95 protein-coding genes and 1 riboswitch are annotated in these 113,475 nt (G+C 41.6%); of the genes, 84 read left to right on the top strand and 11 right to left on the bottom strand.

The window, feature by feature from the left end; genetic code table 11:
* The first annotated feature begins 222 nt into the window (after positions 1-222).
* Together T356_RS0106675 and T356_RS0106670 are read left to right on the top strand one after the other, a co-directional pair.
* Complete coding sequence (locus T356_RS0106675) at positions 223-585, top strand: VOC family protein (RefSeq protein WP_026513829.1); 363 nt, start codon at positions 223-225, stop codon at positions 583-585.
* Position 586: 1 nt separating this feature from the next.
* Positions 587-1,318, top strand: a complete 732-nt coding sequence (locus T356_RS0106670) for a nucleoside/nucleotide kinase family protein (RefSeq protein ID WP_026513828.1) — start codon at positions 587-589, stop codon at positions 1,316-1,318.
* Positions 1,319-1,376: 58 nt separating this feature from the next.
* Here T356_RS0106670 and T356_RS0106665 read toward each other — a convergent pair whose 3' ends face one another.
* Positions 1,377-1,889: a helix-turn-helix domain-containing protein gene (locus T356_RS0106665; protein ID WP_026513827.1), complete on the bottom strand. Its 513-nt coding sequence runs from the start codon at positions 1,887-1,889 to the stop codon at positions 1,377-1,379.
* Positions 1,890-2,648: 759 nt separating this feature from the next.
* Between T356_RS0106665 and T356_RS0106655 the strand changes: the two genes are divergently transcribed.
* From T356_RS0106655 to T356_RS0106645, 3 genes are read left to right on the top strand one after another with little or no spacing between them, the layout of a single operon-like run.
* A complete protein-coding gene (locus T356_RS0106655) occupies positions 2,649-4,139 on the top strand; it encodes a sensor histidine kinase (RefSeq protein WP_026513826.1) in 1,491 nt (496 codons plus the stop codon).
* Positions 4,126-5,178, top strand: a complete 1,053-nt coding sequence (locus tag T356_RS0106650; protein WP_035780592.1) for an ABC transporter substrate-binding protein — start codon at positions 4,126-4,128, stop codon at positions 5,176-5,178. The genes T356_RS0106655 and T356_RS0106650 overlap by 14 nt, the downstream gene beginning before the upstream one ends.
* Positions 5,179-5,187: 9 nt before the next feature.
* Positions 5,188-6,801, top strand: coding sequence for a response regulator transcription factor (locus T356_RS0106645; RefSeq protein WP_026513824.1), 1,614 nt, complete (start codon positions 5,188-5,190; stop codon positions 6,799-6,801).
* Here T356_RS0106645 and T356_RS0106640 read toward each other — a convergent pair.
* Positions 6,789-7,829 (bottom strand): GntR family transcriptional regulator, encoded by a 1,041-nt coding sequence (locus T356_RS0106640; protein ID WP_026513823.1) that lies wholly within the window; start codon positions 7,827-7,829, stop codon positions 6,789-6,791. The two genes, T356_RS0106645 and T356_RS0106640, sit on opposite strands and share 13 nt — an antisense overlap.
* Before the next feature lie 353 nt (positions 7,830-8,182).
* On the opposite strand from T356_RS0106640, the gene T356_RS0106635 reads away from it, so the two are divergent.
* The 24 genes from T356_RS0106635 to T356_RS0106520 all read left to right on the top strand — a co-directional run bounded on the left by T356_RS0106635 (position 8,183) and on the right by T356_RS0106520 (position 38,305).
* Positions 8,183-9,298, top strand: coding sequence for an ABC transporter substrate-binding protein (locus tag T356_RS0106635; RefSeq protein WP_026513822.1), 1,116 nt, complete (start codon positions 8,183-8,185; stop codon positions 9,296-9,298).
* A gap of 79 nt (positions 9,299-9,377) precedes the next feature.
* The gene (locus T356_RS0106630; protein ID WP_026513821.1) at positions 9,378-10,889 is read left to right on the top strand and encodes a sugar ABC transporter ATP-binding protein; all 1,512 of its coding nucleotides are present in this window, start codon (positions 9,378-9,380) and stop codon (positions 10,887-10,889) included.
* On the top strand, positions 10,889-11,947 hold the full coding sequence (locus T356_RS0106625) for an ABC transporter permease (protein WP_026513820.1): 1,059 nt from the start codon (positions 10,889-10,891) through the stop codon (positions 11,945-11,947). Before T356_RS0106630 ends, T356_RS0106625 begins: the two co-directional genes overlap by 1 nt.
* On the top strand, positions 11,944-12,975 hold the full coding sequence (locus T356_RS0106620; RefSeq protein WP_026513819.1) for an ABC transporter permease subunit: 1,032 nt from the start codon (positions 11,944-11,946) through the stop codon (positions 12,973-12,975). The genes T356_RS0106625 and T356_RS0106620 overlap by 4 nt, the downstream gene beginning before the upstream one ends.
* A 1,277-nt stretch (positions 12,976-14,252) precedes the next feature.
* The gene (locus T356_RS20245; protein WP_051563218.1) at positions 14,253-14,645 is read left to right on the top strand and encodes an Imm6 family immunity protein; all 393 of its coding nucleotides are present in this window, start codon (positions 14,253-14,255) and stop codon (positions 14,643-14,645) included.
* Positions 14,646-14,692: 47 nt separating this feature from the next.
* Complete coding sequence (locus tag T356_RS0106610) at positions 14,693-15,679, top strand: hypothetical protein (RefSeq protein ID WP_026513818.1); 987 nt, start codon at positions 14,693-14,695, stop codon at positions 15,677-15,679.
* Positions 15,680-15,714: 35 nt separating this feature from the next.
* Positions 15,715-16,398, top strand: a complete 684-nt coding sequence (locus T356_RS21270) for a DUF6678 family protein (RefSeq protein ID WP_026513817.1) — start codon at positions 15,715-15,717, stop codon at positions 16,396-16,398.
* A gap of 180 nt (positions 16,399-16,578) precedes the next feature.
* Positions 16,579-19,500, top strand: coding sequence for a glycosyl hydrolase 115 family protein (locus T356_RS0106600; protein WP_026513816.1), 2,922 nt, complete (start codon positions 16,579-16,581; stop codon positions 19,498-19,500).
* Positions 19,501-19,648: 148 nt separating this feature from the next.
* A complete protein-coding gene (locus T356_RS0106595) occupies positions 19,649-20,833 on the top strand; it encodes a nucleotide sugar dehydrogenase (RefSeq protein WP_026513815.1) in 1,185 nt (394 codons plus the stop codon).
* 35 nt (positions 20,834-20,868) lie between these two features.
* On the top strand, positions 20,869-21,708 hold the full coding sequence (locus tag T356_RS0106590; RefSeq protein ID WP_026513814.1) for a metallophosphoesterase: 840 nt from the start codon (positions 20,869-20,871) through the stop codon (positions 21,706-21,708).
* A gap of 218 nt (positions 21,709-21,926) precedes the next feature.
* On the top strand, positions 21,927-22,793 hold the full coding sequence (locus T356_RS0106585) for a hypothetical protein (protein WP_026513813.1): 867 nt from the start codon (positions 21,927-21,929) through the stop codon (positions 22,791-22,793).
* Positions 22,794-22,819: 26 nt separating this feature from the next.
* Positions 22,820-23,698 carry a hypothetical protein gene (locus T356_RS0106580; protein ID WP_026513812.1) on the top strand — a complete coding sequence of 293 codons (879 nt, stop codon included), beginning with the start codon at positions 22,820-22,822 and terminating at the stop codon, positions 23,696-23,698.
* Positions 23,695-24,918: an adenylosuccinate synthetase gene (locus T356_RS18640; RefSeq protein ID WP_051563216.1), complete on the top strand. Its 1,224-nt coding sequence runs from the start codon at positions 23,695-23,697 to the stop codon at positions 24,916-24,918. Before T356_RS0106580 ends, T356_RS18640 begins: the two co-directional genes overlap by 4 nt.
* 309 nt (positions 24,919-25,227) lie before the next feature.
* Positions 25,228-26,148, top strand: a complete 921-nt coding sequence (locus tag T356_RS0106570) for a glycosyltransferase (RefSeq protein ID WP_242846571.1) — start codon at positions 25,228-25,230, stop codon at positions 26,146-26,148.
* Entirely contained in the window at positions 26,138-27,100 is a 963-nt protein-coding gene (locus tag T356_RS0106565) for a glycosyltransferase family 2 protein (RefSeq protein WP_026513810.1), read from the top strand. The genes T356_RS0106570 and T356_RS0106565 overlap by 11 nt, the downstream gene beginning before the upstream one ends.
* A 5-nt stretch (positions 27,101-27,105) precedes the next feature.
* Entirely contained in the window at positions 27,106-27,921 is an 816-nt protein-coding gene (locus tag T356_RS0106560; RefSeq protein ID WP_026513809.1) for a glycosyltransferase family 32 protein, read from the top strand.
* A gap of 33 nt (positions 27,922-27,954) precedes the next feature.
* Positions 27,955-29,682 carry a hypothetical protein gene (locus tag T356_RS0106555; RefSeq protein ID WP_155838982.1) on the top strand — a complete coding sequence of 576 codons (1,728 nt, stop codon included), beginning with the start codon at positions 27,955-27,957 and terminating at the stop codon, positions 29,680-29,682.
* Positions 29,679-31,091, top strand: coding sequence for a flippase (locus T356_RS0106550; protein WP_026513807.1), 1,413 nt, complete (start codon positions 29,679-29,681; stop codon positions 31,089-31,091). The genes T356_RS0106555 and T356_RS0106550 overlap by 4 nt, the downstream gene beginning before the upstream one ends.
* A gap of 141 nt (positions 31,092-31,232) precedes the next feature.
* Positions 31,233-31,865, top strand: a complete 633-nt coding sequence (locus tag T356_RS0106545; RefSeq protein WP_026513806.1) for a hypothetical protein — start codon at positions 31,233-31,235, stop codon at positions 31,863-31,865.
* A 91-nt stretch (positions 31,866-31,956) separates the two neighbouring features.
* Entirely contained in the window at positions 31,957-33,714 is a 1,758-nt protein-coding gene (locus T356_RS0106540; RefSeq protein ID WP_026513805.1) for a hypothetical protein, read from the top strand.
* A complete protein-coding gene (locus T356_RS18635) occupies positions 33,714-34,682 on the top strand; it encodes a glycosyltransferase family 2 protein (RefSeq protein WP_051563213.1) in 969 nt (322 codons plus the stop codon). Before T356_RS0106540 ends, T356_RS18635 begins: the two co-directional genes overlap by 1 nt.
* Before the next feature lie 18 nt (positions 34,683-34,700).
* The gene (locus tag T356_RS0106530; RefSeq protein WP_026513804.1) at positions 34,701-35,201 is read left to right on the top strand and encodes a hypothetical protein; all 501 of its coding nucleotides are present in this window, start codon (positions 34,701-34,703) and stop codon (positions 35,199-35,201) included.
* 52 nt (positions 35,202-35,253) lie between these two features.
* Positions 35,254-36,903 (top strand): hypothetical protein, encoded by a 1,650-nt coding sequence (locus T356_RS0106525; protein ID WP_026513803.1) that lies wholly within the window; start codon positions 35,254-35,256, stop codon positions 36,901-36,903.
* Positions 36,872-38,305, top strand: coding sequence for a hypothetical protein (locus T356_RS0106520; protein WP_197020888.1), 1,434 nt, complete (start codon positions 36,872-36,874; stop codon positions 38,303-38,305). Before T356_RS0106525 ends, T356_RS0106520 begins: the two co-directional genes overlap by 32 nt.
* 80 nt (positions 38,306-38,385) lie before the next feature.
* On the opposite strand, the gene aroA is transcribed toward T356_RS0106520, so the two are convergent.
* Together aroA and T356_RS0106510 are read right to left on the bottom strand one after the other, a co-directional pair.
* Positions 38,386-39,717, bottom strand: a complete 1,332-nt coding sequence (gene aroA / locus T356_RS0106515) for a 3-phosphoshikimate 1-carboxyvinyltransferase (RefSeq protein ID WP_026513801.1) — start codon at positions 39,715-39,717, stop codon at positions 38,386-38,388.
* 17 nt (positions 39,718-39,734) lie between these two features.
* Positions 39,735-40,829 (bottom strand): prephenate dehydrogenase/arogenate dehydrogenase family protein, encoded by a 1,095-nt coding sequence (locus tag T356_RS0106510; RefSeq protein ID WP_026513800.1) that lies wholly within the window; start codon positions 40,827-40,829, stop codon positions 39,735-39,737.
* 241 nt (positions 40,830-41,070) lie between these two features.
* Between T356_RS0106510 and fusA the strand changes: the two genes are divergently transcribed.
* From fusA to T356_RS18620, 23 genes are all read left to right on the top strand, one after another.
* Positions 41,071-43,161 carry an elongation factor G gene (gene fusA, locus T356_RS0106505; RefSeq protein ID WP_026513799.1) on the top strand — a complete coding sequence of 697 codons (2,091 nt, stop codon included), beginning with the start codon at positions 41,071-41,073 and terminating at the stop codon, positions 43,159-43,161.
* Between the two features lie 274 nt (positions 43,162-43,435).
* A complete protein-coding gene (locus T356_RS0106500) occupies positions 43,436-44,188 on the top strand; it encodes a DeoR/GlpR family DNA-binding transcription regulator (RefSeq protein WP_026513798.1) in 753 nt (250 codons plus the stop codon).
* Between the two features lie 16 nt (positions 44,189-44,204).
* On the top strand, positions 44,205-45,110 hold the full coding sequence (gene pfkB, locus T356_RS0106495) for a 1-phosphofructokinase (protein ID WP_026513797.1): 906 nt from the start codon (positions 44,205-44,207) through the stop codon (positions 45,108-45,110).
* A gap of 17 nt (positions 45,111-45,127) precedes the next feature.
* Positions 45,128-47,041: a PTS fructose transporter subunit IIABC gene (locus tag T356_RS0106490; protein WP_026513796.1), complete on the top strand. Its 1,914-nt coding sequence runs from the start codon at positions 45,128-45,130 to the stop codon at positions 47,039-47,041.
* Positions 47,042-47,199: 158 nt separating this feature from the next.
* The gene (locus tag T356_RS0106485) at positions 47,200-47,463 is read left to right on the top strand and encodes an HPr family phosphocarrier protein (RefSeq protein ID WP_026513795.1); all 264 of its coding nucleotides are present in this window, start codon (positions 47,200-47,202) and stop codon (positions 47,461-47,463) included.
* Between the two features lie 130 nt (positions 47,464-47,593).
* Positions 47,594-49,297 carry a phosphoenolpyruvate--protein phosphotransferase gene (gene ptsP, locus T356_RS0106480; protein ID WP_026513794.1) on the top strand — a complete coding sequence of 568 codons (1,704 nt, stop codon included), beginning with the start codon at positions 47,594-47,596 and terminating at the stop codon, positions 49,295-49,297.
* A gap of 433 nt (positions 49,298-49,730) precedes the next feature.
* Entirely contained in the window at positions 49,731-49,934 is a 204-nt protein-coding gene (locus T356_RS0106475; protein ID WP_026513793.1) for a hypothetical protein, read from the top strand.
* Positions 49,915-50,631: a GNAT family N-acetyltransferase gene (locus T356_RS20235; protein WP_026513792.1), complete on the top strand. Its 717-nt coding sequence runs from the start codon at positions 49,915-49,917 to the stop codon at positions 50,629-50,631. Before T356_RS0106475 ends, T356_RS20235 begins: the two co-directional genes overlap by 20 nt.
* Before the next feature lie 85 nt (positions 50,632-50,716).
* Positions 50,717-51,028 (top strand): TIGR04076 family protein, encoded by a 312-nt coding sequence (locus T356_RS0106465; RefSeq protein ID WP_026513791.1) that lies wholly within the window; start codon positions 50,717-50,719, stop codon positions 51,026-51,028.
* Between the two features lie 12 nt (positions 51,029-51,040).
* Positions 51,041-51,625: a DJ-1/PfpI family protein gene (locus T356_RS0106460; protein ID WP_026513790.1), complete on the top strand. Its 585-nt coding sequence runs from the start codon at positions 51,041-51,043 to the stop codon at positions 51,623-51,625.
* A gap of 162 nt (positions 51,626-51,787) precedes the next feature.
* The gene (locus T356_RS0106455; RefSeq protein WP_026513789.1) at positions 51,788-54,823 is read left to right on the top strand and encodes a glycoside hydrolase family 2 TIM barrel-domain containing protein; all 3,036 of its coding nucleotides are present in this window, start codon (positions 51,788-51,790) and stop codon (positions 54,821-54,823) included.
* A 113-nt stretch (positions 54,824-54,936) separates the two neighbouring features.
* A complete protein-coding gene (locus T356_RS0106450; RefSeq protein WP_026513788.1) occupies positions 54,937-55,305 on the top strand; it encodes a GntR family transcriptional regulator in 369 nt (122 codons plus the stop codon).
* A gap of 19 nt (positions 55,306-55,324) precedes the next feature.
* Positions 55,325-56,203: an ABC transporter ATP-binding protein gene (locus T356_RS0106445; RefSeq protein ID WP_026513787.1), complete on the top strand. Its 879-nt coding sequence runs from the start codon at positions 55,325-55,327 to the stop codon at positions 56,201-56,203.
* Positions 56,204-56,207: 4 nt separating this feature from the next.
* A complete protein-coding gene (locus T356_RS0106440; RefSeq protein ID WP_026513786.1) occupies positions 56,208-56,852 on the top strand; it encodes a hypothetical protein in 645 nt (214 codons plus the stop codon).
* A gap of 11 nt (positions 56,853-56,863) precedes the next feature.
* Positions 56,864-57,520 carry a hypothetical protein gene (locus tag T356_RS0106435; RefSeq protein WP_026513785.1) on the top strand — a complete coding sequence of 219 codons (657 nt, stop codon included), beginning with the start codon at positions 56,864-56,866 and terminating at the stop codon, positions 57,518-57,520.
* Positions 57,521-57,723: 203 nt separating this feature from the next.
* Complete coding sequence (gene argH, locus T356_RS0106430) at positions 57,724-59,109, top strand: argininosuccinate lyase (RefSeq protein WP_026513784.1); 1,386 nt, start codon at positions 57,724-57,726, stop codon at positions 59,107-59,109.
* Positions 59,110-59,139: 30 nt separating this feature from the next.
* Positions 59,140-60,225, top strand: coding sequence for an aspartate-semialdehyde dehydrogenase (asd, locus tag T356_RS0106425; RefSeq protein WP_026513783.1), 1,086 nt, complete (start codon positions 59,140-59,142; stop codon positions 60,223-60,225).
* Between the two features lie 11 nt (positions 60,226-60,236).
* On the top strand, positions 60,237-61,613 hold the full coding sequence (locus T356_RS20230; protein WP_051563210.1) for an ATP-binding protein: 1,377 nt from the start codon (positions 60,237-60,239) through the stop codon (positions 61,611-61,613).
* A complete protein-coding gene (locus T356_RS0106415; protein WP_026513782.1) occupies positions 61,606-63,708 on the top strand; it encodes a DNA topoisomerase in 2,103 nt (700 codons plus the stop codon). The genes T356_RS20230 and T356_RS0106415 overlap by 8 nt, the downstream gene beginning before the upstream one ends.
* Position 63,709: 1 nt before the next feature.
* Entirely contained in the window at positions 63,710-64,384 is a 675-nt protein-coding gene (locus T356_RS0106410; RefSeq protein WP_026513781.1) for a UDP-N-acetylglucosamine pyrophosphorylase, read from the top strand.
* Between the two features lie 186 nt (positions 64,385-64,570).
* Entirely contained in the window at positions 64,571-65,263 is a 693-nt protein-coding gene (locus T356_RS0106405; RefSeq protein ID WP_026513780.1) for an iron-sulfur cluster assembly scaffold protein, read from the top strand.
* A 22-nt stretch (positions 65,264-65,285) separates the two neighbouring features.
* On the top strand, positions 65,286-66,305 hold the full coding sequence (locus T356_RS0106400; RefSeq protein WP_026513779.1) for a GGGtGRT protein: 1,020 nt from the start codon (positions 65,286-65,288) through the stop codon (positions 66,303-66,305).
* A 169-nt stretch (positions 66,306-66,474) separates the two neighbouring features.
* Positions 66,475-67,047 carry a VanZ family protein gene (locus T356_RS18620; RefSeq protein ID WP_051563209.1) on the top strand — a complete coding sequence of 191 codons (573 nt, stop codon included), beginning with the start codon at positions 66,475-66,477 and terminating at the stop codon, positions 67,045-67,047.
* 358 nt (positions 67,048-67,405) lie between these two features.
* Here the strand turns inward: T356_RS18620 and T356_RS0106390 are convergent, their stop codons facing one another.
* Both T356_RS0106390 and T356_RS0106385 read right to left on the bottom strand, forming a co-directional pair.
* Positions 67,406-68,446, bottom strand: coding sequence for a GGDEF domain-containing protein (locus T356_RS0106390; RefSeq protein WP_026513778.1), 1,041 nt, complete (start codon positions 68,444-68,446; stop codon positions 67,406-67,408).
* A 165-nt stretch (positions 68,447-68,611) separates the two neighbouring features.
* Entirely contained in the window at positions 68,612-70,078 is a 1,467-nt protein-coding gene (locus tag T356_RS0106385) for a sensor domain-containing diguanylate cyclase (RefSeq protein WP_026513777.1), read from the bottom strand.
* Positions 70,079-70,232: 154 nt separating this feature from the next.
* On the opposite strand from T356_RS0106385, the gene T356_RS0106380 reads away from it, so the two are divergent.
* From T356_RS0106380 to T356_RS18615, 5 genes are read left to right on the top strand one after another with little or no spacing between them, the layout of a single operon-like run.
* Positions 70,233-70,679 carry an NfeD family protein gene (locus tag T356_RS0106380; RefSeq protein ID WP_026513776.1) on the top strand — a complete coding sequence of 149 codons (447 nt, stop codon included), beginning with the start codon at positions 70,233-70,235 and terminating at the stop codon, positions 70,677-70,679.
* 21 nt (positions 70,680-70,700) lie between these two features.
* The gene (locus T356_RS0106375; RefSeq protein ID WP_026513775.1) at positions 70,701-71,627 is read left to right on the top strand and encodes an SPFH domain-containing protein; all 927 of its coding nucleotides are present in this window, start codon (positions 70,701-70,703) and stop codon (positions 71,625-71,627) included.
* Between the two features lies 1 nt (position 71,628).
* On the top strand, positions 71,629-73,413 hold the full coding sequence (locus tag T356_RS0106370; protein ID WP_026513774.1) for an ABC transporter ATP-binding protein: 1,785 nt from the start codon (positions 71,629-71,631) through the stop codon (positions 73,411-73,413).
* Complete coding sequence (locus T356_RS0106365) at positions 73,410-75,218, top strand: ABC transporter ATP-binding protein (RefSeq protein WP_026513773.1); 1,809 nt, start codon at positions 73,410-73,412, stop codon at positions 75,216-75,218. The genes T356_RS0106370 and T356_RS0106365 overlap by 4 nt, the downstream gene beginning before the upstream one ends.
* Entirely contained in the window at positions 75,215-76,105 is an 891-nt protein-coding gene (locus T356_RS18615; protein WP_051563207.1) for a metallophosphoesterase family protein, read from the top strand. The genes T356_RS0106365 and T356_RS18615 overlap by 4 nt, the downstream gene beginning before the upstream one ends.
* 4 nt (positions 76,106-76,109) lie before the next feature.
* Here T356_RS18615 and T356_RS0106355 read toward each other — a convergent pair whose 3' ends face one another.
* A complete protein-coding gene (locus tag T356_RS0106355) occupies positions 76,110-76,499 on the bottom strand; it encodes a hypothetical protein (RefSeq protein ID WP_026513772.1) in 390 nt (129 codons plus the stop codon).
* A 200-nt stretch (positions 76,500-76,699) separates the two neighbouring features.
* On the opposite strand from T356_RS0106355, the gene T356_RS0106350 reads away from it, so the two are divergent.
* From T356_RS0106350 to T356_RS0106325, 6 genes are all read left to right on the top strand, one after another.
* Positions 76,700-77,272 carry a rhomboid family intramembrane serine protease gene (locus tag T356_RS0106350; protein ID WP_026513771.1) on the top strand — a complete coding sequence of 191 codons (573 nt, stop codon included), beginning with the start codon at positions 76,700-76,702 and terminating at the stop codon, positions 77,270-77,272.
* Between the two features lie 98 nt (positions 77,273-77,370).
* Positions 77,371-77,454: riboswitch (cyclic di-GMP riboswitch) on the top strand.
* 150 nt (positions 77,455-77,604) lie between these two features.
* Positions 77,605-78,210: a DUF7738 domain-containing protein gene (locus tag T356_RS0106345; protein WP_026513770.1), complete on the top strand. Its 606-nt coding sequence runs from the start codon at positions 77,605-77,607 to the stop codon at positions 78,208-78,210.
* 80 nt (positions 78,211-78,290) lie between these two features.
* The gene (locus T356_RS0106340; RefSeq protein WP_026513769.1) at positions 78,291-78,992 is read left to right on the top strand and encodes an LppM family (lipo)protein; all 702 of its coding nucleotides are present in this window, start codon (positions 78,291-78,293) and stop codon (positions 78,990-78,992) included.
* Positions 78,993-79,251: 259 nt separating this feature from the next.
* A complete protein-coding gene (locus T356_RS0106335) occupies positions 79,252-79,536 on the top strand; it encodes a co-chaperone GroES (RefSeq protein ID WP_026513768.1) in 285 nt (94 codons plus the stop codon).
* A 183-nt stretch (positions 79,537-79,719) separates the two neighbouring features.
* On the top strand, positions 79,720-81,342 hold the full coding sequence (gene groL / locus T356_RS0106330; RefSeq protein WP_026513767.1) for a chaperonin GroEL: 1,623 nt from the start codon (positions 79,720-79,722) through the stop codon (positions 81,340-81,342).
* A gap of 384 nt (positions 81,343-81,726) precedes the next feature.
* On the top strand, positions 81,727-82,374 hold the full coding sequence (locus T356_RS0106325) for a hypothetical protein (RefSeq protein ID WP_026513766.1): 648 nt from the start codon (positions 81,727-81,729) through the stop codon (positions 82,372-82,374).
* 71 nt (positions 82,375-82,445) lie between these two features.
* On the opposite strand, the gene T356_RS18610 is transcribed toward T356_RS0106325, so the two are convergent.
* Entirely contained in the window at positions 82,446-83,135 is a 690-nt protein-coding gene (locus T356_RS18610; protein ID WP_051563205.1) for a peptidoglycan recognition protein family protein, read from the bottom strand.
* Between the two features lie 360 nt (positions 83,136-83,495).
* On the opposite strand from T356_RS18610, the gene T356_RS0106315 reads away from it, so the two are divergent.
* From T356_RS0106315 to T356_RS0106255, 13 genes are all read left to right on the top strand, one after another.
* Entirely contained in the window at positions 83,496-84,212 is a 717-nt protein-coding gene (locus T356_RS0106315; RefSeq protein WP_081777765.1) for a queuosine precursor transporter, read from the top strand.
* A complete protein-coding gene (locus T356_RS0106310; RefSeq protein ID WP_026513764.1) occupies positions 84,209-84,958 on the top strand; it encodes a hypothetical protein in 750 nt (249 codons plus the stop codon). Before T356_RS0106315 ends, T356_RS0106310 begins: the two co-directional genes overlap by 4 nt.
* Before the next feature lie 226 nt (positions 84,959-85,184).
* Positions 85,185-86,657, top strand: coding sequence for a hypothetical protein (locus tag T356_RS0106305; RefSeq protein WP_026513763.1), 1,473 nt, complete (start codon positions 85,185-85,187; stop codon positions 86,655-86,657).
* A gap of 198 nt (positions 86,658-86,855) precedes the next feature.
* Positions 86,856-88,100 carry an MFS transporter gene (locus T356_RS0106300; protein WP_026513762.1) on the top strand — a complete coding sequence of 415 codons (1,245 nt, stop codon included), beginning with the start codon at positions 86,856-86,858 and terminating at the stop codon, positions 88,098-88,100.
* 118 nt (positions 88,101-88,218) lie between these two features.
* Positions 88,219-88,746 (top strand): TIGR04002 family protein, encoded by a 528-nt coding sequence (locus T356_RS0106295; protein WP_026513761.1) that lies wholly within the window; start codon positions 88,219-88,221, stop codon positions 88,744-88,746.
* Positions 88,747-88,759: 13 nt separating this feature from the next.
* The gene (locus tag T356_RS0106290) at positions 88,760-89,356 is read left to right on the top strand and encodes a TIGR04100 family radical SAM protein (protein ID WP_026513760.1); all 597 of its coding nucleotides are present in this window, start codon (positions 88,760-88,762) and stop codon (positions 89,354-89,356) included.
* A gap of 202 nt (positions 89,357-89,558) precedes the next feature.
* Entirely contained in the window at positions 89,559-90,479 is a 921-nt protein-coding gene (locus T356_RS18605; RefSeq protein ID WP_051563203.1) for a lysozyme inhibitor LprI family protein, read from the top strand.
* A 228-nt stretch (positions 90,480-90,707) separates the two neighbouring features.
* Positions 90,708-92,156, top strand: coding sequence for an aminotransferase class I/II-fold pyridoxal phosphate-dependent enzyme (locus T356_RS0106280; RefSeq protein ID WP_026513759.1), 1,449 nt, complete (start codon positions 90,708-90,710; stop codon positions 92,154-92,156).
* Between the two features lie 29 nt (positions 92,157-92,185).
* On the top strand, positions 92,186-93,049 hold the full coding sequence (gene speE / locus T356_RS0106275) for a polyamine aminopropyltransferase (protein ID WP_026513758.1): 864 nt from the start codon (positions 92,186-92,188) through the stop codon (positions 93,047-93,049).
* Between the two features lie 46 nt (positions 93,050-93,095).
* Positions 93,096-94,358, top strand: a complete 1,263-nt coding sequence (locus T356_RS0106270; RefSeq protein WP_026513757.1) for a saccharopine dehydrogenase family protein — start codon at positions 93,096-93,098, stop codon at positions 94,356-94,358.
* 113 nt (positions 94,359-94,471) lie between these two features.
* Positions 94,472-95,635 carry a carboxynorspermidine decarboxylase gene (gene nspC, locus T356_RS0106265; protein ID WP_026513756.1) on the top strand — a complete coding sequence of 388 codons (1,164 nt, stop codon included), beginning with the start codon at positions 94,472-94,474 and terminating at the stop codon, positions 95,633-95,635.
* A 13-nt stretch (positions 95,636-95,648) separates the two neighbouring features.
* Positions 95,649-96,809, top strand: a complete 1,161-nt coding sequence (gene aguA / locus T356_RS0106260) for an agmatine deiminase (RefSeq protein WP_026513755.1) — start codon at positions 95,649-95,651, stop codon at positions 96,807-96,809.
* 45 nt (positions 96,810-96,854) lie between these two features.
* The gene (locus T356_RS0106255) at positions 96,855-97,754 is read left to right on the top strand and encodes a nitrilase-related carbon-nitrogen hydrolase (protein ID WP_026513754.1); all 900 of its coding nucleotides are present in this window, start codon (positions 96,855-96,857) and stop codon (positions 97,752-97,754) included.
* A gap of 134 nt (positions 97,755-97,888) precedes the next feature.
* Here the strand turns inward: T356_RS0106255 and T356_RS0106250 are convergent, their stop codons facing one another.
* The 3 genes from T356_RS0106250 to hslO all read right to left on the bottom strand — a co-directional run bounded on the left by T356_RS0106250 (position 97,889) and on the right by hslO (position 101,823).
* The gene (locus T356_RS0106250) at positions 97,889-99,115 is read right to left on the bottom strand and encodes a metallophosphoesterase (RefSeq protein WP_026513753.1); all 1,227 of its coding nucleotides are present in this window, start codon (positions 99,113-99,115) and stop codon (positions 97,889-97,891) included.
* Positions 99,116-99,332: 217 nt separating this feature from the next.
* Complete coding sequence (locus T356_RS0106245) at positions 99,333-100,835, bottom strand: hypothetical protein (protein ID WP_026513752.1); 1,503 nt, start codon at positions 100,833-100,835, stop codon at positions 99,333-99,335.
* Between the two features lie 100 nt (positions 100,836-100,935).
* Positions 100,936-101,823: an Hsp33 family molecular chaperone HslO gene (gene hslO / locus T356_RS0106240; protein WP_026513751.1), complete on the bottom strand. Its 888-nt coding sequence runs from the start codon at positions 101,821-101,823 to the stop codon at positions 100,936-100,938.
* Positions 101,824-102,075: 252 nt separating this feature from the next.
* On the opposite strand from hslO, the gene T356_RS0106235 reads away from it, so the two are divergent.
* The 8 genes from T356_RS0106235 to T356_RS20225 form a co-directional block, all read left to right on the top strand.
* Positions 102,076-102,732: a redox-sensing transcriptional repressor Rex gene (locus T356_RS0106235; RefSeq protein WP_026513750.1), complete on the top strand. Its 657-nt coding sequence runs from the start codon at positions 102,076-102,078 to the stop codon at positions 102,730-102,732.
* Entirely contained in the window at positions 102,732-103,394 is a 663-nt protein-coding gene (locus T356_RS0106230; protein WP_026513749.1) for a hypothetical protein, read from the top strand. The genes T356_RS0106235 and T356_RS0106230 overlap by 1 nt, the downstream gene beginning before the upstream one ends.
* Positions 103,395-103,469: 75 nt before the next feature.
* On the top strand, positions 103,470-105,026 hold the full coding sequence (locus tag T356_RS0106225; protein ID WP_026513748.1) for an NAD(P)H-hydrate dehydratase: 1,557 nt from the start codon (positions 103,470-103,472) through the stop codon (positions 105,024-105,026).
* Between the two features lie 19 nt (positions 105,027-105,045).
* Complete coding sequence (alr, locus tag T356_RS0106220) at positions 105,046-106,203, top strand: alanine racemase (protein WP_026513747.1); 1,158 nt, start codon at positions 105,046-105,048, stop codon at positions 106,201-106,203.
* Positions 106,204-106,361: 158 nt separating this feature from the next.
* On the top strand, positions 106,362-107,459 hold the full coding sequence (locus tag T356_RS0106215) for a hypothetical protein (RefSeq protein ID WP_026513746.1): 1,098 nt from the start codon (positions 106,362-106,364) through the stop codon (positions 107,457-107,459).
* A gap of 101 nt (positions 107,460-107,560) precedes the next feature.
* A complete protein-coding gene (locus T356_RS0106210; RefSeq protein ID WP_026513745.1) occupies positions 107,561-108,922 on the top strand; it encodes a hemolysin family protein in 1,362 nt (453 codons plus the stop codon).
* Positions 108,923-108,953: 31 nt separating this feature from the next.
* Positions 108,954-109,691, top strand: coding sequence for a YebC/PmpR family DNA-binding transcriptional regulator (locus T356_RS0106205; RefSeq protein WP_026513744.1), 738 nt, complete (start codon positions 108,954-108,956; stop codon positions 109,689-109,691).
* A 63-nt stretch (positions 109,692-109,754) separates the two neighbouring features.
* Positions 109,755-113,475, top strand: a 3,721-nt coding sequence (locus tag T356_RS20225; RefSeq protein ID WP_197020887.1) for a hypothetical protein, incomplete at its 3' end; no start/stop codon positions are given.

Genomic DNA, 113,475 nt, shown 5'->3' with positions numbered 1-113,475 from the left:
CTTGGCAAGATGACAATTAGATAAATTACTTGTGAAATAATCCATGTACTGCGTTGTCGTCAATCGTCGATGCCCGCATCGACTCAATCCTCCGCCTTGTACTTGAATTATTTCACTTCGTAATTGATCAAAAGTCATCTTGCCAAGACACTAGGTTCAAGCTTGTTGAAGTAGTATGGTATGCATCCAATTTTTATAGACAATAATGAAGAAAGGACCCCCATGAGACTTAAAAACTTCCTGATAGTTGTTAAAGATATCGAAAAATCCAGAAAGTTCTATCATGATCTGTTTGGCCTGGAGTTGCTCCTGGATAATGGAGGAAACATGATCTTGTCGGAAGGGCTGGTACTGCAGGAAGAGAAGTACTGGAAAGAGTTTTTGGGAAAAGAGATTATTTCGGAAAACAATTCCTGTGAGCTTTATTTTGAAGAGGTCGACATTGAAGGCTTTATTGAAAAGCTTGAAAGGTATTATCCGGAAGTGAAATATGTCAACAGACTCATGACGCACAGCTGGGGCCAGAAAGTCATACGTTTTTATGATCCGGACGGCAATTTGATAGAAGTGGGGACACTGATGTAAAATGGCAAATTATTCTGTAGAGATAAACGGCATACACGTGGATGCCACATATAGTGACGAGGTTGTTGAGCGGCTCTTTTTGCCGCTGCTTAAGGAGCTTTCGGCTTTGCAAAAAGAAAAGGGAAGGAGAATTCTTGTGATGCTCGCAGCACCTCCGGGAGCGGGGAAGAGCACGCTTGTAAGCTTTCTTGAAAAGCTCTCAAGGGAAAATGATGATATTACGGACCTGCAAGCTATCGGAATGGATGGATTTCATAGAAGGCAGGAGTATCTGTTGTCACATACAACAATACGAGATGGTAAAGAAGTGAAGATGGTGGAGATAAAGGGAGCGCCGGTTACTTTTGACCTGGAGAAACTGACTGCTGCGATAGAAAAGGTGAGCTCCGGTGAAGATACCTTTTGGCCTATATATGACAGGCATCTGCATAATCCTGTGGAGCATGCAATTCATATCACAAAAGATATAGTTCTTCTGGAGGGTAACTACCTCTTACTTGATATGGACGGATGGAACAGGCTAAGGGCTATGGCGGATTACACTATCAGCATCACTGCTAATGAAGCTATGCTGCGTAAAAGACTCATCGACCGCAAGATGAAAAGCGGAAATGATATTGAGTCTGCTACAAGATTTGTTGAGTACAGTGATATGGCCAATGTCAGACTGTGTCTTGAGAAAACAGTTAAAGCTGACATGGTTTTGGAAGCTCAAGCACTTCCTGAATTCTAAAGCCTCTCCATCCATCATCACGCTCGATAGTATTCTGCGGAGTATCCTCCGTTTATAATCATTTCCTCCTCTTAAGTGTCATGACAGCCCCACATACAAAGCCGCAAAAAGCAAAGGGTGCAATTCTGACAAATACAAACTCAAAGCCATGCAAAATAGTCCCTGCAACAGCGGTCTCGGGATCACTGTAATCCCAATTAAGATAAGGACTTCCTGCCATTAAGATTATAATAAATATAGCTACAATAACCATACTCAGCACTAAAAAAATCCAATGAAGAATATTTCGTCTCATTGCCTTTTGCCTTGCAAGCTCAAGCGTGATGACTTCAAGCTTTTCGGATATTACCTTCAAATCTTTCTGAGAATTTTCTGTTATTGTTTCACCAAGAAGAGTACTGATGGGAGTATCCAGTATGTCAGAAATAGAAACAAGCATCTCCGAATCCGGAACTGACAGACCACGTTCCCATTTCGAAACGGTTTGTCTCACAACATTCAATTTGATAGCAAGTTCCTCCTGTGAAAGACCTTTTGATTGCCTAATCTTTTTTATGTTTTCGTTTAACATGAGCGAAAGTCTCCTTTCGTAGCAACAGTACTATGAAAGCTGCCGTTGCTACAAGCAATGAATATTAACATCCCAGAAAAAAATATTCTATCCCATTAATCTATGCAAAAACATACAAAAGTAATCCTATATTGATTTTAATATGTTTTACGCCGGTGATAATCCCTATTTTTTATTATTTCATTTGCTTATGCATATTAAATGCTACTCAAAAAATATTTAGTATGCAGTAGCATGATTCTCACTTGATCAAAGACAGTTAGCATAGCATCGTGAAATACTCTGGTGATTTTGGGCTATTTTGTCGATGCTGTGCTAAATACTGCGCCTCTAGTCAGTTCAGATCCTGCAAGCGATCGTCCTCTGTCTTATCTATGCTTATGTCTTATGAACACACCTCGCCATTTAGTAGCCAGTTCAGACACAGGACCATAGGGGCGGATAGGCGTGTCTTCGTACAAGGTGATTGATTTTCAAAATTCATGAATCGGCAGATGCCGATTGTCCTGAGCAACGCGAAATGAGGCATCTGCCGATTCAGGAATTTTAGAAAATCACACCGAAGACGTACACACGCCTATCCGCCCCTATGGCCCTGCGTCTGAACGTCCCCAAAGGCAAGGAGTCCAAAGGCAAAGCCTCCCTCAGACATAACCTTCCGCAAGCATGACCTCCCCTAAAGGCAAAGCGCCCCAACCAAAACGTCAAGCAATAAACGTAATTGACCGCCCCAGTGCAGCACAGTATACTGAATTTAGTATGAAAAATGTGCCGGAAAATAATAAAACAAGAGTAAAGAAGCCCCTCAAAAAAAGGCTGATCATATTGGCGGCGATGATCACAGTGCCGTTTGTTCTTATTATTCTGTACATGATCTACTCCCTCATCAACTACGCCAACGCCTACAACACAATCGTAAGTAACCTCGCCGTAGCGAACAGTTTCAACCTCACATTCAAGGAACAAATGGATGAGAGCGTGTATCGTATAATCGTCGGAAGAGATGCGTTTGGAAGCGGAGATGAGAGCGATCCCTATGTACTTGTCGAGAATTTGCGCGCAGATTTTACGGAACTTAAGTCAATTACTACAGAAGTAAACAGCAGAACATGGCTTGAGACACTCCTTAGAAATGTCGATACACTCGAGAACAGACTCGATGATATCAAGAAAAGCGTAGAAGCCGGCGGACATTATGATGAAGATGTTGAGATGCTTGATTCCAACATCTATTCTTTGACCGAGCTTATCCAGGACAATATCCAGTACTATATCTATTATCAGACCAAGACAATCGAAGTTATTAACAAGGGCCTTCTAAAAGAAATGCAAGATTTCCTAGTGGTACTTGTCATACTTCTTATCCTCGGAATACTCTTTACGGTAGTCACGACAGACAAGATTGCAAGGAGCATTGTTGAGCCGATAGATACCTTAAGTTCTGCGACCAAGGAGATTGCGGAAGGAAACTTTTCTGTAAGGACTGCGCTTAACCTTGAGGATGAGATAGCTCTTTTGTCCGAAAGTGTTGATGACATGGCGGCACATCTCGAGATACAGATGGAACAGATAAGAGAGGATGAAAAGAAAATGCGAATGGCGGAGGCAAGACTCCTTCAGGAACAGATAAATCCTCACTTTTTGTACAATACACTCGATACTATCGTGTGGCTTATAGAAGACGGAAAGAATCAGGAAGCGGAAGATATGGTCGTTTCTTTGTCCAAGTTCTTCAGGATATCTTTAAGCCATGGCAAAGAATGGATAACCATACGCGAAGAAGCTCAGCATATCAGGAGCTATCTGGAAATTCAGAGCGTAAGATATTCAGATATACTATGTTATTATATAGATATTGATGAGAGCCTGAGTAACTATAAAATCCTTAAGATGACGCTGCAACCGCTTGTTGAGAATGCGCTTTATCACGGCATCAAGAATAAACGAGGAAAAGGACTCATCAGGATCACGGGTAAAAAAGAGGATAAACTTATAAGATTTGAAGTCAGCGATGACGGAGTCGGAATTGATGATGAGACGCTCAGACACATCAGAAAAGAGCTGAACAAACCCGCCAAGGATACAGATACGGGATTTGGCATGGCAAATGTCAATGAGAGAATCAAGATGAATTTCGGTGACAGGTACGGAATCTGTATAGAGTCGGAACTTGGAAGCGGAACCACGGTATCTGTGGTGATACCGGCAATTGAGTATGATCATGATGAGGAAAAGGATGCTGATAAATAATTCCGGAGAAAAGATTAGAATAAAGATCACAGCTCTTTTGACCGTAATCTGCGTTGCACTTACGGGATGCGGGCCGTTTACGGACTATTCGGTGGCTGATGTTTCGACGGGAGACATAGGTATCGGGAATATGTCTGATGATGCTCTTGTGAGCGTTGGATTTTCGCAGCTTGGAAGCGAGTCGACCTGGAGAAGCGCAAATACGGAATCAGTGAAAGCGGCTCTTTCTACAGATAACGGATTTTTTCTCATATTTGATAATGCAAGACAGATGCAGGAGAAGCAGTTTAAGGCGGTCAGAAGCTTCATATCGCAAAGAGTCGATTATATAGTAATCTGTCCTGTGATACAGGAAGGCTGGGATGTAGTGCTTGCTGAAGCAAAAGATGCGGGGATACCTGTGATCTTGCTGGACAGAAATATTTCGGTCAATGATGATTCAATGTACACATCTTTTATTGGGGAGGATATGTATGCTGAGGGCGCATCGGCCGGAAAGTGGCTCGAAGAGCATTTTGCGAATCAGGGAAGAAGCAACGATGAGATCAATATTGTAGTGATCGAGGGTACAAGCGGATCTTCCGCACAGGAAGGAAGAGCACAGGGCTTTGGCGCTATTGCGGCAAGGAACATGAACTGGAATATGGTCGCTTCGGTAAATGGAGAATTTACCCAGGCAAAGGGGAAGGAGACCATGGCCAGACTCCTTAGCGAGTTTGAAGATATTGATGTTATCGTATGTCAAAATGATGATATGGCATTTGGCGCGATCGAGGCGCTGAATGAAGCAGGGGTTAAGACGGGCGGTATAGGAGAGCCGGTTCTGATTTCTTTTGACGGAACCAAGAAAGCTCTGGAGCTTGTCAAAGAAGGTGTTATAAATGTCGATGTCGAATGCAATCCAAATTCGGGTGAGCTTCTTGCGCAGATCATAAATGATCTTGAAGCGGGGAATGCGGTAGACAAGGCTTATTATATGGAAGAGAAGGTATTTACAAAAGAAAATGTCGATGAGTACATCGAAGACAGAAATTATTAAGGGGTTAGTATGCTTAAGGTTTTTCTTGTGGAGGATGAAAGTGTTGTGAGGGAGAGCCTCAGAAACAACATACCATGGAAGGAGTACGGATTTAACTTTGTCGGAGAAGCTAGTGACGGAGAGATGGCGCTTCCGCTTATCAGAAAGACGGCGCCGGATGTTCTTATTACGGACATCAAGATGCCGTTTATGGACGGATTGTCACTTAGTCATATCGTGAAAAAAGAGTTTCCGTCAATGCGCATCATCATCATGAGTGGATATGATGATTTTGAATATGCGAAAAGAGCAATAAAAGAGGGCGTCGATCAGTACATATCAAAGCCGATCACCAAGTTCGGAATGAAGGAAGTTCTTGACAGTGTAAAAGAGAAGATAGAGAAGGAGCGCACTCAGCAAGGGTATCTGATGCAGTATCAGATGGAAACGCAGGAGTATGAGCAGCTTCAGAGAAGAGAGTTCTTTGAGAAAGTTCTTACAGGAGCTATGCCGGTAAAAGATATCTATGTGGAGGCGGGTAAACTTTCGCTTGATATCACGGCTTCGGCGTTCAGTCTCATTCTTTTTTCCATAAAAGATAAAGAAAAGCCGTTTGAGGAAATCGGCTCTGTGCAGTACTGCAAAGCGCTTGAGGAACTTATGAGTTATTTTCTTAGGTTTCCTGCATATATATTGTCGAGGTGGTCGCTAAATACCTACATTGTTGTCGTTAAGGGTGAAAAAGATATTGTCGCAGATTACGTGGAGAGAGGCGTTTCCAAGATAGTTGAGATCTGCGAGGGCAAGGATGACAAGATTGAGTGGTATGTTTCGGCGGGCAAGCCTGTTGAGAGATTCAGTGCACTCGTTAAGTGTTTTAATCTTGTAAATCATGCATTTGCATGCAGGTACTTTGTGCAGGATACGCATGTACTTACGGAAGATACTACGGCGAAGTACACATCCGCTCAGAATGACGGTTCCATCGAGAATATAGACAGCTCAAAGGTTGACAGTGCGGTTCTTAAGGGATTTCTTTCTACGGGAACTGAGAGTGAGATCGGGGAATTTGTATCCGAATATCTCACAAGTCTGGGTGATGCCTTAAAGAGCCATGTGTTTAGGAATTTCTTTGTGCTCAATTCATTGTTTGCTGCGAGCAGTTTCCTTGAATCGAGCGGTGTTTCGAAAAAGGACATCGATGAGAATCTCTTTTCACTTAAAGAGGGATATGAGATCAAGAGTAAGCAGGTTGAGGAGTTTATGGTGTCGCTTCTTAAGAGCGCGCTTGAACTTAGGGACAGCGCTTCAAATAAGAGAGGAAATAAGCTTATCAGCGATGCCATTGCATATATTGATGAGAATTACATGAATGAGAGCTGCACGCTGGTTGATGTCGCGGAGGCGCTTTCGGTAAACAGCAGCTATCTGAGCACGGTTTTTAGTAAGGAGATGGACACGACATTCGTGAAATTCCTTACGGCAAAGCGACTTGAGAAGGCAAGAGACCTCCTTGCAAAAGAGAGGATGCACACTGCGGACGTCGCTGCTGCGGTAGGATATAAGGATTCGCACTATTTCAGCTTTGTATTTAGGAAGATGTACGGAATGTCTCCCAAGGAATACCGGAATCAGAACAGCTGATAGGGAAGGACAATCGAGATTTTCGGTTGTCCTTTTATTATGGCAAGTATTCTCTCAGCTATGGCGGATGCAAGCGGCTCGCGCGGGTGACTGAAGCTCTTTAGATGAAAAGAATTTACCTGCGAGAGGTAGCTGTTATCGAAGCTGAATACTTTTTTGTCGGATAAGTTAAGTATCTTCAGGTCTCTTAGGTGTTTTACATACGGGTATGCATATTCATCGCTTCCGAATATGATGGCGTCGGAAGTTTTGCAGAGTGTTAAGATAGCGGACGCGGAATCTGAAGCGGAATCAGAATTTTTTTCTCCTTCGATGATATATTTTTCTTTGTCAAAAGGAAGGTCGAGGTCTCTTAGTGCCGAGAGAAAGCCGTACAACATGGCGGATTCCTGCGGATTGGCGTTTCTGAAAACTCCACAGATCCTGCGGCATCCGCTTGAGTGAAGGGAAGATACGAGGCTGTATGCGGCATCGTATGTTCCTTCTGTTACAGACGGGATTCCCGGCATGTTGCGGTAGGCGCCGTAGAGGAAGATGACAGAGCATCCTTTCTTTTCAAGATTTCTGTAGATATCTGAATTTGGATTTTTCATAAGCGAAAAACACTCTGCTAATATGGCGAGCGGAGGGTTCTGAAGGAGCTCTTTTAAAATAACTCTTTCTCTGTAAAAGTCGTTTCGTGTCTCAAAAACAGAGACGGACATGGGAACATCTGCATTTGAAGAGATGCTTTTTTCTATATCATAGATGAGCGAAGGGTAAATATACTCGTCGGGCCTTGTAAACAGCAGGCAGATATGATTTCTTCCGGCATCGGGATTAAGCCCCGTCAGGCGGTAGCCGCTTCCCTGGCGGGAGGAGATGAGATTTTCGTCTTTTAGGTCCGATAAGACTTTTCTGATTGTCTGGCGGCTGCAGGAGTATTTTTCGCAAAGCTCTTTTTCGGTGGGAAGAGCCATGTCACCTGTGACCAGTCTTTGAGAGATTTCTTTTTTTATTTTTTGAGAAATATTTTCCAGCTTAGTCATTTTTTTTCCTCGATTATTTAAAAAAAATGGGTAAAAAAATTTGTCTTCTTATGATCATAAAAAATATTCAACGTAAATTTTGGAGGTGTTATCAAAATTATCAGATAATTTTGCAAATATTTTTTGGGGATAATCCAAAAAATTTTATTCTAATATAAAGAAATTCAACTAAAAAAGTTCCGAGATGCATATCTGTATAAATTTGTACTTTTTACATCAGTATAACATTCAAATTTGTATTGTCAAAACATAGAAACTTGTGCATGTTGCCTTACGAATGTATGAAGAAAGCCGCATAAAAAGTAAAATATGTATAAGAAACCACTATTATATTGTAAATGGAGGGTGTAAGTATGAAGAAGAAAGTATTGGCAACTATTATGGCAGCAGCTATGTCGCTCACAATGCTTGTGGGATGCGGATCGGAAGGCGGAGGAGATGCAACGGCTCCTGAGACCGATGCAGGAGGAGAAGCAACCGCAGAAGCAGGCGATGCAGGGGAAGCTCCGGCGGCAGACGGTGATGTTATAACAGTTGGTTTTGCACAGGTTGGACATGAGTCAGATTGGCGTACAGCTTCAACAACTTCAGTTAAAGCAGCACTTTCAAACGAGAATGGTATCGACCTTCAGTTTGTAGATTGCGACAATGATTCAGCAGCACAGCTTGAGGCAGTACGTAACTTTATAGAGCAGGACGTTGATTATATCGTTATCGATCCTATCGTATCGACAGGTTGGGACACAGTACTTACAGAAGCAGATGATGCGGGAATTCCGGTTATCGTAATCGACCGTACTATCGATGATTCAGACAAATATGTTTCATGGGTAGGTTCGGAGTTCACAAACGAAGGTCTTGCTGCAGGTGCTTGGCTTAAGGCTTATGCAGAAGCTAAGGGCATCAAAGAGCTTAACATCCTCGAGATCACAGGAACAACAGGATCTTCTGCTGAGATCGGACGTACAAAGGGCTTCCATCAGTATATCGATTCCGAGGGATGGAATCTTCTCGATTCACAGACAGGTGACTTCACACAGGAAGGCGGACAGACAGTTATGGAGTCATACTGCAAGTCTTATGCAGGCAAGTTCAATGTTGTTATCTGCCAGAACGATAACGAAGCATTCGGTGCAATCGATGCAATGAAGGCAGCAGGCGTTTCTTACGGTGTTGACGGCGATGTAATAGTTATCTCATTCGATGCTTGCACAGCAGGTCTTCAGAAGGTTCTCGACAAAGAAATCAATGCGGACTTCCAGTGCAATCCTCTTCAGGGACCTGATTGCCTTAAGATAATCCAGGCTCTTCAGGGCGGACAGACAGTTGAGAAGCAGACATTCATGGAAGAACCTTGGTTTGTATCTGAAGATATCCTTAAAGATATCTCTTACAAGAACAATTCAGGCAAAGATGTAACAGAACCCCTTATCGTAGTTGATGCAGCGAAAGTAGACGAAGCATACTGATTTAGATCATAGATAAAAATTAAAGGGTAGTTCGTGAGAACTACCCTTGTTCATTAAAAAGAACAGAAAGGTATTATTTATGGAGCAGAATGAACTTATTGTTATGCGTGACATAGTGAAAGTCTTTCCGGGCGTAGTGGCACTCAATCACGCACAGCTTACACTTCATAAAGGCGAGATTCACGCACTGATGGGCGAAAACGGCGCAGGAAAGTCTACCATCATAAAGTGTCTGACAGGCGTGTACGAGCGTGATGCCGGAGAGGTTTATGTGCAGGGCGTAGAGGGAAATGTTTTTAACCATTCTACGGAAGATGCACAGAAAGTCGGAATCGCAACGGTTTATCAGGAGGTCAATCTTTGTCCGAACCTGTCGGTTGCGGAAAATCTTTTCATCGGACGCGAACCTGTTACCAAGCTTGGCACGGTAGATTGGCGGACAATGAATAAGCGGGCAAAAGAGATAATGGACGGCCTCGGCATATCTATCGATGTGACACTTGCTTTGGAAAACTATTCACTTGCAATTCAGCAGATGATAGCTATCGCGAGAGCGGTGGATATGGAATGTAAGGTACTCATCCTCGATGAACCCACATCATCGCTGGATGATAATGAGGTTGAGAAGCTCTTTGGCGTAATGAGAGATCTTAAGGCAAAAGGCGTAGGAATCATATTTGTTACTCATTTCCTTGAGCAGGTTTATGCAGTTTGCGACAGAATCACGGTTATGAGAAACGGAAGTTTTGTAGGTGATTATACTTTGAGCGAGCTTCCGAGAGTTAAGCTGGTTGCGGCAATGCTTGGTAAAGACTTTGACGATCTTGCAGCCATCAAGCCCGAAGGTAATGTCGAAGTTAATCCCGAGATCATGCTTAAAGCCGAGGGACTTAGCCATAAGGGAACCGTAAAGCCTTTTGATTTTGAGATACATAAAGGTGAAGTAGTCGGAGTTACAGGTCTTTTGGGAAGCGGCAGAAGCGAGATGGTGCGCTGTATCTACGGTGCAGATAAGGCTCAGACCGGTAAAGAGTTCATGAAGGGAAAAGAGATCAATATAAAAGCGCCTATCGATGCCATTAAGCAGGGCATGGCTTATCTTCCCGATGACAGAAAGGCCGACGGATGTATCGGAGATCTTTCTGTAAGAGATAATATAATTCTTGCACTTCAGGCAAGGAATGGAATGTTTAAAAAAGTTTCAAGAGCAAAACAGATTGAGATTGCAGATAAATTTATTGATATGCTTCAGATCAAGACTGCGAGCAGAGAGACGCCTCTTTCACAGCTTTCCGGAGGAAACCAGCAGAAGGTTATTCTTGCAAGATGGCTGTGCACTCATCCAGATTTCCTTATTCTTGATGAGCCCACAAGAGGTATTGATATCGGAACAAAGACAGAGTTCCAGAAACTGATTTTGCAATTTGCGCAAGAGGGAATGAGTGTCGTATTTATTTCTTCTGAAATAGAAGAGATGCTTCGTACGTGCACCAGAATGTGTGTTATGAGAGACGGCGAAAAAGTTGGGGAAATTGACGGCGATATGACACAGGAGAGTGTAATGAGTGCGATCGCGGGAGGTGAGAAGTAATGGAAAAAATAAAGAAACTAACGAAGCAGCAGTTATTTTTGCCTTTCTTCTGCCTTCTTTTAGTTCTTCTTATAAATTTGATAAAGAATCCGTCATTTTTTAGTATCGGTATTCAACATGGAGTGTTGTATGGAAGACTTATAGATATTTTGAACAGAGGTAGCGAGATAGCAATACTTGCGGTGGGGCAGACGCTTGTTGTTGCTGTATCGGCGGGAACCGATATTTCTGTCGGATCTGTTATGAGTTTGTCGGCTTGCGGAACCTGTATGATGCTTGCGGGGTACGGAGTAAACTCTACTACAGAACTTGCGGTTCCGATGGGAGTGGGAATTCTTTTTGGAATCTTCCTTGGCGGCGTGTGCGGTGCAATGAACGGCGCGCTTGTTGCTAAGTTAAAGATTCAGCCTATGGTCGCTACACTTATTCTTTTCACAGCGGCAAGGGCCATCGGCCTTCTTATGTGTAATAACCAGATCACATACATCAGATACGAGCCGTATAAGTACCTTGGTAATTTCATACCGGGATGTCCTGTTCCCACAGCCATCTTTGTAACCATCGCGGTTATCGCGGTTGTGACGCTGTTTCTTAAAAAGACAGCGCTCGGGCTTTATATTCAGTCAGCAGGTATCAACAGCAGAGCGGCAAGGATCTCCGGTATCAATTCGGCACTTATATGTTTCCTTTGTTACGTAATCTGCGGTGTCTGTGCCGGAATCGCAGGAATGGTTGCAAGCAGCCGTATTTATTCGGCAGATTCCAACAATATCGGACTTAACTATGAACTTGATGCCATCCTTGCTGTTGCGCTCGGTGGAAACTCACTTGGCGGCGGTAAGTTCAATCTTGCCGGTGCGGTAATCGGAGCTTATACGATTCAGGCTATCACGACAACCCTTCTTGCCATGGGCGTTTCAACAGACCAGGCGCCTGTTGTTAAGGCTATCATAGTTGTTATCATCGTAGTTGTTCAGGCACCTACATTTAAAGAGTGGATTGCCAATACTGAGGCAAAAAGAAAAGCTCTTAAGGCGGAAGGAGGTCAGGAGGCATGAAGAGTTTAAAGAAATTCAGCGGAAACACGCTGCTCCTTTTGATCACCATTGTTCTTTTTGTAGTGATGTATGCGGCAGGATGTGTTGTTTATTCGGCTAAGGGATTTACACATGTACAGACTTTTTTAAATCTCCTTATTACCAATGCGGGTCTTATCTGTGTTGCTTGCGGAATGACCTGTGTAATGCTTACGGGAGGAATTGATATTTCCGTAGGATCGCTTGTAGCTATGGACTGTATGATCCTTGCATATGGAATGGGCGTTAAGGGATGGCCCTGTATTCCGCTTATCATTCTGATCCTTATTATCGGACTTGTATTCGGTGCGGTTCAGGGATTCCTTATCGGATATCTCAAGATTCAGCCGTTCATTATCACCATGGCGGGAATGTTCTTTGCAAGAGGTATGACGGCGGTTATCTGTACGGATCAGATTTCAATCACGCAGGAGATGAATCCTACATTTTATAAATGGGCAAATGCCAAGATCAATCTCCCGAAATTTCTTGGATATGTAAATAAAAAAGGTAAGACGGTCGTACCGTTTGTCAGACCTACTGTTGTTATCGCAATCATAGTTGTTGCACTTATTTTCTTCTTACTTAAATATACTAAGTTCGGAAGAAGTCTTTACGCAGTTGGCGGAAACCAGCAGTCGGCGACTATGATGGGACTTAATGTTAAGGCAACCAAGATGAAAGCTTACATGCTTTCTTCATTCCTTTGTTCCATCGGAGGAATCTGTTATTGCCTCAACACTATGTCAGGTTCTGTTCAACAGGCACTCGGTTTCGAGATGAATGCGATCGCATCTGCGGTTATTGGCGGAACGCTTCTTACAGGCGGTGTCGGAAATGTTATCGGAACGCTCTTTGGTGTTCTCATAAACGGAACGATCTCGACACTTGTAACAACAAACGGAAAGCTTTTATCAAGCTGGAGTAACATTATGACGGCGGCGCTTCTGTGCTTCTTCATAATTTTGCAGAGTCTGTTCGCTTACTTCAAAAACAGGAACAGCAGATAATTAAATTGTGTGTGGCCCCCGCGGATTGTGTACTGACATCCGCGGGGGCTTTTTATAAGGGGACGACCTGTATGGCCATTTTTTACAGCCGTTTCGCTTGTTGACATTCAAGACATAGAAACTCAGAGCTGTATATTCTTCGCTCCAAAACTCGCCCATAAATGGGCTCAAACAGTTGGAGCGAGAGCAGAATATACAGCTCTGAGTTTCTATGTTCTTGAATGTTTCAACTCGCGAAAAGGCTGTAAAAAATGGCCATACAGGTCTGCGCAGTTATAGAAAAGCCTCCGTGCTGATTGCGCGAGAGCTGTGCATTTCCAAGCAGATACCGGCGAGGAGGCTACGCAAAAAGGCTGTAAAAAGGCTATAAAAAGGCTATACAGGTCTGCGCGGTTATAGAAGAGCCTATATGCTGCTTGACCAAGAACTGCGCGCTTCAAATATTAGTGGGCGATTTAAGGGGCTTGTTGGTTGACTCATGTTGAGGAGATGCGGAATTAAGGTCAATAAAGAAAGGCTTGCTGAGTGACTCATAATGAGGAAATGTGGACTTAAGGTCAATGAAGAAAGGCTTGTTGAGTGACTCATAATGAGGGAATGCGGAATTAAGGTCAATAAAGAAAGGCTTGCTGGTTGACTCATAATGAGGAAAAGTGGAGTTGAAGTCATAGATGGAGCTTCTTACAGTACCATGACGGCAATGACAAAATGTCCTACAGATTAAAAGTGCATATGCAGAACTAATTATCTGTGAATTAAGGGCGGATTTCGAAGCGAAAAATAAGAAAATCCAGATAAAAGAAGTACACAGGGCCTTAATTATCTGTGATTTTATGATATATTCCGCAAAATTAGCAGTAGAAACACAGATTGAAATAGCATAAATATCATTGTTTATCTGGGTTTTAGAGCGTTTATCTACATTATGCATCTCAAAAACACAGATAATACCTATCAACTATGATTTTTTATCTGTTTTTTGGGGGGGATTCTGAGAAAAAACGAAGAATAATCGCAGTTGCTTAGAGCTGCATTTGCTGCGGAGTTCACGAGGAATAAGTCAAGAGTAAACCAAGCTCATAGGTGCGGGCAATTAAATTGGCTTGGTTGATGCAGTTATCATGAGATATTGTGCGCTTCAAATATACAATAAACGGGGTTTTGTGGGAGTATTGCTTTTTCGTTTGAAGACTAATATTATATATGAATAAAAGATTAACATTTTTTAAGCAAAACAGTTTTTATGATAAAACAAATAACCTGAATGAGAGAAATATATGGATATATCAAGGCTTAGTCGAATAGAAAAGTGCAATCTGGCAATAGAATTGGGTGAAAGAGCGGCAGCGTATTTGGGCGACAATGATGCTATAAAAAGTCAGGTGGCTGATGCTCTTAACTTAGCCAAGAAGTGGAATGAGACAGAAGATGCCGGGGAATTGCTATATGATTTCCTGGATAATGAAGAGCATGGCTTTACGATATATCAGGAAAATGAGGAAGACGAAATCAAGATAAATGCGTGGAATTGTGTTATAGACGCTATTGCATTTGTATCTAAAATTGCTTATTTGGAGAGCGGGATAAAATATCTTCCGGAGCCGATTGAGATAGTGGATGATGATATTTTTGATCATATGGAAAATGCTCTGAGACTGTGCAGAAATTAAGAACGGTAATTTAGTGAAAAGGTTTGAGACTAAATGTCGGAGATGAAATGAAAAGAGAAGTTTTTTTAGAAAAGATTAAAGAGATGGGGATAAAACCCGAGAGTTTAGGAATTTATTTTGATGAAATATGCAGGGTTCCATATGCAAGGGGTATCTATTGTGATAATGGAGATTGGGTAATATACAGTATTGATGAAATAACTAATGTTCATGAGGAGTATCGCGGAGAAGAAGAAAATGCTTTTGATATTTTATTTGAAAAGCTGTTTGTCAGATTGGCTGAAGACAAATATATCAATCATTCGATCACTGATGATATAGTAAAAACTCCTCGGACCGTTATTTTTGATTATTTTCGTAAAAAATATCTGATGGAAGATGAGGAGCTTAATGAAGCATGGAATTATCTTCTGCAGAATTTTGTTGTATTAAATAACCTAAAGTATTATGTCGTTCATGATTCTTTTGTCCCTGAAGAAGATGCCTGTGTGTTTGAGGGATATACGGCCAAAAGAATCTACGAAGGAACTTACTTAAACGAATTGGAAGCGCATAAGTACTTGGTGGATCTAAGACTTAATCCGAAGCAGGCGCTTAACAAGTTAGAAAGTATGCTCAGGATAAATAAAGAGCCGGGTAATCAAAGCACTGAGATTGTTGTAAGGGCAGAAAAGATTGAAAAAGAGAATGTAAAAGAGAAGGCAGAAGAAAAGAGTAAGAAAGTCGAAACAAGGTATTATAAATTTGACAATAGCGATGGCGGCATGAGAGCAACAAGAGAATATCAGTATGATGATAGCGTGGGTGACATGAAATTAACCCTTTTTAAACTTGAATATTTGAACTGCTTGGGAATTTGGGAAGAAGATTGTACACTTTTAAGAAAATTTGTTGGAGGGGATACTGATTTTGATGAGATATCAGAAGCGGAAGCCGACAAATTAGTTGAAAACATGAGGAACAGATATGGTCATAATTCAAGAAAAGGCGGATTATGGTGCAATATAAAGAATCTGTTTTGTAAAAGCAAATAATTTTTTTTGATAGGGGATTTTTGGAGGATAAGTAGTTGCCGAAAAAAATATACGATAAATTACAAGAACTGCTTGAGTCGCGTAGTGGTGTGGTACAGCCTTATGCTGAGTCGGACGAAACGGTATCTTCTGTTAAGTACAAAATTAGGTGGGCAGGTAATATTGCCTTTGCGGTTCAGGGATGGGAGAATTTTGGCTGGTATTATGTGGAGCGGAATAATGAGAGAGTGTCAGCGCTGTTTCATTACAAAACAATCGATGATAAAGATTTGGGAATTATGCAAAATCTGATAGATGAGATTGAGAGTGGTAAGTATAACGGCAAGAAGACGCTAAGCGATAAGATTCTGGATGTTGTGGAAAAAAGGCAGCTTACGTCATATATGAATAAGACTAAGTGGAATGAGCTTTTTCATGATATAGATGAAATACCGGATCTTTTGATAAATTATAAAACGCTCTTTGAAGAAAAAGCTCCCGGGTTCTTCTGGACTATCCGCGGTGATGAGCATTTTTTCCACATGAATACGGCTGAAATAGAATGGTTTGCCATCAAGGATACTATAAGAAAGTCGCAGATTGTAGGACGTCTTTTGCCTCCAAAAGAAAATGAATACAGTGTAAGGGAGCAGATAGAGAGTATTTTACACGAGCATTCTATAAGTTATGAGTATAACGAGAGTGAGAAGATGTTTGTGGTTTATGGATATAGCAGGTAAGCAAAAGGGGACGAGACAAGATATACGTTTTAGAGACGCTAACTTGCTTATTGTATATAGCCGGACTACGTGATAAGATTCAAATAATTATTTTGCATAAGGGGCGGTTACCGAAAAATGCTTAGAGGTACGGCCTCCTATGGAAAACAATAGTAAGTTGACAAAAAGGATGTAATGATTATGGATTTTATTATTTCAAAGGCTAAGATTGAAAATGGTGGAAATGCGATCACTTACGATAAAGATGCATTGAGCGGCATCAAGAAGATTGCTGCGAAAATTTCAGGTGACATGGAGGCGGTTTTTGGAAGTGCGCCCCAAGTACATGAGGAAAAGGCTTCAGAAAGCCCTATATATGTAGGAACTGTCAGTGATGCGCTTATAGCAGGGCTTGGCGTTGATACATCTGATATTGAAGGAAAAAGAGAGGTCTATAAGATTACAGTTGTTGGCGAGTCTCTTGTTATCGTAGGAAGTGACAAACGTGGAGCAATCTACGGAATGTTTAAGCTTTCTGAGATGCTTGGGGTATCGCCTTTTATTGATTGGCTTGATGTAAAGCCTGCTAAAATGGATGAATTCACAATTCCATCCGATTATTGCATGATCTCTAAAGAGCCATCCGTTAAGTTTAGAGGCTTTTTTATCAATGATGAATGGCCGGCTTTCGGAAATTTCTGCAATAAGAGATTCGGCGGTTTTAATGCAAAAGTATATGAACATGTTTTTGAACTGCTGTTAAGACTTAAGGGCAATTATATGTGGCCTGCTATGTGGTCTGCAATATTCCCTAATGACGGTCCGGGACTTGAGAATGCGATACTTGCTGATGAACTCGGTGTGGTAATGGGAATGAGCCATCATGAACCTTGCTTGAGACAGGGAGAAGAGTATAAGTACCTTAGAGGCAAGGATTCTATATATGGCGATGCATGGAATTTCCTTACCAACGAGGAAGGTATAACACGTTTTTGGGAAGACGGTCTTAAGAGAAGCGGAAAATTTGAGAATGTGATCACCGTCGGTATGAGAGGCGAAGCTGACACTGCAATCATGGGAGAAGAGGCTACTTTAAAAGATAATATCGATCTTTTAAGGAAAGTTCTTTCAACTCAGAACAGACTTATAAAGGAAAATGTAAATGAGAATCTCGATGAAGTTCCGAGAATGCTTGCGCTTTATAAGGAAGTAGAGCCTTATTTCTACGGAGATGAGAATACTAAAGGTCTCATGGATGATCCTGAACTTGAGGGCGTAACACTTATGCTCTGTGATGATAATCATGGAAATTTAAGGACCGTTCCTACAGAAGAGATGAGAAACCACAAGGGCGGATACGGAATGTACTATCATTTTGATTATCATGGTCTTCCGGTGTCATTTGAGTGGTTTAATACATCACATCTTTCCAAAGTCTGGGAACAGATGACGACAGCTTATGACTTTGGTATAAGAGACCTCTGGATCGTAAATGTCGGTGATATCTTCAGTAACGAATATCCTCTGGGATACTTCCTTGATCTGGCTTATGATTTCGACCGCTTTGGTACTTCCAATCCAAACAGTGCCAAAGAATATACAAAGCTTATAGTTAAGCAGAACTTTGATGGCAAGCTTTCTGCTGCTGATATGGATAAGTGCGCGGAGCTTCTTGAGGGATATACAAGGATAACGGCAAGCAGAAGAACTGAGGCGATGAATGATAAAGTCTATGCGCCTTTTGCTTATAACGAGACATTTGATATGCTCGAAAAAATTGAAAAGCTCATGTCGGACGCCGATACGCTTTTAAATAAGCTCGAAGGCAATACGAGATTTGTTTTCTATGAACTTATATGGCTTCCTCTTACTGCAAATCTCAATGTTCAGAAGATGTGGCTTCTTACAACTTTGAACCATGCTTTTGCGGAGCAGGGAAGTACTTATGCCATGACTCTTGCCAAGAAAATAAATGAATGTATCGAATATGACAGAAAGATTGTGGATGAACTTCATACTATCGAAGATGGAATGTGGTACGGAATGGGACTTTCAGAGCACATTGGATTTAATGACTGGTGCGAAGAAGGCTGCAAGTATCCGGTAGTTCATACTTTTGAACCTGCGAACAAAGAAAGACTGATAGTTTCGGTAAAGGGCTCTGACTTCTATACGGAAGGAAAGTTCTGGACAGGACATGTGGGTGCTGTAGATGCGTTCCTTGATCCTTCAAAGGATGAGGCGGAACTTATACTTTCAACTGCGGGAAGAGTTGATTGCAGCTACGAAGTTGAAAATCCCAATGAGTTCTTTGCTATATCAGAGGAAAAGGGCGTTGTTGCGCCTAATACGATCAAGATCTTAAAGGTTAGACTTAACAGGGAAAAGTACAAAAAGGGCGATATGACTCCCGAAATATGTATTCACTGCTCTGACGGAAATGTAGTGATCAAGCTTCCTGTAAATACTTTGTCCGACATCGGATGCGGCAAAAAAGCTGACGGAACCTTCTACTGGCTTGGAAGAACTCTTGACATGAATGAGAAGATGATAGATGCGCCTCTTCATAAGAGAACATGGCCCGGCAAGCTTGAACTTATGAATTACATATCGATTGATGCTGTGAACTATACAAATAAGACTGATTCAGCCGAAGGCGGATTTGAAGTTATAGAAGATTACAGCAGAGGCCTTGATGCGGTTAAGGCATATCCGCAGGATATTATTTTTGGAAAAGACAAAAAGGAATATCCGGGGCTATCTTATAAAGTACAGGTTCCTTCAGAGGGTGATTACAAAGTTAAGCTTTATGTCAATCCGAGCAACCCGTATTCAAGGGATAATGTGATTTTCTTTGGAATCAGCGCAAATGACGGAGAGATAAATAAAATAAATATGATCGAGCCTGATTTTGCTGTTGGCGACGGTAATCCATACTGGTCACTTGTTGTTACAGAAAACAAGAGGGTTGTGGAAGCTGAACTGAAACTTAGAAAAGGCATCAATGATATCAATGTTTATGCGGTAGATCCAAACTTTGTTGTTCAGAAGCTGGTTATACATAAAGCAGGTGAGGAGCCTATGCCGTCATATTTAGGACCTAAGGAGACATTTAAATTCTGAAATCCGTAGCAGGTGCGGATTTCTGTAATTTTATTTTAGAAGTCATATTATTTGCTTTAGCAGACGTTTTTTATTAAAATGGTTCAGAAGCGCGTGCGCTTTATTAAAGAGGTTATATAAAAATACTGGGAGTTCAGAGGTGAATACGATGAAGATAGCTGTAGTTGGTACAGGATATGTTGGGCTTGCGATGTCAGTTCTTCTTGCGCAGTACAATGATGTGGTAGCAGTGGATATTATCCCTGAGAAAGTTGATATGATCAATTCAGGGATATCTCCGATAGTTGATAAGGAGATTGAAGAATATCTTAAGAAAGGGAATCTCAGGCTCACGGCAACTTGCGATCTTGCACAGGCTGCAAGAGATGCGGAGTTTGTTGTTGTTTCGACACCTACTAATTACGATGAGAAGCTTAATTATTTTGACACTTCATCGGTTAAGAGTGTTATAGATAAGGTGAGAAAAGAGAATCCGGATGCGTTTATCGTTATCAAATCAACGATTCCGGTTGGATATACCGAGTCGGTAATGGAAGAGTATGAAACGGATCACATTCTCTTTTCACCGGAGTTCTTGAGAGAGGGACGTGCGCTTTACGATAATCTCTATCCTTCAAGAATAATTGTAGGTTTTGATACCGATTCCGAGGAAGCGGCCGACAAGGCTGAGTTGTTCATGGGACTTCTTAAGCAGGGAGCTCTTAAAAAAGATATTCCCACACTTCTTATGAATACGACAGAGGCTGAGTCTGTTAAGCTTTTTGCCAATACTTACCTTGCACTCAGAGTTTCATTCTTTAACGAACTTGATACATATGCTGAGGTCAGAGGACTTAACACAAGAAATATTATTGACGGTGTTTGCCTTGATCCCAGAATCGGAGACTTTTATAATAATCCTTCATTTGGATACGGCGGATATTGCCTTCCCAAGGATACCAAGCAGCTTCTTGCAAACTATGAGGATGTTCCGAATAACCTCATTACTGCGATCGTTGATGCGAACAGAACGAGAAAAGATTTTATCGCGGACAGAGTATGGGCTCTTCATCCCAAGAAGGTCGGTGTTTACAGACTTACAATGAAGGCGGGTTCCGATAATTTCAGACAGTCTGCGATTCAGGGAATCATGAAGAGAATCAAGTCACGCGGTATCGAGTGTGTTGTTTATGAGCCCGCTCTTAAAGAAGACAACTTCTTTAATTCAAAGGTTATTCGTGATCTTGATGAGTTCAAGCGAGAGTGCGACTTTATTATTGCAAACAGGATAACACCTGAACTTCAGGATGTGGTTGATAAGGTTTATACAAGAGACCTTTTTGGGAATGAGTAAGATTTAGTTATCACCGAAAAAGAGTTTGTAGTACTATGAAAGATTTTTTTAAGAATAATAAGAAAAGAATTCTAAAGATACTTGCGGTCATTGCCATAATAATGATCGCTGCGACGGTATGGTATGAAATACCTGTGACAGAGCATATCACAATAAGCGGAGAAGGAAAGATTGATTATCCCATCAGATTTGCGCTCGTCACAGATCTTCATTCCTGCTATTATGGCAAAAATCAGTCGCAGCTTATAAAGATGATCGACAAGGAAAAGCCTGATGCGATTCTTATGTCCGGCGACATATTTGATGACAGACTTGGGCAGAAAAATGCACGGATCTTCATCGAAGGTGTGGCGGACAGATATCCTTGCTTTTATGTTACGGGAAATCATGAGTTCTGGAGCAAAAAAGAAGACGAAGTTAAAGAGTTTCTTAAGTCAAAAGGCGTGACGGTGCTTGAAGGAAATGCAAGAGATATAAACATAAACGGAAACGACATTGATATATGCGGAGTTGACGATCCGACATATATGGCTGAGTCGAAGTGGCTGGAACGGCTTGACGGAGCGGATAGAGAATCCAGTCCTGAGAAGTACAGGGTTCTTTTATCTCACAGACCGGAGAAAGTTGAAGCTTACGAGAATTATGATTTTGATCTTATCCTTTGCGGGCATGCACATGGCGGACAGTGGAGGATTCCTTTTACAAAAAGAGGCGTAGCTGCGCCGAATCAGGGCCTGTTTCCTGCATATGTCGACGGATTGTACGATCTTGATAACGGTTCGGAGATGATCGTCAGCAGAGGACTGGCAAGAGAGCGTATGCCATATCCGAGATTTTTTAATCATCCGGAAGTGGTGATCATAGATATTGGATAAAAGACAGTGGAAAGAGTCACATATTGTGGCTCTTTTTTTCTGCGCTTTTTTACTTAAAAACAGATTTACTGAGATTGAAATTAGTTTGACTTTGTGATAAAATGTTAATGTTTTATTACAAAAATGTTTCTTGGTTAGAAATAACAATTGAGGTGAAAGTAGCACCAAATGCATAAGACTGATTGATTAGTACTATGTGAAAGGGGAAGAGTAGTGAAATGATAACTTACAAGTGCAGAAATTGCGGTGCACAGCTTAAGTTATCCGATGCCGGAGGATTTACATGTCCGTATTGCGGCAGCAGGGCTTTTATGTCGGATTCGGAGCTTAAGGGTAATAACGAATTTCGTAAGAAAATGGTTACTTATTACAGTGCAAGAGCAATGGAAAAGGAGAATGATTATTCCGGTGACACGCTCTGGGAAGAGTCGGGCAGAGTTGAATATATAATGGAAAATGACCAGTATCTTACGGTCTCATATATGGATAAATATGAGTATCCACGTATGACTTGCTATCTGGCTATGAGAAATGTTGTTTATATATTTGATAATTGCGAAGAGGCAGATTTATTTTTGTGGGGACTCGATAGCCTTGTTTTTCCCGAAGCGGATATGAAGCTTGACAGATGTTTTCCTGTTTTGAAACAGCGTGCGAAGCTCAAAGACGGCAAAGAGGCACTCATATTTGTGCGCAAGCCGTATTTTTATCCGGCTGAAGTTTTTGCTCCGTATGAAGCAGATCATTTGGCCTGGGTTATTTCGAGAATGGAAAATATGTGCTGTGCGCTTGAATATTCGGGCGTTTCACACGGCGATATAAGTACGTCCAGTGTGTTTGTAAATCCTGTAACACATGAAGGAATGCTTTTTGGCGACTGGAGGAAAGTGGGAGTGAAGAGATCAAATATGGATCTTAAGCTTATCAGAGATACCGCCAGGAAGATCATGGGCGGAAACGGACAGCCTGTGCAGCTGACAGAGTTTTTGCGTTCCATGCCAAGAAGGGATGCATACGAAGATTTTGAATATTGGGATACCGTCATTGAGAGGGGATTTGGCGGCCATAAATTTAAAAAGATGTAAAAGGTTATAAAAGGAGAGAGAAAAGAATGGGATACGGAAGTTATTCTGCTTCTGATTGGAAGAAGCTTAAAGACAGCAGAAAGCTTGATAGAGGACAGAGTGTAGAGGAAGTCTTTACAAGAAATTGTTGTGATCAGAAATATGATCCCAGATATATCGGTACAAGAGAGTGCTTTGATTCTGAAGATCATCCAAACACGACACCTATTGTAGTTGGTCTTGATGTGACGGGATCTATGGGCTATCTTGCTGTAGAAGTTGCAACAGGTGCTCTTAATGAGCTTATTACAAAGCTCTATTCAACAGGTGCTGTGGAAGATCCTGCACTTATGTGTGCAGCATACGGAGATTTCAGAGACAGATCGCCTCTTCAGGTTACACAGTTTGAATCTGATATTCGTATAGCGCAGCAGCTTCTCGATATTTATTTTGAGAATGGCGGAAACGGCGATGTTGCGCCTACTTGTCTGTGGGATTTCCTTGCGCGTCATACCAATATTGATGCTGTAAACAAAAGAAATAAGAAAGGCTTTTTGTTTACTATAGGCGATAATGCAACAATCAGAAAAGAAGCTGTTGACGATACCATCGCACGCGTTATCGGGGACAGAACAGCATACGGAAGCAGAGAAGCTGTTCTTAGAGAAGTTCAGAAAAAATTCTATGTATTTCATATTATGATCGGTACGGGAAACAGGGAAAATGAAGTACTTCTCCCCGGCCATACAATTAATATCGGAAGAGCCGATATTGCTAAGATTCCTGAGATTATCATAAGTACAATCCAGATGCAGAACGGAAAGCAGATCGAAGAGGTTCTTGAACAGTGGGAAGAATTGGACAGACCTGTTATCGGTATGGCACTTGATCAGATTTCTTTACAGGATAGTGGTTTGCAGTTATGAGAACGGTTGCCGTTATTGGAAAAAATTTTGGCGATGAGGGTAAAGGGCTTGTTTGTGCAAGTCTTTCGAAGAATGTAAAAAATACTCTTATTGTCAAGCATAACGGCGGTGGACAGGCCGGGCATACTGTGGAGAGCGAAGACGGAAAGCGCTTCATACATCATCAGATCGGATCCGGGGCTGAGCATGGAGCGGCAACACTTCTTGCGGACACGTTTATGGTAGATCTCTATCAGCTTACGGAGGAGCTTAGCAGCTTTGAGCATATATATGGATTCATACCGGAAATATATGCTGAGAAAAATACTCATATTACGGTTATTGATGATGTGCTTCGAAATATGTTCATTGAGTCCGCGCGCGGGCCTTTGCGCCACGGAAGCTGCGGAATGGGGATCAATGAATGTAAGATGAGACAGTCGGAGGGCTTTTCTCTTACACTTGAGGAAGTAAGAGACCTTAATCCGGGAGAGCTTTTTCGAAGACTTAAGAGATTCCGCATTGAATATGGGCAGAGGGATATAGAAGCACTCAAAGCCAAGTTCAAGAAGAATAACCCCGGTGAACCGGCTGACTATTACGATATGCTCACGGATGACGGAGTTCTTTTTACCTATGTGAAATATCTGAAAGAGGGCATAAGGTCTATCAAGCTTGTTGATGCAAGTAAGGACTGGCTTTCGCGGTATGATCAGATAGTATTCGAAACGGGACAGGGGCTTCTCCTTGATGAGGACTATACGATCTATGCGCCTCACCTTACGCCGTCCAAGACAGGGCTTCACAATATTGCTCAGTTTCTTGAAAAGAGAGAGATGCCTCTTAATGAATTTATCTATGTTACGAGGCCTTATGTGACAAGGCACGGAAACGGGCCGCTTCCGCATGAGCTTAAGAGGGAAGAACTTCCGGGAGTCGGCAAAGACAGTACCAACATGGATAACGAGTGGCAGGGCAGTATACGTTATGCAAAACATGAAAGTTTTCAGAGCTTTGACGGGCCTGTAAGAGATGATGTTAAAAGCGTCCTGCATATGAAATGTATGCGCGGCGCAATGGTGTCGGTTCTTTTGACACATTTGGATGAAACGAATGATATTGTATATTTCCAGGATGGTGATATTCATTCAAAAGATCTTATGAAAACACTGCTGGAAGATTACGGATATACGAGGGTATATACGTCGCACAGCAGGTTTGGCACAGATATGTATAAATGATATGAATATGAATAGATTAGAGAAACTCCCGGTGCATAAAAAAGGATGCATCGGGAGTTTTTTGTCATTACAAAAATATTTGGTTGATAACCAAATATTTTTGAAGTACAATGGATAACGATTGTTTTTTATATCATTCTGTTTTGAATATGTTTTGACGTTTTATGCAGTATAATTTTAAGACTTTAAGGACTTGCTATGTTTTGTGACTTGGTAAAAGGGAAACGGGTTTTATTTATTACTACAAGAAACATTGATTATATTCGTAATTCCCAAGAAAAAAATTTATTAGAAAAAAATGCAGAATCTGTGGAGTTTATCTATTCCACAAAGCACAGTTATCCTTTGCGTCTGCTGGAAATCTATGGCAATATCGTTATCGAAAAAGTGAAAGGTCTTTTTCATAAGGGTAAGATCTATAATTGCAATGTTGTATTTATCGGGTTTGCGCCACAATTGGTTCTTCCCGTGTTCAAGATTTTTTTCCGTAAAAAAAGTATTATTATTGATTTCTTTATTTCCGTCTATGACACCATGATCTGCGACAGGCAGAAGTTCAGGGATGGCGGAATGGTTTCCAAAATCTGTAAATTCTTTGACGAGATCACTTTGCACTTTGCGGATCACATTATCACGGATACCAAGGCGCAAGCGGGATTTTTTATCGAAGAGCTTGGAGCTGTTCCCGGAAAGGTTGAGACACTTTATCTTGAAGCTGATGAAAAAATTTATTATCCCCGACCGCAGGTAAAAACAGGTGATCTTAAAGATAAGTTTGTGGTCCTATATTTTGGCAGTATCTTACCGCTTCAAGGGGTGGATGTTGTACTTGATACCATAAGAAAACTTAAAGGTGAAGAGGATATCTTTTTTGATATCATAGGTCCCATTCCGGAATCTTTGAAAAAGCCGATTCAGTCCAATGTATGTTACACTGACTGGCTTTCTCAGGAGGAGCTTGCGGAAAGAATAGCAAATGCGGATCTGTGCCTTGCGGGGCATTTCCATGGAAGCATAGCAAAAGCCGACAGGACAATCCCCGGAAAAGCTTATATCTATGAGGCGATGAAAAAGGAAATGATCCTTGGAAACAGCAGTGCAAACAGAGAGTTGTTCAAGGAAGATGAAATGCATAGTTTTGTCACCATGGGAGATTCCGATGAGATGTGCAGATTGCTTCTTGAATATATAAATAAAAACGAAAGCGAGCAAAGTAAAATTGCTTATTAGTGTAATCGTACCTGTTTATAATATTGAAAAATATGTCGGAAAAGCAATTGAAACAATAATCGGTCAGACTTACAGGGATTTGGAAATAATTCTTGTAGATGACGGATCAACTGATAAAAGCGGCGAGATATGCGAGCGCTATGCCGTCAAAGACGATAGGATAGTAGTTGTTCATCAGGAAAACGGAGGTCTCTCAAAGGCCAGAAATACAGGGACCAAAATAGCAAAGGGAGATGCGATTGCCTATATCGACGGTGATGATTATATACATCCTTGTTATTTTGAGATACTTGCCAAGAATCTTATTGAGCATGAAGCCGATATCTCCGTTTGCGGAATGCAAGTGGTTTCCGAGAATGAATATGAGAATTTATCGCTTTCAAAAGATGTTGAAAATGCCGCTATAGAGATTTCTGCTGAAGAGGCGCTTGAAGGTATGCTGTCTCAAAAGCGCTTTTCACTGTCTTCATGTGCAAAATTATATAAGCGTAAGATCGCTCAAAGTCATTATTTTCCTGAACAGGAACTCTTTGAGGACTATTACACCGTCTATAGATTTTTTACCGAGGCAGATGCTGTCACATATACAGATGCCGGGTTATATTACTATCTTAAAAGAGCCGGAAGTATTACCAAGAAAAAATATTCTCATCAGATGATGGATTATATAAAGCACGGAGAGCAGGTGATCGAGCATGTTAAACAAAGCGGGCAACAGCTTATGGATGCTGCGATCTCAAGACTTGTATGGGCGTGTTTTTATATAGTAACTCACATAGATGATTCATCAAAGTACAGGGAAGATGAAGAATATTGCTGGAATTATATAAAGAAATACAGAACGAAAGTTATCATAGATAATTCTGCCGTAAAGAAAGAAAAGATGCTTTGCGCGCTTAGTATGTTCGGCAAAAAGCCGCTTAAACTCGTATATAAAATGTCATTGAGGTGAATATTATGATTCCTAAGGTTATACATTATTGCTGGTTTGGTGGAAAAGAAAAACCTGAAAGCGTTATCAAGTGCATAGACTCTTGGAAAGAGTTCTGTCCGGATTATGAAATAAAAGAGTGGAACGAAAATAATTTTGATATAAACGCAAATGACTATGTAAAAGAAGCGTATCAAAATTCCTTTTGGGCCTTTGTCAGCGATTATGCAAGATTTTCTATCTTGTATAAATACGGCGGTTTGTATTTTGATACCGATGTGGAGCTGATAGATACTATTGATGACCTGGTGGAAGAGGGACCTTTTTTTGCCAGAGAGCGTAAGGATAAACTTGTTGTCGCAACGGGGCTTGGAATGGGTGCGTTGCCGGGGATGGATGTGTACAAAGAAGTTTTGGATTATTATGATTCAATACATTTTGTATACGAAGACGGAACGTTTAATAAGAAAACGGTTGTGGATCATGTGACCAAAGTGCTTATAAAAAATCCGAATGAATACAAAAATACGGATAGCGTCTTCAAGATACAGGATATAAGCATATATCCCAAAGACTATTTTTGCCCCATAGATTATCTTACCGGAGATTGGGAATTTACCGAGAATACCAGGGGTATACATCACTATGATTCAACATGGTTGTCGGAAAGTGAAAAGGAGATCAATCGAAAAGTACGTGAAGTAAATAAAATGTATGGTTACAAAATAAGTCTGGTCTATAAGCTTTTACTTGAGACTGGTTACGTGTTTAAAGAAGACGGATTAAGAGCTTCACTTCATCATGTCAGGATCAGATTGAGGAACTGGTCAAAGGATATGTGATTAAACAAATTTGAAAAGGAAGTTATGACAGCTTTGGGAAAAAGAAAAAATACTTATTATGTTTTGGCATGCTTTTTGGTGTGTTTTATTCCCAGGATCATCATCAATCTGGGAATAAAGGCCAGTACCGGCGGACACGATGATCTTGGCTTTTTGGCTGTACCTTCTTATTTGGCGGGATATGATTGGAGCGGAGTGATAAAGCATACATCATATTATGGATTTGGCTTTTCTGTACTATTTATGACTCCGATCATAAGATTGTTCGGAAACACACCTTTTCTTATGTTTCAGATAATGTGGGCGATAGTTGCCGCATTTCAGTCTCTTGTGGCAGTGATCGTCTATTACATAGCTTACAATCTCTTTGAATACAAAGACCGCAATTTCTGTGCACTTGCGGGAATAATAATGTCCTATCTTACATTCTGCTCATCGTGCAGATTGGAAAACGATTCCGTCATGCCTTTGTTCATATGGGGAATCATTCTGATCATGTCACTGCTCATAAAAAGTGATGAACACAGAATTGCAAGAACGCTGTGCCTGGATCTTATGGTGGTCTTTTTGCAGCTGATGCATACGAGATCTGTTATCATATGGATAGCGTTGTCTATTGTTGTCATTATCTACAGGATCGTGGAAAAAAGATGGCTTGTGTGCCCTAAGACATATCTGGCCGGAATGGTTATCGGAACTTATCTGATCAAAAAGCTGGTTTCTTATGTTCAGACAGCTGTCTGGGGAACTACCGATCTTGCCAATTCTTCCACGGGTTTAAAGAATCAGCTTATTACCGGTGCAAAATCGGGAAGCATCATCGATTATATCAAGTCATTTGTTTTTTTGTGCTTCGGTGAATTGTTTACCATAATTCAGTTTTCAAATATTATATTTGCGGTCGGGCTTGTTTCAATCTTGTTTTTCCTGTTTAACAGGGTGAAAAGAGAAGATAAAAAAGCTGAATTTTATAATCTTATTTTCCTTTTGATATTATTCATGGGAATGTTGGCGGCTTCGGGACTTTATTGGAATGAAGATGCCAGAAACGCGATGATGTCAGGGGAGTTTTCAAAAGGTTTCTTTTACCTTAGATATATTTCTACATTTGCGATCCCGATAGCATTTTGGGGGATTGCATGCACACGCGACATCAACACGAAACAGATGGCGATAATTGTCTTTTTGTATATGTTACTGTGCCAGTTTGTTATCAGTAATATAGGTGCACTTCCAAATCAGGATTTATGGGCGACTTTTGCCTCAAAATATAAGGGAAGCTTTAAATCCATGCTCACACAAAATGACCTTTCAATCGTGAGCATAGTTAGTCTGTCTGTATTCTTTTTCTTTTGGCTGCTTAACAGAAAAAAGGGCAAATGGCGGACGGTATCAATGGTCTTTTTGCTTGTTATGACTTTTTATAATTATATTTATCAGATTCAGAACGGCGCAAAGATGTGGGGGGAGAGCGTATATAACAGTGTTGACGGACTAAGAACGCTTAATACCGCATTCCTTGATGACTTTAATGTTTATTGTAATGATGACATTCAGAAATATGCGCTTCAGTTATGTTATCCAAAGATCGCGGTGAAGGATTACGAGGATTATGAAGGTGAGAAAAATTCTGTATTGATCTCACGTGATACTGATGGAATAAAAAAGACCGATCTCTATTACGTTATCTGTGATGATGAAGTGATCTATTTTTCTGATGCCAAAACAAAAAAATCAGTCCTGGAGCAGATAAAAAAATGAGTACTATCACAAAAAACTCTATATTAAATGTTTTTTATACTTTGGTTAATATTCTTTTTCCCATAGTTGCAAGTGTTTATGCGGGAAGAGTACTGATGGCTACAAGAGTCGGAACTGTGACATATGCACAGAACTACGCCTCATACTTTATAATGATCGCATCGAGCGGAATGGATGTATATGGTATCCGTGAGATTTCCAAGGCAAATAAAGGCGATTCAAAGAAGAGCGGAGTGGCAATCGTTTTTAATGAGCTTTTTTCCATCAATTTCTTTCTGACTTTGTCGGCACTTCTGTGTTACGGGATCATAAATCTGCTTAGAGGAAATGCGACCAATCCTATTTATCTGGTATTTGGACTTCAGATTCTTTTTAACTTTTTTAATGTGGACTGGTTCTATCAGGGAATTGAAGATTACAGATATATAGTTAAAAGAGGCGTGATAGTAAAAACGCTGGTCCTTATAATGATCTTTTTGACTGTAAAAAGTGAGAATGACTATGTTATCTATGCTCTGTGGATAGCACTTGTCGGGGTGCTCAATTATATCTGCAATCTGTGGAATCTTATGAAGCACATAAAGGTAAGAATTACCACGGCGGGACTGCGTAAGCATTTTATGCCGCTTCTTATGCTTGCGATAAGCACATGGTTGTCGCTGTTTTACAGTAAGCTTGATATTTCCATGCTGGGAGCGATGAAAGGAGATACCGCTGTCGGATTGTATTCTACGGCGCATAGGGTTATCTTTATGATCGTTACCGTTTCAACGGCGGTTTCAAATGTTTTCTTCCCAAGGCTCAATAAGCTGTACAAGGAAGATTATAAGAAATTTTGTCATCTGGTATCCAAAGGTATTACCTATATCTCGGTGATTGTTTTCCCGATGATAATTATTTCGTTTTTCTTTGCAGGCGACATAATCGTCTTTTTGTGGGGCGATTCATTTAAAGGGACAGAGTATATCCTGTTATTTCTGATCCCGATTGCTTTTTTCCAAAGCTATGGGAACCTGCTATGCTACCAGCTTATGATATGCATTGGTAAGGAAAAAGAGCGTATACCGGCATATGCAATCGCATGTATTTCGAATGTGGTACTTAACAGTATTCTTATTCCGAGGTGGGGGGCTGTCGGAGCGGCTGTAGCATCATCATTTTCCGAGATGATGGTGAATCTTGTTCAGTTCATTTATGTGAAAAGAAAGATTGATATATCGGTTTCACAGAAGAGTTTATTTCAGATTTTGATCAGTACTTTACTTATTTTTGTTTCAACAGCGCTTATTCATCGGTTTATGGCAAATGTAGTTACCGGAATTTTGTTTTCTGGGGTGGGAATTATGGCGATTTATGGCGTTTGTTATGTTAGGTTACTGACATCTGATGATAAAAGAGTAAACTGTTAGACATTTGTTGCTTTTGTGTTACATATGAAAAAAGTTTGAAATATAGGAAAATCTATTTACAATTAATGCAATTATGATATTATTTTTATCGTGAAAAAAGTATCAAACGATACTAAAAAAAAGAAAGGGAGAGCATTTGTTATGAGTATTAAAACATTCAAGAGAATTCTTGCAGTAACAATGGCAGCTTCAATGCTTGCTATGCCTCTTACTGTAGGAGCGACTGACTCGGCTGACTCAACACGTTCTGACTCATCAGTGACAAGACAGGAAGCAGCTTCAGTTCAGACAACCAGCGAAGTCTCAGTTAATGGTTCAGTAGTACAGAACGAACTTCCCGGTATTTTTGAAATTACTGCATCACCTGCAGTTTCAGGTATTGCAGTGCGAGGAACTGCTGCTCAGATCAAGCAGAAAGCAGGCCTTGCAGGAAATGAATCACCTATTGTGAGGGCTTATTCAGTAGAACGTAAGAAGAGCCCTGCCGTTTATAAGAGTTTCGATGCAGCGGCTTCAATCGTAGGTGGAAAATTGGTTGGCGGTATCAATGTCGACCTTGGTAAAGTTGCAGAAGGAAAGTATTCAAAGCTTCCCAGAGAAGTTTCTGTTCCTGCAACAATCGGAATCAAGAATTATGATCCCAAACTCAATTATTATGTTGCTAAAGTAGTATCAGGTGGAGCAATCGAGCTTATTCCTGTAACTGTTGAAAAGGGAATGGCTACAGTTGATATTACAGGCGGACTTGCAGGATATGGTCTTATCGTAAAGTAATTATTTGAGGGTTTTATAGAGGGATACAATTTTATATTGGCGGGGGGAATGACTTATAGGGCCATTCCCTCTTTTTTTATGGTGAGGGGTCATGGATAGAAAAGAGAGTGGGTTTAACTACATATCGGTAGTTGCATTAGTTTTATTTTCTCTTGTATGTCTGTGTATGTGTGGTATTCAGGGAATATACAGTTTTTCGTTGTTCCCTGATGAATTTGGCTATTGGGCCGGTGCGGCAAAGGCTTTGGGATATGATTTCAGTGAGATTACATCCATTGGTTCATTTTATTCATTTGGCTATTCTTTGATACTTATGCCTGTAATGAAAATTTTTTCCGATTCCGTGCTTGCATATAGGGCTGCAGTAGTCGTTAATCTGCTGTTGCAGGTTTCATCTTTTTTTATCTTTACAAAAATAGCGGATAGGTTATTTGAAAATACCGACAGGTTAACAGGAGCGATCCTTAGCGGGATTGCGGTGCTATATCCTTCGTGGGTGTTTTATGTACAGATGACTATGTCCGAAGCGTTACTGTTCTTTATGTATACGCTTGTAGTTTTTCTCATGATGTTTTATTTGGATAATACTTCTGCTTATGTGGGGACGTTGTTGGCAATTGCAACGGTATATATATATTCCGTGCATATGAGAGCAGTTGGGATTCCGATCGCGGTTATCTGCACTTTGCTGATAGGTTGTGTTTTAAGAAAAAAAAGACAAGGATCGGATAAAGATTTTTTGTCGGCAGCATTACCTGTTTTAATTATTCTGGCCGGCTTGATCGTATGTCTTTTTATAAAAAAATACATGATCGGAGCATTGTACTTGGGAGGCGCCGAGAATAGTACGGCGACAAATGATTATTCCGGACAAATGTCCAAATTTGCAGAGCTTTTTACGCTCGCAGGAATAGGCAGATTTTTTGCCGCCATGTCGGGAAAAATATTATATCTTGGGTGCGCAAGCTTTGGACTTGCTTACATTGGTATCTATGTTCTTGTTAAACGTGTGATAAACAAGGACATTAAAGCATTATTTGTTTTGCTGGCATCTCTTTTTCAGTTTTTGGTGATGTGCATTTATCTTATTCACAGCGCAGATGTTGTGGAGGACAGATTCGATCTGTTTCTTAACGGAAGATATATTGATTATGTTATTCCGCTGCTTACAGTGATCGGGATGAATGAGATTTTACATTGCCGCGTAGATATCGGGAAGATCGCAAGTGTTGTATCTGTGATGATCGTATCTGCTGCGATTTCCTGTATTGTGGTTTTGAGGAATAAAGTGGGAATGAGAGATCCGCACGGGATGCTTATGGTAGGCATGAGCTATTTTATGGATGAAAAAAATGTAAGACCTGTACGGACGATTGTTATCAGTACCGTTTTTGCACTACTTATCATGTTTACGCTGATAGGTATCGCATTGTTTTATCAAAAGAGTAGAAATTTTTATATTTTGTTTTTTATACATCTGTTTCTTATAGGACTGTCTTATAGTGCATGTGATCATTTCATTTATATCGGACAATCATATATATATGGCGACATACAGGTGGCTGATGAAATTGCGAGTTTGCGTAAAGAAGGACATAGTGGGGACGTAATTTTAGTATATGAAGGAGGACTTGAGTATATCGACACGGTTCAGTTCAGACTTCGTGATGAACATATCGGTGTGATCTATGCAGGTATACGCGGAGAGTTGTCGAAACTTAAGGACGATGATCTTGTTTTGGTTGATTATGAAAGTGATCTGAATGCAGAGCTTTCTAAAGAATATGACAGTTCATGGGAATCGGGACATTTTGAGCTATATTACAACAAAGTTGGGAGAGAAAATTAATGAAGCTTATTATTCAGATACCATGTTACAACGAGGCAGAAACGCTTGAAGTTGCGCTTAACGACCTGCCAAAACACATAGATGGAATTGATGAGATTGAGTATCTTATCATCAATGACGGAAGTAAAGATAATACAGTAGATGTTGCCAGAAAATGGGGTGTCCAGAACATAGTAAGCTTTAAACAGAATCAGGGGCTTGCTAAAGGCTTTATTGCGGGACTGGACGGATGTCTTAGAAGTGGCGCGGATATTATTGTAAATACTGATGCAGACGATCAGTACAAAGGAGAGGATATCGAGAAGATTGTACGCCCGATACTTGACGGTGAAGCGGATATCGTTATCGGAGCAAGACCTATTGATGATACCGAGCATTTTTCTTTTGTGAAGAAAAAGCTTCAGCATTTTGGAAGCTGGATCGTAAGAAAGGCATCGAGTACCACAATTCCCGACGCACCGAGCGGTTTCAGAGCTTTTTCAAGAGAAGCTGCAATGAAGCTCAATGTAGTAAATGATTATACATATACCTTGGAGACCATTGTTCAGGCCGGAAGAGAAAAGATCCCCATGACGAGTGTTCCGATCAGAACAAATGCCGAACTTAGACCGTCAAGATTGTTTAAGAGCATTTGGGGATATGTAAAAAAATCAATGATAACCATACTCAGAGCATATGTATTATATAAACCTCTCAAGGCGTTTTCATTGTTGTGCCTGCCGTTTTTGACAGTAGGAATGGCTATAGGTGTAAGATTCCTTTGGTTCATGGCTCACGGAACAAGCGGCGGACATGTTCAGTCTCTTATACTTGGATGCACGCTCATAATAATCGGTTTTTTGATTTTTGTAATAGGTGTTATGGCTGATACACTTGCTGCAAACAGGCGTATTTTGCAGGATGTGCAGTTCCATGTAAAGAGTATGGAATACATGAGAAGAACTGCAGAAAATCAATTTGAGATATAAATCTTTTAGGAGCTAAAAATGTCATCATATTTAAATAAAATGGGGAAAATTAGAATTGCTGTGGGAATAGTACTGTTTTTGGGTACTTTGTGCTGTTTTTGCCTCAACATAAATGCATCTGATCAGGTGACGGGAAGTTTACAGTCGGTAACAGAAGATATAGTTGCATACGATTCAATGGATGTTTCAGCGGGAAAGGTAGATATTAAAGCGGGCGAGATAATACTGATTGCTAATGAAGATTCGGAATGGTTGCATATTTTATATCAGGGAAGCGATCTGTACATAAAGAAAGAAGACGCTTCTGCTGTGGGAAGTCTTGAAAATGAAGACGCCGCGAAAGAACTGGAGAAGACTGCTCAAACGGATAAATCCTGGATAGAATCCTATATTGCGCAGATGAAGGCCATAAGAAACGGCAGGATCTGGAGAACTGTCATAGCGGTCATGATCGTGGCGGTAATAGTATTTATAGTGATGAACAGTATCAGAAGAAATGCTTCTGAAAAAATAAAGTAAAGGGATAGTGATACGTTGTAGTGCTGTATCTTTAGCTATGAAACGAGATAAGATGAAAAAGGGTTATTTTTCGAAATATATAAGTGGGGAAAATGCTTCTTGTAAGGATTTTGTGAGCAGGATATATGAAAAGATCAATCCGGAGCCTGATAAAGGCTCCGATTATCTTGTTGATTACATGATAAGGGTTCTTCTCTTTTTATTCCCATTATATGTTTATGAGAGTACCGGTGTTATGGGAATATCCATGAGAGATATTCTTTTTGGCATAGTTATTCTTATTATGTTTTTGCATTGCATGAAAAGTATGCTTCGAAAAAAAATCCGTTTTGGAAAAAAAGAACTTTTCATATTGGGATTTTTTGTCAGTATACTTATATGTTTTTGCGTACAGACAATAACATTAAATACTGAGGTTTCGCATACATATTATTATGTCGGGATGTTTCTTTTGCCGTTTTGCGTTGGCTTTATTCAAAACAGCAAAAAATATTATATGAATATATTTGTTTCATCATACATCATCGTATATTTGAGTATATTCAGATATATCTTTACGGCGAAAGCGACGTTTCTTGGTATTGAAGAATTTCTGGATGAAGGTTACAGGCTGGTACCTGCATTTTTGCTGAGCAGTGCTGTTTGTGCTTTTTTATATGTTGTTGAAGACGATAGGAAAAAACAGATTATTTATCTTGTACTTGAAGCGATAGGATTGTGCGTTCTTTTCCTGTACGGAGATACTGTGGCATTTATGATGATGCTTATTTATCTGATGTGTCTTCAGTTCGTAAGAAAGGCTACAGTGAGCTTTGTTAAAAAGAATCTGATCCTTTTATTCGTATTTGCTTTTTGCGCATCCAATGTTCCTGTACTTGCACGTTTTGGGACAATCGGGATCAACAGATCTTTTAACCTTAAATACAGTATCTGCATCGATCTGTTCATTGCGGTGGCAGGTTATATTATTGCCGGATACTGGGATCGTATTCCTAAAGATCATGAGGAAAATCGCATTGTTATGGTGAAATTTTCCACGTTATTTAAGCAGGCAGTTCTTATAATTATTGTTCTGATAAGCCTTTGCTTTGTTTTTGGAAGCAGGGCGGATACCCTTTTGGGAGGATTCGGAGGAGAAGTTTTATCGGGATTTTCCGGAGCTTTATGGGATTCTGTCAGTAGTTCATACGGTGAATTGTGGCACGTACTGGAAGTATACGGGATTGTAGGAAGTGTTGTACTTCTTATCTTTTCTGTGTTTATTCTGAATATACTTTATAAAGCCTGGAAGAAACACGGGACAACAGAAGAGGAGAAGGGATATATCATGATAACTCTTCTTTTTATAGTACAGAGTTTCTTTTATCCGTTTACTTCTGTGTCAACACCTTCATTTCTGATATTTGTGGGATTTGCGCTTAAGGCGGTCTGGAAGGATTATTTCGTTTCGGCGGATGAGACGACGGATTCCGGGAATGACTTTGATGCGGTTTCAAAAATAGAGATTCTTTTTATAACAATATTTTCATCGGTATTACTTGTTTTGGTAGCTTTTGCATTATATAGGGCTTTTGTTCCTGCGGGCGCCGAGGGCGGCGACAGCTGCCTTGTACAGTCGGCGGTCCGGCAAAGAGATCGGCAGACGATAACTATGGATGAGAAAGAGAATAATGATGAAAAGAAAGAGAAAGAAAACGGCTAATAAAGTGGGTAATAAAACGTTTGGGCGGTTTTTGTTTTATGGACTTATGCTTGTGATCGGCATGACTATTGTCGGAGGAGCGGGATGTATTCTGTTCAGGCCATACAGGATCACGCTTGATCTTGGCGACGGTTCGGCGCCCGTGACAAAAATATATACGGTAAATGCGGGTAAGTTAGATCTTGGGATACCCAAGCGCTCGGGCTATAGATTTACGGGATGGACAGGTTCTAACGGAGGTGAGCCTCAGACGGATATTTCTGTCGGAAACGGAATGCTTGGAAATCTGAGCTATACGGCAAATTGGTCAACAAACCTCGATGTTACTTGCCAGGACTGGATAGTTGATAAGGACGGAAATCTGATCCGTGATATAACGGATGAAGTTGACAGTTTTCTTGAAGAAGGCGGCAGTTCAAAAGAGTATACTGTTCAGAAAAGAACTATACAGGTCAAAGCCGGAACTGTAGTAAGTGCATCGAAATGGGGCGAAGACACGGATTATAAAGCATACTCGGATAAATATATGTTTGTCGGAGCATCAAAGGATGTTACTGTAAAAGAAGACGGAGTGAGACTTTACAGGTTTTTTAATCCAATCCTTGATGTGAACTATGCTGTGGATGGCGAAAATGCGACAAATAATACGGATATTGCATTTTTTGATCTGTATGTGGACGGAGAGCTGATCGATGAGGGAGCTTATGATTTTTGCGGTGCCATACCGTACGGATCTGAATATAAGGTTGTTTTAAAAAATGTAAATCCGCTATTTGAGTATGACAGCACCAAAGAAATTGCCGGAAAGATGTCCGACTCAAGAGGAGTGGCGGTGGCACGTTTTACAACCAGAGAAGGAAACTGCAAGGTTACCTGTGAAGACTGGGCTATAGATGCAGCAGGTAATAAGATAAAAAATATTACCGCTGAAGTCGATAAATACCTGTTTGACGGAAAAAGTAAGAAGGAATATCCGGTTTTGAAAAGAACAGTGCTCTTTGAAAAAGGTGATGTTGTAAGCGGAGAACTTTGGGGAAATGATAATTCCAAAGGCGCTTACAGCGGCGGATATGTGTATGTGGCTTCTTCAAATGAAGTTCCCGTTGATGAAAAGGGTGCGACTGTGTATCGCTATTTTTATCCAATGCTTGACGTAAATGGCATATTGAATGACGAAAGCTTGAAAAATACAAGTAAAGTAGCGAAGTTTAGCGTTTATGTCGATGGAGAGCCTGTTGCTGAAAATGCCGCGGACTTTTTCGAAGGTGTTCCTTGCGGAGCTGAATATACAATAAAAAATATTGAAACAGAAGCCGGATTTGAGCTTATGCAAGATAAATATTCGGGAGTAATGGGAGAAACCGGGAATTATATAGAGCTAAAGTTCAGATCGAAAAAGTAATAAGCAAAACAAAAAAGAGTCGCTTGCGACTCTTTTTTGTTTGATGGAAACATCTAAGATAAAAAAGCATTTATCTAAGTTTATCTTGTCAGAGACTTAAGGTCTGAGAAGAATGTCGGATAAGAAATTGATACACATTCAGAGTCCTTTATCACGGTCGGACCTTCTGCAACGAGAGATGCTATTGCAAAGCTCATTGCGAGGCGATGGTCGGCGTGACAGTCTATGTTTGCGCCAAAGAGTGGCTTACCGCCGCGGATGATCATGCCGTCATCCGTTGCTTCGGCGTCGCACCCCATTGCTGTGAGATTCTCGACAACTGAAGTGATGCGGTTTGACTCTTTTACCTTGAGTTCTGCAGCGTCTTTAATAATGGTCTCACAGTCCGCTGTCGCTGCAAGAACGGCAACTACCGGAAGCTCGTCGATCATTGTCGGAATATCTTTTCCTCCGATAACGAACTTACCTTTTTCATTTCCGCAGAGCTTACTGTATCTTACAAGGATATCGGCTCTTGCTTCCTGGGAATTATCTTCGTTAAGGAGCGTGATGTCGGCTCCCATTTTTTTCAAAACATTTATTATACCTGCGCGGGTCTTGTTGACTCCGACATTTTTGATAAGAAGTTCCGATCCCGGTACTATAAGGGCTGCGGCGATAAAGTAGGCAGCAGAAGATATGTCGCCAGGAACATTGATGTCGATTCCTTTAAGAGGTCTTCCGGGATGAAGGATAGCAGAGGCTGTTCCGTCATCGGCGACCTCGTTGTGGATGTCTGCGCCAAATGCTGAGAGCATTATTTCTGTATGATTTCTTGAAAGAGCCGGCTCGTGAACGATAGTATCGCCTTCGGCATAGAGACCTGCAAGGATGATGGCTGATTTTACCTGCGCGGATGCTACCGGGCTTGTGTAAGTGATGCCGTTAAGGCTCTTATTTCCCTCAATGTTAAGAGGGGCACAGCCGTTTCCGCGAGCGGATGTAATAGATGCACCCATGAGAGTGAGAGGATCTATAACTCTTTTCATAGGGCGCTGCTCTATAGAAGAGTCGCCTGTGATCGAAGTATCAAATGGTTGGGCTACAAGAATTCCGGACATAAGCCTTGTTGTCGTTCCGCTGTTTCCGGTATAAAGAGTCTCTATCGGAGTGGTGAGACCGTGAAGGCCTTTGCCGTGAACGGTTATCTTCTTGACGTTCTTGTATTCGTCTTCCTCGCGGTCTATCGTGATTCCAAGCTTTCTGAAACAATCGATTGTTGAAAGGCAGTCTGCGCTTTCTAGGAATCCTGTAATATTTGTATCGCCTTCTGCAAGAGCACCGAACATGATGCTTCTGTGGGATATTGATTTGTCACCCGGAACAGTGACTTCTCCTCTTAATGGACCTCTGGCTTTTTCTAATGTAGTCATGTGAGTCTCTCCTTAAGTTACAGATAAATGTTATAAGCGTTGTCTACAAGGACTTTGTTTGCTTTATCGAGACCTTCCCGGTCGTGAAGCTCGATTCTGAGTGTACCGCGCTCGTATTCTCTGTTGTGTACGATGCCGATATTTTTTATGTTTATGTCATTATTGGACAAAAGAGTCGCAACCTTGGCAAGGTTACCGGGATGATCGTCAATCTCTACTTTGATCGCATAAACTTTTTGGATCGGCCCGCTTGAAGTTGTGATAAAGGATTCCCTGTATTCTCTTGCTTTTGAGAAGAATTCAAACAGCTTCTCACTGTCTTTTTCATCGATTGCAAGCTTGATGTCGTAAAGAGAATCGATGTATTTGGACAAAAGATCTGAGATATTCTCTGCGTTTGTTGTACAGATCTGTTGCCACATAACGGGAGAAGATGATGATATTCTGGTTATGTCCTTGAATCCGCCTGCCGCGATTGTCTTCATCAGTTCGTCTTTTGAATCGTTGTCTTTTACAAGATTTACGAGCGAAGCGGAGATAACATGCGGAACGTGGCTTATTGCAGCTGTGATGTAATCGTGCTGTCTGTATTCTACAACGAGTGGGATTGCACCGATCATCTTGACCAGGTCGTAGTATCTTTTTAACCTGTCTTCATCCGTGACGCTTGTCTTGGTCAGGATGTAATATGCATTTTGTAAAAGAGAAGATTTCGAATTGTTAAAGCCTATTCTTTCGGTTCCTGCCATCGGATGGCCGCCGATAAACTGGTCTTCGAGTCCGAGCTCTTTTATCTTCTCATGTATGCCGTTCTTGACGCTTCCGATATCCGTAAGTGTCGTCTTTTTATCTAAAAAAGGAAGAAGCTTTTGGATGTTATCGTTGTTGCACTCGACGGGAGCGCACAAAAAGATGTAATCGCAATCTGAGAACGCGGCGCCTATTTCATACAGGGGAGTGTCGATGATTCCCTCAGCATGCGCGGTGTCTACAGTCTCCTTGTGAGGAGTGTAAGCGATTATCTTAGAAGACGGCTCATTCTCCTTTATTGCCCTGGCAATCGATCCGCCGATAAGTCCGAGGCCTATAAAACCATAGGTCGAATTGTTCATAAAAGGTAGAACCCCCTAAAATCATGTAATCTTGTGAAAAAACTATAACACTTTAATGTGCGAAAATCAATTATGAAGGCTTGCTATAAGAAAGGTGCGCAAACGATATAACTTTTGTGCATAATTAACTACAATACTTGTTTTGGGTATATGTTTTTAGTAAAATACTATTATAAGTCTTTGGGGATCTGTATCATATCTCGTACATAATACCCAAAATTGAGCGACTGGAGGATAAGATATGAACGTTTACACAACTGATAAGATTCGTAACGTGGTACTGCTCGGACATGGTGGAGCCGGAAAGACAACCTTAGCTGAAGCAATGGCTTATCTTGCCGGTATTACATCAAGGATGGGAACGGTGGAGGATGGAAATACTCTTAGTGACTTTGATAAGGAGGAGCAGAAGAGGCACATTTCTATAAGTACATCATCAATCCCACTCGAATGGGATGGGCACAAGATCAATCTTTTGGATACTCCCGGATTTTTTGATTTTGTCGGGGAAGTTGAGGAGGCAATCAGCGTAGCTGACGCAGCTATTATCGTGGTTTCCGGAAAAGCCGGAATCGAAGTCGGAACGGAAAAAGCATGGGAACTGTGCGAGAAGTACAAGATACCGCGCATGGTATTCGTTGCCGATATGGATATAGACGATGTTTCCTACAGACAGGTTGTACAGGATATGACAGACAAATACGGAAAGAAGATGGCTCCTTTTAACCTGCCTATCCGTGAGAATGAGAAGTTTGTGGGATATGTAAATGTAATTCAGGAGAAAGGATTCAAGTGGTCGGGAAAAGAAGTTGTTGAGTGCGAAGTTCCCGAGTACAATCTTCAGAATCTTAAGATATGCAGAGATACTCTGATCGAAACTGTAGCTGAGACTTCGGAAGAATTCATGGAAAGATACTTTAACGGTGAAACTTTCTCGGAGTCCGAGATAAGAGCCGCGGTAAGGACTAATGTATGTGACGGAAGTATTGTTCCCATTGAGATGGGATCGAGTACACTCTGTCAGGGTATCTACACACTTCTTGACGATATCGTAAAGTACATGCCAAGCCCCGAGAATCGTAAGATGGCAGGTATTAATACAAATACAAATGAGATATTTGAAGCAGACTTTGACTTTTCCAAGCCAAAGACAGCTTTTGTATTTAAGACTATTATCGATCCTTTCATAGGTAAGTATTCGCTTATAAAGGTAAGATCGGGTGTCCTTAAGCCCGACGACGTTATGTTCGTTGCGGATAAGGATATGGAAGTAAAGATAGGTAAGCTCTATGTTCTTCAGGGAAATAAGACAACTGAAGTTTCGGAGCTTCATGCAGGTGACCTTGGTGCGCTTCAGAAACTTGATGTTGCGACGGGAGATACTCTTTCTACCAAGGGAACACCCATACAGTACGCTAAGATGGATATTTCCCAGCCTTATACTGTTATGAGATATCATGCGCAGAATAAGAGTGATATTGATAAGATTGCGCAGTCTCTGGCAAAGATAGCTGCGGAAGATCAGACTGTAAGGGTAGTCAATGACGCAGAGAACCGTCAGACACTCCTTTACGGAATGGGCGATATGCACCTTGAGGTTATTCAGAGTAAGTTAAAGAATGTATATAAGGTTGATATCGACCTGACAAAGCCCAAGGTTGCGTTCAGAGAAACAATCAGAAAGAATTCAGATGTGGAATACAAATATAAGAAGCAGACGGGTGGACACGGACAGTACGGGCACGTTAAGATGCGCTTTGCGCCTCTTGGAGATCCAACTGTTTCTTATACCTTCGATCAGGAAGTTGTAGGCGGAGCTGTTCCTAAGAATTTCTTCCCTGCAGTTGAAAAAGGAATCGCAGAGTCTGTTCAGAGAGGCCCTCTTGCGGCCTATCCGGTTGTCGGCGTTAAGGCAACTCTTTATGACGGATCGTATCATCCTGTTGATTCGTCCGAGATGGCATTTAAGGTTGCTGCATCAAATGCCTTTAAAAAAGGTTTTATGGATGCGACACCGGTGCTTCTTGAACCCATAGTTTCCCTTAAAGTTACTGTTCCCGAGAACTATACGGGTGATGTAATGGGAGATCTTAACAAGAGAAGAGGAAGAGTTCTCGGAATGAATCCGTCACTTACCGGTAAACAGGTTATTGAGGCAGAGATTCCTCAGATGGAGCTATACGGCTATTGCACACAGCTTCGTTCGATGACCGGTGGAAGCGGAGAGTACGAGTATACTTTCAACAGATATGAGCAGGCACCTTCAGATGTTCAGGCAAAAGAGGTTGAGGCAAGAGCAGATAAGGTTGCGGCTGCAAATGCAGAAGAATAAGATGATGCTTTAAATTAAAGATATAATGATATAGAAAAGGAGCGGTTATTTCGGTGATATTCCGGAATAACTGTTCTTTTTTGCGTGCGGAAAAATATGTTTAAAAAGAAATCAATCAAAAATTAACAAAAAGTCAAGGCTAAAAATGTATAGTTTGAACGAAAATGATTATATATGGTTATTTGTGATTGATTGTGATTGCAAATTGATTTTTTGAGTGTTATATTTTAATCAGAAAATCACAAATTAACATTTTTGCTCAAGGAGATTATGAATGCTGACTGAAGAGAGAAGAGCACGTATTGTTGATATTGTAAATGAAAAGAAAGCGGTTTCCGTTAATGAGCTTATTGAGCTTCTGGATACATCGGCGGCTACGATACGTCGTGATATAAGCGCACTTGATCGTTCGCGCAAACTTATCAAAGTATTCGGAGGAGCGACTGCATTATCTTCAAGAGATGTCGATACCAAGGAAGATGCGGTAAAGATGAAGGTTCAGAAGAATGTGCAGGAGAAGGACAACATAAGCAAGTTTGCTGCAGAACTCATTGAGGATAACGATTTTGTTTATATCGATGCGGGCACGACAACATTGGCGATGATTGAGTATTTAAGTAATCACAATGCAAAGTACATCACAAACGGTGTTGTTCACGCAAGGCGTCTTATGGACAAAGGCTTTGAGACCATAATGATCGGAGGAAGGCTCAAGGCTTCTACAGAAGCGGCGGTCGGACCTGATTGTGTGGAGTTTATTCGCAAATATCACTTTACGAAAGCTTTTATGGGTACAAACGGAATTTCAGTCCACGCAGGTTTCACAACACCGGATGTTGACGAAGCGATGATCAAGACGGCAGCGATAAAGCATGCTTACAGATCGTATGTGCTTGCGGATCATACCAAGTTTAACAAAGTCAATTCCGTGACTTTTGCGGACATAAAGGAATGCAGCATTATTACAGACAGACTTACGGCAAAAGAATATGTGAATCACACAGAGGTACTTATCTGTTGCAAGTAAAGATGGAGGAATATTGATGATTTATACGGTTACTTTTAATCCTGCGCTTGATTATGTAGTCAGAATGGATGGTGAATTACAACCGGGTATGACAAACCGTTCTACCAGTGAGGAGTTCTACTACGGCGGGAAGGGCATAAATGTATCCATGGTATTGGCGGAACTTGGATTTAAGAGTACGGCTTTAGGATTTGTGGCAGGCTTCATAGGACGCGCCATTGATGAAGGCGTTAAGGCAGCAGGCATTGACACCGATTTCATTCAGCTTGAGGAAGGAATCTCCCGGGTTAATGTCAAGATTAAGGCAGTAGCGGAAACAGAGATAAACGCTCAGGGTCCTAAGATCAGTGATGAGGCGCAAAAAGAGCTTTTTGACAAGCTCTCGAGACTCAAAGAAGGCGATCTTTTGATACTGGCGGGATCTATCCCCGGCTCGCTTCCGGACGATGTATATGAAAGAATACTTTCTATGCTCGACGGTAGGGGAATAGAGTTTGTTGTTGATGCGACGAAAGATCTGCTCACAAATGTTCTTAAGTATCATCCGTTTCTCATTAAGCCGAATAATTTCGAACTTGGTGAGATCATAGGAAAAACACTTGAAACGGATGATGATATATACGAAGGCGCGGTCAGTCTTCAGAAGATGGGAGCACGAAATGTTCTTATCTCTATGGCGGGAGACGGAGCGATGCTGGTTGACGAAAACGGCTTGAAATATCGCATCGGAGTTCCGAAAGGAACAGTCAGAAATTCAGTCGGTGCGGGAGATTCTATGGTAGCAGGTTTTGTGGCAGGGTACTTAAAAACAAAAGACTACGAGACTGCACTAAAAATGGGAACGGCTGCAGGTTCTGCAACGGCATTTTCGGATGGCCTTGCAACAGCTGCAGATATAGAGAAGGTTTTAAAAAACATGTAATTTTTTTAGGAGGTATTATGAGGATTACAGAGTTTATCGATCCTAGGGGGATCAAGCTTCAGGCAAAGGTGTCTGATCAGAATGACGCAATCGATCAGCTTATCGCACTTCACGAGTCAGCCGGAAATCTTAAGGATGTTGCAGGATTTAAGAAAGCAATCCTTGAGCGTGAGGCTAAGGGCTCAACAGCAATCGGAAACGGAATCGCAGTACCGCACGGAAAATCTGCATCGGTAAAAAAGGCAGGTCTTGTTGCAATAACTTGTCCCGACGGAGTGGATTATAAAGCACTTGACGGAAAGCCGAGCAATCTTTTATTTATGATCGCGGCACCTGAAAATGGCGCAGATACACATCTTGAAGTTCTTTCAAAACTTATGGGAATGTTAATGGACGGAGAATTTTGCAAGAAACTTGTCGGAGCAGAATCTGTAGATGAGTTCCTTGAGCTTATCGACTCCAAAGAAACGGAGAAAGATGCGCAGAATGGTGCGGCAAAGTCCGAAGCACCTTCTAAGGCAGGCAAGAAGATTGTTGCGGTTACAGCTTGTCCTACGGGTATAGCACATACATTTATGGCTGCAGAGGCACTTGAGCTCAAGGCAAAAGAACTCGGAATTACTTTCAGGGTTGAAAAAGACGGCTCAGGCGGAGCAAAGGATCCTCTTACAGCAAAAGAGATAGAAGAAGCGGATGCAGTAATTGTCGCATGCGATAAGAATATCGATATGGGACAGTTTGACGGAAAGAAGGTTGTTATGGCATCGACAAAAGAAGCTATTCACACACCTGAAAAACTTTTCGAAAAAGTTGAGACAGCTTCTGTATATCGTCATTCCGGAAAGGTTACAAAAAAGAGCGATGATGCCAATGAATCGATCGGAAGAAAGCTTTATAAGCATCTTATGAACGGTGTATCACATATGCTTCCGTTCGTTATTGGAGGCGGTATCCTTATTGCGATAGCATTCCTCCTTGATGATTATTCAATCGATCCGAGCAACTTCGGTACAAACACACCTGTAGCTGCATGGTTTAAGACAATAGGCGGAGCAGCATTTGGATTTATGCTTCCGATACTTGCGGGATTTATAGCAATGTCGATAGCTGACAGACCGGGTCTTGCAGTCGGCTTTGTAGGCGGATATCTTGCATCAACCGGTGCAACATTTGCAAATCCCGGCGGAGATATACCTTCTGCATTCCTCGGAGCGTTGGTAGCAGGTTTTGTATCAGGTTATCTTGTTCTATGGCTTGAAAAGATATGTAACAAGCTTCCTCAGTCACTTGAAGGAATAAAGCCTGTTCTTATCTATCCTCTTGCAGGTATCACGATGGTGGGTCTTGTTATGTGCGCAATCAATCCTGTTGTGGGAGCACTTAATAACTGGATTTCAGGTGTACTTACAGGTATGAGCAGCGGATCGATAATCGCACTCGGTATTCTTCTCGGAGCAATGATGGCAACAGATATGGGAGGTCCTCTCAACAAGGCGGCATATGTATTTGGTACAGCAGCTCTTGCTCAGCAGAATGAGACAGGATGGATGATCATGGCGGCAGTTATGGTCGGCGGAATGGTTCCTCCTATCGCTATAGCTCTTGCTACACTTATCTTCCCTAAGAAGTTCACTGTAGCTGAGAGAAAAGCAGGCCCTGTAAACTTCATCATGGGATTCTGCTTCATTACAGAGGGTGCTATTCCTTATGCGGCAGCAGATCCTATCCGTGTAATTCCTTCACTTATGGTTGGATCGGGTGTTGCCGGAGCTCTTTCGATGGCATTTAAGTGCACACTTATGGCGCCTCACGGCGGAATCTTCGTATTCCCTGTAGTAGGTAACTGGGCTCTTTATCTTGTTGCGCTCGCTGTTGGATCGGTTGTGAGCTGTGCTTTACTCGGTGTACTTAAGAAAAAAGTTGAAGAATAAAAAAATAAACATGATGTAGGTGTTGAAAATATTTTTGACATCTACATCATGATATATCTTGAATCACAAATTCAAGAATCTTGTTCTCGCGGAATCTGCAGCAAGTGCGGATTTCTGTATTTTAATTCAATAATCCATATAAAAGGAGAAAAAGTGTAATGGTTTCAAAAACAGTAAAGATCGTAAATGAACAGGGAATGCATATGCGTCCTGCGACAGTATTCAGTCAGGCTATGATGCATTTTTCATCAGAAGTAAATCTTTGCGTTAACGGTTCAAAGTATGACGGAAAGAGCGTCATGATGCTCATGGCTGCTTGCATAAAGTGTGGTGCCGAAGTTGAGGTTACCTGCGACGGTCCTGATGAAGAGGAAGCGCTTGCAAAAGCAGTTGAGCTTATTGAGAGCGGTCTCGGAGATTAAAATTTGGGAGATGTTGTTTTAATCGTTATTTCCTTGGTTTGTTCCATATGTATGCGAAGAAATCAATAAATAGAAGGTATTTTATGATGTAGTTTTTGCGCGGGAATCATTTTACGGGAGGTCATTATCTATGTATAAAGGCATAGAAGCATCAAGAGGAATTGGAATTGGCAGTATCTGTCTTATAACAGATTATGATCTGTCATTTGAAGCTAAACATATTGAAGATACAGAAGCAGAAAAAAACAGACTTGGAGCGGCTGTGGAGGTTTTAAAAGTTAAAACATCCGCTATGGCCGATAATATAAGGAAAACTATCGGGGCCAAAGAAGCTGAGATTATGGAAGGTCATATAGCAATGATCGCCGATCCCGCTATGTCGGGTGAGATGAACAAGATGATCGATGCGGGACAGTGCGCCGAGGCAGCAGTCACTGCTGTGTGCGATATGTTCATAGGAATGTTTTCCAAAATGGAAGATGATATGATGCGCCAGCGTGCATCTGATATTTCCGATGTGAAAACAGGTCTTTTGAAAGAGCTTCTTGGAATAGAAGATGTTGACATAAGCAAAGTGCCTCAGGGAACTGTGCTTGTTGCTCATGACCTTACTCCTTCAATGACTTCGCAGATAGTAAAAGAAAACGTTGTCGGAATCATCACAGAAGTTGGCGGAAAGACTTCACACTCCGCTATTCTTGCAAGGGCGCTTGAGATTCCTGCCGTTCTTTCTGTACCGGGAATTACAGAGAAGGTAAAAGATAAAGATACCGCCGTTGTCGATGGCACAGAAGGCGTTGTATATATTAATCCTGACGGGGAGATAGTTTCAAAATATGTTATCAAGAGGGAAGAATTTATACGCGCGCAGGCTGAACTTGAGAGTTTCAGGGGGGAAGAAACTCTTACGGCGGACGGCATTAAGGTAGAGCTTTTCTGCAATATAGGTACGCCAAAGGATGCAAAGAAGGCTATAGAATGCGACGGGGAAGGTATAGGTCTTTTTCGTTCGGAATTTTTGTTCATGGACAAGTCGCATTTACCTTCTGAGGAAGAACAGTTTGAAGCTTACAAAGAGGCGATTGAGACCATGAATGGCAAGACGGTTATCATTCGTACTCTTGATATAGGCGGAGATAAGGAGATTCCTTATCTTGGGCTTGAGAAGGAGGACAATCCGTTCCTTGGATACAGGGCGGTACGTTATTGTCTTGCAAATCCTGAAGTTTACAAGACGCAGCTTCGAGGGATTCTTCGCGCAAGTGCATTCGGTAAGGCAAAGATCATGGTTCCGCTTGTTACCTGTGTTGATGAGATCCGTGCGGTGAAGACGCTTGTGGAAGAGTGCAAGAAAGAGCTTAAGGCGGAAGGAACCGGATTTGATGAAAAGATAGAAGTCGGATGCATGATCGAGACGGCGGCAGCTTCGCTTATAGCCGATATGCTTGCAAAAGAAGCGGATTTCTTTTCAATAGGTACAAACGACCTTACGCAGTATACAATGAGCGTTGACCGCGGAAATGCAAAGGTTGCATATCTTTATTCCGCATTCCAGCCTGCTGTGCTGCGTTCGATCAAGAATATAATCGAAGCGGGAAGGGCAGCAGGTATTCCTGTCGGAATGTGCGGCGAAGCGGCAGCAGATCCGCTTATGATACCGCTTCTTATTTCCTTTGGCCTTGATGAATACAGCGTAAATTCAGTCCTTGTACTGACCGCACGCAGCATCATCTCTAAGTGGTCAAAGGCAGACGCGGATGCTCTTGCAGAGCAGGTGCTTGCACTGTCTACAGAGGCAGAGGTCATTGCGGCGCTAAAAGCTGCGGCAAGATGAAGACGTTAAAGAGAATGTGTTTAAGCAGAGAATGCCGCTTCTGAATTATAGAAGGTATTTAAGAGATATATTTACGGAGAGAAAAGTGACTAAAAACAGCAGAAGATGCTGATTTAGTCACTTTTTTAGCGCTATTTTTAAGACGCTTTGCGTGAAGAGTGACTAAATGAAGAATTTTGGATCAATTTAGTCACTTTTTTCTGCTTTATTCAGGAATTTTTTGCATGAAGAGTGACTAAATGAAGAGCTTTGAAACGATTTAGTCACTTTTGCATTATGAATTTGCTGAATTTCCCTTTAAAAAGTGACTAAAATTTGTAATTAGATCAGATTTAGTCACTTTTTCGAAATGACCATAATGTTGTAAAGATATTGAGCTATTATGTATTATAGTAAACAGAATTAGATGTAATCAGGTTTTACGGAGGAGTAAATGATTAAAGCGGTTGTTTTTGACATGTTTGAAACACTGGTGTCGTTGTTTGATGGGAGGAGATATTTTAGTGAAGATATTGCGGTGGATCTTGGAGTTGAGCACATGGCTTTTCGAAAGGCATGGCATGAGACTGAAGATGCGCGGACTATGGGGAAGATGACGCTTGAAGAAGGAATTAATTATGGATTTAAATGCAATTGAAAACTTGAATATAGATCGCGTTATAAAGCGCGGAACGGCACAGATAATTGAAAAGACAGATGACGCAATACTGCTTAAGGATACGAGAAGCAAGGCTCTGATGCTGGCCTGCGATGATGCTTCAAAAGGAATGGAGATTTTGAAGCAAAACATTGATGATACAAAGCGAAATATTGGTGATACGAAGCAAAATAATGGTGAAACAAAACCTCTTATAATGATATCCAACGCGGAGCTTGGCAGGAGAGTTGCTGATAAGTTTGGTTATGAGAATATCATGGAGTGTTATCAGATGGCGTTCTTATCAAAAGAGCCACCTAAAGCGGATGATGTGCTCGAATACAAAACGGCAACAATGGAAGATTTTCCTCTTATTTCAAGAGAGTATGGCCTTGTTAGTAAAGAAGAGCTGAAAGAGCTTATTGAGCGTTGCAATATCGTTATGGGGTATGAGAACAGTTGTCCTGTCGGATTTATAGGAGAGCACATGGAAGGTAGTGTTGGACTCTTACAGGTGTTACAGGAACACAGAAGAAAGGGGTACGGCACAGCTCTTGAGATAGAGATGATACGAAGAACCCTTGAAAAGGGGTATATACCTTTCGGACAAGTTGTCGTTGGCAACACAGCATCACTTGAACTTCAGAAAAAACTTGGCTTAACCAAGTCTGAAGGAACAATATTCTGGATGTGGTGACGAGAGAGAAAGTTTTCAGGTATACGTGATAACGTGAGAGAAAGTTTTCAGGTATATGTGGTAACGGAGGAGAAATTTTTTAGGTATGAGAGTAAAAATTACTGTGATCAGGAAAGAGTTTTACGGGGATCTTGCTGAAGAGTATCTGGTGGATGGGGAAGAGTCCGGAGCATGTCCTTTGCTTGAAGTAGGAGATGAGTTTTTCTATGAAGGCGGAGCTGTTATGCCGGAAGGCTTTTGCCCTGTTGCATGGCTTGATATATATTCTTCTCTATGCGCTTTGATGAGTGGAGATAATATAATCAACGACTGGTATAAGAATCCGAAAACAAAGATCTTATGCTGTACAGACGGAACAAGACCTGTAGTTTTTAAGCTGGAACAAGTTTTAGATTGATAGGAGCGAGATATGAAAATATTGCTGTTTTGTTGTAAGGGCTTTGAAATGCTTGAGTTTGCGCCGTTTTATGATGTGGCAGGCTGGGCGAAGAGTGAATATGGATATGATGTTGAACTTGAAACATGCGGATTTGAACGCGAAGTGCCAAGTGCGTTCTGGGAAACCAAGATAAATACAGATAAACTCATAGATGAAATAGATGTAAATGATTATGATGCACTTGCAATTCCCGGAGGAGATCATAATTTCGGCTTTTTCGAAGAAGCATATGATGAGAGATTTCTTGAGCTTATCCGTAAGTTCAACGATAGCGGGAAGACTGTAGCAAGTGTTTGCGTTGCGGCACTTCCAATCGGAAAGAGCGGAGCACTGGAGGGAAGAAAAGGCACAACATATCATCTGTGCGATGCCTACAGGCAGAAAGAACTTGCGGGATTTGGCGTAAATGTGATAAATGAACCTGTCGTGATCGATGACAATATCATAACATCGTACTGCCCGCAGACGGCTCCGCAGGTCGCTTATGAGCTGGTTAAAAGACTTATCGGAGAAGAGAAGACAAACGTTATAAAAACGGGTATGGGATATATTTAAGATAAAAATGTGCTGACATGCTGACTTTTGATCAATTGCGTAGTGTTATAATTTATCAAATTGTCAACGTGTCAGCACATTTAACGTCGAAAAAAACTTATATTTAATGTATGATTAAATAATCAGATAATAACGCTATTGAGTTAAAAGGAGACCAAACATATGAAGAGACTCTTTAACGATGGCTGGAAGTTTTGGAAGTCTGAATATGGCACCGGTTACGAGACTGCTGTAAAGAGTGCAGATAAGTTTACAAGCGTTGAGATTCCGCATGATTGGATGATCGAGGATCCTCATAATCTGTATGGTACAAATACCGGATGGTACAGCAACAGGTTTGAAGTAGTAAATCCTGATAAAAAGACATTTTTAATATTTGACGGTATCTACATGGACAGCATCGTGTACATAAACGGACAGGAAGCCGGAGAGTGGAAGAACGGGTATACGCAGTTTGTGCTTGATGTCTCCGATTATGTGAAAAAAGGCGAGAATGATATATATGTCGGTGTAAGATGCAGATATCCAAGTTCAAGATGGTACTCGGGCGCCGGAATTTACAGAAATGTATGGATAGATGAGCTTGATGACACATATATACCGGAGAATGGCATTTATGTTCATTCCAAGAAAATGGGAAAAGACTACAAACTTACGCTACAGGCGGAAATTTTGGGAACAAAGGCCGGAAAAGCGGAAGTGCTGTATAGGTTATTTGATGATGAAAACAGAGAATTTGATTTAATCGGACCGGAAAACAGTGAAGTTGACTTATTCGGACAGGCAGACGGTAAAGTTAAGCCGCTCGGACAGGGTAATGTAGGTGCCGAAGAAAAAACGTGTGCATTGTCTAAACAGATAGATTCATCCAGCGAAAAAGAGATTTCTTTTTTCATAAAAAATCCAAAATTGTGGAGCCCTGAGAATCCTAATCTTTATAAACTTGAAGTTACGTTATCGATAGATGGAAGGTGTATTCAGAAGACAAAAATCAATATCGGTTTTAAAGATCTGAAAATCGACCCTGCGGAAGGTCTTTTTGTAAACGGAGAGCATACCAAGCTTCAAGGTGTTTGCATACATCACGATCTGGGGGCACTCGGAGTTGCTTTTAATAAAAATGCAATGAGAAGACGGCTATGCCAATTTAAGGAACTTGGTGTAAATGCAATCAGGCTGTCGCATAATGTTTATGCTCCTGAACTTCTTGATCTTGCGGATGAGATGGGATTTTTAATTATCTCGGAAGCTTTTGATATGTGGGAGAAAGCAAAGACGGAATATGACTATGCGCAGTTCTGGAGAGACTTCCATGAGAAGGATGCGGAGAGCTGGGTAAAACGAGACAGAAACCACGTGAGTGTGTTCATGTGGAGTATCGGAAATGAAATCTATGATACTCATGCGTCTGAGCGCGGTGTGGAGATAACCAAAGAGCTCAGAGGGCTTGTCAGAAAGTTTGATCCTTTAAAGAACGCCCTTGTTACGTCGGCTTCCAATTATATGCCGTGGGAAAATGCGCAGAAATGTGCTGATGAGCTTGAAGTTGTAGGTTATAACTACGCGGAGAGACTATATGAAAAACACCATGAGAAGAATCCCGATTGGATCATATACGGAAGTGAGACTTATTCACTGGTTCACAGCAGGAATATATATCATTTCCCTCTTGGAGAAAAGATATTGATGGATACGGATCTTCAGTGTTCGTCTCTTGGAAACAGCACGACCGGCTGGGGAGCCGAGAACTATGAGTACGCAATCTGCAATGACAGAGATCTTAAGTATTCGCTTGGACAGTTTGTCTGGACGGGCTATGACTATATAGGCGAGCCTACGCCTTATCAGACCAAGAATTCTTATTTTGGACTTATTGACACTGCGGGATTTAACAAGGATGCATATTATGTGTGGAAATCGGCATGGGTAAGCTGCGAGAAAGATCCGTTTGTGCATGTCTTTCCCTACTGGGACTTTAATGAAGGTCAGCGTATAGATGTCAGAGTTGCAAGCAATTGCTGCAAGGTTGAACTTTTCTTAAACGGAAAGAGCCTTGGAGCGCATAAACTTAGTAATAAGCCCGGAAGCGGCAATCATATACTGGCCGATTACAGCGTTATATATGAAAAAGGAACACTTGAAGCGGTGGCATATGATGAGGTGGGCAATATAATCGCAAGGGATGAAAGAAAATCCTTTGGAGATGTAGCTTCGCTAAAAATAAAGGCGGATGCCGAGAATACATTCGGTGATCTTGTTTTTGCGGAAATAAGCGCTTTTGATGCTGACGGGAATCCTGTAGAAAATGCAAATAATTATGTGCATGTTTCTGTAAAGGGCGGAAAGCTGATAGGCCTTGATAATGGTGACAGTACCGATTTTGACAGCTATCAGGCTGATACCAGAAGGCTCTTTGGCGGAAAACTTCTTGCTATTGTAAAGGTTGACAAGGAAGGAGCGCCTGTTAAGGTTGATGCAGAGCTGACGCAAAAGACAGATATAAGGACGATCAAGCTCTTTTCCGAAAAAGGACAGAAATTGAGCCCTGATGTGAAGTCGACCGTTGTCACGGCAAAAATTTTCCCTGCAAGCGCGCCTATGCAGAAGCTTAAATTCAGGGTGCTCAACAGAAAAGGGAAAGATACAAAACTTGCACAGGTAAGTGCAGACGGTAATAGAGCCATAATCACTGCATTGGGAGACGGATATTTTAAAATAAGATGCGAAGCATATAACGGCGCTGACTCTGCGAAAGTAATCTCGGAGCTTGACTTTGTGGCCGAAGGAATCGGAGGGAATGTTGCAGACGGCACTGAAAAAGAGCTTAGAACTTATACGGAAATAATGGCGCCGGACGCAGATTCAATCTACGGCGACAGCTTCCTGAGGCTGAATGATATTATTCAGGGTATCGGAAACAATGTGACTGTAGGCTTTGGTATTCTCGATTTCGGAGACAAAGGAGCAAACAGTATTGTAATAACGGGAAGAGCCATAAAGGGCGCAAATACAATACATCTTCGTTTCTATGACGAAGAGAGCGGAAAAGAGGAGCGGGAATTACTTGAGTTTCCCGAAAAACAGGATTATGCTTCCATAACTTTTGACATCGGAAACAGAAGCGGAAAGTGGGATGTGTCATTTATCTTCCTGCCCGGAAGCTATTTTGATTTCATGTCGTTTAAATTTATGGAATAAGAATATCGCAGCAAATATAAGGAAAAAGATATGTCACTTGATATATCTTTTTCTTTGTGCTATAGTTAATTACACAAGTAACTAACCACACAACTAAAGAGGAGGTGAGCGGTGTGCTGGATAATCTGGGCGAAGAGAAGTCAATCTACCTGCAGATAAGCGAAATGGTAGAAGATGAGATATTGCGCGGCATACTGGTTGAGGAAGAACAAGTTCCAAGTACTACAGAGTTATCCAAGTTTTATAAAATCAATCCGGCAACTGCGGCGAAAGGTATCAACATCCTGGTGGACAAAGAGATTCTTTACAAGAAAAGAGGGATTGGCATGTTTGTACAGACCGGAGCTAAAGCGAAGATAATGGAAGAGAGAAGAAAGAACTTTTACGAGACGTTCGTGAAAAAGATAATCAACGAGGCTAATCTTATCGGAATCGATAAGGAAGAACTTAAGAAAATGATAGACAAAAGTAGTGAGAACTGAGACTCAAGAAGGAGGCAGTATGGGGATTTTATCAGGAAAAAATATAGTAAAAAAATATGGCAAAGACACAGTGCTTAAGAATGTCAATATTGATATCGAAACAGGTAAGATCTACGGGCTGATAGGCCGAAACGGAGCCGGAAAGACAACTCTTTTGTCCATACTTACAGCGCAGAATCCGGCAACGGAAGGAAGTGTTACTTTGGACGGCGAACAGGTTTGGGAAAATGAGAAGGCTCTTTCGCGCATCTGCTATTCAAGAGAGATATCTCAGGTTACGATATTTGGCCCCAATACACTTAAGGTAAAAGATTATCTTGCTACAGCCAGAACTTTTTATGCAAATTGGGACGAAGAGTATGCGAAGAAACTTGTGGATCTCTTTGATATCAATATTAAGAAAAAAATAAGCAAACTTTCAAAAGGTATGCTCTCTGCGGTTACGATAATCGTGGCGCTTGCAAGTAAGGCTGATATCACAATTCTTGATGAGCCTGTTGCAGGACTTGATGTTGTGGCAAGAGAGCAGTTCTATAAGCTTGTCATTGAGGAATATGCAAATACGGGAAGAACCTTCATTATAAGTACGCATATCATAGAAGAAGCGGCTTCTTTATTTGAGAGAGTCATCATTATTGATAAAGGTGAGATCAAGTTTGAAGATAACACGGAAGAGCTTTTGTCGAGGGCGTATCGCGTAAGCGGAGCAAAAGAAGCTGTAGAGAAGGCAGTATCGGGTTATAAGGTTTACAATTCCGAGAATATCGGAGGTTTTGAGGCCGCAACCGTTCTTGCGGAGCATCCTGTAGAAGACTTTGGGGATGGTGTTCAGTCTGAACCCGTGTCACTTCAGAATCTCTTTTATGCAATGTGTGTGAATGAAGAAAAGGGGGCTTGATAAAATGGGCATTCTTTCAAAGCGCGCTGCAAAGTATTATTTTTTGCATGGACTTAAATTATCTGCGGTTTCAATCGGTAGTATTCTGTGTGTCGGATTTGTGTGGACACTTTCGATGTTTGGAGTAGATGATTGGAATGAGAGGGTTATTAGGATGGTCCTTCAGTTCACACGTTATATAGTACCTTATCTGAATTTATGCTACTCCCTTTATTCTCCAAGCTGGCATGACAGTATGGTATTGTCTATGGGGGCAAGGCGAAAAGATATTTTTTATGGGAACATTATAAAACAGAGTGTTTTTGCATTGATCAATGTTTTGTTCTTTGGCTTGATTGCTCTTATATCGGGGCAGACGGGGATTGTAGAACAGGCTGCCATGATAACTTGTATGTCACTTTTTGGCGGTGCTTTTGGACTATATATGGGACATAAGGTGAAAAAATACGGACGAGTGGTTATGATGGCGGCTTGCTTTATTTTTATCATTTTTTATATGGGAACAAGCTTGCTTTATATTGTTGATGGCGGTTTCATGGCGAAAATTGAAACATATAAGCAGGTTCTGATCGCCGGCGCAGTAATTCTTTTTGGAGTAATGGAAGTTTTGATATACAGAGTTAATAAGAAAAGCATGGTTGTTTTGTAATCGGAGGAAATATGATCAAAGATATTAAAAGGATTATATGCCTAAAAAAAACAAGTGAAAAATATATTCTGTTTACTGTTGTGCTCGTTATCTCGATTGTGATTATGGGGGTATTGGCTGCGGGTATAAGTGATGTTGGCGGAATATATGTAGCATTTACAATAGGTGCATGTGTTTATTTAGGATCTGCAATGCTTATTAAGACAATTATGATAGCATTTGAAGTTCCGAGAGGTTTGAGTTTTGGAATGACAAGGCATAAGCTGTTTATATGGAGCAGGATTTTGGATTTTGCGGAGCTCTTTATTTTCTTTTTCCCGCTGGTTTTTGTACCTAACCTGGGAGCTGCAGTATATTTAAAACTTCTGATCCTGTGTTTTGGCGTGATCATGTGGATAGAGGGGCTTGCGGCAAACAGTATTCTGAGATTCGGAAAGATCGCATATTTGGCATATTATATTTTATTTATGACCGGAACTATGGGGATTTCGAGGATTACCGATGTATTTCCGGGAGCCAAGGAACAGGTGAATAAATTTATGGCGATAACACTTGATAATGACCTTGCCAATTTCAGTATTTTGTTTACTTTTCTTCTGTTTGCCGCTGCGGGACTTACGGTTAACTGGCTGACTTTCAGGAATGTGTCAGTCGATTATGCATCATAAATGCATAAATGTCATGAACAAAATAATAAATATTCATAGCAAATGTCCGCGTATCGCGGACATTTGTTTTTTTACACAATAAAACAACTTAAACCAATTAAGATTTGAGCAATATTTTACATTGTTTTTGAAAGCCTCTTATGTTAAGTTGTGATTATAATTTTTTGTACTTTACTATGAAAAAGTGGGAAGGATAAATAAATATGGCACAGCTTTGGGGAGGCAGATTCACCGGCAGTATCAATGAACTGGCTTGGAATTTTAATGCATCCATCAGTTTTGACAAGAGATTTTTGGAACAGGATGTCAGAGGCAGCAAGGCACATGCTACTATGCTTGCCAAGCAGAACATCATTTCCGAAGAAGAGAAGAAGCTCATAACTGAGGGACTTGATTCTATATTGGAGGACGTTAAGTCAGGGAAACTTGAAATTACCAGCAAATATGAGGATATTCACAGTTTCCTCGAGGCTAATCTTATAGACAGGGTCGGAGACGCAGGCAAAAAGGTCCACACCGGACGAAGCAGAAACGATCAGGTCGCTCTTGATATGAGACTTTATGCTAGAGGCGAAGTTGAGCACATGGCAGATCTTTTGAACAATATGCTTGAAACGCTTCTTGATATTATGAAAGCGAACACCGAGACATATATGCCCGGTTTTACGCATCTTCAGAAAGCACAACCCGTTACACTTGCACATCATGTTGGTGCATATTTTGAGATGTTTAAAAGAGACCTTCTCAGGATGAAGGATATACGAGAGAGGATGAACTATTGTCCACTCGGAGCGGGAGCGCTTGCGGGAACGACATATCCGCTTGACAGAGATTATACCGCACAGCTCCTTGATTTTTACGGACCTACATTAAACAGTATGGATTCCGTATCTGACAGAGATTACCTTATTGAGTTCCTTGCGGCTCTTTCAACTGTTATGATGCATCTTTCGAGATTCAGCGAAGAGATCATCATATGGAACTCAAACGAATACAGATTTGTGGACATTGATGATGCATATTCTACAGGAAGCAGCATCATGCCTCAGAAGAAGAACCCCGATATCGCGGAACTTGTAAGAGGAAAGACCGGAAGAGTTTACGGAGATCTCATGTCGCTTCTTACAACGATGAAGGGAATCCCGCTTGCATACAACAAGGATATGCAGGAGGACAAGGAGGCTGCGTTTGATGCCATTGATACGGCTTCAAATTGCCTGACTCTTTTTACCGACATGTTAAGGACACTCAAGTTCAACAAAGAGAACATGGAAAAGAGTGCGATGATGGGCTTTACAAATGCCACTGATGCGGCAGATTACCTCGTTGTTAAGGGCATGCCTTTCAGAGATGCACATTCCGTTATCGGAAGACTTGTTCTTTATTGCATAGACAAGAAGTGTGCGATAGACGATCTTAAGATTGATGAACTTAAGAGCTTTTCGGAGCTTTTTGACGAAGATATCTATGATGCGATCAGTCTTGAGACTTGCGTAAATAAGAGACTTACGGTCGGAGCACCGAGCCCCGTAGTTATGAAGAAAGTAATTGATGCTAATGAAGCTTTTTTAAAAGAATTTAAGCTTTAATATATTTTAGGAGAATCTTAGGAGGACATTATGAGCGAGAAATTAAAGGTTGCGGTACTTGGCGGAACAGGAATGGTAGGACAGAGATTTATTGATATTATCAAGGATCATCCCTGGTTTGAAGTTACAACAATTGCTGCAAGCCCCAGAAGTGCAGGACAGACATACGAAGAGGCTGTAGGAAACAGATGGAAGATGGACGGACCTATCCCTGATTCTATCAAGAATATCGTTATCAAGGACGTTACAGATGTAAAGGGCGTTTCAGAGGATGTTGACTTTGTTCTTTCAGCAGTAAATATGTCAAAGGACGAGATCAAGGCTATCGAGGAAGAGTATGCTAAGACAGAGACACCTGTAGTTTCTAACAACAGCGCGCACAGATGGACTCCCGATGTTCCTATGATCATTCCGGAGATCAACCCTGAGCATATGGATGTTATCGAATTCCAGAAGAAGAGACTCGGAACAACAAAGGGATTCATCGCAGTTAAGCCCAACTGCTCAATACAGAGCTACACACCCGCTCTTACAGCATGGAAAGAGTTTGAGCCTTACGAGGTAGTTGCTACAACATATCAGGCTATTTCAGGTGCAGGTAAGAACTTCGATGAGTGGCCGGAGATGGTTGGAAACGTTATTCCTTTCATTTCAGGTGAAGAAGAGAAGTCAGAGAAAGAGCCTCTTAGAATCTGGGGTAAGGTTGAGAATGGTGTTATCGTTCCCGCTGACGACGTTAAGATCACATGCCAGTGCATCAGAATTCCTGTTCTTTACGGTCACACAGCAGCTGCATTTGTTAAGTTCAAGAAAAATCCTACAAAGGAACAGCTTATCGAGAAGCTTGAGAAATTCTCGGGACTTCCTCAGGAACTTAAGCTTCCCAGCGCTCCCAAGCAGTTTATTCAGTATATGCAGGAAGATAACAGACCTCAGATCACACTTGACGTTAACTATGAGAACGGCATGGGTGTAAGCATCGGACGTATCCGTGAGGATTCTGTTTATGATTGGAAATTTGTAGGTCTTTCACACAATACTCTTCGCGGTGCTGCAGGCGGTGCGGTTGAGTGTGCAGAGCTCTTGAAGGCAAGCGGATTTATTAACAAAAAGTGATAAAGTAAAGTATGGAAGAGCAGAGACAGGACGATTTAAGTTTTTTAAACAGATATTATGAGAGCGGTTTGTCCAATATTCTTGTTGTTTACGGACACAGGAATATTGAACAGGATGCCTTTCTTATGAAATTCATGGAAAACAGGAAGAGCTTTTTCTACTCGGCGCGATCTGCGTCGGGCAGAGAACAGCTCAGGCTGTGGACCGATGAACTTAAGAACGACAGTATTTCTGCGGACAATGTAGGAAGCTATTATGAGCTTTTTACTGTGTGCGCGGATTCTGTCGGAAGAGCACCCGTTATATTTGTGATCAAAAACTTTGAGAACATAATAAAGACAGATCGCGAATTTATGGCTCAGCTGACGGAGTATATTGAAAAGAACGGCAAGTTAAGACAGATTCTTGTTCTTCTTGTAAGTAGCGATGTCAACTGGGTTGAAAACAGTATGGTGACGAATCTGGGCAATCTTGCAGGGAATATTGCAGGATTTCGTAAGATTAAGCCACTTCCTTTTTCTGCCATGAGAGCGTTCTATCCCAACATGTCTTACAAGGATGCGGTACTGACCTATTCTGTGCTCGGCGGACAGACCGGGCTGTGGAAGTATTTTGATGATTCGCTTTCTTTTAAAGAAAATGTTTGCAAGAACATATTAAACAAGAATTCTTTTCTATACGGAGAGGCGCTTAGGCTTACTTCCGAGAATCTCAGGGAAACAGCGGTCTATCACACGATTCTTTCCGTGATGGCACGCGGTATCAATAAGCTCAATGATATATATCATGAGACGGGGTTCTCGAGAGCGAAGATTTCTGTTTATCTTAAGACTTTGATAAATCATGATTTTGCTTACAAGGCTTTTTCATTTGGAAATGTCGGAAGAGAAAATGTAGTCAAGGGAGTGTACAAGATAGCCGATCCCTTAATAGATTTCTACTTCAGATTTATCTTTCCAAATGAAAGTAATCTTGTGCGGATGCCTGCCGAGAGATTTTATGATATATTTATATCTGCAGGAATTCAAAATTATGCTACGGAATATTTTAAGTCCGTTTGTCGAGAGTATATCTTGCACTGCGAGGAGAGAGGTCTTTTTCCCTTTGAGATCGAAGATGAAGGGGAATGGCTTGGAAAAGAGGGAAACCTTGATATTATCGTCCAAAGCGATGTGGGAGATACGGCAATCGGAATGTGCTGTTGGCAGAGGCAAGCTACACATGATGATCTTATAAGCATTGAGTCCTGCGCAAAAAAAGCAAGACTTGAGGGAGATTATTACTATCTCTTTTCAACTGTGGGATTTGATGCGTGGCTACAGGATGCCGCCATGAAGCCCGAAAGTAAGATAAAGTTGATCGGGATAGACGAACTTACGAATGGCTAAACAGGTATATATAGCAGAGAAGCCGAGTGTGGCTCAGGCTTTTGCTTCGGCAATGAAAATAAATTTTTCCAGGAGAGACGGTTACCTAGAGTCTGATACCGCCATTGTTACGTGGTGTGTCGGACACTTGGTGACCATGAGCTATCCTGAGGTCTATGACGAGAAGTACAAAAGGTGGTCTTTGGACACACTTCCTTTTATTCCGGAAACCTTTAAATACGAGGTTATCGGGAATGTCTCAAAACAATTCAAGATAGTAAAAGAACTGCTGAACAGAGAAGATGTTGATACGATTTATATATGTACCGACTCGGGACGAGAGGGTGAATATATATATCGTCTTGTTGACATGCAGGCAAATGTAAAAGATAAGAAGAGAAAAAGAGTATGGATAGATTCCCAGACGGAAGATGAGATCCTAAGAGGTATCAGGGAAGCGAAGGACGACAGCGAGTATGATAACCTCGGAGCGTCTGCGTTCCTTAGGGCAAAAGAGGATTATCTTATGGGTATCAATTTCTCCAGAGCTCTTACTTTGAAATATGCTTATTCTATAAAGAACTATCTCAATATAGATAAGTGCGTTGTCTCCGTCGGACGGGTAATGACCTGTGTTTTGGGCATTGTTGTCGAGAGGGAGAGGGAAATAAGGGAATTTGTGAAGACTCCTTTTTACCGCGTTATTTCTAAGGTTGATATAGCGGGCAAAAAATGCGACGCTGAGTGGAGAGTGACTGATGACTCCAAGTATAACGGCTCGTTTGACCTATACAGTGAGAAGGGCTTTAAGACAAAAGAGGGCGCAGAGAAGCTGATTGCAGCGCTTGGAGAGACACCTGTCAGTGCATCGGTACTTAAGTGCGAGAAGAAAAAAGAAGCCAAGAATCCGCCTCTTTTGTATAATCTGGCGGAGCTTCAAAATGACTGCTCGAGATTCTTTAAGATAAGTCCCGATGAGACACTTGCGGTGGCTCAGGAACTCTACGAGAAGAAACTCACGACGTATCCGAGAACGGATGCCAGAGTTATGTCATCGGCTATCGCAAAGGTGATAGATAAGAATATAAGCGGACTCTCGGCGTATGCTCCTTGTGCGATATTTGCCAAGTCAATATTGCAGCACGAGGCATACAAGGGAATAGAGAAGACGAGATATGTAAATGACAAGGCTATTACCGACCACTATGCGATAATTCCTACGGGACAGGGATTGTCGGCACTTCAGGGACTGAGTCCTACATCGGCGAAAGTTTATGAGATAATAGTTAGGAGGTTTTTGGCAGTCTTTTACCCGCCTGCGAATTATCAGAAGGTTGCGCTTGAGCTTGCGATGGACAATAAGGAAGAAGAGGGTAAGAGAGAGCACTTTTTTGCAAACTTCAAGATACTTACCCAGAAGGGCTACCTTCATGTGATGGATTATTCGTTCTTTAAGGATAAAGATAAGAATAAAAAGTCGGATGACGAAAAAGAAAACGAGAGCGAAGACGAGACGGTAACTGATGAGGAGCTCTTTGAACATCTTCAAAAGCTTAAGAAGAACGATGTTCTTAATGCCGAATCGTTTGAACTTAAAGAGGGTGAGACGACTCCGCCCAAGAGATACAATTCGGGCACGATGATCCTTACAATGGAGAATGCCGGACAGTTTATCGAGGATGAGGAACTAAGAGCCCAGATAAAAGGTTCGGGAATCGGAACGAGTGCTACGAGAGCTGGAATTTTGACAAAACTTGTTAATATAAAATATCTGAATCTTAATAAGAAGACGCAGATAATAACGCCCACACAGCTTGGAGAGATGATATACGAGACTGTTGCGTGTTCCATGAAGCCTATGCTCAATCCGGCGCTTACGGCTAGCTGGGAGAAGGGACTTACAGGCGTTGCGGAAGGCAGTATCTCTGAAAAAGAGTATATGGATAAGCTTGATGATTTTGTCAGCAAGAGGACGAATCTTGTAAAGCAGAATGATTACAGAAGGCTGTTACAGTCAAGGTTTGACTATGTTTCAACCAATTACAAGAAAGCTGAGCCAAAGAAAAGCTCGGCAAAGAAAAGTACTAAAAAGAAAAATACGGTAACGGAGGCGTGAAATGGAAGAATTCAAAATTTCTAATATGTATGATCTGAATGAGACTATTGCGGCAGATTATATGAAGACTAAGGAGTATCCCTGGGAGCTTCTTGCGGGAATCAAGGACTATATCGTAGAGCTTGGAAATAAGCTTCCCGCAGATAAGTTTGAGAAGCGCGGAGAAAATGTATGGGTCGCAAAGAGCGCAAAGGTGTTTGATTCAGCATACATCGGTGGTCCTTGCATCATCGATGAAGATGCGGAAGTAAGACAATGCGCATTCATCAGAGGAAGTGCAATTGTCGGAAAGGGCGCTGTAGTAGGAAATTCAACAGAGCTTAAGAATGTAATTCTTTTTAATAAGGTTCAGGTTCCTCATTACAACTATGTGGGTGATTCAATCCTCGGATTTAAGTCTCACATGGGCGCAGGCTCCATCACATCTAATGTTAAGAGCGACAAGAAGCTCATCGTTGTAAAGAACGGTGCGGATGATCAGGTTGAAACAGGTCTTAAGAAGATGGGAGCGATGCTTGGAGATAACGTTGAGGTCGGATGTAATTCTGTTCTTAATCCCGGAACGGTTATCGGCAGATGGTGCAATGTTTATCCGCTTTCATCAGTAAGAGGCTGCATTCCTGCACATCATATCTTTAAAGATAAGGATCATATCGTTAAGAAGATTGAAGAATAAATAATCCGTTAAAAATATAACATTGGCATTGAAATATACATGAATTTATGCCAAAATAAGTTTTGGCGGATTGTTGTTCGCTGTCTCTGACCGTGCCCGGCAAGCACATTTTTAATGGTCAGTCTAAATCACAGGTAGTTAGTAAGTAATGGTTCATTACTTTACAATATGAAAGGAGATTTTCACATGATTTACTCAACAGAGGTAAAGAATATGTGTCCCGTAACACAAGGGGTACATCATGGTGCTGCGCCTATTCCTGAAGAGGCTAAGTGGGTTCAGTCCAAAGAGATTAAGGACATTTCCGGCTATACACACGGTATTGGCTGGTGTGCACCTCAGCAGGGTTGCTGCAAGCTTTCACTTAACGTTAAGGAAGGTATCATTCAGGAGGCACTCGTAGAGACTATCGGATGCTCAGGAATGACACATTCTGCAGCTATGGCATCTGAGATTCTTCCCGGACTTACAGTTCTTGAAGCTCTTAACACAGACCTTGTTTGTGATGCTATCAATACTGCTATGAGAGAGCTCTTCCTTCAGATCGTTTACGGAAGAACACAGTCTGCATTCTCAGAGGACGGACTTCAGATTGGTGCAGGTCTTGAGGATCTTGGTAAGGGTACACGCTCAATGGTTGGTACAACTTACGGAACACTTGACAAGGGACCTCGTTATCTTGAGCTTACTGATGGTTACATCACAGAAGTTGCTCTTGATGAGAACGACGAGATTATCGGATACAAGTATGTTAACTTCGGAAAGATGATGGACTTCATCAAGGCCGGTGATGATGCTAACACAGCAATGGAGAAGGCTAAGGGTCAGTACGGACGTGTTGCTGATGCAGCTAGATTCATTGATCCCAGAAAAGAGTAATTAAGGTAAGGAGGAATTTAAAATGGCTTTATTTGAATCATATGAAAGAAGAGAGCCCCAGATCCTGGCTTGCCTTAAGGAGTATGGGATTTCTTCTATAGAAGAGTGTAAAGATATTACTATGGCTGCAGGCATCGATGTTTACAAGCTCATCGAAGGTATTCAGCCTATCTGCTTTGAGAACGCTAAGTGGGCTTACACAGTAGGTGCTGCTATCGCAATCAAGAAGGGATGCCGCAAGGCTTCTGAGGCTGCTGCTGCAATCGGTATCGGTCTTCAGGCTTTCTGCATTCCCGGATCAGTTGCTGACCGCCGTAAGGTAGGTCTTGGACACGGTAACCTTGGAAAGATGCTTCTTGAAGAGGATACAGAGTGTTTCGCATTCCTTGCAGGTCACGAGTCATTCGCTGCTGCTGAGGGTGCTATCGGTATCGCTGAGAAGGCTAACAAGGTTCGTCAGAAACCCCTCAGAGTTATTCTTAACGGTCTTGGAAAAGACGCAGCTCAGATTATTTCTCGTATCAACGGTTTCACATATGTTGAGACTCAGTATGATTACTATACAGGCGAGGTAAAGGAAGTATTCAGAAAGTGCTATTCAAAGGATGCTGATTCACCTCGTGCAAAGGTTAACTGCTACGGCGCTAACGACGTACAGGAAGGTGTTGCTATCATGTGGAAGGAGAACGTTGACGTATCTATCACAGGTAACTCAACAAATCCTACAAGATTCCAGCACCCTGTTGCAGGAACATACAAGAAGGAGCGTACAGAAGCCGGCAAGAAGTACTTCTCAGTTGCTTCAGGCGGCGGTACAGGACGTACACTTCACCCTGATAACATGGCAGCAGGCCCTGCTTCTTATGGTATGACAGATACTATGGGACGTATGCACTCAGACGCTCAGTTCGCAGGATCTTCATCAGTTCCCGCTCACGTTGAGATGATGGGTCTTATCGGCGCAGGTAACAACCCGATGGTTGGTATGACTGTTTCTACAGCCGTTTCAATCGAAGAGGCTGCTAAGGCAGGGAAGTTTTAAGATCCCGAGATAGCTAATAATGAGGTCGGTTCTGTTTCACACAGAACCGACCTTTTCTTTGCGAAAAGCAGACTTTATTTGACTTTGAGGCACTTTCAGTGTTATTATTGCCAAATATCAACGCGTGTACATTGGCATGTTTTTTTATAGCTTGAAAGGAAAGTTTGATATGATTCAGATTACTTACTTGGGGATGTTTGTTTTTATTACTTTGTGCTGGATCGTTGCAAGGTTTGTTAGCGCCAGGGTTAGCGGGAGTGTGGATATAAAAAAAGAGTTAAGACTTTTGACTTTATATGTGTGCATATTGGTTATATCCAGATTTGTATATTTTCCGATGCACCTTAAGAACGGGCATGTTGCACCTATCATATTTGATATCCATAAGGCTTATCCGTTTAAGTGCAGTTTTAAGCCTTTTTTATTCCTTGAACAGAAATATGCAGGGTACAAGGTGAATATAGTGGGAAATATTGCTATGTTTATACCTGTGGGAATGGCACTGCCGTTTTGCTTTGATAAGCTTAACAATGTTATTAAAGTGACTTTTATAGGGATGTGTTATACGGTCTTTATTGAAATATCACAGCTTCCTTTATATCAGAGACATACGGATATTGATGATGTGATCCTCAATACCTCCGGCGTATTTATTGGAGCTATAGTCTATTTCACGGTTAAATCTATTCACTACCTTCTCACCAAAGATAATACGGAATCAGAAGCGATCGCTGAGAATTGATTAAGGACGCTCGGGAACAATGGCATATATCCGGAAATGTTTGCGTTCGGCTGCGCAGTGATTTTCATAATTTCATAGAACCCGAAACCGCTTCCTTTCGACGTTGCTCAGAGAAGTCAGCGGTTTCGGGTTCTATGAAATTTGAAAATCATCTTGCTCGTCCGAGAGCTGCACATTTCCGGATATATGCCATTGTTCCCGGGCTGTTTCTTGAAATGCTATAGGATGCAAGTTGTGTATTTCTATGGAGCTTTTTTAATAGGAATTTCGGAGAATATTCCATAAAAAAGGTTGTCGACCGAGGGAATATAATCAAAATCGGGGCGACAACCTTAAGTTTTTTATTTACTCAGTTCTTTTATTTAACCATGTCAGGGTAGTTGTAGTAGAATTCTTCGTTGAATTCCTGTTCGTATTTGTTGGCGTATCTCATTGCGCTGTGGAGGGCGCCGTCGGTGTTGTCGGTGTAGTAGCCGACTGTGAAATAGAGCCATTCGGGATCGCTTGCGAGGTCTTTGAGATTTTCGATTTTTTCCTCAAATTCTTCTTCGGTGCTTGTTGTTGAAATGATTGCAAATTCATCACCGGAAGAGCGGTAGATATAATCATTCTGGAATACTTCTTTAAGAATCTTGCCGGCTTCTTTGAGAAGGGTGTTTCCTACGTCATGGCCTTTTTTCTCGTTGACTGTTTTAAGTGTGTTTAGATAGCAGAATGCAACGCTGAATGGGGTAGGAGCGATCTTGAGCTGAGCTGCGAGCTCATCTACCATGTTGTTCATAGCTGTTCTGTTGTATACGCCGGTTCTTGAATCAATGAGGCTAAGGCTTCTTAATCTCTCGATAAGGAGATGGTGAGCGGCCTCAGATGAAACAAAGGCGGAAAGAAGCTCTATGATATCCTTGAATTCAGCGAGCCTGTTTGTATCAAAGTTTGTGACATACATATAGCCTATGATGGTATTCTGGTGAATAAAAGGAACAAGGCACAGTGTCTCAACACCGTTTTCTTTTAAAGTTTTGACCCAATCGGGAGAGCGCTTTTCATAATTCTCCATATCTGCGCTGTTAGTGATTATGATAGAATCATTTTCAAGTGTGAGTTCTTCCCAGGTTTCAACTATTTCATAGGGAATCTTGTCGAAGACATTCTGAAGAACAATCTCATTGTTTCTTACATTTTCGCCCACAACATTGAATTTATACAGATCTCTTGATATTGTCAGAATGCATGCTGCATAAGCATCAGTATATTCTCTGAGGTCTTTGGCGACGTTGTTCATACTTGTCTGGAAATCTTCACCTTTACGCATATGTAGACAAGTCTTTATAATAAATGCCGAAATATCGGCTGATAAATTTTTTCCGTCAAATTGATCGAATAATGTTTCGAGTGACATCGCTAACCTCCAAAAAGCGCGCTACCGCATAATAAAATCATATATATATTATCCTTAAATCGACGAATAATCAAACAATAAAGTGTAAAAAATAATAAATTAATAATTAAGGAATTCTAATATATAGCTTGTTTTTCAAAGATTTGATCACGGTAAAATGGCGTTTTAGCGCTTTCTGTCGGGGTGTTTTTCATAGAATTTGTTCTTGTCCTGGTACATGCGCTCATCGGCATATCTCATGGCAAGCTCCAGAGGACCGGAGCCACCGTCGTGATAGTAACCTATGGCAAAGCATAGTTTGTCAGGGTCGCTGGTAAGTTCTCTGAGCCTTTTTATTTTTTCTTCAAATTCATGCTCGTTGCTGTGTGTAGAAATAATGGTAAATTCATCGCCGCCTGCTCTGTAGATGTTGTCATCTTTAAAAACTTCCTTGAGAATATCGGCTGCTGCGGCGATAAGCTTGTCGCCTGCATCGTGTCCCTGATTGTCATTTACTTTCTTAAGACCGTTTATGTCGCAGAATGCAACTGAGAACGGTATCGGATTAAACTTAAATTTGATCGAGAATTCTTCTACATCGGCGTTCATACAGTTTCTGTTCTTTACCCCGGTCAGTATGTCTATATTGCTGAGATATTCAAGCCTTTCAAGGAATAAGTGGTTGGCAACTTCGGCTGATAGGAAGAATGATACAAGTTCTACCATTTCCTTCATTCTTGTCATATGGTTAACATCAAAATTGGCAATATATAGGTAGCCGATTATGTTGTTTTGGCGCAAAAGGGGTACAAGGCACAGACTGTATACCCAGTTATCTCTCAACGTATGCACCCATTCGGGGGCTTCTTTTCCATAGTGCTCAAGGTCTGATTCGCTTTTGATTATAATGTTGTTTGTGTGTTTGAGAAGCTTCTCCCAGCTGGCAACTACAGAATATGGGATACTAGAGAAGATTTTTTTTATGCTTACGCGTGGATTGCTAGTCGATCCGCTTATTACTTCATATCTTTGAAGGTCATTCTGGAAAGACATGACACTGGCGCCGGCTGCGTCTGCGTATTCTCTGATATAGTCGGTAACAAGCTGCATACTGGAATAAAAATCATTTTCGCTTTGAAGTTCAAGACAGGATTTGATAACAAAAGAAGCTATGTCGGGTGATACTGACGAATATTTATTGACATCCATCTCTTTGTTGAGTGTATAGACAAACATGCAATATGCAATGTCGTGATCTTTTTCATTCTCATTTACTGCAATGGGGAGCATAAAGTTCTCAGTCCAATAACCATACAGTTTCGTTGTATCGACATATGTATGAATGGGCTCTTTTCTCCAGGCGGCTCTAAAACAGGCGTCCTCAAATTTGGGCTCTCTGGGTACGTTGATAGTATATAAAGCACCTTCCATCTTGGATTCAATTTCTTTTACTTTTTCTTCGAGGTCAGTGCTGTCGTCTGATTCATTTTGAAAGAATATAGCCATGCAGTCATTGATGAACGACTTATTTATGACAAAGTATCTCATTTCCGCAAAATTACCATCTTCATCTTTTTTGACTGCAAGAATGGCAGTTGAAAGAGGCATGGTATTTACGGTGTTTTTTAACTTGAAGTATAGATCAGAACTCATAGACAGTTGTACCATCCTTTCCCTTACAATATATGATAACCGTGATTTAAACAATTTTCAAATGCAAAAACGACAAATAACAAGGGTACAATATAAATAGCTTTTTTGCCTAAAAAACTGTATAATACAGGTAGTATAGGGGAAGGGGGCATCTATGGATTTTCTTTCTACATCAGCCTGTTATTGGCTGATAATCACTGTGGTTTTTGCTGTAGTTGAGCTTGCGACTGTCGGACTTATAACTATATGGTTTGCGGCAGGAAGCTTGGTAGCGATGATACTTGCAGCTTTTGGCGCGGGTGTTCCGCTTCAGGTTGCGGCTTTTGTGATTGTTTCGGTTGTGTGTATAGCAGCGGTAAGACCGCTTGCGGCGAAGCATTTTAACAATAAGGTTGCCAAGACCAATATCGACTCGATTATAGGCAAGAAACTCGTTGCAAAGACAAAGATCGACAATATCGCAGACAGCGGAAAAGTTGAGTTTGAAGGTTCGACATGGCTTGCAAGGTCGACTGAGGACAATATTATCATTTCCGAAGGTGAAGAAGTTATTGTCGAGAAGATTGTCGGTAATAAACTGATAGTCAGAAAAATTTTTTAATTTAAAGGAGAGGATATAACTATGTCAGGATTAGCACCGGTGTTATGTATCTTAATTATTCTTGTGATTATTTTGCTTGCTGCAAATATCAGGATTGTGCCTCAGGCACATTCATTTATTGTTGAAAGGCTTGGAGCTTATAAAGAGACTTGGGATGTAGGTCTTCATTTTAAAGTCCCTTTTATAGACAGAGTTGCAAGACAGGTTGACCTTAAGGAGCAGTATTGCGACTTCCCGCCTCAGCCCGTTATTACTCAGGATAACGTAACAATGCAGATCGATTCTATCGTATTCTTCAGAATTTCGGATCCTATGGCTTTTGCATACGGCGTAAGAAATCCTATCGGAGCTATTGAGAATCTTACTGCAACAACACTTCGTAACGTTATCGGTTCACTTACACTTGATGAAACACTTACATCAAGAGATCAGATCAATGCACAGATGCAGGATGCGCTCGATATCGCAACAGATCCTTGGGGAATCAAGATCACAAGAGTCGAACTTAAGAATATCAATCCTCCCGAGCAGATTCGTGATGCCATGGAGAAGCAGATGAAGGCTGAGCGTGAAAAGAGAGAGAAAATCCTCTTTGCGGAAGGTGAGAAGCAGTCACAGATCACAGTCGCAGAAGGTGAGAAGCAGAGTAAGATCCTTCAGGCTGAAGCTGATAAGCAGGCTACAATCCTTAGAGCTGAAGCTGAGAGAGAAAAGAGAATCCGTGAGGCTGAAGGTCAGGCTGAAGCTATCAAGAGTATTCAGCAGGCTAATGCAGAGGGTATCAAGATGCTCAAGGATGCGGGAGCAGATGAGTCTGTTCTTACACTTAAGAGTCTCGAGGCATTTGAGAGGGCTGCAAACGGACAGGCAACCAAGATAATCGTTCCTTCAAATATCCAGAGCGTTGCCGGACTTGCGGGATCATTAAAAGAAATTGTAAAAGGATAATATGATTATTTTTTATTTTCTTGAAGGATGTTTGTTTCTATATTTTGTAAGCATATTATTTTCGGTCATTGTGACTTTTTTGGACTTTTTGGGTCCTAAGATAATTCAATATACGGTTGATTATTGTATTGCGGACACTGCCTTGGAAAAAGGCAGTGTTCCGTCATTTATGGAAACATTGGTCGAAAAGGTCGGAGGAAGAGAGTTTCTTAGGGAACATCTTGTATATGTAGCGGCTGCGGTTGCAGCTATAGCGGTTGCTGCTGCAATCTGCAGATATCTTATGAAACTCATAAATTCTTTTGCTGCGGAGAAATTCGTCCGCAGGATGAGAGATAAGCTTTTTGAACATATTATGGAGCTGCCTTTTTCATGGCACAGCGAGAATCACACCGGTGATATCATACAGCGTTGCACTTCGGATGTGGATACAATAAAGATGTTTATATCGGAGCAGCTTCATTCTCTGGTAAGGATACTTATCAGGATAGTGGTGGCGGTCTATTTTATGCTTGGAATAAATAAGACCATGACACTTATCTCTGCGACATTTATTCCTGTCATAGTTTTGTATTCATGCTTCTTTCACAATAAAATAAGAGCAGGTTTTGAGAAGGCAGACGCTGAAGAAGGAAGGCTTTCAGCAACTGCACAGGAGAATCTCACAGGAGTCAGAGTTGTAAGGGCTTTTGGAAGAGAGAAGTACGAGAGAGACCGATTTGAAAAAAGAAATTATGACTATACCAATCTCTGGATAAAACTCATAAATATTTTGGCGGCGTTCTGGGCTTCGAACGATCTGATCTCGGGACTTCAGGTGATGATGATCACGATTTTCGGCGCTGTATTCTGTGTAAGAAACTATATCACTGTCGGCGAGTATATTGCTTTTGTTGCCTATAATGCAATGCTTACATGGCCCGTAAGAGCCCTCGGAAGGATTATTTCCGAGATGAGTAAGGCGAGAGTTGCAATAGACCGTATCGGCTATATCATAAATTCTGAAGCTGAAAAAGATATTGAAAATGCGGTTGAACCTGATATGCGAGCGGATATAAGATTTGAGAACGTTTCATACAGATATGAGAACGGCTCGGATGAAGTTGTAAACAATATAAGTTTTACCATAAAAGCGGGATCGACAGTCGGGATACTTGGCGGAACGGGATCGGGTAAATCGACTCTTATGTATCTTTTGGACAGGCTCTACGAGCTTCCGAAGGAAAACGGAAGCATTTATATAGGAGATACGAATATAGCCGATATCAAGGCAAAGTATTTAAGGAAAAATATAGGACTTGTACTTCAGGAGCCTTTTCTTTTCTCCGGAACTCTTTCTGAAAACATCGGAATAACCAAGAAAGATCCGGATATGAAGGAGATAAGGGAAGCTGCGAGGATAGCGGCGCTTGATGATACTATCCTTTCATTTAACAAAGGATATGACACTTATGTGGGAGAGCGCGGTGTTACGCTTTCGGGCGGGCAGAAGCAGAGGACGGCGATAGCACAGATGCTCATGTCCAAGCCGCCTGTCATGATATTTGACGATTCACTGTCGGCGGTCGATACAGAGACTGATATCAAGATAAGAAAAGCACTGTCCGAGAACTCGGGTGATTCAACGGTAATAATAATTTCCCACAGGATAACGACGCTTATGCACGCCGACAACATCATCGTGCTTGATAAGGGAAATCTTGTTCAGATGGGAAGTCATGACAGCCTTGTAAGGCAAGAAGGAATGTACAAAAAAATCTACGACATACAGACGCATGGAATATGAACAAAGAAAAAAATGTAAAGCTGCCGCTTTTTGGCATACCAAAACTATATCCGTATATAAAGCCGTATCTCAAAAAGATTTTGACAATGATCTTTTTGGGTGTGTTAAGTTCGCTTTTTGACTCAGCATATCCGATATTTAACAGGTATGCGATTGATAATTTTGTGGTAAAAAACACTTTGAAGGGGCTTCCTGCTTTCATAATCCTCTATGTGACCGTGCTTATTATCCAGGTTGTCGATAATTTTATCACCTGTGCTCTGTGCGGACAGGTTGAGATGTGCATGGACAGGGACCTTCGGAATGCTTCTTTTAACCATCTTCAGGAGCTTTCTTTTGACTATTTTAACAGGAACAATGTCGGATATATTCATGCGAGAGTTATGAGTGATACGGGTAAAATAGGTGTCATGGTCGCATGGAGAATGATGGACGTCATCTGGAACGGTTCTTATATACTGTGGGTATTTGTGATGATGGTCATATTAAATCCAAGGCTTGCTTCTTACGTGCTCATAATGGTACCGATCGCGGCGGTGATAGCCATATATTTCCAGAAGAGGCTTCTTGTTCTCAACAGAAAGATAAGGGAGATCAATTCGACCATAACCGGTAATTTCAATGAGGGAATCACAGGGGCTAAGGCTATAAAGTCGCTTGTTGTTGAAAAGAAGATCACGGATGATTTTGAAAAAGATACCGAGAAAATGAGAAGGGAATCGGTTCATTCCACACATTACGCGGCACTTTTTTCGGCGCTTATAACGATGCTCTCGACGCTTTCGCTTGCGCTTATTCTCTGGAAGGGTGGAAAGCTTTCGACTGAAGGATTTATGCAGATCGGAACGCTTACGGTGTTTATTTCCTATGCACTCGGACTTCTTGAACCTGTGCAGAATGTAATTGTAACGATATCTGAGATGATCGCGGTGCAGGTAAATGTTGAGAGGCTCTTTAAGCTCCTTGAGACCGAGTCTGATGTCTACGATTCGAAGGAAGTAATAGAGAAGTACGGTGATACTTTTAATCCCAAGAAAGAGAACTGGGAACCTTTGATTGGCGATATAGAGTTTAAGGATGTATCTTTCAGATATCCCGACGGAGATGAATATGTTCTTGAGAATTTTAATCTCAAGGTGCCGAAGGGGACAAATGTCGCGATTGTCGGAGAAACAGGCGCGGGTAAGTCGACACTTGTAAATCTTGTCTGCAGATTTTTTAAACCGACCAAAGGCCGGATCCTTATAGACGGGCGCGACGCGGCGGAGAGATCGCTTTTGTGGCTTCACAGTAATCTCGGATATGTGCTTCAGACACCGCACTTGTTCTCGGGTTCTGTAAGAGAAAATCTAAGGTACGGCAAAGCTGATGCGACCGATGAAGAGATTATGGAGGCTTTAAGACTTGTTTCCGCCGAGGATATAGTCAAAAAGATGGAAAAAGGTCTTGATAGCGACGTGGGAGAGGACGGTGGAATGCTGTCGACGGGAGAAAAGCAGCTTCTTTCATTTGCAAGGGCTATACTTGCTGATCCCAAGATATTAATACTGGATGAGGCGACGTCTTCGATAGATACCGTAACAGAGAGGGCTATTCAGGATGCCATAGTTACGGTAACCAAGGGCAGAACTTCTTTTGTTATAGCACACAGGCTGTCAACTATCGTAGATGCTGATATAATATTGGTAGTAAGAGACGGTAAGATCACAGAAAGAGGTAAGCACAAAGAGCTGATGGCGCAAAAGGGGTATTATTACGATCTCTTTACAAGACAGTTTGATGAACGGAGTTTTAGTCTTATATGATGGATATAGCGGTTTTTGCCGATATACACGGCAATCATTCTGCACTGCAGGCTTGCATAGACTATGCTGTTGGGAGAGGAATAACAAATTTTCTGCTTTTGGGGGATTATGTATCGGATTGCCCGTACCCGCAGAAGACAATGGAGCTTGTTTATGTTCTGAAGCAGTATTTTAATACCTGCATAATACGCGGAAACAGAGAAGAGTATCTCTTAAATTACAGAAAAGCGGGAGGAGAAGGTTGGAAAGTAGGATCTTCGAGTGGGAGTCTTCTTTATACTTATCAGAATCTTACGGACAAGGATTTCAATTTTTTTGCTTCGCTTCCCAATTACGGTATATATGAAATGCAGGGCATGCCCAAGTTTGAGTATTGTCACGGTTCGCCAGAGAATACAAGCGAAGTACTTATAAGGGAAAAGAGAAATACGAAGAGAATACTTGCCCATATGGAGACATCGCTTCTTCTTCACGGACATGTGCATATTCAGGATACTTATGTATATCGCGGCAAGAAAGCTGTAGGGCCGGGAGCGATAGGTATTCCGTGGTTTCATGGCGGAAAGACTCAGTTTTGTATTCTTCACGGAAAAGGAAAAGTGTGGGAAGAGGAGCTTATTCAGATCGAATATGACAGAAAAGAGATATTAAAGGAATTTAAAGAGTCGGGACTTTGCAATACAGCACCTGCGTGGGCTGCACTTGCCATGCATACGATAAGAACGGGAGTAGATCTTAGTGAAACAGTTCTGCTCCGCGCCATGCGTCTGTGCGAGCAAGAGTGCGGAGCAGTTAAATGGCCGGATATACCGGAAAAATACTGGGCTATAGCTCTCAGAGAGAACTACATCGATCTTGCGGGAAAAGAGATTCCTCACAAGAAATAAAAAGTTATGCGGTTGTATCAACCGATACCGAGGTGTTGGCGGCGGTTGTTTTACTGCCATCTTTTTCGTATTGCTTGAGTTGATTGTCAAGCCACGAGGATTTATATTTCTCGTATTTATCGGCTGAGATCTTGGTTGTATCTTTTGTACTTGATGTTGAAGCGGCCTTTTTGGTATCGGCTGTTTTTGCAGGATCGGAAACGGAAACGTTCGCGGTGCTTCCTGTTTCTTTGTATGCATCAAGTGCGGCGCGGTTGCCTACTTTTTTGACATATGATTTCATTAATGTGCCGTAGGAGCCGTTTTTTATGCTTGAATAATCTGAAATAAGATTACTCATATCAGACATGTAATTATATGAGCCGGAAAGACTATTGAAAATATTGGTACCCATAGCATTTCCCTCCTTGTATATGCACTTTTGAACAACAAAACCTCCTTGTTTTGAAAGCGATATTTTCTTAACAGTATTATGTAATATAAGGGCGGGGGAATCAATTCATTATTTCTAAAATATATGAAAAGTTTTTGCAAAGTGCGTTTTTATGCGATGTATTTTGCGTTGTCCGTATTAAATGAAGGAGCAGTTATTTTATGAAAAAATTTAAGATTTCTTTTAATTCACCTGTAGTTCTGGGATTTATGTGTTTGTGCTTTTTGGCGCTGTTACTTTCTAATGTAACGGGAGGAGCTACAAACCAGTTGCTTTTTATGACGTATCATTCGTCTCTTGCAAGTCCGATGACATATATTCGTTTCTTTACGCATGTATTGGGACATAGCGGCTGGGAGCATTTTATAAGTAATGCAGCATATATTCTGCTTTTGGGACCTATGCTTGAGGAAAAATACGGTTCTGAAAGGATAATTGAGATAATCGTGATAACAGCACTTGTGACAGGTCTTGTGAATTATATACTGTTTTGGAATGTGGCTCTGTGCGGCGCAAGTGGTGTGGTATTTGCATTTATTCTGCTTACATCATTTACAAATTTCAAGCAGGGCGAGATTCCGCTGACATTTATTCTTGTTGCGATAATATTCCTTGGGCAGCAGATTCATGACGGCATTTTTATAAGAGACGAGATCTCGAATCTTTCTCATATAATAGGTGGAATCATAGGAGCCATCGTGGGTTACAGGCTCAATAAAAAAGTGAAGGCATAGCACAAAATTAATTTAATAGGATTTTTTTTGCTTCATATTGATTAAAGTTAATTGTTGTGATAAGATGTCAATGCTTTGTTTAGGAAGTATATGGATATGTATTGAACGGGCAAACATACAGTAATGTATGGGCGCAAAGTCGTAAATCTTTTATGGTATAAAGAGATGGTTTGACTGCAAAATAGCGGATGTAAAGGCTGTTTTTGCAGTCATTTTATTTTGGAAAAAAATCGTTGCTGATTCCTTTATTGAAGATTGATCCGCTATGATATGGTGCATTCTGATCCTTTAGAGACATAGTGACTAATTAACAGAAAGGGATTTATGAAAAAATGAAAAAGAGAGTAATGACATTGTTGATGGCATCAGTTATGATGGTCACACTTATGGGATGCGATGGAGTTGATGATATAAAGGAGTTTGTTGATACAACAATTAACTCAGGTGATGAAACTTCGGCTGACGAGACTTCAGCTGAAGAGCCTGTCGATGAGGGCGGTGCAGAGGAGTCTGCTTTGGCGGATGAGGCGAGTGCTTCATTCTCAGGAGACGATGCATCTTTTGAGTATAATGGAAAGACTATTTCATTTACTGACGATGTTCAGACAATAATTGACGGACTTGGAACTCCCGATTCAATGGAGGCAGATCATCCGGGATATATTTACACATTTGCTTCTGACGGAATTGTCTTCTTTACAGATGAGGTTGACATGGTTGAAGTACCCGGTCAGCTTACGATCGATATAGAGGATGTAAAGACAGCAAGAGGAATTGGTGTCGGAAGTACGATAGAAGAACTTAAAGCCGCTTACGGAAATCCTGATTCAGAGATTATGGAAGGAAGCCACATGTTGTCATATGAGTTTGACAACTGCAGCATTTCTTTTGCGGCCGATGAGAAGGTTATTTCACTTACATATTTTAAGAAAGTATGACATTGTTTTAGTATAATAGCAAAGCTTATAAACAGGACACTGAAGGCTCGAAGAGAATCCGATGGAGGAGGTGCCGGCTGATGAGAAAAATAAAGGCGTTTTTATTATCTTTTTTCCTAATAGCTGCCCTTACCGGATGCGTGAGATTTGATGCAACGATAAATGTCAAGCGCAACGGTAAGATGGATATAGCTATAAGCTATGCGGTACTTGATGTAACCAATCGTGAGGTTGGAGAGATACTGTCGGATGAGCAGATAGAAGAATATAAAGATGACGGATGGGATGTAGAAGAGTTCAAAGACGGCGGCTATTCGGGATATATTATCAAGAAAAAAGATGTGCCTGTCAGTGAACTTGAGGATTCAAACAAGAATAAAAAGACAGCCCTGTCCGATGAGCTGAAATCGCTTAAACTGACGAGAAAAGGCATGAAATATACGCTTGATTGGGATATCGCAGAAGAGGCAAAAGAGCTCAGCGCAGCATCTGAATACAGTGATTACGTTAAGATGAGCGGAGCACAGATGAAGGTTAAGATCAATCTTCCGTCAAAGGCAGTGGAGAACAATGCGACCCACGTTTCGGAGGATGGCAGATCCTATGAATGGGATCTTCTTAATTTTGACGATCCGGATGGGATTCATCTTGAGTATAAGCTTGTTGATATGAATGCGGTAATCGCCGGAATTGCTATATTGGCAGTTTTGATAGCAATGGTAACGATCATAGTTGTAATACTTAAGAAAAAGAAGAAAGCGAAAGCTGAAAGTAATGAATGACGCAGAGCGGTTTGAAGAGCGCGTGAAGCTCCGATAACTGCTCTTTTTCTATGCGAGTTTACATCAAATGGTGCAAATGAGAGAAAAAAAGAGATTGAAAGAGTAATTGTGAGAATGCGGTAATAATAGTGTTATATTCACGTTTGCACATACCAGGCGAAGTCACTAATATATGTTCTTAGAGGTTAGCACTCAATCGAAAAGAGTGCTAACAATTAAAAATGATTATTCAATCCATTATATAAAGGAGGCATTTGTAATGAAATTACAACCACTTGCAGACAGAGTTGTATTAAAGCAGCTTGAAGCAGAAGAAACAACAAAATCAGGAATCGTACTTCCCGGAGCAGAGAAGGAGAAGCCTCAGCAGGCAGAAGTTATCGCTGTAGGACCCGGCGGAGTAGTAGATGGTAAAGAAGTTACTATGCAGGTTAAGAAGGGTGACAATGTCATCTATTCAAAATATGCCGGAACAGAAGTTAAGCTTGATGACGAGACATTCATCATTGTTAAGCAGAACGATATTCTTGCAATTATAAAGTGATTGATATAGCAGACAGAGGTCAAAAAGTCAGGTGCTTGCACATATGACTTTTTGACTTCGGGATGCGAACATACATGAGGAAGTAGGCAGATATGCCGGATTCCGAATGTATGTAGGATTGCGAGAGCGAAGCGAAGCAATCCGTATATCATAATAAATAAAAAATAAACGGAGGCATTTAAAATGGCAAAGACAATTAAGTACGGCGCGGACGCCCGCACAGCTATGGTTGAAGGCGTTAATAAGCTTGCAGATACAGTAAGAGTAACAATCGGACCTAAGGGAAGAAACGTAGTTCTCGATAAATCATACGGTGCACCTACAATCACAAACGACGGTGTTACTATCGCAAAAGAGATCGAGCTTGAGGATGCTTATGAGAACATGGGCGCTCAGCTTGTAAAAGAAGTTGCTACAAAGACAAATGACGTAGCAGGTGACGGAACAACAACAGCTACAGTTCTTGCACAGGCTATGATCAATGAAGGTGTTAAGAACCTTGCTGCAGGCGCTAACCCTATCGTACTCAGAAAAGGTATGAAGAAGGCTACAGAGTGCGCAGTAGAAGCAATCAGCAAGATGGCTACAAAGGTAAAAGGCAAGGATCAGATCATGAGAGTTGCCGCTGTTTCATCAGGAGATGATGAAGTTGGACAGATGATCGCTGACGCTATGGAGAAGGTTTCAAACGACGGCGTTATCACAATCGAAGAGTCTAAGACAATGCAGACTGAGCTTGACCTCGTAGAAGGAATGCAGTTCGACAGAGGATACATCTCAGCTTACATGGCTACAGATATGGACAAGATGGAAGCAAATCTTGAGGATCCTTATGTTCTTATCACAGATAAGAAGATCTCTAACATCCAGGATATCCTTCCTCTTCTTGAGCAGATTGTTAAGACAGGATCTAAGCTCCTTATCATCGCTGAGGATGTAGACGGTGAGGCTCTTACAACACTTATCGTTAACAAACTCCGTGGAACATTCAACGTAGTAGCAGTTAAGGCTCCCGGATATGGTGACAGAAGAAAGGCTATGCTTGAGGATATCGCTATCCTTACAGGCGGTAAGGTTATTTCTTCAGACCTTGGCCTTGAGCTTAAGGATACAACACTTGATGACCTCGGAAGAGCTAAGAGCATCAAGGTTGAGAAAGAGAAGACAACAATCGTTGACGGTCTTGGTGAGAAAGATGAGATCGCTGCAAGAGTTGCACAGATCAAGAAGCAGATTGAAGATACAACATCTGATTTCGATAAAGAAAAACTTCAGGAGAGACTTGCTAAGCTTGCAGGCGGCGTAGCCGTTATCAGAGTAGGTGCTGCAACAGAGACTGAAATGAAAGAAGCTAAGTACAGAATGGAAGATGCTCTCAATGCTACAAGAGCTGCTGTAGAAGAAGGTATCATCTTCGGTGGTGGTTCAGCATACATCCACGCTTCCAAGGAAGTTGAAAAGCTTGCTTCAAGCCTTGAAGGAGATGAGAAGACAGGTGCTAACGTAGTTCTTAAAGCACTTGAAGCACCTCTTTACCACATCGCCAACAACGCAGGTCTTGACGGATCAGTTATCGTTAACAAGGTTAAGGAAAGCAAAGTCGGCATAGGCTTCAACGCATACTCAGAAGAGTACGTAGACATGGTTAAAGACGGAATCATTGATCCTGCCAAGGTAACAAGAAGCGCTATCCAGAACGCCACATCCGTTGCATCAAGCTTCCTTACAACAGAAGCAGCTGTAGCAACAATCAAAGAACCCGCTCCTGCAATGCCTGCAGGTGGACCTGGGATGGGAATGATGTAATCGATAACGAGTAAAACTCTGCCCGACACATGAACACTAGCCCGCGAAGCGGTCAAAATAAAAGAAAGAACTGTCCTTCAAGCTTGCTTGAAAGGCCAGTTCTTTCTTTTGTTTTGAGAAGGCTCCGTAGGAGCCGCTAGTGTTCATGTGTCGGGCAGAGCTTTACGACAATAGAAAAAGACACAGCATACGTGCTCGTTTACGAGCAAAGTATGCTGTGCCTTTTTCTATTGTATGGGCGCTCGCAAAACCTAATCGAGCCTCACGCCTCCCCTCCCTCTTACCTGAATTCCCCTTTGACATCCCCACAAAATGTCTTATAATTAGTATCTGTTGTAACTTTTTATCGTAATACCATACTACCAAGGGAAAGGACATTATGAAATGAGAAAAAGTGTATTGGCAATGGCAGTTGTTGCTATTATGGCAACAGGATGTGGATCAACAGAAGGCACAGATGCTGTAAACGAGCAGTCATCTGCAGTAGAACAGACATCGGAGCAGGCAGCTGCAACAGAAGAGTCATCTCAAGTGTTGATCGAAGAAGCAGAAGCTGAGGCATCCGTAGCAGCAACAGAAGAAGCTACCGGTGCTGCAACAGAGGAAGCAAGTAAAGAGGCAAGTAAAGAATTAAGTAATGAAGCAAGCAAGGATACAAGCAAAGAAACAGCTAAGGAAGCACCTGCTGCAGCTACTTCATCTCTGAAAGACGGAGATTATGATACAAACCTTGTACCTGAACCTTCAAAGTATTTTTCAAGTTATGTAAAAAGTATCGAAGTTACCGATAATGCGGTTGTTCTTCAGGGGGCTTTGTCTCAGCGTGATACAAATACAGATTTTGGATATAATACATATACATTTCCAATCGATGCAAATACCCAGTTTCTTTCAAGCGGCGGAGAACAGGCAGCTAAAGGTATGAGCAAGGAGGAATTTTCGGATTATATTTCTTCTGTGATTAAATCAGGATTGGGACTTTCCATTAAAATCAAGAACGGCTGTGCTGTTTCATTTGATATTTACTCATAAACATAATATGAGACAGAAAGGGAGATGCATACAGGCTCTTTTACGAGCAAAGTATGCATCTCCCTTTATTTTTATTCTTCATCATCTGCGGCTTCTTCCGCTGCCTTCAAATCCTCTTTAAATTGATCCCATTTCTCCGGATTCCGCACATAATACATAGGGCATTCTTTTCCTGTCACCTCATAATGTCTTATAACATGATCCGTACTCAGATTAAACGATTTCCTCAGCCAGTTCACCAGCTTTATCAGCGATTGATATGAAGCATCAGTAAATTCACCCGTATCATCCGGGTGGCATACCTCGATCGATATCGTATCCCTGTTTCTGTCATTACTTGAAGCGGATTTCTCTGTCAGAGGTACACACATAATTATTTCGCCTTCAAGTCCAATAACAAAGTGAGAACAAACATCGGAATCCTGCTGATTATAGAAATCCCTGTTTTGCTGCGCATTAGTTCTTGGATTTCCTACGTAATGTACAACAATATCATTTATACCTTCAAGCTGAACACCGCTTCTTGAAGGATTCCCTTCATCAATCAGCTGTACGTCTATCCATGAAGGAATCTCTAATTCCGCGGCAATCTCTACGTTGCTCTTTTTGGTAATGATACGAAATGCCTGAAAGCCAAGAATGGCAAGAATTATAAGCTCTAAAAAGAGGAAAAAAGCGTTTCCTTTAAGCTTGTTATTCTTTTTCGCTGTTCTTTTTCTTTTTGGTTGTGGGTGTCTTCGGGGAGATGAATAAGTGGCCATAGTATCTTTTCTTTCATAAAATTATAACGTGTATTAACGCTACTAGTACACTTATACCATTTTTGATACCGGGTGTCAATATTTAACAAAGTAAGGTATCTTGACACCGTTATAAACACGTAGTATCATACCCAAGGTTATTACAATAATAATCCGACAGTTCGTTTGCACCATCCTGTCGTTAAACAAAACCAGGGCTGATTAGAAATACCATGTATTGTCATGCATTCTGATAGCTCTGCGTTAATTCGCGGAGCTGTTTATTTTTAAGGAAAAAACATTTCCTTAATTCTGTTTTCTGATTTTCCCTGAGCAAATATTCATAGAGACATATTTTTTATTAAAGAGAGGTAATAGAAAATGAATTTATTACTGGGGATTATGGAACTTGTTGTATGCTTTTCAGGAGTTCTATTGATGGATAAGCTTTTTGGCAAGTGGGGGCTTTATACATGGATGGCTCTTGCGGTTGTTTTTGCTAATATCCAGGTTTCAAAACAGGTTGATATCGGAGGCATTTCAACAGCTCTTGGCAATGTTATGTTTGCTTCGACATATCTTACTACGGATATTCTCAATGAGAAGTATGGCGATAAAGCAAGTAAGAATGCCGTAAAGATAGCAGCGGCAGCGCTTGTTGCCTATATTATCTTTGCGAATTTCACGCAGCTTTTTGTTCCGAATTCATATGATACGGTTGATGGTGCCATGAAGATCATATTTGCGATGTCTGTAAGGATCACTACCGCATCGGGAGTAATGTTCGTATTGTCCAACTGGGTAGATGTTATTCTTTATCAGAAGATAAAGCAGAAGACCGGCGGAAAATATATGTGGTTCAGAAACAATGTATCCACCATTCTTTGCAACTGTGCAGAGAATTTTGGTTTCTCGATACTTGCTTTTGCCGGAACATTTCCAATCAGGTACTGTATTGAGGTTGCATTTGCGGGATCTATCATTGAAATGCTTATTGCAGGCTGTGACACTCCATTTTTGTACCTTGTGGGATATTTTAATCGCAAAAGCGGAATACTCCTGGAAAAAGAGGATGATAAGCAGGAGGCGGTTGCATGATCTACGATCTTGTGCGTTATCAGCTTGTGGATGAGAACGCAAGCTCCATGAAAAGAGAAAATGTATTACTGGTATCTCTTGGCTGTTCGTGGGGCAAATGTACTTTTTGTGATTATCAGGATGATAAGTCTTCATCGGTACTTGCCTGTGATACCGTGAATAATAAAGTTCTTTCGCAGGTAAAGGGAACAGAAGTTGGCTCGTCGGTTCTTGAAGTTACATGTTCTGCTTCATATACCGAGCTTCCTTTTACCACGCTTAATTACATAAGAGAAACTTGCAGGGAAAAGGGAATTAAGACGGTCATTCTCGAAGGTCATTATATTTACAGGAATGCAAATCACTTTTTTACTGAATTTTTCGGACAGTATGATATTGATACGATTTTTCGCTGCGGAGTTGAAACTTTTGATGAGCATATCAGAGAAGAGATATTGCACAAAGGGCTTCCTGGCGCTACGCCCAAACAGATTGCAGAATATTTTGATTGGATCAATATAATGTTTGGAATGGAAGGCCAGACTATCGAGCAGCTTAGAAAAGATATTGCGATTGGGCTTGAATTTTTTGATCGAGTTAACCTGAGTATATATACAACAGTCAAGAATGGACCGGAGCGCGATGTTAAAGCGATAGAAGAGTTTTATAGCAGCGCGTTCTATCAGGAACTAAAAACGAATCCCGCAATTGATATCTACGACGAATGGGACGAAGGCAACAAGCACAAAGTGGGGCATGATAAATAGATGATAGAGCCGCTCTATCAACAAACGGAGATAACTCGCATGAGCTGTCTCCGTTTTGCATTCATATCTTGCCAAAAAAAAGGAATATTCTGAATTTATAAAAAATTTACTGTTAATTATAGCTGAACTATAAGATAATAAAAACATACCGAAAGAGTGATATGTTGTCATGCTATGATAGCAGGAAATGTTTTAATATAGGGGTGGCTTTGAAAGGAGACAGTAAATGGAAGCTATGGACACACAGGATATTCTGAATGAGCAGGATTTATCAAATGCAAATCTCGATGATCTTTTGGCTGCTATGAAGGCGGAAGAATCGGCTTCATCATTTGAAAGAGTTGATGTTGGATCGGCACCTGATACAGATAGTTCTGACATAATTGATGCTGCAGCACTGGAGGCGCTTAATGCTTTGGCCGGTGCGGTGTCTGAAGAACAAGAAATTATTGCGGCGGATGCGGCAATGACAGAGACTATGGATAATATCGCTGCAGAAGTTCAGAGTACGGATTTTTTGGAAGGCGATTCGGAAGATATTCTTAAAGATACCGAGCCAATAGATATAACACCGGCAGATATGTTGCCGGAAGAAGAAACTGTACTGACTGAGGCGGTTACAGAAGAGAATCAGGCAGCTGAACCTTCCGTTGATGTGGACGCAATGCTTACAGCGATGGCAGGAGCAGAAACGGCAGCCGATGTTGATGCGATGCTTGCTTCAATGGTTGAAGCGGATGCGGAAAAAGGTCCCGAGGAAGATAGCGGTGACATTTCAATTGAAGGCTCAGGCAATACAAGAGTTGATGAATCTGAAATAATGGATCTTGAAAGTCTCTTGGCAGAAGTTCCTATAACGGAGACTACAGATAATGAAATTGCGGAATCACCTATAACTGAGATTACGGAAGCAATGTCTGCGGAAATACCGATAACAGAATCTACTGAGTTTATTTCGGAAGAACCGGAGGCTAAGGAACTGGTTATAGAGGAAGAAGCGACAGAGGAAGCGCTGGAAGCGGCTATAGAAGAACCTGCTGCTGAAGAGATTTCTTTAGAAGCTTTGGCTGCAGAAGAACCTAAGTTGGATATCAATGATATTCCTGATGTTGGAGATATTTTACACAAAGTTCCAAATGCAGATGAGGAATTTGCCGAGGAGACTGCTTCTGAAGAGATACAACCTGAAAGCAGTGAACCCGAAGTTGCAGAGATTGATGCGATTGTAGAAGAACCTGTCGCAAGCGATATTGATGTTGCGGCATTTGAGACTCCGATAGTTGAAGAAGAAACTGTTTTTGAAGAAACGGATAACAGAGTAACTAAACTTGATGATGTTTTGGATGCGGAGGTAGATGCTCTTACAGAGGCAGTAAACGAGCAGGCTTCTGCAATAGGTATGAGTATGGCGGATGCGGTTTCAGGAGATGTTGATCAGATAGAGAGTTTCCTTAATGATAAGGATTATGAATATACTGTTGTTAATAACGGTGATAAGATGATCATAATTCTCAGAACAAGCGAGAGCAATGCGCTTGCTATTACATACGAGAATGGTGAGTTTACTTCACTTGAGCCGGGATATAGTAAGGATGAAAGCCGCGGCTACAGTGATATTCTTACTGCATATGTCGAGGAAACGATCATGTCCGGCGGTTGTTTTGAAATCAAGAGACACAAAGGAACAAAGCTTGTATAAACAATGCAGTGTAATTAAATATTGATCGCACAGGCCCTGACTTTTACGAGTCAGGGCTTATTTATGTGTGAAAGAGTTGCAAGCGGAGGAGGGGTATTATACTATGAACTACCTTGATTGTTCTTTGGAAAAATGATAATGTCTTCTAATCGTATACGAAAAAACAGAGAATAAATTGTTCCGGGAGGCATGACAGACATGAGATTATTTACACAGTATAAGGGACTTAAAAAAGAGAATTATATTCTTTTTCTGGGAAGAATAGCTACAAATCTCGGTGCAATGATATGGCCGGTTCTGACGATGATACTTAATAGGAAGCTAGGCATGAGTGCTACCGAAACGGCGACTTTTTCGATAATCAGCGGCTTGTTTTTTCTTCCTGCAAATTTATGGGGAGGACATCTTGCGGATAAGTTCAATAAGAAGAGACTTATAATATTCTGCGATATTATTTCAATTATCCTCTATATCACAAGCGGATTTATGCCGCTTTCAATTTTCTCCATATGTGTTGTAATGGCGGGATCTTTTTTCCAGACGCTGGAACATCCTGCATATAATGCGATGGTTGCTGATATTACACCTCTGGACAAAAGAGAAAAAGCATTTTCGCTTCTGTATCTCGGGAAAAATATCGGGCTTGTACTTGCGCCTACTATCGCAGGATTTTTGTTTAACAGCCATTTGAGGCTGTGCTTTATCATAAACGGTATTGCAATAGGCATATCTACGGTTCTGATCGGATTCTTTGTGAAAGATAGGGAGACTGTGCATAAAACAGAACACTCAGATACTTTGGGCAAGAAAGCCGATGATGAGAATATAATGAGTGTTATCAAAAGGAGTGCGGCTCTTTCTTTATTCATAGTTGCAATGTGTTTTCAGGAAGGGGCATATTCTCAGTTCGGATACCTAATGCCGCTTGATATATCAAAGGCATATCCGGAGAGCGGAGCTGCGATATACGGATCTGTGGTAAGTATAAACTGCTTCATTGTTGTGCTTTGTACTCCGTTTATAACAATGCTTCTTGAAAAGATTTCATTGGCCAAAAAGTATATGATCGGAACTGTTTTTGAGGCACTAAGTTTTGTTTCGTTTCTTTTGTCGTTTGGTATGATTGTCGGTTACTATGTATCAATAATACTCTTTACATTGGGAGAGATATTGATGGCAACAGTTGTCGGATCATATCTTGCAAGTAAGGTTCCCGCCAAACTAAGGGGGAGGCTGTACGGCATCACGGATTTTGTTTCGGCATTTATAACGGGCGTCGTGAAATATTACAGCGGATATCTCTTTGATAACTATGGATTAAAGCATGCGTGGTCGTTTTCCATAGCAATGGTTTCTGTTGCGGTAATTGCGGCTATTCTGGTTGTGAGAGTGGATAGAGATGAAGAGTTTGAATATGAAGAAAAATTAAGTAAAGCAAGTTAAAAAATTAGGTGCTGCCCAAAACTGGTCATATCAAATAAATATAATCTGAGTATTTTTATATGGTCAGATATGCTGTAAAGTTTCATATAAATATTTTTGATATGGGAGGGCGGTTGCCATGACAGAAAAAAGTTCAAACAGTAAAATACGCCTTATGACTCTTGCGGGAGCGTTGACGGCACTTACGGTTATTTTTACGGCATATATCTTTCATATTCCGGTAGGGATAAATGGAGGATATGTTCATTTTGGAGATTCAGTGATCTATCTTGCGGCAGTACTTTTACCTGCGCCTTATGCAATGATAGTCGGGGCGCTCGGAGGAGGAATTGCAGATCTTCTTACGGCACCTATGTGGGCTGTTGCGACGGTTATAATAAAAATGCTGATAGTGTTGCCGTTTTCAAGTAAAAGCGAAACACTACTGACTAAGCGCAATCTTTTGGCTCCTGTTATTTCTTTTTTTATTTCCGCAACGGGATACTATATCGCTGAAAAAATACTATTCGGGACAGAAGTTGCTTTGATATCGGCATTTTCCGGAAGTCTTGTTCAGTCGGGCGGGAGCGCGTTGTTCTTCTATATTGTGGCAACTGCATTTCAGAGTGCGGGTATTAAGAGAAATATTTTGAAATTTACGACATAAGGAGCATAAAACAATGGCAGATATTTTATACACATACAAAAATTCGGTTTACGCAAACATTACCAATAAATGTAATTGCAGTTGCACATTTTGCATACGCTCGCAAAAAGACGGTATCGGAAGCGCAGATACACTCTGGCATGAAAAGAATCCTTCAAAAGATGTAGTATTGGATGCGATACGAAATTATGATTTTACAGGATTCGATGAGCTTGTATTTTGCGGCTACGGTGAGCCCACATGTGCGCTTGATACGCTTCTTGCGGCGGCAAAGATCGCGAAGGAAGAAAAAGGGCTAAGGACACGCCTTAATACAAACGGTCTTGGAAATGAAGAGAATGGAAGAAATATCGTTTCTGAGCTGGCGGAGGTGATAGACAGTGTATCCATCAGCTTAAATGCACCTGATTCAGCCAGATATCAGGAAGTATCAAGACCTAAGTATGAAAACGGATTTGACAAGATGGTTGATTTTGCAAAGAAATGCAAGGAAAAGATAAAAGATGTTAAGTGGTCGATAGTGGATGTTCTGTCAAATGAGGATATAGAGCGGTGCAGACAGATTTCGGAAAATACAGGAATAGAGCTGAGAATAAGACATTTTACTTAAATTAATCAAAAACAGAAGGTTAATTAAACGGTAAGTGGTATGTTTATTTATGCTTGAACGACTTTTCATATTGTTCACAATTTAGTTCATATTATATGCTATAATAAATCTCGTGTATCAGATTGATTGCGATACAAATGCAACAGTTGATGACAGTTATTATGTTTTATTGTTTTACGGGAGCGAGAGGGATTATCCAAGTATGAAAACGTCATTTTTTTCCATGTTACTTATCATTGCACTTTCTATTGCCGGCATCGGATGTGCGGCAAAGAATTCTGTTGTCGGGGCTGAGACGGCCGGGGCAGAAGCACCTGTAGAAGTGAAGAGTGGACAAGTTGTTGCTGACGATGCTACAGAAGAATCATCTGAAGTTGATTTCACAAGAAATTATTCATTGGAGATCAAGGATGAGGTTAAATCTGCTATAGCCGGTGCTTCTTCAATGCAGGATGAGATTTCAAGAATCGGGAAGATTGCAGAGAAGTATGCCGGATATTCAGCTTATGCCAAGACACAGGCTGAGAAGGATACAGCGGCAGGTTGGGTTTGTGATGTTTGGGATTGTGAACTTAATACCCTTTGCACAAGAATTGCAGGTATCCCTGATGATGATAAGAGAGAAGAACTACTCACCGATCAGAAGAACTGGAATTCTATGAAGGATGAAGTGATGGCCAATAACATCGGCGGAAGTGAGGATAACGGATCCACATATCCTGTACTTGAGAGCGGATTTATGGAGAATATCACTCAGAACAGATGCAACATCCTTGCTAATGAGATTGCCAAATCAAGAAATGAGAATTTTAAAATGCCTGAGAGATCTATCTACGGCACTTTCGTTGACAATCAGGGAACAGGAAGAATGTGCAGTTCTCTTATAACACGTGAGGGTGAAGGCGATGATAACGAAGCTATTATCTCTATTCATCAGATGGCACTTTTGGACGGTACATTCAAAGATAAAGGCGACGGTGAACTTGAATTTATCGGAAACAGAAACAATATTAAAGGAATCATCAAGATAAACGGTTGGGATGAGGCAACTTTAGAGATCACACAGAGTAATGATGAGATTTATAATGTTGGTCTTAATTACACTTTTGATTTTGCATTTTGATCGCATATTTATAATAAAGGATTTGTAGCTTAAATACTTTATTTCCTGCTAAAATATACTTTCATAATGGGGAGATATATAGTATCATATTTTTGCTGCACAATTGGAATTAATTGGGGAGTAGTGCGTACACTTCATGTTGTACGCGCCGCTCTTTTTTGAATAGAGCACTTCAATAAAAATAGTTCTTGTGCGACACCATTTCTCGGTTGGTAGGAGGAGCGGCAGTTGGACCTTAATAGACAAAAGAAAGCGCCTGTTTATGAGGCTCTTGAGAGATTTCGCAAGCAGAGGGTAGTTCCTTTTGATGTACCCGGTCATAAGAGGGGAAGAGGAAATTCGGAGCTTGTACGTTTTTTGGGTGACAGATGTGTTGGAATTGATGTTAATTCAATGAAACCGTTGGATAATCTTTGTCATCCTGTTTCTGTCATTAAAGAGGCAGAGGAGCTGATGGCGGATGCGTTTGGCGCCGCACATGCATTTATGATGGTAAACGGCACCACAAGTGCTGTTCAGGCGATGGTACTTTCTCAGGTGAAAATGGGAGAGAAGATTATCATGCCCAGAAATGTGCATAAGAGTGCCATTAATGCACTTATCTTATGCGGGGCTGTGCCTGTATATATCGATCCTAAGGTTGATACCAAACTTGGAATACCTTTGGGAATGGAGATTGCGGATGTTGAGAAGGCGGTTAAGGAGAATCCCGACGCCAAGGCTATTCTTATAAATAACCCTTCATATTATGGAATATGTTCGGATCTTAAGGCGATAGTTGAACTTGCACACAAGAACGGGATGAAGGCCCTTGTAGATGAGGCGCATGGTACTCATTTGTATTTCGGGCCGGGGCTTCCTTTAAACGCCATGGCCGCGGGCGCGGATATGGCGGCTATCAGTATGCATAAGTCAGGTGGAAGCCTTACTCAGAGTTCAATCCTTCTTTGCGGAGCGGATGCAAATATAGGTTATATCAGTCGCATTGTTAATCTGACTCAGACTACAAGTGCAAGTTATCTTCTTTTGGGGAGTCTTGATATTTCCAGACGAAATCTTGCCCTTAACGGACATGACAGTTTTGAAAAAGTAACTAAAATGGCGCAGTATGCCAGAGAAGAGATAAATGATATAGGCGGATATTACGCTTACGGCAATGAGCTTATAAACGGCGGAAGCATCTTTGATTTCGATGAGACTAAGCTTGTTGTCAACACCAGAAGCATTGGTCTTACGGGAATAGAAGTATACGATCTTCTCAGAGATGAATATGATATTCAGATGGAGTTTGGAGACTTGTCTAATGTCATGGCTTATATTTCAATAGGTGACAGGCTTCAGGACATAGAGAGACTTGCGGGAGCGCTTGCTGATATCAGAAGGCTTTATTCAAAGCCTGCGCAGAGCTTTTTCTCTGCGGAGTACATTACTCCTATTGTCAAAGCAACGCCACAGGAAGCATTCTATGCGGAAAAAGAGCAGCTTTCTGTCGATAAGTGTGTCGGAAGAATAAGTGCGGAATCTGTAATGTGCTATCCTCCCGGAATTCCGATCCTTTCACCCGGAGAGGTTATTACGGAAGAAATTCTTGATTATATAAAGACTGCAATGGAAAAAGGATGTTCTATGCAGGGGCCTGAGAGTGAAGATATTTCGGAGCTTTTTGTTTTAAAGTAAAAGCAAATAGGAGAAAGACTATGGCAGAGATGGATTATTGGTTTAGCGATATGCATACCGGAAATGTTAAGATCAGTATCAGGATCAGCAAACAGCTTTTTTCCGGTAGCAGCGAATTTCAGAGGATAGACGTTTTTGATTCGCCGGAGTTTGGCAAGTTTCTTACTTCGGACGGTAATATTATCTTTTCCGAGAAGGACGAGTTCACTTATGACGAAATGATCGTGCACGTGCCTATGGCTGTTCATCCCAAGGTGCAGAGAGTCCTTGTTCTTGGCGGAGGGGATGGCGGTGTTGCCAGAGAGCTCACTCACTATGAGGAGATAAAGGTTATCGATGTTGTAGAACCTGACAATATGTTTGTGGATGTCTGCAAACAATATTTCCCGGACAATGCTGTTGGCCTTGAAGATGACAGAGTTCATATCTACTATCAGGACGGACTTAAGTATCTTCGCAAATGTGAAGATATGTATGATCTTATAATAAATGATGCAACAGAACCCCTCGGACACGAGGCGGGGCTTTTTACCAAGGAATTCTACGGAAGCTGCTATAAAGCGCTTCATGACGACGGAATCATGGTATATCAGCACGGAAGCCCGTTCTATGATGAGGATGAAGAGAGCTGCAGAGCTATGCACAGGAAAGCTTACAGAGTTTTCCCTGTAAACAGAGTGTATCAGGCACATATTCCCACATGCCCTGCGGGATACTGGCTCTTTGGCTTTGCCAGCAAGAAGTATCACCCGCTCAAGGATTTCAATCCTGACAGATGGGATGAGAGAGGAATTAAGACGTGGTATTACACTACGCATTTGCATAAGGGAGCGTTTATGCTTCCCAAATATGTAGAAGACTTGCTTCAGGAAGAGGAAGACATGTCCAGATAATGCGGCCATGGAGAAATCTGTGTTATCTGATTTGAAAGGAGATAGTATGAGTAGATTATTGGTTATTGGTTGTGGCGGAGTTGCCCAGGTTGCAATTCAGAAATGTGCGCAGAATAGTAAGGTTTTCACGGAGATGTGCCTTGCAAGTCGCACTGTGTCAAAGTGTGATGCATTAAAAGAAAAGCTTGAGAAGCAGGGAACACCTGTTAAGATCACGACAGCGACAGTTAATGCCGATGATGTAAACGAGATTATCGCACTTATTAAGGATTATAAGCCTGACGCAGTGCTTAATGTCGCTCTTCCTTATCAGGATCTTGTTATCATGGATGCCTGCCTTGAGTGCAAGGTAGATTATATCGATACAGCAAATTATGAGCCTGAAGATATCGATGAGCCTGTTTGGCGTGCTGCATATGAGAAGAGATGCAAGGAAAAGGGCTTTACAGCATATTTTGATTACAGCTATCAGTGGGAATATATGGACAAGTTCAAGGAAGCAGGAATCACAGGCCTTCTCGGAACGGGTTTTGATCCCGGCGTAACAAGTGTTTTTGTTGCTTATGCTAAAAAGCACTATTTTGATGAGATTCATACGGTTGATATTCTTGACTGCAACGGCGGCGATCACGGTTATGCTTTTGCAACAAACTTTAACCCTGAAATAAACCTTCGTGAGGTTTCCGCAAACGGAAGCTATTGGGAGGACGGTCACTGGGTAGAGACAAAGCCTATGGAGATTAAGAGAGAATATGATTTCCCTCAGGTTGGACAGAAGGATATGTACCTTCTTCATCACGAGGAAATCGAAGCTCTTGGAAAGAATTTCCCCGAGATCAAGAGAATTCGTTTCTTTATGACATTCGGACAGAGCTATCTCGATCATATGCGTTGTCTTGAAGACGTGGGAATGCTTTCGACAAGCCCCATTAACTTCGAGGGAAAAGAAATCGTGCCTATTCAGTTCCTCAAGGCGCTTCTTCCCGATCCTGCAAGCCTTGGCCCCAGAACTGTCGGTAAGACAAATATCGGATGTATCTTCCGCGGAGTAAAGGATGGCAAGGAGAAGACTCTTTACATCTACAATGTATGTGACCATCAGGAATGCTACAAGGAACTTGGAAGCCAGGCTATCAGCTACACAACAGGTGTACCTGCAATGATAGGAACAGCGCTTGTTCTCAGCGGTAAGTGGAAGAAACCCGGTGTATATACAACGGATGAATTCGATCCCGATCCATATATGGAGATGCTCAACGAATACGGTCTTCCGTGGGTTGTTGACGAGAATCCGATTTTGGTTGATTGAGACTGATTCGAGTGATTATAATAGAGACAAAGCTTCACTTTTGCACTCTTGCATAGAAGTGAAGCTTTTTTTCATCACTGGAGTTGTTAGATTGATTTAGGAGAGAATAATTAATGAACATATCTGAGATAGCAACGCCTGCTTATGTTATAGATGAGCAGAAGCTTTTGGATAACTTAAATATCTTATCGGAAATTGCAAGCGAAACGGGGGCCAAGATCCTTCTTGCGCAGAAAGCTTTCTCTGCTTACAGCACATATCCTCTTATTGCTGAGTATCTTCAGGGAGCGACTGCTTCGGGGCTTTATGAAGCAAAGCTTGCTTATGAGGAGATGGTAAAGCCTTTTGAAGGAAAAAAGAAGATTGAGAATCATGTATTTGAGCCGGCTTTTAAGGATGCGGAGTTTCCGCTTGTATGCGAAGTGGCCGATCATATAGTTTTTAATTCTATTGCGCAGCTTGAGCATCACAGAGCTGTTTGGGAAAAAGCTGTTTCCGAAAAAGGACTCTCTGTAGGACTTAGAATAAATCCTGAATTCAGTACGCAGGAAGGCCATGAAATATACGATCCCTGCGCACCGGGATCGCGTCTTGGAATAAGAAGAGAAAATCTTCCGGATCCGCTTCCAAAGGGTGTTGAGGGACTTCATTTCCATACGCTTTGCGAACAGGGATTTGAGCCGCTTGAAGCAACTTTTAAAGAAGTTGAGCAGGATTTTGGAGAGTTTTTTGCACAGATAAAATGGCTTAATCTCGGAGGCGGACATCATATAACAAAGCCTGATTATGACAGAGAAGGCCTTAAAAATCTTATCAGATATATAAAAGAGACATATGATCTTGAAGTATATCTTGAACCCGGAGAGGCTGTTGCGCTTGATGCGGGCTATCTTGTTACCACTGTTATGGACATTGTTGAGACAGAAGATTATCCTGTTCTCATTCTTGATACTTCGGCTGCATGCCATATGCCGGATGTACTTGAAATGCCTTACAGACCGCCGCTTAAGGATTCGGGACTTTGCGATGAGAAGGCATATACATACAGATTGTCTTCAAGGACATGTCTTGCGGGAGATGTCATAGGAGATTACAGCTTTGACAATGAGATCAAGATAGGCGACAGGCTTACTTTTGAAGATATGGCAATCTACAGTATGGTGAAGAATAACACATTTAACGGGATGCCGCTTCCTGATATTGATATCATGCATAAAGACGGAAGTGTGGATGTCCTTAAGACGTTTTCGTATGATGATTTTAAATCAAGATTATGAGTAAGGAGGGAATTTGAAGATAACAAGAGAGGGCGCGCTGCCCATAAATGATGGCTTTCGTATGCCGGCAGAATTTGGCAGGCATGAAGGCACGATAATGATATATCCTACAAGGCCCGGAAGCTGGGGAAAGAACAGAAGCGGAGCTTTGGCTTCTTTTGCTCTTATTTTTTATGAGATTATAAAAAGAGAAGACCTGTATCTTCTTGTTCCCGACAATCCGGAATATTATGCGGAAGCAAAAGAACTTACGGATCTGATAGCAAATAAGGTATGTTCTGAGTGTGGAGGCAGACTTGTTCATGCCCTTAATCTTATCAAGATTGATACCGATGATTCGTGGGCGAGAGATGTTGCGCCGATATTTGTTTCCGGAAGAGACGGAAGTAAAAGAGGTGTGAATTTCGGATTTAATGCATGGGGCGGAGAAGTTGACGGCCTGTATGCAAGTTGGGACAAAGACAATGCGGTTCCTTCGAAGTTTTGCGATTTTTGCGGATATGAGTATTATGATGCCGAGCCGTTTATCTTAGAAGGCGGTTCTGTTCATACTGACGGCGACGGAACGCTGATGGTGACTGAAAGCTGTCTTCTCAGTAAGGGAAGGAATCCTTCTCTTTCCAGACAACAGATCGAGGATAGGCTCAAGGCGTATCTTGGAGCTGAGAAGGTTCTCTGGCTTCCGAGAGGCATATATAACGATGAGACGAATGAACATGTCGATAATGTATGTGCTTTTGTAAGGCCGGGTGAGGTTGTTCTTGCATGGACAGATAATGTGAACGATCCGCAGTATGAGCTGTCAAACGCTTCTTATGAATATCTTTTAAGTGCTACAGATGCAAAGGGAAGAAGGCTTAAGATTCACAAGCTGCCTATTCCTGATGTGCCTGTTCTTATCGGAGAAGAGGATCTCGCCAATTATGTATTTGAAGAAGGCGAAGATGAGAGAAGTGTCGGAGAGAGGCTTGCGGCGAGCTACGTGAATTATTATTATATTAACGGAGCTATTCTTGTTCCGCAGTTTGGCGGAGCGAATGAAGAGAGTGATAAGAGAGCTCTCGATATATTAAGAGGTATTCATCCTGACAGAACAGTTATCGGAATTGCTGCAAAAGACATATTGCTGGGCGGCGGAAATATCCACTGCATAACACAGCAGATTCCGGGATGAATATATCATAAAATGTATTCACAAACGTGATATGGAGGATAAAAAATGTCAGATTCTGTCAAAGTTGCATGTGTGCAATTTGCGTGCGGTGAAAGTGCGGCTTCCGATGAAGAACAGGTAAAACGCAATATAGAGACAGCGGGAAGGCTTGCTTTGGAGGCTGCGCAGAATGGAGCAAAACTCATTCTTCTTTCTGAGCTTTTTGAGAGGAAGTATTTTTGTCAGGAGAGAAGGTATGAGTATTACGAACTTGCAGAACCTGCTCTTTCCAATCCTGCTGTTATATATTTCAAAGATTTCTGCAAAAAGAATAAGGTTGTAATGCCTATAAGTATTTTTGAGAAAGATGAGAATGTATTTTACAATACGGTAGTCATGATCGATTCAGACGGCGAGATTGTCGATATTTACAGAAAGACTCATATTCCGGACGATCATTATTATCAGGAAAAATTCTACTTTACTCCCGGAAATACCGGTTTTAAGGTGTTTAAAACCTCTGTCGGAAATGTCGGAGTCGGAATATGCTGGGATCAGTGGTTTCCTGAGACGGCAAGATGTCTTGCCATAAAAGGCGCGGATATTATCCTTTATCCTACAGCAATCGGTTCAGAGCCTATTCTTGATGTTGACAGTTCAGGGCATTGGATGAGAACGATGCAGGGACATTCAGCTGCAAATGTTATTCCTGTTGCCGCTGCAAACAGGATAGGAACGGAAACAGTTACTCCTTGCGAAGAAAATGGCAATCAGAGCTCAAGCTTATGCTTTTACGGATGCAGCTTCCTTACCGACGAGACGGGAGAGGTTATTTCAAAAGCAAGCCGTGACAAGGAAGAAATCATATATGCCGAATACAATTTTGCAGAAAACAGAAAAATGAGATCTTCATGGGGACTGTTCAGGGACAGAAGACCTGAATGCTATGGAGATATCGTTAAGTAAAAAGATAATTATATAATGCGAAAAAGCGCCGCTTCTTTGATATATGACCAAAGAAACGGCGCTAGCATTTCGCTCGCGAAATGCTCTTTTTCTGTTGTAGTAAAATAAATTATTTGTATGAAAAAAGCTATTGCTTATTCATAAAGCGTAATAATATCAGTGACCGTGCTTTTGTTTTCAGCTTCCGGCGCCTCACCTGTGGCTTGATTGAAGAAATCCGGATTGTATTTATTGATAATCGCATTTATGGCTTCTTCAGTATCTTTATCAGGATCAAGATTCGCCTTGAGGTCATTAAGCGGAACAATGATTCTTTTATCAATTGTTTTGCTTTCGTTGTCGATTATTGTAATTCCAACGTTTCTAAGGAGCATTTCTCCGGACATGATAGGCTCGTCTTTTTCACCTGAAAAGAAGAGGGTATGAGAGTGGGCATCAAGAATAAGGTCGACAGGATTGGAATCGCCATCGGATAAATTGGTGTAAATGTCAATGCTTCTGTTATCTGTTACGCTGTCCTCTAAACCTAAGTGCGAAAGACATATTACGATATTTGCGCCTTGTTTTCTGAGTTCATCGGCCTGATTTTGAGCGCAAGTGTACAGAGCCTTATCTTTTAAGATTTTGTAATTGGAAGATTTAGTTGAAGCTTCGGGGGCAAGCAAGCCAAAGAAGCCTATTTTCAGATCTGACGACGGACTTTCATAGAGATAGTTTGCATCGCACAGATATTGCTTGCTGCCGATACTTTTGAAGTCCTCAAGTGAAAGAGTGCCTTTTTTTCCTTTGTCTTTCAGTGTTTTTGAGACATCTTCCTTGAGTATGTTGGAGTTGATCAATTTAAATTTTGCTTCCGGAGCATTTTTGCTATAAGCATCAAAACCATACTCGAATTCATGATTTCCCAAAGTTGCAAGATCGTATCCGACTGCGTTCATAGCAAGAACACCGGCAAAGCCTTTACTTTTTTCCATGCAGCCTGCGCTGTCTGCGCCGGGATTCCCTTTTTCCTTTTTGTCTTGGCTGAAATCTCCTGAGTCAACGAGAATGACATCGGAGTGTAGATCATTTTTGAAGAAATTTTTTAGAGATGCTACATACGGATATTTCTGAATAGCACCGTGAACGTCATTTGTAGAAATAATAACTGTTTTGCCGGAGAGGTCTTTGCCTTCTTCTGCGAGTTTTTTGAATTCGGAGATGCTTCCGGGGTCCGAGGTTTTGTACTTATAAGAAACGATTTTTTCTTCTGCGTGGGCAACGGATGTACCGAAACCTGAAGAAAGAAACATGAATGTTGCCATTGCTAAAGACATTACGACCCGAATGGCAGGTGATTTGTTTACATTGTGTCTTGTCATACTACTACCTCCTTTGCTGCTAAAAAACTGTGTTGTGACGTGTAGTAAGCATTTTGGCGCCAATGCTTATTGATAGTATAACTTAAAAATGGATTAAATAAAAGGCTTATTTTATTCCGTATAAAACTAAACTAAATTTAGAAAGAGCCACTCCTTTGATATATGATCAAAAAAGTGGCTCAATATATTTAATGATTTATTACGTTTGTAATTAAATTTAATTGCTGAATGTCTGTCCTGAAGGAGCAGGAGCGCCATCGGGCTTAGCCGGAGCTGTTACGGTACTTTGACCTTTTGGAGCCGCGGCACCGTCAGGTTTAGCCGGGGAGGTTACACCTTTTGGCTGAGGTTGCGCTTCAGCATTTGCCTTAGGAGTAGGTTTGCCTGTTCCCTGCTGCTTGCCGGGTGTGGGCTTTGGCTGAGGTGTCTTTCCTGAGCATCCGCCGTTTGAGTCGCAATCCCAATCCCAGTCGCAATCCCAGTTCCAATCCCAGTCATCGCAATCTGCTTCGCCGAAGAGGTTGAAGCCGAATGATCCGAGCATGTTGTCGATGAAGCTTGAAACGTTCTTATCTGCACCGAGACCCTGTATAATGTCATCGAGCTTGAAAAGGAAATTGTCTTCGATTGACTTACTGTTGTTATCGATGATAGTTACACCGATGTTACGAAGAAGCATGTCTGCGAGCTTAAGAGGAATAGCGCTTTCGCCGCCTGCGAACAATGAGCATCCGTCAAGGATCAAGTCGATAATGTCAGAACCTGTTGATCCACCTTTTACGCTGCTCTTTCCGCTTCCTGAGCCGAAGAGACTGCCTAAGAAATCAAAAATGCCGCTTCCGCCGCCTTTTACGCTGCCTTTTGCGTTGTCACCAAGACCAAGCTGTGAGAGGCAGATAACAAGGTCTGCACCGTCTTCTTTTAAGCCTTCAGCCTGCTGCTCGGCGCAAGTATACCAATCATTGCACTTTGAAAGATCACAGCTTGATGATCCGCCTGCGTAAGCTTCAAATTCAGGAAGTCCAAAGAATCCGATCTTCATATCTGAATCGGCACAGTCATAAACGAAGCTGTTATCACATACATAGTCTTTTTGCATAATGTTTTCAAAACAATCGGAAGAGTGGTAGTAGTCCTGACCTTTTCCCTTTGTGCACTGTGAGACAGCCTTGTCGGCGTTGTCGAAACTAATGATGTTACATTCTGTATTGAAAAAATCTTTTTTATTATTATCGTATCCGTCTCCGAATCCGTAATTTCCGAAATTAGCATAATCATAACCTGCTGCGTTCATAGCAAGGAAAGCAGCATAATCATTGTCATATGTGTTCATCCAGTTATCGGCACATGTGCCTGAGCTCCAGTAGCTGTCCATCTTATAATCCTGACAGAAGTCACCTGAGTCGATCAAAACGACGTCAGACTTCAGATCGTTTTCGAAAAAGTTCTTAAGTGATGCAACGTACGGATATTTTTCAAAATCGCATTGCGCATCATTGGTTGAAAGAATAACTGTTTTGTCTGATAAATCTTTTCCTTCTTGAGCCATTTGAATAAACTGTGAAAGGTCGCCGATACCTGACGTGTTATTCATATATACACCTTCTTTTCCACCGGCGTGAGCGACTGATGCGCCAAGCCCGGAAGTAAGAAAGATTGTTGATGCCAGTGCTAATGACATAACGGACCTGATTGTGGGTGCTTTGTGTTTTTTTGTCATACTATTACCTCCTTAAATGTTAAAACCCCTGTAACTAAAAATGCATTTCTCTCCAATGCACAGTAATAGTATAACTTAAAACTTAACATTTTAAAAGAGGCTATTTTGATTTTCTTTGAATTTCAAGGAGTTCAGACGAATTAAAGTTATACTTTTTGTTACAAAAATGACAACAAAGTTCCACCGGCTTACCCTCGTCGATCAGCTCCTGGAGTTCTTTCTTGCCAAGTAGCATGAGAGCACGTTCAACCTTGTCTTTATCGCAATTGCAATAAAAATTTAAATCAATTTTATCTGTTATTTCGATATTAAATCCGTCGAGAAGAATGTTAAGTAAATCTTCAGGAGTCTTTCCGGCCTTGAGAATATCGGTAACTGAAGTGAATTTGGTGAGGTTTTCCTCGAGTTTTGCTATAGTTTCTTCGGCAGCGAATGGCAGAAGCTGGATAATGAAGCCACCTGCAGCTATAACGGAGAGGTTTTCTCTTTCAACGAGGACACCGAGACCTACAGAAGATGGTGTCTGTTCCGATTTGGTGAAATAGTATGTGAGATCTTCGGCGACTTCTCCGGTGTAGAGAGGAACCTGGCCGACATAGGGCTCTTTTAATCCCATGTCCCTGATAACCGTGAGTGTTCCTTCACCTATTCCGCCACCTACATTTAAGTGACCTGATGCGTTTGGTTCCATTATTACGTAGGGATTTACTGCATAGCCTTTTACATTTCCGAAGCGGTCGGCTGTTGCGAGAACTCCTTTTAAAGGGCCGTCACCGTCCATCTTAACGGTGATAAGATCCTGATCGTTGTCCATCATTGTTCCCATCATAACGGTACCTGTCATGAGACGTCCGAGGGCTGCGGCTGCAATGGGAGAGAGGTTGTGAGCCTTTCTTGCATATTCCGCAAGATCTCTTGTTGTTGCGGCGAAAGCTCTGATCTGAGCGTCTGCGGCAGTTGCGCGTACCATATAATCTTTGTATGACATGTTATATCCTCAACTTTCTTATAAAATGAAAAATTATCCTTATTAACCGTAATGAATAATAAATGATTTTTTTATCAAAGTAAATAATATTAGTATTTACTGTATTTTTGATAGGTTTGGCGGATTGACATATATTTAACGCACGGATATAATTATATTGTATAATCCTTAACAATCTATAGTATAAAAACGTGTCAAAAAAGTAATAATACTTATGAAATTCACATTAAAAATATGATAAAGGAGCAGAATATGGCAGATAAGGAAATATCTCAGGCGGTCATTTCCAGACTTCCGCGCTATTTCAGATATTTGGGAGACCTCAAAGAGAAAGGGGTTGAGAGAATATCATCACAAGAGCTCAGCGACATCATGAAAGTTACTGCTTCTCAGATAAGGCAGGATTTTAATAATTTCGGCGGTTTCGGTCAGCAGGGATATGGATATAACGTAGGTTATCTGTATGATGAGATCAGTAAGATACTGGGAATAGACAAAGAACACAGCCTTGTTATTATCGGTGCCGGCCATCTTGGTAAAGCAATAGCCGGTTATACAAACTTTACAAGAAGAGGTTTTGTATTTAAAGGAGCTTTTGACTGTGATCCTACCTTGTACGGAACCAGGATAAGGGACGTGGAAGTGCGCCCTATCGATGAGGTTGAAGACTTTATCAAGAATAATAAGATAGAGATCGCGGTTCTGACAATTCCTAAAGATCAGGCTGTTCCTATGGCGCATAAGCTGTGCAACTGCGGTATTAAGGCTATTTGGAACTTTGCGCATGTTGATCTCGAAGTGCCTGACTATATTGTGGTAGAAAATGTACATTTATCTGACAGTCTGATGAAATTATCGTATAATATAAACAGGTCAGAAAAAATGTTTAACTCAGGTGAGAAAAACTAATGGCAAATGACAAAGAATCATATAAGTCTGCATTACAGGGGAAGAACATTCCCATATTGACGCTGGACAACAAATGGCACCAGCTTTTTACGCAGACGGAGATGACACCGGAGATCTCGGATCTTTCGGATGAATTGAATGCACTTGTCGAACGCGATGGTAAGATACGCAGCGAGACCAAGGATCTTAAGAAGGTTAAGAAAAAGCTTCTTGGTGAGATTGTGCCCCTTAGGGACGAAGCCAATAAGGCCGGTGACGCATCTGCTATTGAGAAAAAGATTGAAGACAGAACCAGACTTATCAACGATTGCAATGAAAGAATTGCATCTTACGATGATGAGCTCAGAGATCTTTCGAAGAAGATTTACGAGATTGATTACGAGCTTATGATCGAGACGATGAAAGTCTGCTATGAAAGACTTCATGATAATACCGACTATATAACGGAACTCGATAAATGGGTTTCGGATTTCAGGGTTGAACTCAAGAAGAATATTGTGCTCATGCAGCAGGCGGAGATGGAAAATTATAATCTCTATTCCTATATGCACCAGATATTCGGACCTGAGGTTATAGAGGTGTTTGATATGAAGTACGATCCGGATAGGAGACATCCTATTCGCAGGCCTCTTGCGGGCAATGACAAGGATTATACCGATTAGTATTTTGAAAAGATTATTGATATTAAAGAATTAAAGCTGCCCAAGTGGCAGCTTTTTTCAAAGGGGTGACAGGTTATGAAGTATGCGGTGACGAGTGATGAAATGAAGCGATATGACAGGAATACTTCGGAGAGATTCGGAGTTAAGCCTGAAATTTTGATGGAGAGAGCTTCGCTTTGCGTTGCGGATGAGATTGAGAAGTATATTACATCAAAAAATGCTGACAGAAAATATACTGTGCTTGTATTTGCCGGAGTGGGAAATAACGGCGGAGACGGAATTTGCACGGCAAGACTTCTTAAGCAGAGAGGCTTTAGAGTTAAGCTTGTGATAGTAGGAGATATGACAAAGTGCAGCGAGCTTTGTTTGCAGCAACTTAAGATTGCCGGTAACTACGGAATCAATACTGACACTTTTTCCAATATAAGAGACAACAAAAGCCCTGCTGAATGGGATATCATAGTAGATGCAATGTTTGGCATAGGAATTTCCAGAAATGTTACGGGGAACTATGCCGAAGCGATAGAATATATCAATGCCTGCAAAAAAGAGAGAAGAGACGATATTTTTGTTGTGGCGATTGATATTCCTTCGGGAATCAGTGCCGATGACGGGAGAATCTGTTCGCTTTGCGTCAAAGCTGACGAGACGGTTACTTTTAACTGCGTGAAGCTTGGACATATCTTATATCCGGGATGTGAGCATGTGGGAGAACTTGTTGTCTGTGATGCCGGAATAACTAAGGAGAGCTTTTGCGGAAATAATCCCAGGTATTTTTATTACGATGAGAAGCCGACAGCTCTTTTGCCCGAGAGAAAAAAGAATTCGAACAAAGGGACGAACGGGAAAATCCTTATAATAGCAGGATCAAAGGAAGTGAGCGGAGCATGTGCGCTGAGCGCGGGCGCATGCCTTAAATCAGGTGCCGGAATGGTCAAAGTTTTCACTGCTTCAGAAAATGCAGAGGTCATAAAAACGGTTATTCCGGAAGCTTTGATCGATACGTACGAAGACTATGAACCTGTTGCGGAGAAACTGGAACAGGCTATGAACTGGTCAACAGCGGCGGTTATAGGGCCGGGAATCGGAACGTACGGAAAAGGCGCGGAGCTTTTAAAAACAGTTCTTTCAAGATATGACAAAAACCTGGTTGTTGATGCCGATGGACTTAATCTTATCGCGTCAGACAAAGAACTTAGGAATCTTGCGGGAGATTACTGCAGAAACGGAAAGAAGCTGATTTTAACGCCTCATCTTGCGGAATTTGCAAGGCTTATCGATAAGGATATCAAAGAATGCAAGCGAAATATTCTTGTATATCCCAAGGAACTTGCGAATGAGCTTCATTGCACGGTCATCTGCAAAGATGCTCGGACTATCGTTAGTGACAGCAACGAAAAAAAGATATATATTAATATGAGCGGAAATGATGGTATGGCTACGGCAGGAAGCGGAGACGTATTGACGGGAGTTCTCGGAGCTTTCATTGGTACGGGAATCAGTGCTTTTGAATGTGCCTGCCTGGGGGCATATCTGCACGGTGCCGCGGGCGATATGGCAGCAATGCATCATGGAAGGCTTTCAATGGTTGCTTCCGATATCGTGGAGGAACTTGAGAATATTTTGAATTAGAGTAATGGATGGATCAGAAATGTACGATAAGAATTCAAGAGTCTGCGCCAAAGTGGACTTAAGTGCAATAGAATATAATCTTAAAGCGATGAAAAACAATATACCGGAAGGCGTCAAGATCATGGCGGTCATCAAAACGGATGCGTACGGTCACGGAGCTTTGAGAATTGCACGCTTTTTGGAAGATAAAGATTATATTTGGGGCTATGCGACCGCAACTGCGGAGGAAGCGTTTGAGCTTAGGGATAACGGCATAGAAAAGCCTATTCTGGTACTGGGCTATACTTTCCCTTATGCTTATGAAAAAATGCTGTCTTCAGGCATAAGACCTGCAGTTTTCAGAGAAGATATGTTAAAAGAACTTGGCGAATGCGCCGAGAAACTTTTAAAGAGCGGAACTATTAAGAAGTCTGCTCCTATTCATATAGCTGTTGATACAGGAATGTCCAGGATTGGAATTCATCATGACAAGAGCGGAGAAGAGTTCGTGGCAAAAGCTTTTGAAGTAAGCGGACTTGAAGTTGAAGGAATATTTACTCATTTTGCGAGAGCAGATGAAAAAGATCTGTCAAATGTAAAAGAAAGAGAACGCATCTTTGCTGAGTTTGTAAAGAGTGCGGAGGACGCATGCGGAAAGAGAATACCGATTCATCACTGCGCAAATTCTGCGAGTATAATAGCTGTTCCTGAGTCATCGATGGATATGGTGAGAGCGGGAGTTACTATTTACGGAATGTGGCCTTCTGACGAGGTTCCCAAGGATATAATCGATCTTAAGCCTGCAATGGAACTTACAAGTCATATAGTTATGATAAAAGATGTCCCTGAGGGAACGCCTGTAAGCTACGGTGGAACTTTTGTTACAAAAGATGCCACCCGCATCGCGACTATTCCTGTCGGATACGGAGACGGCTATCCGAGGAGCCTTTCGAATAAAGGATATGTGCTTATCGGTGGACACCGCGCAAATATCCTTGGAAGAGTATGCATGGACCAGTTTATGGTCGATGTCACCGATATTCCGGATGCGAAAGAGGGAGATGAGGTGGTTCTTCTCGGAAAAGATCCTGTTTCAGGAGAAGAGATAACGGCTGAAGCGCTCGGAGAATTGAGCGGACGCTTTAACTACGAACTCACCTGCGATATAAATCACAGAGTACCCAGAGTATATTTATAATTTTAATCAAAATGCGAGTTTACGGGCTGTCGTGCAAATGATTGTGCGATGGCTCTTTTATTTGATAGGAAATGTTCTGTGCATTAAAGCGGTAATACTCGACATGGGTACGCATTTCGTATAAAATTTTTATAGAAGTTTTGCAAGGGAGTAAATATATGATTTCTATTTTAACTACGGCGGTTAATGCGATATTGGGATTAAGCATATCTGCGCTTAAGGCTTTTTTATCCATGCTGACATGGTTTCTTAAGCTGTTTTTTAGCCTGTTGAAATATCTTTATTGCTTTTTGCCGGTGACTGCCGTTGTGTTCTGCGGGCTTTATTGCCTCAATACATTTCTTCTTATCTCGGGAAGTGCCGGTCCCGATAAGATTTCTACAGAAGCTATCACAAATGAGAAGCTTGAGCAGACAGCACAGGATTTTCTTAAGACCGGTAATTCGGAAGTCGGATTTTTTTACAAAGAACTGGTGAATTGGTGGAAGGGAGAAATCGGTAAATATGAGGGGGCACCGGCCTTTGTCTTTTTGCTTATTTTGAGTTTTGTTCTTTTGGTTCCCGTTGTCGGAGTTATTCTGGTTATAACGGTTCTTGCGTCTTACGGTAAGATACTCTTTTTTGCGGTTGCGGCCGATATGGCTTTTTATATCGGATATGCGATCCTCGGAAGAGGCTTTATGAGCGTTGCACAGAACAGATATTACAAAATGTTCCCTGACGCAGGAAAAAGAAAAGTTGTCAAAGATTATGCACGAATGAAAAAAGAAATGAATTCACTCGAGGCGGAAAGAGAAAATCTGCGAAATGAGCGTGAGGGCAGAGCTTTTTACGACGAAGCGGAAGATTATTATTCGGATGATTGCATAATACGCCATAGAAGACACCCGCAAAGAGACCGATATGAAGAGGAATTCGAAGAATACGAAGATGAGTATTACGATGATAGGAATTATGACGACCGGGGCTATGAGCAGCGCGGATATGAAGATGATTATGATGATACCGTGTATGAAGATGAGTATTATGAAGAAGAGCCTTTAGAGGATGCAAATGACTATGACAGAGAACCTGCCGTAGCCACTGCGGGTGCTCAGGGGTTTGATTTCTTTGCAGGCTGTAAAAGCAGGGAAAGCGCAGAACGAAAGTACAAAAGCCTTGTAAAACTCTATCATCCCGACAACATGGATGGCGATAACGGTGCGCTACAGGAGATAAATGTACAGTACGATAAGGTAAAGAAGCAATTTAGCTAATATTGTCGGAATTGTATATAGTACATTATGCTAAAATGTGGTATATTTTAATTTGAGGTTTTAGGTTTATTTTAATCAATCACGCATTAGGAGGGCTGATTATGGACGAAGGCTTGCCTTCAGTCAGTTTTCTTTTACTTGCGGCGGCTCTTTTAGCAGATATCTTTGTTTTCGGGTTTGGGGCGGCGATAACCCGCGTCAAGGAAGAGGATGTCGAGAAGAGAAGCCAGGAGAACAAAGATAAAGTTGCATCGGGACTTCTTGATATCCTGAAAGATCCCGAGAAACATTTAGGAGCCATAAATGTTTTTGCAATGGCTGTAAATATGGTCCTTGGTGGACTTGTTACAAGAGGAATCGGGCGATGTGTCATAAGGTCTTTTGCTATAGACGACAGTTTCCTTATGAAGGGCATCATTTATATTTTGACCGGTGTGGTAATACTTCTTCTTACGATGAGCTTTGGTGTGATAATACCGGAGCGGCTTGCAGTCAGGAAGCCTGACAGGTGGGCGGTGGTATGTTATTATCCTGTAGTTTTCATAAGGTTTTTGGTAGCTCCGCTTGTTGTGATAATAAGAGGAATTTCCGGAGCGGTTCTTTATCTTTTCGGAGTGAGGGGAGATGAGAATTTATCCGATGTCACTACTGAAGGAATAATCTCCATGGTGTCCGAAGGACAGGAACAGGGAGTACTTCAGGAGACCGAGGCGGATATGATATCTAATATTTTTGAGTTTTCGGATAAAGAAGCTCAGGATATTATGACCAACAGAAATGCCATGGTCGCAATTGATGCAAATATGACTCTTAAGCAGGCTGTAGAATTCATGATGGATACCAATAATTCCAGATTCCCGGTCTATCTTGATGATATAGATCATATCATCGGTATTATGCATATACGTGACGCAATGAAGAAGCTTTCCAAAGAAACGGATGACAATCTTCCGATCAGGAAGATCAAAGGACTTCTTCGTCAGCCCAAATTTGTTCCCGAGACCAGAAATATTGATTCTCTCTTTCATAATATGCAGTCTTCCAAGACTCAGATGGTAGTTGTTATCGATGAGTACGGTCAGACGGCGGGACTTGTGTCCATGGAAGACATCCTTGAGGAAATCGTAGGAAATATCATGGATGAGTATGATGAAGATGAGAACTATATCAAGCCTACCAAGAACAGGGATGAATTTATCGTTGAGGGCACAACGCCAATAGAAGTATTGGAAAAGAAATTTGAAATGTCTTTCGGTGAGTTGGAGTTTGAGACTCTGAACGGATTTTTAATCTCCAAACTTGACAGAATACCGGAGGAAGACGACGAATTTAGCGTCGAGGCAGATGGCTACAGTTTCTCGATACTTTCCGTAGGAAATCATATGGTACAGAGTGTGCTTATGAGGAAGCTTCACAAAGAAGAGGCTGAAGCAGAGGAAAAGGTATCGGAATTAGCAAAATAGTTTATATATCAGTAATGAAAGGAATTTTTATATGTCAGGACATTCAAAATTTGCTAACATCAAGCACAAAAAAGAAAAAAATGATGCGGCAAAGGGTAAGATTTTTACTATTATCGGTAGAGAAATAGCAGTTGCCGTTAAAGAGGGCGGCCCGGATCCGAATAATAACTTCAAACTTGCAACGGTTATTGCAAAAGCTAAGGCAAACAACATGCCCAACGATACTATCGAGAGAGGTATCAAGAAAGCTTCCGGCGCAGAAGGCGGAGTTGATTACAAGAGCATCACTTACGAAGGATACGGCCCCGGAGGAACAGCCATCATCGTTGAGGCTCTTACAGACAACCAGAATAGAACCGCAGCTAACGTAAAGAGTGCTTTCACAAAAGGAAACGGAAATGTAGGTACTCCCGGCTGTGTATCATATATGTTTGACAATAAGGGACAGATCCTTATCGACAAAGAAGAATGCAAGATGTCTTCAGACGATCTTATGATGCTTGTTCTTGATGCAGGCGCAGATGATTTTAATGAAGAAGATGACAGCTATGAGATTCTTACAACACCTGAGAACTTCCAGGCAGTTGTTGAAGCTTTAGGCAAAGAAAAAATTGAAACAGCATCCGCTGAGGTTACTATGATTCCTCAGAATTACGTATCTGTTACAGATCCCGATACTGTTAAATATCTTCAGAGAATACTCGATCTTCTCGATGAAGATGATGATGTTCAGGCTGTATATCATAACTGGGAAGAGCCTGAAGAATAATATTTAGATTATTATTCATTTTACTAGATTATGATGGGAATAATACGAGGGGAGTCCTAAGAAATGAAACTGAGACGAAAAATACCGACATTGTGCATATGGTTGTTATTTACACTGGTTAATGCGTTGATGGTTGGTCGTTCAGGCTTTTCTTTAGGACTGTTTCCTGCCTCGAACCGACTCGGATATACATTGATGTTTTCTTCGCTCGGAATAATCTGGATGAATGCTGTTACACTTCTTGCCGGAAAAGTGTGCGACAATATGAAGTTATACAGGTTCGCACCAAAAAAATCATTCGAGATTATTTACAAGGTTCTTATTGCCGGTCTTGTCATTGCGGCATTTATTTACAGATACAGACTCATTTCGGTCGGTGAAGTGAATTTTTCAGGTAATCCTTTAGTTGATAATGCGCTTATTGGATCACGTGGTGTTTCATATGAGCAGGATCTTTTATCTATTACATATTCCAAATTTCTCAGCTTTTTAATGATCTTTACCGGAAATATGGCAGAAACAGTGTGTTTTTATGAAGCTTTTCTGGCATGTATTTTTATCTTGCTTACAGGCTCGGCGGTCAAGTTACTTTTAGGACCTGCGGCTTCAATTGTTTACACGGCTTATGTATCATTCATGCCTGCATTTGTTAAGAGCTTTGCAGATAAAGAACTCAATACAAACAGAGTATTCTATGCTATGTTTGCTTTTGAGATCTTTGTCGTGGCGCGTTATCTCAAACAGATATACACTGTGGAATGCAAAGGGCCGGCATTTATTATTCTGTTTTTCCTTGTTGGCGTAACGGTAGGATTTATGGGGTATGTAGACGCCGGAACTTTCGTGGCAATCTTCCCGTTTTTACTGTCTGTTCTTTTCATGTCTGAAGGAAGTTTTTCAAACGGAGCAAAGAGCCTTGTGGTCGTTGGAAGCGGAACAGTGCTGACCTTTTTGATCATGATGTTACAGGAAGCGGGCTTTGGACATGTGCCTACAGTTTTTTCCAATTGGCTTTCATATTATTTCCATACATTTGATACGAACTTTTTAGATCAGCCTTTCTTTATTTTCCCGGATTTCAAGCTTCCATATCTAATCACATTGGTTGTGATGTCAGGTGTGTTTGCCGGATATCTCAGAAGTAAAGATGCAGAAAATATAATACCTTGGCTTTTTGGGATGTTATATCTTTTTATCATGCAGCCGACTCTTGGAAAAACCAGGGTGACATCTCAGTTTATGGTAACCATGTACTACGGCTTTATTATCGGCTGCGTTGCCATGCTTACTTCACATGGGCCTAAAAAAGAGACTGATATTGTTGAGGAAGATGAAGAGCTCGATGAAGATGCGGAGCGTGAAAACGGCTATGCATATAAGCGGGCTACGGATATGAATGATTTCGGCAATGCGGCAGAAAATCCTCTTGCTGCAAGAAACCGCCGTGCGACAGATCGTCGTGAAGGCTTCATGACGGGAGAACTGATTGGCGAAAGAGAAATGTTGAATCGCGATGATGCTTATGAAAAAGAGCTTCGTGAGAAAAAACGCCGTGAGAGAGAAGAACGTGCAAAAGAAAGACGCGAGCGCCGTGAACAGCAGGCTCGTGAAAGAGGTTTGCGCTTACAGGAAGAGCGTGAAAGAGAGCGCGAAGAGGAAGGACAGTACACAAAACAGATCGATGCGGAAGAAGTCCGCGAAAGAGAACTTGCGGAGCAGGAAGCTGTTGAAAAACGTGCAACAAAGATTTTTGACCAGGATGATGAAAGAAATCGTCGCGACAACGAAGAGCTTCAGGAAGAAGAAGCTCGTGAGATGGAGCGACGTGATATAGAAGAACGCGCTAAAATTCTCAGAGAAAGAGCAAAGCAGAAGAGATTTATGCGTGATCGTGCCGATTCGGAAGACGCAGAAGAGCAGGAAAGACTTCAGCGTGAACAGGAAGAGCGCGAAGAAGAGGAAAGACTTCAGCGCGAGAAGGAAGAACGCGAGGAGCAGGAAAGACTTCAGCGTGAACAGGAAGAGCGCGAAGAACAGGAGAGACTTCAGCGTGAGCAGGCTGAGCGTGAAGAGCAGGAAAGACTGCAGCGCGAGCAGGCTGAGCGTGAAGAACAGGAAAGAAAACAGCGTGAACAGGAAGAACGTGAGCGAATTCTTCGCGAGCAGGAAGAGCTCGTAAGACAGCGCCGCGAGCAAGAAAAGCGCGAAGAGCAGGAAAGACTTCAGCGTGAACAGGCAGAGCGTGAGGAACAGGAGAGACTCCGCCGCGAGCAGGAAGAACGCGAAGAGCAGGAAAGACTTCAGCGTGAGCAGGCAGAGCGTGAGGAACAGGAGAGACTCCGCCGTGAGCAGGAAGAGCGCGAGGAACAGGAGAGACTCCGCCGTGAGCAGGAAGAGCGCGAGGAACAGGAGAGACTTCGTCGCGAGCAGGAAGAACGCGAAGAACAGGAGAGACTGCAGCGTGAGCAGGCAGAACGCGAAGAACAGGAAAGACTGCAGCGTGAGCAGGCAGAGCGCGAGGAACAGGAGAGACTCCGCCGTGAGCAGGAAGAGCGCGAAGAACAGGAAAGACAGCAGCGTGAGCAGGCAGAGCGCGAGGAGCAGGAAAGACTGCAGCGTGAGCAGGCAGAACGCGAGATACAGGAAAGACTCCTGCGCGAACAGGCAAGACATCAGCATGAGCAGGCTGAGCGTGAAAGAATACTTCACGAACAGGAAGCGCGTGCTAAGATGCTTCGTGAAAAAGTTGCGCGTGCAAGACTTTTGCGCGAGCAAGAAAATCAGGAGGAGCAAGATAAATTGCAACTTGAGGAAGCAACACGTAGCAAGATTCTTAGGGAACGAGAGGAACGTGAGAGATTACAACGTGAACAGGAAGCTCTTGAGAGAGTCAGAAGAGAACAGGGAGAGAGCATAAGACATCAGCGTGAGGAAGAGAATCAGGACGAACAGGCAAGAATACAGCGTGAGCAGGAAGCACGTATAAGATTGCAGCGTGCAAGACAGCTTCGTGAGCAGGCAGAACGAGAGAGACTTCTTTTCGAGGAACCTGTTCAGCTTGAGGCTGAGGTAAGTGTTCATGATGTCCATGATGAAATATTTAAAGAGATAGAAGAACGCAGGAAAAAGCCGCGTGAACAGCAGGAACAGGAAATTCGTCAGCGTGAACTTGAAGAGCAGGCGAGGGCAATGCGTTCCAAAGAAGATCAAGAAGAGCTTGCCCGTATCCAGCAGGAACAGCAGGATCGCATAAGATTGCAGCGTGCTAAGATTCTTCGCGAGCAGGCTGAGCGTGCAAGGCTCATTGAGAAAGAAGAGCGTGAGAATGCACTTCGTGAACAGCAGGAACGTGAAAATGCTTTCAGGGCACAGCAGGAAAATGAACGTCGTGAGCAGGAAGAACGCAAGGAGCGCGAAAGACTTCAGCTTGAGCAGGAAGAACAGGCAGAACGTGAAAGACTTCAGCGCGAACAGGAAGAGCGTGATGCACGCGTAAGAGAGCTTCGTGAGAAGGCGGAGCGAGCAAAGCGTGAGAAGCTTCAGCGTGAGCAGGAAGAACGTGCTAGAATTTTGCGCGAGCGTGAAGAGCATGAAAGAGAAATGCGTGAACGTGCAGAGCGTGAAAGACTTCAGCGCGAGCAGGCAGAGCGTGAGGAGCGCGAAAGACAGCAGCGTGAGCAGGCAGAACGAGAAGAGCGCGAAAGACAGCAGCGTGAGCAGGCGGAGCGTGAGGAGCGCGAAAGACAGCAGCGCGAGCAGGCAGAGCGAGAAGAGCGTGAGAGAC

The organism is Butyrivibrio sp. LB2008, assembly GCF_000621565.1.
Taxonomy (GTDB): domain Bacteria; phylum Bacillota; class Clostridia; order Lachnospirales; family Lachnospiraceae; genus Butyrivibrio.
This window is presented reverse-complemented; position numbering and strand designations above follow the sequence as displayed.

Coding starts and splice junctions, on each gene's coding strand:
- T356_RS0106675 (WP_026513829.1), top strand. CDS start 223: ATGAGACTTAAAAACTTCCTGATAGTTGTTAAAGATATCGAAAAATCC.
- T356_RS0106670 (WP_026513828.1), top strand. CDS start 587: ATGGCAAATTATTCTGTAGAGATAAACGGCATACACGTGGATGCCACA.
- T356_RS0106665 (WP_026513827.1), bottom strand. CDS start 1,889: ATGTTAAACGAAAACATAAAAAAGATTAGGCAATCAAAAGGTCTTTCA.
- T356_RS0106655 (WP_026513826.1), top strand. CDS start 2,649: ATGAAAAATGTGCCGGAAAATAATAAAACAAGAGTAAAGAAGCCCCTC.
- T356_RS0106650 (WP_035780592.1), top strand. CDS start 4,126: ATGCTGATAAATAATTCCGGAGAAAAGATTAGAATAAAGATCACAGCT.
- T356_RS0106645 (WP_026513824.1), top strand. CDS start 5,188: ATGCTTAAGGTTTTTCTTGTGGAGGATGAAAGTGTTGTGAGGGAGAGC.
- T356_RS0106640 (WP_026513823.1), bottom strand. CDS start 7,829: ATGACTAAGCTGGAAAATATTTCTCAAAAAATAAAAAAAGAAATCTCT.
- T356_RS0106635 (WP_026513822.1), top strand. CDS start 8,183: ATGAAGAAGAAAGTATTGGCAACTATTATGGCAGCAGCTATGTCGCTC.
- T356_RS0106630 (WP_026513821.1), top strand. CDS start 9,378: ATGGAGCAGAATGAACTTATTGTTATGCGTGACATAGTGAAAGTCTTT.
- T356_RS0106625 (WP_026513820.1), top strand. CDS start 10,889: ATGGAAAAAATAAAGAAACTAACGAAGCAGCAGTTATTTTTGCCTTTC.
- T356_RS0106620 (WP_026513819.1), top strand. CDS start 11,944: ATGAAGAGTTTAAAGAAATTCAGCGGAAACACGCTGCTCCTTTTGATC.
- T356_RS20245 (WP_051563218.1), top strand. CDS start 14,253: ATGGATATATCAAGGCTTAGTCGAATAGAAAAGTGCAATCTGGCAATA.
- T356_RS0106610 (WP_026513818.1), top strand. CDS start 14,693: ATGAAAAGAGAAGTTTTTTTAGAAAAGATTAAAGAGATGGGGATAAAA.
- T356_RS0106600 (WP_026513816.1), top strand. CDS start 16,579: ATGGATTTTATTATTTCAAAGGCTAAGATTGAAAATGGTGGAAATGCG.
- T356_RS0106595 (WP_026513815.1), top strand. CDS start 19,649: ATGAAGATAGCTGTAGTTGGTACAGGATATGTTGGGCTTGCGATGTCA.
- T356_RS0106590 (WP_026513814.1), top strand. CDS start 20,869: ATGAAAGATTTTTTTAAGAATAATAAGAAAAGAATTCTAAAGATACTT.
- T356_RS0106585 (WP_026513813.1), top strand. CDS start 21,927: ATGATAACTTACAAGTGCAGAAATTGCGGTGCACAGCTTAAGTTATCC.
- T356_RS0106580 (WP_026513812.1), top strand. CDS start 22,820: ATGGGATACGGAAGTTATTCTGCTTCTGATTGGAAGAAGCTTAAAGAC.
- T356_RS18640 (WP_051563216.1), top strand. CDS start 23,695: ATGAGAACGGTTGCCGTTATTGGAAAAAATTTTGGCGATGAGGGTAAA.
- T356_RS0106560 (WP_026513809.1), top strand. CDS start 27,106: ATGATTCCTAAGGTTATACATTATTGCTGGTTTGGTGGAAAAGAAAAA.
- T356_RS0106550 (WP_026513807.1), top strand. CDS start 29,679: ATGAGTACTATCACAAAAAACTCTATATTAAATGTTTTTTATACTTTG.
- T356_RS0106545 (WP_026513806.1), top strand. CDS start 31,233: ATGAGTATTAAAACATTCAAGAGAATTCTTGCAGTAACAATGGCAGCT.
- T356_RS0106540 (WP_026513805.1), top strand. CDS start 31,957: ATGGATAGAAAAGAGAGTGGGTTTAACTACATATCGGTAGTTGCATTA.
- T356_RS18635 (WP_051563213.1), top strand. CDS start 33,714: ATGAAGCTTATTATTCAGATACCATGTTACAACGAGGCAGAAACGCTT.
- T356_RS0106530 (WP_026513804.1), top strand. CDS start 34,701: ATGTCATCATATTTAAATAAAATGGGGAAAATTAGAATTGCTGTGGGA.
- T356_RS0106525 (WP_026513803.1), top strand. CDS start 35,254: ATGAAAAAGGGTTATTTTTCGAAATATATAAGTGGGGAAAATGCTTCT.
- T356_RS0106520 (WP_197020888.1), top strand. CDS start 36,872: ATGATGAAAAGAAAGAGAAAGAAAACGGCTAATAAAGTGGGTAATAAA.
- aroA (WP_026513801.1), bottom strand. CDS start 39,717: ATGACTACATTAGAAAAAGCCAGAGGTCCATTAAGAGGAGAAGTCACT.
- T356_RS0106510 (WP_026513800.1), bottom strand. CDS start 40,829: ATGAACAATTCGACCTATGGTTTTATAGGCCTCGGACTTATCGGCGGA.
- fusA (WP_026513799.1), top strand. CDS start 41,071: ATGAACGTTTACACAACTGATAAGATTCGTAACGTGGTACTGCTCGGA.
- T356_RS0106500 (WP_026513798.1), top strand. CDS start 43,436: ATGCTGACTGAAGAGAGAAGAGCACGTATTGTTGATATTGTAAATGAA.
- pfkB (WP_026513797.1), top strand. CDS start 44,205: ATGATTTATACGGTTACTTTTAATCCTGCGCTTGATTATGTAGTCAGA.
- T356_RS0106490 (WP_026513796.1), top strand. CDS start 45,128: ATGAGGATTACAGAGTTTATCGATCCTAGGGGGATCAAGCTTCAGGCA.
- T356_RS0106485 (WP_026513795.1), top strand. CDS start 47,200: ATGGTTTCAAAAACAGTAAAGATCGTAAATGAACAGGGAATGCATATG.
- ptsP (WP_026513794.1), top strand. CDS start 47,594: ATGTATAAAGGCATAGAAGCATCAAGAGGAATTGGAATTGGCAGTATC.
- T356_RS0106475 (WP_026513793.1), top strand. CDS start 49,731: ATGATTAAAGCGGTTGTTTTTGACATGTTTGAAACACTGGTGTCGTTG.
- T356_RS20235 (WP_026513792.1), top strand. CDS start 49,915: ATGGATTTAAATGCAATTGAAAACTTGAATATAGATCGCGTTATAAAG.
- T356_RS0106465 (WP_026513791.1), top strand. CDS start 50,717: ATGAGAGTAAAAATTACTGTGATCAGGAAAGAGTTTTACGGGGATCTT.
- T356_RS0106460 (WP_026513790.1), top strand. CDS start 51,041: ATGAAAATATTGCTGTTTTGTTGTAAGGGCTTTGAAATGCTTGAGTTT.
- T356_RS0106455 (WP_026513789.1), top strand. CDS start 51,788: ATGAAGAGACTCTTTAACGATGGCTGGAAGTTTTGGAAGTCTGAATAT.
- T356_RS0106445 (WP_026513787.1), top strand. CDS start 55,325: ATGGGGATTTTATCAGGAAAAAATATAGTAAAAAAATATGGCAAAGAC.
- T356_RS0106440 (WP_026513786.1), top strand. CDS start 56,208: ATGGGCATTCTTTCAAAGCGCGCTGCAAAGTATTATTTTTTGCATGGA.
- T356_RS0106435 (WP_026513785.1), top strand. CDS start 56,864: ATGATCAAAGATATTAAAAGGATTATATGCCTAAAAAAAACAAGTGAA.
- argH (WP_026513784.1), top strand. CDS start 57,724: ATGGCACAGCTTTGGGGAGGCAGATTCACCGGCAGTATCAATGAACTG.
- asd (WP_026513783.1), top strand. CDS start 59,140: ATGAGCGAGAAATTAAAGGTTGCGGTACTTGGCGGAACAGGAATGGTA.
- T356_RS20230 (WP_051563210.1), top strand. CDS start 60,237: ATGGAAGAGCAGAGACAGGACGATTTAAGTTTTTTAAACAGATATTAT.
- T356_RS0106415 (WP_026513782.1), top strand. CDS start 61,606: ATGGCTAAACAGGTATATATAGCAGAGAAGCCGAGTGTGGCTCAGGCT.
- T356_RS0106410 (WP_026513781.1), top strand. CDS start 63,710: ATGGAAGAATTCAAAATTTCTAATATGTATGATCTGAATGAGACTATT.
- T356_RS0106405 (WP_026513780.1), top strand. CDS start 64,571: ATGATTTACTCAACAGAGGTAAAGAATATGTGTCCCGTAACACAAGGG.
- T356_RS0106400 (WP_026513779.1), top strand. CDS start 65,286: ATGGCTTTATTTGAATCATATGAAAGAAGAGAGCCCCAGATCCTGGCT.
- T356_RS18620 (WP_051563209.1), top strand. CDS start 66,475: ATGATTCAGATTACTTACTTGGGGATGTTTGTTTTTATTACTTTGTGC.
- T356_RS0106390 (WP_026513778.1), bottom strand. CDS start 68,446: ATGTCACTCGAAACATTATTCGATCAATTTGACGGAAAAAATTTATCA.
- T356_RS0106385 (WP_026513777.1), bottom strand. CDS start 70,078: ATGAGTTCTGATCTATACTTCAAGTTAAAAAACACCGTAAATACCATG.
- T356_RS0106380 (WP_026513776.1), top strand. CDS start 70,233: ATGGATTTTCTTTCTACATCAGCCTGTTATTGGCTGATAATCACTGTG.
- T356_RS0106375 (WP_026513775.1), top strand. CDS start 70,701: ATGTCAGGATTAGCACCGGTGTTATGTATCTTAATTATTCTTGTGATT.
- T356_RS0106370 (WP_026513774.1), top strand. CDS start 71,629: ATGATTATTTTTTATTTTCTTGAAGGATGTTTGTTTCTATATTTTGTA.
- T356_RS0106365 (WP_026513773.1), top strand. CDS start 73,410: ATGAACAAAGAAAAAAATGTAAAGCTGCCGCTTTTTGGCATACCAAAA.
- T356_RS18615 (WP_051563207.1), top strand. CDS start 75,215: ATGATGGATATAGCGGTTTTTGCCGATATACACGGCAATCATTCTGCA.
- T356_RS0106355 (WP_026513772.1), bottom strand. CDS start 76,499: ATGGGTACCAATATTTTCAATAGTCTTTCCGGCTCATATAATTACATG.
- T356_RS0106350 (WP_026513771.1), top strand. CDS start 76,700: ATGAAAAAATTTAAGATTTCTTTTAATTCACCTGTAGTTCTGGGATTT.
- T356_RS0106345 (WP_026513770.1), top strand. CDS start 77,605: ATGAAAAAGAGAGTAATGACATTGTTGATGGCATCAGTTATGATGGTC.
- T356_RS0106340 (WP_026513769.1), top strand. CDS start 78,291: ATGAGAAAAATAAAGGCGTTTTTATTATCTTTTTTCCTAATAGCTGCC.
- T356_RS0106335 (WP_026513768.1), top strand. CDS start 79,252: ATGAAATTACAACCACTTGCAGACAGAGTTGTATTAAAGCAGCTTGAA.
- groL (WP_026513767.1), top strand. CDS start 79,720: ATGGCAAAGACAATTAAGTACGGCGCGGACGCCCGCACAGCTATGGTT.
- T356_RS0106325 (WP_026513766.1), top strand. CDS start 81,727: ATGAGAAAAAGTGTATTGGCAATGGCAGTTGTTGCTATTATGGCAACA.
- T356_RS18610 (WP_051563205.1), bottom strand. CDS start 83,135: ATGGCCACTTATTCATCTCCCCGAAGACACCCACAACCAAAAAGAAAA.
- T356_RS0106315 (WP_081777765.1), top strand. CDS start 83,496: ATGAATTTATTACTGGGGATTATGGAACTTGTTGTATGCTTTTCAGGA.
- T356_RS0106310 (WP_026513764.1), top strand. CDS start 84,209: ATGATCTACGATCTTGTGCGTTATCAGCTTGTGGATGAGAACGCAAGC.
- T356_RS0106305 (WP_026513763.1), top strand. CDS start 85,185: ATGGAAGCTATGGACACACAGGATATTCTGAATGAGCAGGATTTATCA.
- T356_RS0106300 (WP_026513762.1), top strand. CDS start 86,856: ATGAGATTATTTACACAGTATAAGGGACTTAAAAAAGAGAATTATATT.
- T356_RS0106295 (WP_026513761.1), top strand. CDS start 88,219: ATGACAGAAAAAAGTTCAAACAGTAAAATACGCCTTATGACTCTTGCG.
- T356_RS0106290 (WP_026513760.1), top strand. CDS start 88,760: ATGGCAGATATTTTATACACATACAAAAATTCGGTTTACGCAAACATT.
- T356_RS18605 (WP_051563203.1), top strand. CDS start 89,559: ATGAAAACGTCATTTTTTTCCATGTTACTTATCATTGCACTTTCTATT.
- speE (WP_026513758.1), top strand. CDS start 92,186: ATGGATTATTGGTTTAGCGATATGCATACCGGAAATGTTAAGATCAGT.
- T356_RS0106270 (WP_026513757.1), top strand. CDS start 93,096: ATGAGTAGATTATTGGTTATTGGTTGTGGCGGAGTTGCCCAGGTTGCA.
- nspC (WP_026513756.1), top strand. CDS start 94,472: ATGAACATATCTGAGATAGCAACGCCTGCTTATGTTATAGATGAGCAG.
- T356_RS0106255 (WP_026513754.1), top strand. CDS start 96,855: ATGTCAGATTCTGTCAAAGTTGCATGTGTGCAATTTGCGTGCGGTGAA.
- T356_RS0106250 (WP_026513753.1), bottom strand. CDS start 99,115: ATGACAAGACACAATGTAAACAAATCACCTGCCATTCGGGTCGTAATG.
- T356_RS0106245 (WP_026513752.1), bottom strand. CDS start 100,835: ATGACAAAAAAACACAAAGCACCCACAATCAGGTCCGTTATGTCATTA.
- hslO (WP_026513751.1), bottom strand. CDS start 101,823: ATGTCATACAAAGATTATATGGTACGCGCAACTGCCGCAGACGCTCAG.
- T356_RS0106235 (WP_026513750.1), top strand. CDS start 102,076: ATGGCAGATAAGGAAATATCTCAGGCGGTCATTTCCAGACTTCCGCGC.
- T356_RS0106230 (WP_026513749.1), top strand. CDS start 102,732: ATGGCAAATGACAAAGAATCATATAAGTCTGCATTACAGGGGAAGAAC.
- T356_RS0106225 (WP_026513748.1), top strand. CDS start 103,470: ATGAAGTATGCGGTGACGAGTGATGAAATGAAGCGATATGACAGGAAT.
- alr (WP_026513747.1), top strand. CDS start 105,046: ATGTACGATAAGAATTCAAGAGTCTGCGCCAAAGTGGACTTAAGTGCA.
- T356_RS0106215 (WP_026513746.1), top strand. CDS start 106,362: ATGATTTCTATTTTAACTACGGCGGTTAATGCGATATTGGGATTAAGC.
- T356_RS0106210 (WP_026513745.1), top strand. CDS start 107,561: ATGGACGAAGGCTTGCCTTCAGTCAGTTTTCTTTTACTTGCGGCGGCT.
- T356_RS0106205 (WP_026513744.1), top strand. CDS start 108,954: ATGTCAGGACATTCAAAATTTGCTAACATCAAGCACAAAAAAGAAAAA.